99 protein-coding genes, 1 tRNA gene and 1 riboswitch (2 of these 101 cut by a window edge) are annotated in these 115,343 nt (G+C 68.8%); of the genes, 49 read left to right on the top strand and 51 right to left on the bottom strand.

The genetic code is table 11. The features are described 5' to 3' along the window. Together ACNJ7K_RS19785 and ACNJ7K_RS19780 are read right to left on the bottom strand one after the other, a co-directional pair. Window positions 1–1,522 carry the 5' portion of a S9 family peptidase gene (locus ACNJ7K_RS19785; protein ID WP_487042083.1) on the bottom strand. 626 nt of this gene lie to the left of the window's left edge, so the window shows 1,522 of its 2,148 coding nt (coding positions 1–1,522); its start codon is at window positions 1,520–1,522; its stop codon lies off the left edge, out of view. Between the two features lie 6 nt (window positions 1,523–1,528). Next, complete coding sequence (locus ACNJ7K_RS19780) at window positions 1,529–2,416, bottom strand: phosphoribosylaminoimidazolesuccinocarboxamide synthase (protein WP_159416707.1); 888 nt, start codon at window positions 2,414–2,416, stop codon at window positions 1,529–1,531. Window positions 2,417–2,521: 105 nt separating this feature from the next. Here ACNJ7K_RS19780 and ACNJ7K_RS19775 point away from each other — a divergent pair, with 105 nt between their 5' ends. Both ACNJ7K_RS19775 and ACNJ7K_RS19770 read left to right on the top strand, forming a co-directional pair. Further along, the gene (locus tag ACNJ7K_RS19775) at window positions 2,522–3,955 is read left to right on the top strand and encodes an MDR family MFS transporter (RefSeq protein WP_192378629.1); all 1,434 of its coding nucleotides are present in this window, start codon (window positions 2,522–2,524) and stop codon (window positions 3,953–3,955) included. A gap of 74 nt (window positions 3,956–4,029) precedes the next feature. Continuing rightward, window positions 4,030–4,428: a hypothetical protein gene (locus tag ACNJ7K_RS19770; RefSeq protein ID WP_487042082.1), complete on the top strand. Its 399-nt coding sequence runs from the start codon at window positions 4,030–4,032 to the stop codon at window positions 4,426–4,428. 49 nt (window positions 4,429–4,477) lie between these two features. Here the strand turns inward: ACNJ7K_RS19770 and entS are convergent, their stop codons facing one another. From entS to ACNJ7K_RS19745, 5 genes are all read right to left on the bottom strand, one after another. Beyond that, window positions 4,478–5,728 (bottom strand): enterobactin transporter EntS, encoded by a 1,251-nt coding sequence (gene entS, locus ACNJ7K_RS19765; RefSeq protein ID WP_487042081.1) that lies wholly within the window; start codon window positions 5,726–5,728, stop codon window positions 4,478–4,480. 10 nt (window positions 5,729–5,738) lie between these two features. After that, entirely contained in the window at window positions 5,739–5,960 is a 222-nt protein-coding gene (locus ACNJ7K_RS19760; RefSeq protein ID WP_059382429.1) for a phosphopantetheine-binding protein, read from the bottom strand. 40 nt (window positions 5,961–6,000) lie between these two features. Further along, entirely contained in the window at window positions 6,001–15,240 is a 9,240-nt protein-coding gene (locus ACNJ7K_RS19755; protein ID WP_487042080.1) for an amino acid adenylation domain-containing protein, read from the bottom strand. 111 nt (window positions 15,241–15,351) lie between these two features. Beyond that, window positions 15,352–16,380, bottom strand: coding sequence for an ABC transporter substrate-binding protein (locus tag ACNJ7K_RS19750; RefSeq protein ID WP_159416711.1), 1,029 nt, complete (start codon window positions 16,378–16,380; stop codon window positions 15,352–15,354). A 94-nt stretch (window positions 16,381–16,474) separates the two neighbouring features. Further along, window positions 16,475–24,268 carry an amino acid adenylation domain-containing protein gene (locus ACNJ7K_RS19745; protein ID WP_487042079.1) on the bottom strand — a complete coding sequence of 2,598 codons (7,794 nt, stop codon included), beginning with the start codon at window positions 24,266–24,268 and terminating at the stop codon, window positions 16,475–16,477. 178 nt (window positions 24,269–24,446) lie between these two features. Here ACNJ7K_RS19745 and ACNJ7K_RS19740 point away from each other — a divergent pair, with 178 nt between their 5' ends. Genes ACNJ7K_RS19740 through ACNJ7K_RS19730 form a run of 3 tightly spaced genes read left to right on the top strand, consistent with a single transcriptional unit; the run spans window position 24,447 to window position 28,058 of the window. Further along, window positions 24,447–25,589: an isochorismate synthase gene (locus ACNJ7K_RS19740; protein ID WP_230788249.1), complete on the top strand. Its 1,143-nt coding sequence runs from the start codon at window positions 24,447–24,449 to the stop codon at window positions 25,587–25,589. Then, window positions 25,586–26,368, top strand: coding sequence for a 2,3-dihydro-2,3-dihydroxybenzoate dehydrogenase (locus tag ACNJ7K_RS19735; RefSeq protein WP_230788252.1), 783 nt, complete (start codon window positions 25,586–25,588; stop codon window positions 26,366–26,368). Before ACNJ7K_RS19740 ends, ACNJ7K_RS19735 begins: the two co-directional genes overlap by 4 nt. Before the next feature lie 40 nt (window positions 26,369–26,408). Then, window positions 26,409–28,058: a (2,3-dihydroxybenzoyl)adenylate synthase gene (locus tag ACNJ7K_RS19730; protein WP_230788269.1), complete on the top strand. Its 1,650-nt coding sequence runs from the start codon at window positions 26,409–26,411 to the stop codon at window positions 28,056–28,058. Here ACNJ7K_RS19730 and ACNJ7K_RS19725 read toward each other — a convergent pair. Continuing rightward, window positions 28,009–29,907, bottom strand: a complete 1,899-nt coding sequence (locus tag ACNJ7K_RS19725; RefSeq protein WP_230788272.1) for an ABC transporter ATP-binding protein — start codon at window positions 29,905–29,907, stop codon at window positions 28,009–28,011. The two genes, ACNJ7K_RS19730 and ACNJ7K_RS19725, sit on opposite strands and share 50 nt — an antisense overlap. 89 nt (window positions 29,908–29,996) lie before the next feature. On the opposite strand from ACNJ7K_RS19725, the gene ACNJ7K_RS19720 reads away from it, so the two are divergent. After that, window positions 29,997–30,425, top strand: coding sequence for a MarR family winged helix-turn-helix transcriptional regulator (locus ACNJ7K_RS19720; protein WP_230788275.1), 429 nt, complete (start codon window positions 29,997–29,999; stop codon window positions 30,423–30,425). Between the two features lie 96 nt (window positions 30,426–30,521). Next, window positions 30,522–31,241 carry a 2OG-Fe(II) oxygenase gene (locus ACNJ7K_RS19715; protein ID WP_230788277.1) on the top strand — a complete coding sequence of 240 codons (720 nt, stop codon included), beginning with the start codon at window positions 30,522–30,524 and terminating at the stop codon, window positions 31,239–31,241. 36 nt (window positions 31,242–31,277) lie between these two features. Here the strand turns inward: ACNJ7K_RS19715 and ACNJ7K_RS19710 are convergent, their stop codons facing one another. Further along, the gene (locus ACNJ7K_RS19710; RefSeq protein ID WP_230788279.1) at window positions 31,278–32,249 is read right to left on the bottom strand and encodes a phosphotriesterase family protein; all 972 of its coding nucleotides are present in this window, start codon (window positions 32,247–32,249) and stop codon (window positions 31,278–31,280) included. A 43-nt stretch (window positions 32,250–32,292) separates the two neighbouring features. Then, entirely contained in the window at window positions 32,293–33,123 is an 831-nt protein-coding gene (locus ACNJ7K_RS19705) for an SDR family oxidoreductase (RefSeq protein ID WP_159416718.1), read from the bottom strand. Between the two features lie 119 nt (window positions 33,124–33,242). On the opposite strand from ACNJ7K_RS19705, the gene ACNJ7K_RS19700 reads away from it, so the two are divergent. The 3 genes from ACNJ7K_RS19700 to ACNJ7K_RS19690 all read left to right on the top strand — a co-directional run bounded on the left by ACNJ7K_RS19700 (window position 33,243) and on the right by ACNJ7K_RS19690 (window position 35,341). Next, window positions 33,243–33,905 carry an alpha-ketoglutarate-dependent dioxygenase AlkB family protein gene (locus tag ACNJ7K_RS19700; protein WP_487042078.1) on the top strand — a complete coding sequence of 221 codons (663 nt, stop codon included), beginning with the start codon at window positions 33,243–33,245 and terminating at the stop codon, window positions 33,903–33,905. Between the two features lie 148 nt (window positions 33,906–34,053). After that, window positions 34,054–34,803: a cutinase family protein gene (locus ACNJ7K_RS19695; protein ID WP_230788293.1), complete on the top strand. Its 750-nt coding sequence runs from the start codon at window positions 34,054–34,056 to the stop codon at window positions 34,801–34,803. 58 nt (window positions 34,804–34,861) lie between these two features. Next, window positions 34,862–35,341, top strand: a complete 480-nt coding sequence (locus ACNJ7K_RS19690) for a MarR family winged helix-turn-helix transcriptional regulator (RefSeq protein WP_230788296.1) — start codon at window positions 34,862–34,864, stop codon at window positions 35,339–35,341. Between the two features lie 145 nt (window positions 35,342–35,486). On the opposite strand, the gene ACNJ7K_RS19685 is transcribed toward ACNJ7K_RS19690, so the two are convergent. The 7 genes from ACNJ7K_RS19685 to ACNJ7K_RS19655 form a co-directional block, all read right to left on the bottom strand. Next, entirely contained in the window at window positions 35,487–36,305 is an 819-nt protein-coding gene (locus tag ACNJ7K_RS19685) for a family 1 encapsulin nanocompartment shell protein (RefSeq protein ID WP_230788300.1), read from the bottom strand. Further along, window positions 36,302–37,366: a Dyp-type peroxidase gene (locus ACNJ7K_RS19680; protein WP_269072360.1), complete on the bottom strand. Its 1,065-nt coding sequence runs from the start codon at window positions 37,364–37,366 to the stop codon at window positions 36,302–36,304. The genes ACNJ7K_RS19685 and ACNJ7K_RS19680 overlap by 4 nt, the downstream gene beginning before the upstream one ends. A 39-nt stretch (window positions 37,367–37,405) precedes the next feature. Then, window positions 37,406–39,007, bottom strand: coding sequence for an L-lactate permease (locus tag ACNJ7K_RS19675; RefSeq protein ID WP_230788306.1), 1,602 nt, complete (start codon window positions 39,005–39,007; stop codon window positions 37,406–37,408). A 4-nt stretch (window positions 39,008–39,011) separates the two neighbouring features. Continuing rightward, window positions 39,012–39,440: an HIT family protein gene (locus ACNJ7K_RS19670; protein ID WP_159416724.1), complete on the bottom strand. Its 429-nt coding sequence runs from the start codon at window positions 39,438–39,440 to the stop codon at window positions 39,012–39,014. Next, a complete protein-coding gene (locus ACNJ7K_RS19665; protein WP_120281417.1) occupies window positions 39,437–40,039 on the bottom strand; it encodes a TetR/AcrR family transcriptional regulator in 603 nt (200 codons plus the stop codon). Before ACNJ7K_RS19665 ends, ACNJ7K_RS19670 begins: the two co-directional genes overlap by 4 nt. Before the next feature lie 114 nt (window positions 40,040–40,153). Beyond that, the gene (purB, locus tag ACNJ7K_RS19660) at window positions 40,154–41,575 is read right to left on the bottom strand and encodes an adenylosuccinate lyase (RefSeq protein WP_016693981.1); all 1,422 of its coding nucleotides are present in this window, start codon (window positions 41,573–41,575) and stop codon (window positions 40,154–40,156) included. Between the two features lie 44 nt (window positions 41,576–41,619). After that, window positions 41,620–42,234: a TetR/AcrR family transcriptional regulator gene (locus ACNJ7K_RS19655; RefSeq protein WP_006551864.1), complete on the bottom strand. Its 615-nt coding sequence runs from the start codon at window positions 42,232–42,234 to the stop codon at window positions 41,620–41,622. A 145-nt stretch (window positions 42,235–42,379) separates the two neighbouring features. On the opposite strand from ACNJ7K_RS19655, the gene ACNJ7K_RS19650 reads away from it, so the two are divergent. Continuing rightward, a complete protein-coding gene (locus tag ACNJ7K_RS19650) occupies window positions 42,380–44,023 on the top strand; it encodes a GMC oxidoreductase (protein WP_230788309.1) in 1,644 nt (547 codons plus the stop codon). Here the strand turns inward: ACNJ7K_RS19650 and ACNJ7K_RS19645 are convergent, their stop codons facing one another. The 4 genes from ACNJ7K_RS19645 to ACNJ7K_RS19630 form a co-directional block, all read right to left on the bottom strand. Continuing rightward, window positions 44,024–45,199: a pyridoxal phosphate-dependent aminotransferase gene (locus ACNJ7K_RS19645; protein ID WP_230788310.1), complete on the bottom strand. Its 1,176-nt coding sequence runs from the start codon at window positions 45,197–45,199 to the stop codon at window positions 44,024–44,026. It lies immediately after the preceding gene. 31 nt (window positions 45,200–45,230) lie between these two features. Beyond that, complete coding sequence (locus tag ACNJ7K_RS19640; RefSeq protein WP_225623718.1) at window positions 45,231–47,012, bottom strand: CocE/NonD family hydrolase; 1,782 nt, start codon at window positions 47,010–47,012, stop codon at window positions 45,231–45,233. An 84-nt stretch (window positions 47,013–47,096) separates the two neighbouring features. Further along, window positions 47,097–48,350 carry a phosphoribosylamine--glycine ligase gene (gene purD / locus ACNJ7K_RS19635; RefSeq protein ID WP_230788312.1) on the bottom strand — a complete coding sequence of 418 codons (1,254 nt, stop codon included), beginning with the start codon at window positions 48,348–48,350 and terminating at the stop codon, window positions 47,097–47,099. A gap of 10 nt (window positions 48,351–48,360) precedes the next feature. Then, entirely contained in the window at window positions 48,361–49,026 is a 666-nt protein-coding gene (locus ACNJ7K_RS19630) for a nucleoside/nucleotide kinase family protein (protein ID WP_120281410.1), read from the bottom strand. 132 nt (window positions 49,027–49,158) lie between these two features. Here ACNJ7K_RS19630 and ACNJ7K_RS19625 point away from each other — a divergent pair, with 132 nt between their 5' ends. From ACNJ7K_RS19625 to ACNJ7K_RS19610, 4 genes are read left to right on the top strand one after another with little or no spacing between them, the layout of a single operon-like run. After that, window positions 49,159–50,268, top strand: a complete 1,110-nt coding sequence (locus ACNJ7K_RS19625; protein WP_120281409.1) for a serine hydrolase — start codon at window positions 49,159–49,161, stop codon at window positions 50,266–50,268. After that, entirely contained in the window at window positions 50,265–50,765 is a 501-nt protein-coding gene (locus ACNJ7K_RS19620) for an ArsR/SmtB family transcription factor (RefSeq protein WP_225623717.1), read from the top strand. Before ACNJ7K_RS19625 ends, ACNJ7K_RS19620 begins: the two co-directional genes overlap by 4 nt. A gap of 25 nt (window positions 50,766–50,790) precedes the next feature. Next, entirely contained in the window at window positions 50,791–51,216 is a 426-nt protein-coding gene (locus ACNJ7K_RS19615; RefSeq protein ID WP_059382450.1) for an HIT family protein, read from the top strand. A 58-nt stretch (window positions 51,217–51,274) separates the two neighbouring features. Next, entirely contained in the window at window positions 51,275–52,795 is a 1,521-nt protein-coding gene (locus ACNJ7K_RS19610) for an MDR family MFS transporter (RefSeq protein WP_230788314.1), read from the top strand. Between the two features lie 25 nt (window positions 52,796–52,820). Here the strand turns inward: ACNJ7K_RS19610 and ACNJ7K_RS19605 are convergent, their stop codons facing one another. After that, window positions 52,821–53,921 carry an alpha/beta hydrolase gene (locus tag ACNJ7K_RS19605; RefSeq protein WP_230788315.1) on the bottom strand — a complete coding sequence of 367 codons (1,101 nt, stop codon included), beginning with the start codon at window positions 53,919–53,921 and terminating at the stop codon, window positions 52,821–52,823. A gap of 147 nt (window positions 53,922–54,068) precedes the next feature. On the opposite strand from ACNJ7K_RS19605, the gene ACNJ7K_RS19600 reads away from it, so the two are divergent. The 3 genes from ACNJ7K_RS19600 (at window position 54,069) to ACNJ7K_RS19590 (ending at window position 55,621) form a co-directional block, all read left to right on the top strand. Next, window positions 54,069–54,275: a hypothetical protein gene (locus ACNJ7K_RS19600; RefSeq protein WP_159416732.1), complete on the top strand. Its 207-nt coding sequence runs from the start codon at window positions 54,069–54,071 to the stop codon at window positions 54,273–54,275. Window positions 54,276–54,315: 40 nt separating this feature from the next. Then, window positions 54,316–54,381, top strand: a riboswitch (guanidine-III (ykkC-III) riboswitch). Between the two features lie 13 nt (window positions 54,382–54,394). Continuing rightward, window positions 54,395–54,709 carry a DMT family transporter gene (locus ACNJ7K_RS19595; protein ID WP_120281406.1) on the top strand — a complete coding sequence of 105 codons (315 nt, stop codon included), beginning with the start codon at window positions 54,395–54,397 and terminating at the stop codon, window positions 54,707–54,709. An 81-nt stretch (window positions 54,710–54,790) separates the two neighbouring features. Continuing rightward, window positions 54,791–55,621 (top strand): ABC transporter, encoded by an 831-nt coding sequence (locus ACNJ7K_RS19590; RefSeq protein ID WP_159416733.1) that lies wholly within the window; start codon window positions 54,791–54,793, stop codon window positions 55,619–55,621. A gap of 15 nt (window positions 55,622–55,636) precedes the next feature. On the opposite strand, the gene ACNJ7K_RS19585 is transcribed toward ACNJ7K_RS19590, so the two are convergent. Then, window positions 55,637–56,506: a ribokinase gene (locus ACNJ7K_RS19585; RefSeq protein WP_159416734.1), complete on the bottom strand. Its 870-nt coding sequence runs from the start codon at window positions 56,504–56,506 to the stop codon at window positions 55,637–55,639. A gap of 44 nt (window positions 56,507–56,550) precedes the next feature. After that, window positions 56,551–57,162 carry a TetR/AcrR family transcriptional regulator gene (locus ACNJ7K_RS19580; protein ID WP_159416735.1) on the bottom strand — a complete coding sequence of 204 codons (612 nt, stop codon included), beginning with the start codon at window positions 57,160–57,162 and terminating at the stop codon, window positions 56,551–56,553. Window positions 57,163–57,296: 134 nt separating this feature from the next. Between ACNJ7K_RS19580 and ACNJ7K_RS19575 the strand changes: the two genes are divergently transcribed. The 4 genes from ACNJ7K_RS19575 to ACNJ7K_RS19560 all read left to right on the top strand — a co-directional run bounded on the left by ACNJ7K_RS19575 (window position 57,297) and on the right by ACNJ7K_RS19560 (window position 58,916). Further along, complete coding sequence (locus ACNJ7K_RS19575) at window positions 57,297–57,770, top strand: YflT domain-containing protein (RefSeq protein ID WP_159416736.1); 474 nt, start codon at window positions 57,297–57,299, stop codon at window positions 57,768–57,770. Window positions 57,771–57,950: 180 nt separating this feature from the next. Continuing rightward, a complete protein-coding gene (locus ACNJ7K_RS19570) occupies window positions 57,951–58,193 on the top strand; it encodes a hypothetical protein (RefSeq protein ID WP_026061175.1) in 243 nt (80 codons plus the stop codon). A gap of 122 nt (window positions 58,194–58,315) precedes the next feature. Further along, on the top strand, window positions 58,316–58,543 hold the full coding sequence (locus ACNJ7K_RS19565) for a hypothetical protein (protein WP_159416737.1): 228 nt from the start codon (window positions 58,316–58,318) through the stop codon (window positions 58,541–58,543). An 85-nt stretch (window positions 58,544–58,628) separates the two neighbouring features. Then, complete coding sequence (locus ACNJ7K_RS19560) at window positions 58,629–58,916, top strand: hypothetical protein (protein ID WP_159416738.1); 288 nt, start codon at window positions 58,629–58,631, stop codon at window positions 58,914–58,916. Window positions 58,917–58,948: 32 nt separating this feature from the next. Here the strand turns inward: ACNJ7K_RS19560 and ACNJ7K_RS19555 are convergent. Beyond that, a tRNA-Thr gene (locus tag ACNJ7K_RS19555) sits at window positions 58,949–59,023 on the bottom strand. Window positions 59,024–59,168: 145 nt separating this feature from the next. Here ACNJ7K_RS19555 and ACNJ7K_RS19550 point away from each other — a divergent pair. Beyond that, on the top strand, window positions 59,169–60,878 hold the full coding sequence (locus ACNJ7K_RS19550; protein ID WP_159416739.1) for a threonine/serine exporter family protein: 1,710 nt from the start codon (window positions 59,169–59,171) through the stop codon (window positions 60,876–60,878). 9 nt (window positions 60,879–60,887) lie between these two features. Here ACNJ7K_RS19550 and ACNJ7K_RS19545 read toward each other — a convergent pair whose 3' ends face one another. The 3 genes from ACNJ7K_RS19545 to ACNJ7K_RS19535 all read right to left on the bottom strand — a co-directional run bounded on the left by ACNJ7K_RS19545 (window position 60,888) and on the right by ACNJ7K_RS19535 (window position 63,548). Then, a complete protein-coding gene (locus tag ACNJ7K_RS19545) occupies window positions 60,888–61,124 on the bottom strand; it encodes an MbtH family protein (RefSeq protein WP_006551884.1) in 237 nt (78 codons plus the stop codon). Continuing rightward, a complete protein-coding gene (locus ACNJ7K_RS19540) occupies window positions 61,121–62,512 on the bottom strand; it encodes a lysine N(6)-hydroxylase/L-ornithine N(5)-oxygenase family protein (protein ID WP_268655135.1) in 1,392 nt (463 codons plus the stop codon). Before ACNJ7K_RS19540 ends, ACNJ7K_RS19545 begins: the two co-directional genes overlap by 4 nt. Window positions 62,513–62,747: 235 nt before the next feature. After that, window positions 62,748–63,548, bottom strand: coding sequence for an alpha/beta fold hydrolase (locus ACNJ7K_RS19535; RefSeq protein WP_085469374.1), 801 nt, complete (start codon window positions 63,546–63,548; stop codon window positions 62,748–62,750). A 195-nt stretch (window positions 63,549–63,743) separates the two neighbouring features. Between ACNJ7K_RS19535 and ACNJ7K_RS19530 the strand changes: the two genes are divergently transcribed. Both ACNJ7K_RS19530 and ACNJ7K_RS19525 read left to right on the top strand, forming a co-directional pair. Then, a complete protein-coding gene (locus tag ACNJ7K_RS19530; RefSeq protein WP_016692417.1) occupies window positions 63,744–63,953 on the top strand; it encodes a hypothetical protein in 210 nt (69 codons plus the stop codon). An 86-nt stretch (window positions 63,954–64,039) separates the two neighbouring features. Then, a complete protein-coding gene (locus ACNJ7K_RS19525; RefSeq protein ID WP_159416741.1) occupies window positions 64,040–65,551 on the top strand; it encodes an alpha,alpha-trehalose-phosphate synthase (UDP-forming) in 1,512 nt (503 codons plus the stop codon). A 10-nt stretch (window positions 65,552–65,561) separates the two neighbouring features. On the opposite strand, the gene ACNJ7K_RS19520 is transcribed toward ACNJ7K_RS19525, so the two are convergent. From ACNJ7K_RS19520 to ACNJ7K_RS19465, 12 genes are all read right to left on the bottom strand, one after another. Further along, window positions 65,562–66,278: a twin-arginine translocation pathway signal gene (locus tag ACNJ7K_RS19520; RefSeq protein ID WP_174246937.1), complete on the bottom strand. Its 717-nt coding sequence runs from the start codon at window positions 66,276–66,278 to the stop codon at window positions 65,562–65,564. Continuing rightward, complete coding sequence (locus ACNJ7K_RS19515) at window positions 66,275–66,787, bottom strand: hypothetical protein (protein ID WP_120281397.1); 513 nt, start codon at window positions 66,785–66,787, stop codon at window positions 66,275–66,277. Before ACNJ7K_RS19515 ends, ACNJ7K_RS19520 begins: the two co-directional genes overlap by 4 nt. After that, the gene (locus ACNJ7K_RS19510; RefSeq protein WP_120281396.1) at window positions 66,787–68,199 is read right to left on the bottom strand and encodes an MCE family protein; all 1,413 of its coding nucleotides are present in this window, start codon (window positions 68,197–68,199) and stop codon (window positions 66,787–66,789) included. The genes ACNJ7K_RS19515 and ACNJ7K_RS19510 overlap by 1 nt, the downstream gene beginning before the upstream one ends. Next, window positions 68,196–69,413, bottom strand: a complete 1,218-nt coding sequence (locus ACNJ7K_RS19505) for an MCE family protein (RefSeq protein ID WP_006551892.1) — start codon at window positions 69,411–69,413, stop codon at window positions 68,196–68,198. Before ACNJ7K_RS19505 ends, ACNJ7K_RS19510 begins: the two co-directional genes overlap by 4 nt. Next, the gene (locus ACNJ7K_RS19500; RefSeq protein ID WP_120281395.1) at window positions 69,410–70,735 is read right to left on the bottom strand and encodes an MCE family protein; all 1,326 of its coding nucleotides are present in this window, start codon (window positions 70,733–70,735) and stop codon (window positions 69,410–69,412) included. The genes ACNJ7K_RS19505 and ACNJ7K_RS19500 overlap by 4 nt, the downstream gene beginning before the upstream one ends. Then, on the bottom strand, window positions 70,732–71,790 hold the full coding sequence (locus ACNJ7K_RS19495; RefSeq protein WP_192378628.1) for an MCE family protein: 1,059 nt from the start codon (window positions 71,788–71,790) through the stop codon (window positions 70,732–70,734). Before ACNJ7K_RS19495 ends, ACNJ7K_RS19500 begins: the two co-directional genes overlap by 4 nt. After that, complete coding sequence (locus ACNJ7K_RS19490; RefSeq protein ID WP_060654192.1) at window positions 71,787–72,806, bottom strand: MCE family protein; 1,020 nt, start codon at window positions 72,804–72,806, stop codon at window positions 71,787–71,789. The genes ACNJ7K_RS19495 and ACNJ7K_RS19490 overlap by 4 nt, the downstream gene beginning before the upstream one ends. A 2-nt stretch (window positions 72,807–72,808) precedes the next feature. After that, the gene (locus ACNJ7K_RS19485; protein WP_120281393.1) at window positions 72,809–73,987 is read right to left on the bottom strand and encodes an MCE family protein; all 1,179 of its coding nucleotides are present in this window, start codon (window positions 73,985–73,987) and stop codon (window positions 72,809–72,811) included. A gap of 10 nt (window positions 73,988–73,997) precedes the next feature. After that, window positions 73,998–74,846: an MlaE family ABC transporter permease gene (locus tag ACNJ7K_RS19480; RefSeq protein WP_120281392.1), complete on the bottom strand. Its 849-nt coding sequence runs from the start codon at window positions 74,844–74,846 to the stop codon at window positions 73,998–74,000. 16 nt (window positions 74,847–74,862) lie between these two features. Continuing rightward, window positions 74,863–75,627, bottom strand: coding sequence for an MlaE family ABC transporter permease (locus tag ACNJ7K_RS19475; RefSeq protein ID WP_006551898.1), 765 nt, complete (start codon window positions 75,625–75,627; stop codon window positions 74,863–74,865). A 469-nt stretch (window positions 75,628–76,096) separates the two neighbouring features. After that, the gene (locus tag ACNJ7K_RS19470; protein WP_120281391.1) at window positions 76,097–77,023 is read right to left on the bottom strand and encodes a 3-oxoacyl-ACP reductase; all 927 of its coding nucleotides are present in this window, start codon (window positions 77,021–77,023) and stop codon (window positions 76,097–76,099) included. 133 nt (window positions 77,024–77,156) lie between these two features. Then, window positions 77,157–77,342 carry a ferredoxin gene (locus ACNJ7K_RS19465; RefSeq protein WP_016692405.1) on the bottom strand — a complete coding sequence of 62 codons (186 nt, stop codon included), beginning with the start codon at window positions 77,340–77,342 and terminating at the stop codon, window positions 77,157–77,159. A 132-nt stretch (window positions 77,343–77,474) separates the two neighbouring features. On the opposite strand from ACNJ7K_RS19465, the gene ACNJ7K_RS19460 reads away from it, so the two are divergent. The 12 genes from ACNJ7K_RS19460 to ACNJ7K_RS19405 all read left to right on the top strand — a co-directional run bounded on the left by ACNJ7K_RS19460 (window position 77,475) and on the right by ACNJ7K_RS19405 (window position 90,413). Next, complete coding sequence (locus ACNJ7K_RS19460) at window positions 77,475–78,659, top strand: acyl-CoA dehydrogenase family protein (RefSeq protein WP_120281390.1); 1,185 nt, start codon at window positions 77,475–77,477, stop codon at window positions 78,657–78,659. A gap of 15 nt (window positions 78,660–78,674) precedes the next feature. After that, window positions 78,675–79,790 (top strand): acyl-CoA dehydrogenase family protein, encoded by a 1,116-nt coding sequence (locus tag ACNJ7K_RS19455; RefSeq protein WP_120281389.1) that lies wholly within the window; start codon window positions 78,675–78,677, stop codon window positions 79,788–79,790. A 4-nt stretch (window positions 79,791–79,794) separates the two neighbouring features. Then, on the top strand, window positions 79,795–81,429 hold the full coding sequence (locus ACNJ7K_RS19450) for a long-chain-fatty-acid--CoA ligase (protein ID WP_487042077.1): 1,635 nt from the start codon (window positions 79,795–79,797) through the stop codon (window positions 81,427–81,429). A gap of 119 nt (window positions 81,430–81,548) precedes the next feature. Then, window positions 81,549–82,313: an MlaE family ABC transporter permease gene (locus ACNJ7K_RS19445; protein WP_016692401.1), complete on the top strand. Its 765-nt coding sequence runs from the start codon at window positions 81,549–81,551 to the stop codon at window positions 82,311–82,313. 2 nt (window positions 82,314–82,315) lie between these two features. Beyond that, on the top strand, window positions 82,316–83,170 hold the full coding sequence (locus ACNJ7K_RS19440; protein ID WP_404817794.1) for an MlaE family ABC transporter permease: 855 nt from the start codon (window positions 82,316–82,318) through the stop codon (window positions 83,168–83,170). Between the two features lie 5 nt (window positions 83,171–83,175). Next, the gene (locus ACNJ7K_RS19435; RefSeq protein ID WP_225623715.1) at window positions 83,176–84,333 is read left to right on the top strand and encodes an MCE family protein; all 1,158 of its coding nucleotides are present in this window, start codon (window positions 83,176–83,178) and stop codon (window positions 84,331–84,333) included. Next, complete coding sequence (locus ACNJ7K_RS19430; protein WP_159416745.1) at window positions 84,330–85,346, top strand: MCE family protein; 1,017 nt, start codon at window positions 84,330–84,332, stop codon at window positions 85,344–85,346. Before ACNJ7K_RS19435 ends, ACNJ7K_RS19430 begins: the two co-directional genes overlap by 4 nt. After that, the gene (locus ACNJ7K_RS19425) at window positions 85,343–86,362 is read left to right on the top strand and encodes an MCE family protein (protein ID WP_230788339.1); all 1,020 of its coding nucleotides are present in this window, start codon (window positions 85,343–85,345) and stop codon (window positions 86,360–86,362) included. Before ACNJ7K_RS19430 ends, ACNJ7K_RS19425 begins: the two co-directional genes overlap by 4 nt. Then, a complete protein-coding gene (locus tag ACNJ7K_RS19420; protein WP_159416747.1) occupies window positions 86,359–87,576 on the top strand; it encodes an MCE family protein in 1,218 nt (405 codons plus the stop codon). The genes ACNJ7K_RS19425 and ACNJ7K_RS19420 overlap by 4 nt, the downstream gene beginning before the upstream one ends. Next, window positions 87,573–88,667, top strand: coding sequence for an MCE family protein (locus ACNJ7K_RS19415; protein WP_268655131.1), 1,095 nt, complete (start codon window positions 87,573–87,575; stop codon window positions 88,665–88,667). Before ACNJ7K_RS19420 ends, ACNJ7K_RS19415 begins: the two co-directional genes overlap by 4 nt. After that, window positions 88,664–89,875: an MCE family protein gene (locus ACNJ7K_RS19410; RefSeq protein ID WP_159416749.1), complete on the top strand. Its 1,212-nt coding sequence runs from the start codon at window positions 88,664–88,666 to the stop codon at window positions 89,873–89,875. The genes ACNJ7K_RS19415 and ACNJ7K_RS19410 overlap by 4 nt, the downstream gene beginning before the upstream one ends. A 16-nt stretch (window positions 89,876–89,891) precedes the next feature. After that, window positions 89,892–90,413 carry a DUF3253 domain-containing protein gene (locus ACNJ7K_RS19405; protein WP_159416750.1) on the top strand — a complete coding sequence of 174 codons (522 nt, stop codon included), beginning with the start codon at window positions 89,892–89,894 and terminating at the stop codon, window positions 90,411–90,413. A gap of 16 nt (window positions 90,414–90,429) precedes the next feature. Here ACNJ7K_RS19405 and ACNJ7K_RS19400 read toward each other — a convergent pair whose 3' ends face one another. The 8 genes from ACNJ7K_RS19400 to ACNJ7K_RS19365 all read right to left on the bottom strand — a co-directional run bounded on the left by ACNJ7K_RS19400 (window position 90,430) and on the right by ACNJ7K_RS19365 (window position 101,158). Next, the gene (locus tag ACNJ7K_RS19400; RefSeq protein ID WP_059382479.1) at window positions 90,430–91,560 is read right to left on the bottom strand and encodes a nitronate monooxygenase; all 1,131 of its coding nucleotides are present in this window, start codon (window positions 91,558–91,560) and stop codon (window positions 90,430–90,432) included. Window positions 91,561–91,726: 166 nt separating this feature from the next. Continuing rightward, window positions 91,727–92,977, bottom strand: coding sequence for a CaiB/BaiF CoA transferase family protein (locus ACNJ7K_RS19395; RefSeq protein WP_159416751.1), 1,251 nt, complete (start codon window positions 92,975–92,977; stop codon window positions 91,727–91,729). A gap of 19 nt (window positions 92,978–92,996) precedes the next feature. Further along, the gene (locus ACNJ7K_RS19390; RefSeq protein WP_230788359.1) at window positions 92,997–94,472 is read right to left on the bottom strand and encodes an aldehyde dehydrogenase family protein; all 1,476 of its coding nucleotides are present in this window, start codon (window positions 94,470–94,472) and stop codon (window positions 92,997–92,999) included. After that, the gene (gene hmgA, locus ACNJ7K_RS19385; RefSeq protein WP_159416753.1) at window positions 94,472–95,815 is read right to left on the bottom strand and encodes a homogentisate 1,2-dioxygenase; all 1,344 of its coding nucleotides are present in this window, start codon (window positions 95,813–95,815) and stop codon (window positions 94,472–94,474) included. The genes ACNJ7K_RS19390 and hmgA overlap by 1 nt, the downstream gene beginning before the upstream one ends. Next, window positions 95,812–96,864, bottom strand: a complete 1,053-nt coding sequence (locus tag ACNJ7K_RS19380) for a lipocalin-like domain-containing protein (RefSeq protein ID WP_487042076.1) — start codon at window positions 96,862–96,864, stop codon at window positions 95,812–95,814. The genes hmgA and ACNJ7K_RS19380 overlap by 4 nt, the downstream gene beginning before the upstream one ends. Before the next feature lie 48 nt (window positions 96,865–96,912). Next, window positions 96,913–98,190 (bottom strand): oxygenase MpaB family protein, encoded by a 1,278-nt coding sequence (locus ACNJ7K_RS19375; RefSeq protein WP_159416755.1) that lies wholly within the window; start codon window positions 98,188–98,190, stop codon window positions 96,913–96,915. Then, complete coding sequence (locus ACNJ7K_RS19370; protein ID WP_159416756.1) at window positions 98,187–99,362, bottom strand: alpha/beta hydrolase family protein; 1,176 nt, start codon at window positions 99,360–99,362, stop codon at window positions 98,187–98,189. Before ACNJ7K_RS19370 ends, ACNJ7K_RS19375 begins: the two co-directional genes overlap by 4 nt. After that, window positions 99,359–101,158, bottom strand: a complete 1,800-nt coding sequence (locus ACNJ7K_RS19365; RefSeq protein WP_159416757.1) for a multicopper oxidase family protein — start codon at window positions 101,156–101,158, stop codon at window positions 99,359–99,361. Before ACNJ7K_RS19365 ends, ACNJ7K_RS19370 begins: the two co-directional genes overlap by 4 nt. Before the next feature lie 110 nt (window positions 101,159–101,268). Between ACNJ7K_RS19365 and ACNJ7K_RS19360 the strand changes: the two genes are divergently transcribed. Both ACNJ7K_RS19360 and ACNJ7K_RS19355 read left to right on the top strand, forming a co-directional pair. Further along, window positions 101,269–102,090, top strand: coding sequence for an esterase/lipase family protein (locus tag ACNJ7K_RS19360; RefSeq protein WP_225623713.1), 822 nt, complete (start codon window positions 101,269–101,271; stop codon window positions 102,088–102,090). A gap of 38 nt (window positions 102,091–102,128) precedes the next feature. After that, complete coding sequence (locus tag ACNJ7K_RS19355) at window positions 102,129–102,710, top strand: TetR/AcrR family transcriptional regulator (protein WP_225623712.1); 582 nt, start codon at window positions 102,129–102,131, stop codon at window positions 102,708–102,710. A 104-nt stretch (window positions 102,711–102,814) separates the two neighbouring features. On the opposite strand, the gene ACNJ7K_RS19350 is transcribed toward ACNJ7K_RS19355, so the two are convergent. Then, window positions 102,815–103,927 carry an NAD(P)H-dependent flavin oxidoreductase gene (locus ACNJ7K_RS19350; protein WP_159416758.1) on the bottom strand — a complete coding sequence of 371 codons (1,113 nt, stop codon included), beginning with the start codon at window positions 103,925–103,927 and terminating at the stop codon, window positions 102,815–102,817. An 8-nt stretch (window positions 103,928–103,935) separates the two neighbouring features. Further along, window positions 103,936–105,603, bottom strand: a complete 1,668-nt coding sequence (locus ACNJ7K_RS19345; protein WP_159416759.1) for an acyl-CoA synthetase — start codon at window positions 105,601–105,603, stop codon at window positions 103,936–103,938. Window positions 105,604–105,648: 45 nt separating this feature from the next. Here ACNJ7K_RS19345 and ACNJ7K_RS19340 point away from each other — a divergent pair, with 45 nt between their 5' ends. Then, on the top strand, window positions 105,649–106,548 hold the full coding sequence (locus ACNJ7K_RS19340; protein WP_225623711.1) for a crotonase/enoyl-CoA hydratase family protein: 900 nt from the start codon (window positions 105,649–105,651) through the stop codon (window positions 106,546–106,548). Between the two features lie 129 nt (window positions 106,549–106,677). Beyond that, window positions 106,678–108,207 carry an AMP-binding protein gene (locus ACNJ7K_RS19335; RefSeq protein WP_159416761.1) on the top strand — a complete coding sequence of 510 codons (1,530 nt, stop codon included), beginning with the start codon at window positions 106,678–106,680 and terminating at the stop codon, window positions 108,205–108,207. Window positions 108,208–108,304: 97 nt separating this feature from the next. On the opposite strand, the gene ACNJ7K_RS19330 is transcribed toward ACNJ7K_RS19335, so the two are convergent. Continuing rightward, complete coding sequence (locus ACNJ7K_RS19330) at window positions 108,305–109,342, bottom strand: LLM class F420-dependent oxidoreductase (protein WP_159416762.1); 1,038 nt, start codon at window positions 109,340–109,342, stop codon at window positions 108,305–108,307. A 90-nt stretch (window positions 109,343–109,432) separates the two neighbouring features. Here ACNJ7K_RS19330 and ACNJ7K_RS19325 point away from each other — a divergent pair, with 90 nt between their 5' ends. The 8 genes from ACNJ7K_RS19325 to ACNJ7K_RS19290 form a co-directional block, all read left to right on the top strand. Then, on the top strand, window positions 109,433–110,404 hold the full coding sequence (locus ACNJ7K_RS19325; RefSeq protein ID WP_159416763.1) for a Zn-ribbon domain-containing OB-fold protein: 972 nt from the start codon (window positions 109,433–109,435) through the stop codon (window positions 110,402–110,404). Window positions 110,405–110,418: 14 nt separating this feature from the next. Beyond that, window positions 110,419–111,480: a thiolase domain-containing protein gene (locus ACNJ7K_RS19320; RefSeq protein ID WP_060653743.1), complete on the top strand. Its 1,062-nt coding sequence runs from the start codon at window positions 110,419–110,421 to the stop codon at window positions 111,478–111,480. Further along, on the top strand, window positions 111,480–112,655 hold the full coding sequence (locus tag ACNJ7K_RS19315; RefSeq protein ID WP_120281367.1) for a thiolase domain-containing protein: 1,176 nt from the start codon (window positions 111,480–111,482) through the stop codon (window positions 112,653–112,655). The genes ACNJ7K_RS19320 and ACNJ7K_RS19315 overlap by 1 nt, the downstream gene beginning before the upstream one ends. Before the next feature lie 9 nt (window positions 112,656–112,664). Next, a complete protein-coding gene (locus ACNJ7K_RS19310) occupies window positions 112,665–113,546 on the top strand; it encodes a TIGR03619 family F420-dependent LLM class oxidoreductase (protein ID WP_120281366.1) in 882 nt (293 codons plus the stop codon). Continuing rightward, window positions 113,543–113,956: a nuclear transport factor 2 family protein gene (locus ACNJ7K_RS19305; protein ID WP_120281365.1), complete on the top strand. Its 414-nt coding sequence runs from the start codon at window positions 113,543–113,545 to the stop codon at window positions 113,954–113,956. The genes ACNJ7K_RS19310 and ACNJ7K_RS19305 overlap by 4 nt, the downstream gene beginning before the upstream one ends. Before the next feature lie 10 nt (window positions 113,957–113,966). After that, on the top strand, window positions 113,967–114,539 hold the full coding sequence (locus tag ACNJ7K_RS19300; RefSeq protein ID WP_159416764.1) for a nucleotidyltransferase family protein: 573 nt from the start codon (window positions 113,967–113,969) through the stop codon (window positions 114,537–114,539). A gap of 79 nt (window positions 114,540–114,618) precedes the next feature. Then, window positions 114,619–115,221 carry a TetR/AcrR family transcriptional regulator gene (locus ACNJ7K_RS19295; RefSeq protein ID WP_159416765.1) on the top strand — a complete coding sequence of 201 codons (603 nt, stop codon included), beginning with the start codon at window positions 114,619–114,621 and terminating at the stop codon, window positions 115,219–115,221. Then, a protein-coding gene (locus tag ACNJ7K_RS19290) for a YqeB family protein (RefSeq protein ID WP_159416766.1) crosses the window boundary here: on the top strand, window positions 115,218–115,343 show its start. The gene runs 558 nt beyond the window's last position; only the first 126 of its 684 coding nucleotides appear in the window; the start codon lies at window positions 115,218–115,220; its stop codon lies beyond the right edge, outside the window. Before ACNJ7K_RS19295 ends, ACNJ7K_RS19290 begins: the two co-directional genes overlap by 4 nt.

Genomic DNA, 115,343 nt, shown 5'->3' with positions numbered 1-115,343 from the left:
CGACCGCGAAGACCATGCCCCGGTCGAGCAGCGACAGGCGTGCGACGGAGAAGGCCGGGTCGATGCTGGCCTCGTACGAGCCGTAGCCGTACAGCAGCGTGGGGGCGTTGTCGGGGGTGCCCTTGCGCGCGACGATCGACAGCGGGATCTTCGTGCCGTCCTCGGCGGTCGCCCACTCGCGGCGCTGCTCGTAGAGCGTCGGGTCGAACTCGCCGAGCACCGGCTGCGACTTGAGGAGATTCAGCTCACCGGTGCTCACCGTGTAGTCGTAGACCCGGCTCGGCGTGATGAACGACGTGTAGCCCAGACGCAGTGTGGGCTGGGTCCATTCGGGGTTCGCGCCCGGTCCGACGGCGAAGAGTTCCTCGTCGAACTCGAGTTCGGTGAGCGTGCCGTAGCCCTCGTCGGTCAACGGCCACACCGCGAGTCGGGTGAGGGCCTCGCGGCGGTAGCCGAGCACGAGGTGTCCCTCGAACGCGTCGACGTCCTCGAGGCGCACGTCGTGGCGGTGCTCGATCAGGGTGCGCAGCGCGGACGGGTCGTCGACGGGAGCCTCGGCGAGAACGAAGTTCTCGGCCTTCTCCCCCGTCTCGGGGTCGACGTCGTTGTGCAGGATCAGGAAGCGGTCCTCACCGGCGATCACGGCGTGCTCGGCACCGTACTCGACACCTTCGCGGCGCGGCAGGATCACGCGGAATTCGCCTGTAGGGTTCTCGGATTCGAGCACCCACCCCTCGGTGGTGATCTTCGAGCCGACCCAGATCATGAGGTACTTCTCGCTGCGGGTCGAACCGATCGACACCCAGTACCGCTCGTCGGGTTCGTGGAAGACCTTCACGTCCTCGTCGACGGAGGTGCCGAGCTTGTGCCGCCAGACGGTGTCGGGCCGCCACGACTCGTCGACCGTCTGGTAGAAGACGTGGCTGTGGTCGAGCGCCCACGTCGCTCCCGGTGCGGTGCCGGGGATCTCGTCCGCCCGCATCTCACCGGTGGTGAGGTCCTTGATGCGCAGGGTGTAGCGCTCGTCGCCCACGACGTCGGTCGAGTACGCGAGCAGCGTGCCGTCGTGGCTGATCGAGAACGCCCCGAGCGAGAAGAACTCGTGCCCTTCGGCCTCGACGTTGCCGTCGAGGAGCACCTGTTCGCCGGGGAGTTCGACGCCCGGCGTGACGTTGGGCGGTGTCCAGTCGTCGGCGTCGGCGATCGGACACCGGCACTGGATCGCGTACTGCTTGCCCTCGACGGTGCGGGCGTAGTACCACCAGTCGCCCATCCGGGTGGGGACCGACATGTCGGTCTCCTGGGTGCGCGACCTGATCTCCTCGAAGATCGCCTCACGCAGCGGAGCGAGATGCTCCGTCTGCGCCTCGGTGTACGAGTTCTCCGCTTCCAGGTACGCGACGACCTCGGGGTCGTTCTTGTCGCGCAGCCATTCGTAGTCGTCGACGAAGGTGTGCCCGTGGTGGGTGCGCTCGAACGGCACCTTCTTCGCGACCGGCGGAGTGATCTTCGAGGAGGTCATATGCGGTCAGCCGATCCAATCGTCGAAGGACATTCCCGAAATACGTTCGTACGCCTCGATGTAGCGGGCACGCGTCTTGTCGACGACGTGCTGCGGCAGCGGCGGGGGCGGGGTGTCGGAGGCGCGGTCCCAGCCCGATTCGGGTCCGGTGAGCCAGTTCCGGACGATCTGCTTGTCGAAGCTGGGCTGCACCTTGCCCTCCTCGTACTCGTTCGCGTCCCAGTAGCGGGACGAATCCGGAGTGAGGACCTCGTCGGCGAGCACCAGATTGCCGGCCTTGTCGAGACCGAACTCGAACTTGGTGTCGGCGAGCAGGATGCCGCGTTCGGAGGCGTACATCGCGGCGCGGTCGTAGATGTCGAGCGTGTCCTGGCGCAGTTTCATCGCCAGGTCGAGCCCGACCTTCTCGACGACGTCGTCGAACGAGATGTTCTCGTCGTGGTCGCCGAGCGCGGCCTTGCTGGCCGGGGTGAAGATCGGCTCGGGCAGCCTGCTGGCCTCGACGAGGCCCTCGGGCAGGGCGACACCGCAGACGGAGCCCGTGGCCTGGTAGTCGAGCAGGCCGGAGCCGGTGAGGAAGCCGCGGGCGACGCACTCGACGGGCACCATCTCGAGGCGCTTGACCACGAGTGCGCGGCCGAGGACTTCCTCGGGGATACGCTCGTCGTCGGGTTCTCCCGCGAGATGGTTGTTGGTGGCGTCGAGCAGCTTGAAGAAGAACACGCTCATCGCAGTGAGGACCCGTCCCTTGTCGGGGATCGGGGTCTCGAGCACGTGATCGTAGGCCGAGATCCGGTCACTGGCGACGAGGAGCAGGTGCTCGTCGTCGATCACGTACAGATCACGCACCTTGCCGCCGGCGAGGTGTTGGTAGGACTCGAGTGAAGGACGCACGCTGACACCCTAGTGCTCATCGAGTGGGCGTACCGCAACCCGTGGCGGATATCCCACTCGGTCACAGCACGACGGAGCAGCGACGCGAGCGAGAACAGGAGTGGCATGGCCGCATCGTCGCGGGTGGACGTCGGGTTCAGGTCCGAGCGGGGCCCGATCCTCATCGCTCTGATGCTCGCCACCGCCCTCGTGGCGCTCGAGAGCACGATCCTGGCCACCGCGGTCCCGACGATCGTCGCCGACCTGGGTGGCTTCACGCAGTTCCCGTGGTTGTTCTCCGCCTACCTGCTCACGCAGGCGGTGCTCGTCCCGGTCTACGGCAAGCTCTCCGACGTCTTCGGCCGCACTCCGCTGCTGTTGTTCGGGATCGGGGTGTTCGCGGCGGGCTCGGTGCTGTGCGCGCTGGCGTGGAGCATGCCGGCGCTGATCGCGTTCCGTGCAGTGCAGGGACTCGGCGCCGGTGCGGTGCTGCCGATGGCGCAGACGATCGCCGGGGACATCTACACGGTCGCCGAGCGAGCCAAGGCGCAGGGTTATCTGGCCAGCGTGTGGGGCATGTCGGCGGTGGTCGGCCCGGCCGTGGGAGGCATCTTCGCCGACTTCCTGTCGTGGCGGTGGATCTTCTGGGTCAACCTGCCGTTGTGCGCCCTCGCGGCGTGGGTGCTCGTCCGAAACTTCCGCGAGGAGAAACCGGCCGGACCACGACCGCGGGTGGACTGGGCCGGCGCGGCGACCCTCGCGGCGGGCGCCGCCCTGTTGATCCTCGGCCTGCTCGAGGGTGGCCAGTCGTGGGCGTGGACGTCGGCGGCGAGCATCGGCATCTTCGGCGCGGGCGCGACGCTGATCGCGGTGTTCGTGTGGATCGAGTCCCGCGCGGCCGAGCCGATCCTGCCCATCCGCCTGTTCACCCGGCGGGTGCTCGTCACCACCAGCGCGGTGTCGTGCCTGGTGGGTGCGGTCGTGCTGGGGCTGACCTCGTACGTTCCGTCGTTCGTGCAGGGCGCGCTGGGGACCTCGGCGCTCGTCGCGGGTTTCACGCTGGCGACGATGACGATCGGCTGGCCGATCGCCGCGGCGCAGTCGGGCCGGTTCTACCTGCGGATCGGTTTCCGCAACACCGGCCTGGTGGGTGCGGTGCCGCTGCTCTGCGGCGCGGCACTGCTGACGCAGGTCGGGAAGGATTCGGCTCCCTGGCAGGTCGCGGTCTGCTGCGTGCTCGTCGGTCTCGGGATGGGGTTGATCGCCAGCCCGTCGCTGATCGCTGCGCAGTCGAGCGTCGAGTGGTCCGAGCGGGGTGTCGTCACGGGGGCGAACGCCTTCGCCCGCGCGATCGGCAGCGCGGTCGGAGTGGCGGTGTTCGGTGCGCTCGCCAACGCGGCCCTCGGTGGTGCAGTGGCGGACGAGACCACCACGGGGGCTCCCGACGCGGCGCAGTTGGCCGCGTCCGTGGCGCCGGTGTTCGTCGCCGTTCTGGTCTGCGCCGTCCTGCTGGTGTCGTGCGTGTGCCTGATCCCGAACCGTCCGGTGGCGACCGGGTAGGCGACACGCCGCGTGCCTATACCGTTACCTACGCGCTGTTTCGTATTCGCTCGAGATCGGGCACCATCTCTGCGGTGAGAACGACAAGCGGCGGCAAGGGCACCATCGACGACGTGACGTACTTCCCCGTCGGGGCTGCGGAGCATGCTCTGCAGCGACTGGCACACGCCACGGCGATGCAGGACACGACGGATTACGAGTCGCTGCGCTCTGCCATGGATGCGGAGTACTTCTGGCGCGGTGTCGCCGAGACCTTCCGGATCGCCGACGAGGCGTTCCGGATCGTGTCGTCCGCGACCCGCGACCGGCAGGACATCTCCGCGCACGTCATGGCACGCGCTGCCGACTGGGTGGGCACCATCGAGCTCGCCACCGAGGGATCCCGGTTGTACGGCGCGCTCGTCGCCTACACCCAGGGCGTCAGCGAAGGGTATTCGGCCGTGGAGGCGTGGGCGCGCGACGGACGGGCATGACACGAAGGTGGGGCCGGGTTCACCCGGCCCCACCTCGTCGACCCGCAGGTCAGCCCACAGATTCGAGGTCGCCCGCGTCCTCGAACCGCCGCAGCGTCGGGGTCGCGACGAACATGATCGCGATGATCACCACACCGGCCACGCCGTAGACGGTCAGGGCCATCGAGATCGGCACCAGCGAGGCCACGACGCCCGCCGCAACCGCACCGACGGAGGCACCGGCCGTCACCTGCGCACCCCACACGGCCGCGATCCGTCCGCGGTACTCGTCGGAGGTGTTGCGCTGGACGGTCGCGTACCGCACGACGTCCGCGAGCGAGTCGCCGAAACCGTGCGCGGCGAGGCCGAGCAGCACGACAGCGAGGACACCGGTCGCGCCGGCGCCTACCAGACCCGCGGCGGAGACCGCCATGAGCAAGTAGACCACCAGCCCGTAGCGTCGGATCGAGCCGGTCCAGCCGCTGGTCAGCGAGCCGACCACCGCACCGACGGCGGGCGCGGTGTAGAGCAGGCCCACCACCGACGGTCCGACGCCGAGCACCTCGTCGGCGAACTCCGGGATGAGCACGGCCCAGCCGGACAGCAGCATCGCCAGGAATCCGACGATCAGCACCTGCCCCACCACGCGGTTGTGCGCTGCGTACCGGAAGCCCGACACCACCGATTTCAACGGTGATTCCTCCGCGACGTGTGTCGGAGGCAGCGACGGCAGGCGAGTGATGCAGAAGGTGGTGATCGCCGTGGTGAACGCCGCGAGCGCGTAGGCCACGCCCACACCACCGCCGGCGATGACGACACCACCGAGCGCCGGGCCGATCATGGAGCCCAGATCGGCGGTCAGCGCCATCAGTGCACCGGCCGCGGCGAGTTTGTCGCGCGGGATCAAGCTCGGGGTGACGGCCATCAGTGCGGTCGACGAGATCCCGCCCGCAATGCCGTCGACGACGGCGAGCACGTAGATCGCCCACAACTGCGGTTCGGGCAGGAACGCGTTGATCGCCAGCAGCGCGAAGGCGACGCCCGCGGTGCCGCGCGCGAGGGCGATGACGTTCCGCCGGTCGTACCGGTCGGCGAGCACCCCACCCGCGAAGGTGGCCCCGAAGGTGGTCACACCGATCACCGCGGAGACCGCGGCGACCTGCGCCGTCGAGCCGGTGAGCTGATACACCTGCACGGGCACGGCCACGATGAGGAAACCGAGACCGAACAGCGACACGACGCGTGCGGTGAACAGGTACCGGAACTCGCGGCTGGTCCGCAGCGGGTCGAGGTCGATGAAGAGCTTCTCGAAGACGGCCACGATCACCCGCTCATCCGCGGGTGAGCAGCGCGATCCACTGCTCGAGGTCGGGGGCCGAGGCGAGGTCCACGAAGTCGACCTCGACGCCGGCGCTGCGCCACTGTTCCACGAGGGCCATCAGCCGGACGGAGTCGAGTCCCTGGTCGACGAGGCTCGCCGAGGGGTCGAGTTCGTCGACGTCGATGTCCAGGATCCGGGCGGTGTCGGCAAGGACGGTAGTGCGATCGAGCATGGTGTTCTCCTTCTTTCGATGTGTGCAGGCGCGCTGTGCCCTAGTAAGCGGTGCCGGTGAGTTCTCTCGCGACGACGACCTGCACCGTGTCCTGCCAGATCCGCGCGATCTCGGCGAGCGTGTCCGCGTCGACCACGTCCGCTGCGGCGGCGAACTCGCATTCCAGAACCGCGCCGTCCGGGGTGTCCTCGGTGATCGCGTCCACCTGCAGGACGTGGTCGAGCGGCATGTCCGGATCCACCGAACCGCCGATCGCAGCCGCACCCGGTGCACCCGACCACGGGCTGCCGGACGCCTCGCCGAGCGTGAGCCGGCCGAGGTAGTTGAAGACGACGGCCGGCGGCACGTACCGGGCGAAGCGGTCGCCGAAGTCCGGGTTCAGTCGACGCAGCAGGCCGAAACCGATGCCGTTGTCGGGCCGTTCCCGCGACGCGCGGGCCACCGCGCGCAGCGCCGCGCCCGCGGCATCGGTGTCCCGGGACGCGGACGCCACATCGACCTCCGACAGGTCCACCGTCACCGGGTACATCGACGTGAACCAGCCGACCGTGCGCGAGAGGTCGGCACCGGGGACCACCTGCTCCTCCCGACCGTGTCCCTCGAGGTCGATGCGGACCTGGTCGCCGCCCCGGACCGACGCCACCGCGACGGCGAGGGCCGAGAGCAGGATGTCGTCGACCACGTCCGCGGCCAGGACCCGCTCGGTGACGTCGACGGACAGGTGCACGCGGGTCGACCGGGTCGAGAGGACGGTGTCGCGTGCCGGATCGAGCGGGCGCGAACCGAGCATCGGTTCATCGGCTTCGACGGCGCGCTGCCAGGTCGACCACGACGCGGTGATCCGCTCCGAGCGCGCGGCCTTCGCGAGTTCGTCCGCCCACACCCGGAAGGGTGTGCCGCTCGACGCCAGGGTCACCGTCTCCCCACGCTCGGCCTGTTCGACGGCGTCGGCGAGGTCGGGGACGAGGATCCGCCACGACACGCCGTCCACCACGAGGTGGTTCACGACGATCAGGACGCGTCCGGCCTGCTGCGACCCGAAGTCGAACCACACGACCTGCACCATGACACCGTTCCCGGGATCGAGTGCGGCGTACGCGTTCTCACGTTCCTCGTCGAACAGCTCGCCCCACTCCCGGCCGGTCGCGGCGACGCGGCGCACGGAGCCGGTGAGGTCGGGGACGGTCTCGGGGACCATCCACGACGGCCGGCCTTCGTCGTCGACACGGAAGGTCGAGCGCAGCATCGGGTGGGCGGCCACGAGTGCCTCGACCGCGGTCCGCAGGGTGTCGAGCGTGAGCCCGACCGGCGCGACGAGCAGTCTCGCCTGCGAGAACCGGGACAGGCCGGTCCACTGTTCGAGGGTGTCCCACACGATCGGCGTGACGGTCACCTCGCCGGTCGCGTCGCCGACGGCTGCCGGACGGGTCTGTCCGCCGCCACTGTCGATCGCGGCCGCGAGTGCCTCGACGGTGCGCAGTTCGATCACCTGACGGGTGGTGATCCACAGTCCTGCCGCCCGGACCTTCGACACGAGCTGGATCGAGACGATCGAGTCGCCACCGAGGGAGAAGAAGTCGTCGTCGATCCCCACCCGTTCGAGTCCGAGCACGTCCGCGACGAGTCCCGCCAGGACCCGCTCGGTGTCGGTGCGCGGTGCACGCGCGCCGACCAGCGACGAGAAGTCCGGCTCGGGCAACGCCTTCCGGTCGACCTTGCCGTTGGCGGTGACGGGGAAGGTGTCGAGCACGAGCACCACGGCGGGCACCATGTAGTCGGGCAGGCGCTCGGCGACGGCGGCACGGACGACCGCCGGATCGACGTCACCGTCCGGGGTCACGTAGCCGACCAGACGCGTCACTCCCCGACTGTCGGTGTGCGCGTTCACGACCGCGTCCCGCACCCCGCGCACCGCGGTCAGCGCGGCCTCCACCTCGCCGAGTTCGACCCGGAAGCCGCGGATCTTGACCTGGTCGTCGCCGCGGCCGAGGAATTCGAGCACGGGTCGGCCGTCGGCCCCGCGCACCCTCCGGACGAGGTCGCCGGTGCGGTACATGCGGGTGCCGTCGTCGGCGAAGGGATTCGGCAGGAACCGGACCGTCGTGAGGTCGGGCCGTCCGAGATATCCGCGGGCGACGCCGGCACCGGAGACGTACAGTTCGCCGACCACACCCATCGGCACGGGCCGGAGCATCGCGTCGAGGATGTAGGCACCGGCGCCGTGCACGGCTCGGCCGAGGCAGGGTGTATCGGCGTCGATGACCGACCCGATGAGCGAGTCCACGGTGCATTCGGTGGGTCCGTAGAGGTTGAAGGCACGCCCGTCCGTCAACTCCCGCAGTCGTTGCCACGACGCCGGATTGACGGCCTCGCCGCCGAATCCGACGGAGGCGGGGCGGTGTCCGCTCTCGTACAGTCCCGCCGCGAGCATGCGGTCGAGGAAGGACGGGGTGACCTCGAGGAAGTCGAGTTCGTGCTCGAGCGTGTACGCGACCATCCGTTCGGGATCACGCATGGTGTCCTCGTCGAAGACGTGCACGGTGTGCCCGTCGAGCAGCCACAGGGTGGGCTGCCACGACGCGTCGAAGCCGAACGACCATGCGTGCCCGACGCCGACGGAGTCGCGTCCGGTCGCCGTGACGGTCGGGACGTAGAGATCGGCGCGGTGACTCTCGAACAGGTTGAGCAGGTTCGCGTGCGTGACCGCAACCCCCTTCGGCAGTCCCGTCGAACCGGAGGTGTAGATGACGTACACACCGTTGTGGGGGTGCAGCGCAGCGCGCCGGTCGGCGTCCGTCATCGGGGCGCAGGAGAATCCGTCGAGTTGCCGTTGCAGGTCGGGGTCGTCGAGCACCACGATCCTCGTGTCACCCGCGGCGGGTGCGATGCCGTCGAGAACCGCGGCGACCGTGACGATCACCTGCGGACGCGAATCGGACACGATGTGCGCCAGTCGATCCTGCGGATAGGACGGATCCATCGGCACATAGACGCCCCCTGCCGAGATCGCCGCTGCGATCGCGACGACCATGTGCTCGGACCGCGGCAGCGCGAGTCCCACGACCGTCTCCGGTCCGATCCCGGCGTCGACGAGGAGCCGGGCGAGTCGCGCGGATCGGCGTCCCAGTTCCGCGAACGACAGCGTCGTGCCGCCGGCGACCACCGCCGGTGCCTCCGGGGTGCGCGCGATCTGCTGTGCGAGGAGGTCGGCGACGGTCGCCGCTCCGCTCGACGGTGCCGCGGGGGTCGCCGACCACTCGCTACGCAGACCGGCCCGCTCGTCGGCCGTGAGCACGTCGAGTTGCGCCACGGTCCCGGGGTTCTCGGCGACGAGCTGGTCGAGGATGCGCACGAGCCGCTCCCCCAGCGCGGTGGCGTCGGCGTCGGTGAAGAGATCGGTCCGGTACTCGAGGCCGAGGTGCAGTTCGCCCTCCAGCCCGGCGACCAGCACCAATGGGAAGTTCGTGGCGTCCGAGCCCCCGACCGAGCCGACCCGCACGCCGCCGTCCCGCTGTGCCGCGTCGAGGGCGTCGCGGTCGACGGGATAGTTCTCGAAGACGAGGAGGGTGTCGAACAGTTCGCCGATGCCGACGGCACGTTGGATATCGGCGAGACCCACGTACTGGTGGTCCATCACGCGGTTCTGGGCGCCGTGCGTGCGCGCGACGAGATCGGTGATCGACTCCCCTGCCTGCGCGCGGACGCGCACCGGGACGGTGTTGATGAACAGGCCGATCATCGATTCCACGCCCGGCACGTCGGGGACGCGCCCGGAGACGATCGCGCCGAAGACGACGTCGCTTCTGCCGGTGAGCGATCCGACGAGAAGCCCCCAGGCGGTCTGGACGAGTCCGTTGACCGTGACGCCCTGTGCGCGGCTCGCCTCGACGAGTCGCCGCGACAACCCCTCGGGCACGGCGACCGTCAGTTCGGCGGGGAACTCCGGGCGCAGCGCCGTACCGGACGGTGCGACGAGGGTGGGTTCGTCCACGCCGTCGAGGAGTTCACGCCACACTTCGACACCGGCCGCGACGTCCTGTTCGCCGAGCCAGTCGAGGTAGTCGGAGAACGGCGCAACCGGCGCGAGTCCGGCGGCGGAACCCCCGGCGGCGTAGATCTGCAGGAGTTCCTGCACGAGCAACGGCGTGGACCAGCCGTCGGAGACGAGGTGGTGCATCGTGAACAGCAGTCGCGCCCGAGACGGCCCCGCGACCACCAGCGTGAAGCGCACCAGGGGTGCGGCCGCGAGATCGAATCTGCGGGTGCGGTCGGCGGCGAGCAGTTCCGCGACCCGTGCGTCGAGCACGTCCGGCTCGACGGTCCCGAGATCGACGACCTCCCAGTGCGGTTCGGCGGTGCGACGAACGACACCGATCGGTTCTCCGGACGCACCGAGTCGATATCCGGTGCGGAGCACGGCGTGCCGGCCGACGAGTGCACGCACCGAGCGCTGCATCGTATCGGCGTCGACGCGGCCGTCGAGGGCGAGCTCGGTCTGCATCGTGTAGACGTCGACACCTTCGGCGACACTGCCCGATCCGGACGGCTCGTCCAGTCCGGCCAGGAAGTACATGCCGCGCTGCAGGGGTGTCAGCGGCACGACGTCCTCGATGCCGTCCAGGTTCTCAGCGTGCAGGGCGAGCACCTCGTCGACGGACAATCCGGACGCCGTGAGCATCGACGGCACGGGAGCTCCCACGACGCCGCCGGTGACCGTGTCGGCGAGAAGGTGCAGCGCCGCGAGCCAGCGCTGTCCGATCCGACGGGCGCGGTCGGTGTCGAGCGCACCGGTGGCGTAGGTGAACACCGCCGACAGCGCGGGCCCGTCCGGGCCGTCCTCCGTGATCGCATTGACGTCGAGGACGTGGTCGAGGGGCATGGCCGGATCGACGGAACCGCCGAGCGCGGCAACCTCGGGTGCGGCCGACCATGCAGAGTCGGCGGTGTCGCCGAGGGTCATCCGGCCGAGGTAGTTGAACATCACCTCCGGAGCGCGGTAGCCGGCGAAGCGGTCGCGGTCGTCGCCGAGGAAACGCAGGATACCGAAGGCGATTCCGTTGTCGGGAATGCGCTTCAGCGATTCGGACGCGTGGGCGACGGCCCGGAGCGGATCACCGCCGTCGAGCGCGCGGCCTCCGCCGAGTTCGACGGTCACGGGGTACAGGGAGGTGAACCATCCGACGGTGCGCGACAGGTCGGCGCCGGGCACGATCTGTTCCTCGCGGCCATGACCCTCGAGATGCACTCGCAGGGCGGATCCGCCACAGACGTCGGTGACGGCGAGGGCGAGGGCTGCGAGCAGCACATCGCCGGTGCCGATACCGAGGGCGGACGGCACGGTGGTGAGGATGCGTTCGGTGAGGTCGACCGGCACGTCGATCTCCACGGACGCCGAGGTCGACACGATGTCGCGCTGCGGGTCCAGGGCGCGGCTTCCCACCGCGGGCGCACCCTCGGCGGCGAGGGCGGATTCCCAGATCGGCCACGATCCGGTGATCCGCTCGGACGAAGCCGCTTCGACGAGCGATTCCGTCCACTCCCGGAAGGACGTCCCCGTGTCCTCCGGCGCGGGCGTCTCCCCGCGGGTGGCCGCGGAGACGGCACCGGCGAGGTCGGGCACCAGGATCCGCCACGACACGCCGTCGACGACGAGGTGGTGCGCGACGACGACGATCCGCCCGGCCAGCTGCGGTCCCGGGTCGAGGAAGACCACGCGGAGCATGACCCCGGCCTCGGGGTCGAGTGCGTCGACGGCCTCCGACGACGCTTCGGCGATGAGGTCGTTCCACGAGACCTGTTCCGTCGTCGAGAGGTCGACTCGCCGGACGAGCGTCGCGACCTCCGGGATGTCGTCGGGCACGATCCACGACGGTCCGGAGTCGCCGACGGTGAACCGCGAGCGCAGCATGGGGTGGGCCGCGAGCAGCGCCCGCACGCCCGTGACGAGATCCGCCTCCCGCAGACCGACGGGGGCGACGAGCGTCCGGGACTGGGTGAATCGGCGCAGCGAGTCGAACGATCCGGACGCGAGGGATTCGTGCACGATCGGCGTGACGGGCACCGGGCCGGTCGCCGCCGTCCGGGCTCGCCGGGGTTCCTCGGCGGGTGCCTCGCACGCTGCGGCGAGTGCGGCGGCGGTGCGCAGTTCGAAGACCTGACGGGCCGTCACGCGCAGCCCGGCCGAGCGCAGACGCGACACCAGCTGGATGGAGACGATCGAATCGCCGCCGAGGGTGAAGAAATCGTCGTGGACCCCGACACGGTCGAGGCCGAGGACGTCGGCGATGGTGGCGCACAACGTCCGCTCGGTCTCCGTGCGCGGCTCGCCCGCACCCGCCAGGGACGAGAAGTCCGGCTCGGGCAACGCCTTCCGGTCGACCTTGCCGTTGGCCGTGAGCGGAAGGCCGGGAAGAGCGATGAGCACGGCGGGCACCATGTAGTCCGGCAGCCGGTCGGCGAGCGCGGTCCGCACCGCGGCGGTGTCGGGTCCGTCACCGACGATGTACCCGACGAGCCGCGTGGTCCCCCGGTCGTCGGTGTGCGCGACCACCACGGCGTTCCGCACGGCCGGATGCGCGGTGAGCGCGGTCTCGATCTCGCCGGGTTCCACGCGGAATCCTCGGATCTTGACCTGGTCGTCGTCGCGGCCGACGTATTCGAGTGCGCCGTCGTGCGTCCAGCGCACGACGTCGCCGGTGCGGTACATGCGGGTACCCGCCGGCCCGTGGGGGTCGGCGACGAACCGCGCCGCGGTCAGGTCGTGACGGCCGAGATAGCCACGGGTGACACCGTTTCCGGAGACATACAGTTCACCGGCCACTCCGATGGGCACGGGACGCAGCCAGTGATCCAGGACCCGCACGCTCGTCCCGGGGGTGGGACCACCGATCGTCACGGTGTCCCCGGTGATGCGCGCGGAGGTCGCGTCGACGGTGCATTCGGTGGGTCCGTAGCAGTTCGTCGCCACCACGTCGCTCGCGGCGAGTCGCTGCCACAGCGCGGTGCTCACGGCTTCGCCGCCCACGGTGACGGTCGCGGGAACGTGTCCACCGGGTTCGAGGAGCCCGGCGTCGAGGAGGCGGTTCATGAGCACGGGCACGGTGTCGACGTAGTCGATGCCGTGGGTGCGCACGTAGCCGACGATGTGGTCGACGTCGGCGCGGTACTCGTCGGGAAGCACGTGCAGCACATGGCCTTCGAAGAGCCAGGTGAGCGCGGCGACGGCCGAGTCGAAGGCGAACGGGTAGGTCAGCAGGACGTGCCACTGCCCGTCGCGCGGCGCACGACCGGCGGCCTGCATGGGCCCGGCGGCCTGTGCGGCGTGCAGGTCGGCGAGATTGGCGTGCGTGACGGCCACACCCTTCGGCAGACCCGTGGAACCGGAGGTGTAGACGACGTAGGCCAGATGATCCGGGCGGAGCGGAGCGCGCCGGTCCGCGTCCACGAGCGGAGCGGACGACAGCGCCGACAGTGCGGACTCGACGTCCGGGTCGTCGAGGACCAGCACGTCGACCCCCTCGAGCACATCGTCGAGGCCGGCGCGCACGGCTTCGGTGGTGATCACCAGACGCGGTGCGGCGTCGGTGATCATGTGCTTCAGCCGGTCGGCGGGATAGGACGGGTCGAGGGGCAGGTAGGCGCCTCCGGCGGTGAGGACGGCGACGATCGCGTCGACCATGGCGCCGGTCCGGGGAAGCGCGAGACCGACCCGGTCGTCGGGTCGCACGCCGCGATCGACGAGTAGCCTCGCCAGTCGCGCCGAGGCCGCACCGAGCTCACCGAACGACGACTGCTGTTCACCGCACACCACTGCGGGGCGGTCGGTGCCGGTGGTGAACCGGTACGCGAGCAGGTCGGCGACGGTGCCACTCGACGGTGCCGCGGGTGCGGTGGACCAGGTGCCCAGTACGCGTTCCCGTTCCGCGGACGGCAGGACGTCGAGGTCGGCGACAGGCGCATCGGGCCGGGCACACAGGGCCTCGAGTACCGCGACGAGGCGGTCACCCAGGGCGGCGGCCTCGTCCGCGTCGATCAGCGACGGACGGTGGTCGATCTTGACGACGAGCCGGTCGGACATGCCGGCCGTGAGGACCAGCGGATAGTTGGTGGCGTCGCGTCCGTCGACACCGGTGATCGTCACTCCCCCGGCGCGCTGCGCTCGCTCGAGGGCGTCGCGGTCGACGGGATAGCTCTCGAATACGGTGAGGGTGTCGAACAGTTCGCCGATCCCGACGGCGCGCTGCACCTCGGACAGACCCAGATACTGGTGGTCGACGGTGCGCGACTGTTCGAGCTGCACGCGTCGCAGCAGCTCGGCGACGGTCGCGGCGGGATCGAGCCGCACCCGCACCGGGACGGTGTTGATGAACAGGCCGACCATCGATTCCACGCCGACGAGTTCCGGCGGGCGACCGGAGACCGTCGCGCCGAAGACGATGTCGTCGCGGCCGAGCAGACCGGACAGGAGCATCGCCCACGCGGTCTGCAACACCGTGTTGAGGGTGACCCCGCTCGCGCGGGTGAGCTCCGCGAGCTGTGCTCCGAGTCCATCGGGAACCGGTACCTCGAGTTCGGCGCAGCGTTCCGACGAACGGGTCGCACCCGGCGGCGCCACGAGCGACGGCTCGGTCATACCGTCGAGCGCCTCGCGCCACAGCGACCGGGCGGCCTCGTGGTCCTGGCGCCCGAGCCACGCGAGGTAGTCACGGTAGGGGCGCACGGACGGCAGACCCGACGCCGATCCGCCGGCGGCGTAGATCTCGAGCAGCTCGCGCACCAGGATCGGGGACGACCAGCCGTCGACGACGATGTGGTGGGCGGTGAGCAGCAGGCGCACCTCGTCGGCGCCGAACCGCACGAAGGTCCAGCGCACGAGAGGCGGCTGCGTGAGGTCGAACCATCGGTGCAGGTCGTCCTCGACGATCCTCGCGAGCCGCTGTCCCGCCTCGCCGCGCTCGAGATCGGACAGATCCTCGCTGCGCCAGAGATTCTCCACTCCCGACACGACGAGACCCGCCGTACGGCCGTCCTTACGGGGACGGAAGCACGTGCGCAGCGCCGGATGACGGTCGAGCAGCGCCTGGGCGGAGGCCGCCATCCGGTCCTCGTCGACCGCGCCCGAGAGCCGCACCACCGATTGCACCGTGTAGGCGTCGGGGTCGGTCGCACCCGTGTCGTCGGATGTCGAGCCGGTCGGCGCCGCAACGGTGCTCAGGTAGAGCAGGCCCTGCTGCAGCGGCGAGAGCGGGACGATGTCTTCGAGCGCAGTGGAACGGGTCATCTGTCGCTTTCGGTATAGACGGTCATTTCGGGCACGGACGCCGAACGGCCCCCGCGTCGGGGACGTCGGGGGCCGTTCGGTCGGTGGTGCGGGGCGGGCCCGCAGCAGCGACTACTCCTGGCTCTGGTTGGCCGGAAGCTTCTCCAGCTCGGCATCGATGGAATCGAGTGCCAGCAGTGCAGTTTCGTAGGTCGCCGCACTGGAGTGCTTGACGGCGACGAGGTTGCCGGCCTTCACGGCGGGCAGATCCTGCCACAGCGGGGAGGCGAACAGTTCCTCCAGCTCGGGCGGCAGCGAACCGTCGGCCTCGACACCGTAGACGATCACCTCGGCCTCGCCGAGGTTCTCGGGCAACTGCTCGACCGACAGGTACTCGGCGTGGACGTCCGCAGGATCGGTCGGCTCCCCGTAGAAGTCGAAGCCGAGATCGTCGAACAGGTTGGTGGTGTACGACGAGGCGTACTCGCGGGAGAACTCACCGGGCTCGGTGCCACAGACACCGCAGACGCCCGCGAACTTCAGGCCCCCGAGCGAGTCGGCGTACTTGTCGGCGATCTCGGCGGCGCGAGCCTCGTACTCGTCCTTGAATTCCCCGTAGGAGTCGCTGACGTTCGCGGCATCGGCGTACTGTTCGCCGAGTTCGCGCCACTCACCCGGAACCGTGAGGCCGACGAAGACCACCGGGGCAAGCGACTCGAGCTTGGCCACGTCGACCTGCTCCTGCACGCGGGCCGGGACGCCCATGATGATGAGATCGGGATCGGCGGCAGTGACGGCCTCGTAGTTGAGTTCCGAGACGGCCCCGTCGGGAGCGACCTTCGGCAGCGCCTCGTAGGCGGCCAGGGTCTCCTCGTCCATGTTGTCGAGCTCGCGGCTCCACTCGCACACGGCGGCGAGGTTCGCGCCGGCCTGGATGAGGGGGAGGGTCGCGTACCCGCAGGACACGATCCGCTGCGGGTCGGCCGGGATCTCGATGCTGCCGTTCTGGGCTTCGAAGGTGCGCGTCGCGGAGGCGTTGCCGCTCTCCGCGCTACTGCCACTGTCGCCGTCGCTCGAACATCCCACAAGTCCGACGGCCAGCAGAGCTGCCGCGCCGAGCGCCGCGGCGCCCCGCGCGCGCTTGCGTTCCAGAACGCGCATCGTTGTTCTCCCAGATTCTCCCGCCGGGGCGCGTTGCCCCGGTCACGATTGGTTAGGCTAACCGAAAGAGACCGCCCCGCCAAGCGCTCCGCCCTCAGCCGAATTCGAGCGCGAAATCGTCGATCTCCGACTGGTCGAGGTCGTCGAGCGTGAGGTCGGACGGTGTGAACCCGCCCGCATCCTCGTCCGACGCGTGCCCGGCGAGCGCACGCAGCGCCGCGATCCACTCGTCGGCCAACGCCGACACCGTCTCCGCAGGAACGAGATCGGGGCTGTACCCGAACATTCCGCGCAGCACCGGATCGGCTCCGGAATCGTCGGTGAGCACACCGATCTCGACGGCGTGTGCCACGGGCATGTCCGCTTCGGTGGCACCGCCGAGCGCCGAACTCTCCGGGGCACCGGCCCATGCCTGCCCCTCGGTCTCACCCAGCGTGAACCGGCCGAGGTAGTTGAATCCGATGTCCACGGCACCGACGCTCGCGAGTTCCGGGGCACCCACCGGGTCGAGATGTCGCAACATCCCGAATCCGATTCCGCTGTCCGGGATCTCCCGCAATTGCTCCTTCACGCGTTTCAGCGCGTCGCCCGCGCTCGCGCCCCCGGCGTACGCGTCGGCGACGTCGAGTCCTCCGACGTCGAGGCGCACCGGATAGAGCGTGGTGAACCATCCCACCGTGCGCGAGAGATCCGCCCCCGGAACGGCCTGTTCCTCACGGCCGTGTCCTTCGAAGTCGACCGCGACGGCCCCGGCGCCGCAGACCCGCGCGGACGCCAACGCCAATGCCGTGAGCAGCACGTCCTCGACGCCGGCGTGGAACCTCTCCGGAACGGTGGTGAGCAGCGCGTCGGTGAGATCGGACGGAACCTCGACCTGCACCTTCGCGGTTTCTGCCATGGTGTGTCGCACGGGATCCGGATCACCGGACGCCAGACGCACGCGTCCCGCCGGGGCGAGGATCCGCCGCCACAACGACAGTTCGGATCTGCGCGCCGGCACCCCGTCGAGCAGTCCCCGCGCCCAGCGGCGCAGCGACGTACCCGCGCGCACCGGAGCGACACCGTCGACCGCACCGGCGAGATCGGGCACCAGGATGCGCCACGACACACCGTCGACGACGAGGTGGTGCACCGCGACGAACACCCGCCCCGGTGCGTCGGGACCGGCGTCGAAGAAGATCACGCGCACGAGCGCGCCGGCGGCGGGATCGAGTTCGGCGTAGGCGGTCCCGGTCGCGGCGACGATCATCTCCTGCAGGTCGGTCGAGTTCGAGATATCCACGCGGGTCACGACATCCCCGGCATCGACGGAACCGACCGGGCGGACGTCGAACGTGCGTGCCTGCGGATCGAAGACGGCCCGCAGGGCGTCGTGCGTGTCGAGCAGGGCCTGGACGCCGTCGGTCAGCCGCTCGAGCGTCAGTCCTGCGGGCGCGAGGAGCAGCCGCGACTGCGCGTAGCGGGCGTACGGTCCACCGCGGTCGAGCATGTCGTGGACGATCGGGGTTGCCGGGACCTCCCCGAGTGCCGCCTCCACGTCGACCGTCCCGGGTCCGTCCTCGATCTCTGCGACGCGGGCGAGTCCCGCCGGACTGCGGTGTTCGAAGACGTGTCGTGCAGTGAACCGGATCCCGGTGGCGCGCGCCGCGGACACCAACTGGATGGAGACGATCGAATCGCCACCGAGAGCGAAGAAGTCGTCGTCGGGGCCCACGGCGTCGAGTCCGAGCACACCCGCCGTCAGCTCGCACAGGCGCTGTTCGAGTTCGTCCGCCGGCAGGCGACTCTCGGTGACCGGGGTGAAGACCGGCTCGGGAAGTGCTCTGCGGTCGATCTTTCCGTTGCGGGTGACCGGCAGTTCGTCGAGCACGACCGTGACGGCGGGAACCATGTGGTCGGGCAGCCGGTCGGCGACGTACATCCGGAGGGTGTCGGGGTCCGCCGTTCCGGCCGCATAGGCGACGAGCCGTTTGCGGCCCGGTTCGTCCTCGCGGACCACGACCGCCACGGCACTCACCGCGGGATGGCCGCCGAGCACGGTCTCGATCTCGCCGAGTTCGATGCGGAAGCCGCGGATCTTCACCTGGTCGTCGGTCCGGCCGAGGTAGTCGAGCACCGGGCCGTCGGTCCGGGAGACCCTCCAGCGCACCAGATCGCCGGTGCGGTACAGACGCTCGCCGTCGGCGCCGAAGGGGTCGGCCACGAACCGTCCCGCGGTCTGCGCGCTCCGGCCGAGATAACCGCGAGTGACGTGCGGACCACCGACATACAGTTCACCGGGCACGCCCGGGGGCACCTGCCGCAGGTACGCGTCGAGGACGTACACCCGGCCGCCGTGGATCGGGGTTCCGATGTTCGGGATGCTTCCCGGGGTGAGTACGACGCCGGTCGCGTCGACGGTGCATTCCGTCGGACCGTACATGTTGCTCACACGCACATCGGTTTCCGCGGCGAACTGCGTCCACAGGTCACCGGGTACCGCTTCGCCGCCGAGCACCATCGACTCGGGACGATGCGGTGCGGCGGGGTCGAGGAGTCCCTCGGCGAGCAGTCGACCGGCGAGCACCGGACCGCAGTCGAGCGCGTCGATGCGGTGTTCCCGGACGTACCGGACGATGCCCTCGGCATCGGCCATGAGGTCCTCGGCGAGCACGTGCACGGTGTGGCCGCCCAGCATCGCGAGGAGAGGCTCGACGGACGAGTCGAACGCGAAGGTGTAGCTCAGCAGCACGGTGCGGCGGCGCGTCGCGGGATCGCCGACGGTACGGGTGCGCACCGTCTCCCACAGGTTCACGACACCGCGGTGCGGCACCACCACGCCCTTCGGGGTGCCGGTGGATCCGGAGGTGTAGACGAGATAGGCGGTGGTGTCCGGATGCACGACCGGCAGGTGCACGTCCGGGCGGTGATCGGTGATCGATCCGACCGCGTCGGCATCGAGTACGACACCCACACCGGCGTCGCGGAGCATGTACTCGTTCCGCTCCACCGGCTGTTCCTGGTCGAGCACCAGATACGCCGCTCCCGACTTCCACACGCCGAGGATCGCCGCGACCAGCACGGATTCCCGCGGAAGACTCAGTCCCACGATGTCTTCGGGACCGATCCCGTCGGCGACGAGGTGACGGGCGATCCGGTCGGACCAGGCGTCGAGGTCGCGGAAGGTCAGGTGGCTCGACGGCGTGACCAGCGCGGTCTCGTCGCCGTAGCGCTCCACGGTGCGGGCGAACAGCTCGGGCAGGCTGCGGGTCGCCGAGCAGTCGGCGCTGCCACGGTGCGGGCCGGACGGATCCGGCAGCGGGGTGGCATCGCCGGCACGCAGCACCTCACGCTCGGAGCCGGTGAGCAGGTCGAGCTGCGAGAGCCTCGCGTCCGGATCGGCGCACACCGCGGCGAACGCCCGCTCGACCCGGGCGGCGAAGGCCTCGGCGGACGACTCGTCGAACAGGTCGCGGGCGTACTCGACGCGCACGCACAGACCGCCGTCGGATTCCTCGATGACGTCGAAGGTGAGGTCGAACATCGCGGTGTCGTTCGCGACGAACGAGGGTGTGGGCTTCAGGTCGTCGAATCCCGTGATGGCGGGCGGGCTCTGATACTGCACCATCACCTGGAACAGGGGGTGCCGGGCCGCGCTGCGCTCGGGGTTGAGGGTCTCCACGACGCGGTCGAACGGGACGTCCTGGTGCGAGTACGCCGCGACGTCGGCGTCCTTGATCCGGGCGAGCAGCTCCCGCACGGTGGGGTCGCCCGAGAGGTCGGTGCGCAGCACCACCATGTTGACGAAGAAGCCGACGAGGTCGTCGAGTTCGGGTGCGGGCCGTCCCGCGGTGGGCGATCCGAGCGGGATGTCCTCGCCCGCGCCGCTGTGCGACAGTGCGACCGCGACCGCCGCGTGCACCATCATGAACATCGTGGTGCCGGTCGTGCGCGCGGCCTCCCGGATCGTCGCCGCACGGTCGGCCGGAATCCGGTGCTCGACACCGCCACCTGAATAGGAGGCCACGGCCGGGCGTGGACGGTCGACGGGGAGATCGAGTTCGGCCGGGAGACCGTCGAGTTCCTCACGCCAGAATGCGAGTTGCCGTGCAGCGAGCGAGTTCTCCTCGTCCTGGTCGCCGAGGAGGGCGCGTTGCCAGATCGCGTAGTCGGCGTACTGCACGGGTAGCGGTGCCGGCTCGTGGAAGTCGCCGCGCACGTGCGCGGAGTAGAAGTTGCCGAGATCGCGCAGCAGCAGCGGCGTGGAGAGTTCGTCGCTCGCGATGTGGTGGGCGAGCACGAGCATCACGTGCTCGTCGGGCGCGATCGTGAACAACCGGATCCGCAGCGGGATCTCGCGTTCGAGATCGAACGCGTGCCGGGCCTCGGAATGCAGGCGGCCGGTGAGCGCGTCGCGGTCGACGGACTCGACCGCGAAGGGAACTCCGATCTCGGCAACCTCTTCTGCTCCGCGCACGTGCTGCATCCCCACGCCGTCGCGTTCGACGAGGACGGTGCGCAGGCTCTCGTGGCGAGCGAGTACGTCGGAGACCGCGTGCCGCAGGGCATCCGGGTCGACGGGTCCGTGCAGGTCCACCGTGATGGGGACGTTGTAGGTCGGGCTGGGTCCTTCCAAGCGGTACATGAACCACAAGCGCTGCTGCGCATAGGACAGTGGTGCGAGGGACGGGTTCGCTGGATCGATCGCACCGCGGGGAGCGAGCGCCGGCCGGGCAGGAGCGGTGGTCGCTCGATCTCCGCAGTGCGCGGCGAGCGCGACGACCTGCGGATGGTCGAAGACCGTCCGGATCGGCAGCTCCACACCGAGCTCGTCACGGATGCGGGCGAGCAGCTTCGCGGCGCTGAGCGAGTGCCCGCCGAGGGCGAAGAAGTCGTCGTCGGCGCCCACCGTGTCGAGGCCCAGGATGTCGGCGTAGATGCGGCACAGCGCCCGTTCGGTCTCGGTCTCCGCGACGCGGGACGAGACCATCGACGAGAAGTCCGGTTCGGGCAGCGCCTTGCGGTCGAGCTTGCCGTTGGAGGTCAACGGCATCTCGTCGAGAACGACGAGCGCCGCGGGAACCATGTACCCGGGCAGGAACTCGGCGACGAGACGGCGGGCCTCGACCGGTTCGGGCACGTCCTGTCCGACGAGATAACCGACGAGCTGCGCGGTTCCGGAGGGATCGGTGCGCACCACGGTCGCGGCGCGGGAGACGCCGGGGATGCGCAGCAGAGCGGTGTCGACCTCACCGAGCTCGATACGGAATCCTCGGACCTTGACCTGGTTGTCGACCCGGCCGCGGTAGACGAGGCGGCCGTCCTCGGTCCACTGCACGAGATCGCCGGTGCGGTACAGGCGGGCGTACGGACCGGAGGCGTCCGCCGAGTACGGATTCGCGACGAACCTCGTGGCGGTGAGGGCGGGTGCGTCGAGATATCCCCGGACCACGCCCGGTCCGGCCACGTACAGCTCGCCCTCGGTTCCGGCCGGCACGGGGGCGAGTCCCGCGTCGAGGACGTGGACGCGCAGGTTCGCGACGGGGCGGCCGACGACCGGTGTCTCGGCGTCGGCGACCTCCGCGACGAGGACGTCGACGCTGCACTCGGTGGGGCCGTAGAAGTTGAAGGCCGCACCCCGGCGTTCGCGCAGGCGGCTCCACAACCGCTCGGAGACGGCGTCGCCGCCGAAACCGAGGGTGGGCACGGTGCCGTCGGGGAACAGGCCGTCGTCGACGAACTGCTCGAGCTGGCTCGGTGAGAACTCGACGAAATCCCATCCCTCGTCGAGGGCGCGGCGTGCGAGTGCCGCCGGGTCGCGCTGGGTCGCCTCGTCGACGATGTCGACGGTGTGCCCGGCGAGCATCCACAGCAGCGGCTGCCACGACGCGTCGAACGCGAGCGACCAGGCCAGTCCGAGGCGGACGGATTCGCGGCCGGCCTCGCGGGCGGCGCGGGTGAACACCTGGGCGCGGTGGCTGTGGAACAGGTTGACCAGCCCGCGGTGGGGTACGACGACGCCCTTCGGTCTGCCGGTGGAGCCGGACGTGTGGATCACGTAGGCGATCGAGTCGGGTGTCAGCGGACCGCGTTCCGCGTCGTCGAGCGGAGCATCGGACACGGTGTCGAGGTCGAGATCCTCGAGCACGACACGCTGCGGCGCCCCCGTCACCTCGGCGACCCGGCCGTCGGTCGTGCGGGTGGTGAGGACGCAGACGGGGTCGGTGGAGCCGAGGATGTGGGCGAGGCGTTCGAGGGGCTGGTCGACGTCGAGCGGGACGTAGGCGGCGCCGGTCTCGAGGACGGCGTGGATGGCGATCAGCGCGTCGACGGTGCGGGGCAGCGCGAGCGCGACCCGCGCGTGCGGCCGGTCGAGATCGAAGCTCGAGGCGAGGTGGCGGGCCAGGCGGTGCACCCGGGCGCCGAACTGTGCGTAGGTGAGCGTCACATGGGTGTCCGCCGCGGCCGGTGCGTCGGGGGCCGCCTCGATCCTCTCTCGCAGCAGGTCGACGAGGGTCAGGTCGGGGTCGAACGGGATGTCCGGGCTGTGGCTCCAGTCGTCGAGGATCGTCCGTCGCTCGTCGGCGGTCAGGACGGACACCTGCGCGAGCGGGGTGTGCAGACCCCGCTCTGCCACCGAGCCGAACAGCATCTCCAGTCGCTCGGTGTGGATCGTCAGATCCGCCTCGCTGTAGACGTCGGCGTCGACGTCGACGAACACCTCGAGTCCGGCACTGCCGTCGAGCGGCCGCACGGTGACCATGAAGTCCTGCAGGGGTCCTCGGGCCACCGAGTGCACGGCCGCACGCATGTCGCCGAACCGGAGCGAGTCGCCGAACGGCTTGACGTTGACCGACGGGCCGATGACGCCGCGGGATCCGGTGGGTAGTCGCAGGTCGCGCTGGATGTCCTCGGTGCGGTAACGATAGTGGCTGCGGCACAGCGCCACTCCGTCGCGAACCTGAGCTACGAGATCGACGAGCGTGGCCGAGGCGGTCGGATTCAGGCGCAGCGGAACGACATTGACCGCGGTGATCGGCACCCGCAGTGCGGCGCTGCCGAGCCGGTTCATGACGGGGAAACCGAGTGTGAGGTCCTCGCGGCCGGTCGCTCCGCGCAGGTAGGCGGCGACGAGCGCGGTGACCGCGTCGCCCCAGCTCGCGCCGACCTCCTTGCCGAGGGCCACCAGCCCGCGTTGCCGGTCGGCGTCGAGGGTGAAGCGTGCACCACGGGAGCGTCGTGCGATGCCACCCGGTCCGGGCCGGAGAGCGACCGCTTCGTCCACGCCGTCGAGGTACGCGCTCCAGAAGTCACGGTCGGCGTCGAAGTCGGCCGAGTCGCGATAGTCCGATTCCTCCCGTATCACCGATTCGACCGGATCGAACCGTGCGGCAGCAACTTCCGCACCGGCGACCGCGGCGGTGTAACGCTCGGCGATGCGCCGGTTGAACAGCGAGAACCCGAAGGCGTCGAGGACGATGTGGTGAGCACGCAAGTAGAGCAGGACGTGATCGTCGGCGAGTCGCAGGACCGCGGCCCGGACGCACGGATCCACCGACAGGTCGACGGGCCGTTCGAGGTCGCGCACCATCCACTCGTGGGCCGCCTGCCAGGGGTCCGACGCGAGGGTGAGGTCGACGGTGGGGGCGAGATCGAGCGTGCGCGCACCGGGAATCTGAACGACCGTACCGTCGGCGAGAGTCTCGAATCCCGCGACCAGCACCTCGGCCTCGGATGCCGCTGCGGAAACCGCAGTGACCAGCGCTTCCTCGTCGACCGCGCCTCGCAGTTCGATACATTCCGAGGTGTTGAACAGCGGGTTGTCGGGGTTCAGTTGCTGGGCGAACCATACGCCCGACTGTGCGCGCGACAGAGCGAGCCGTGAGGCGTCCGGGCCGGCAAGGGGCACTGGAGATCCTCTTTCCTTCGATCGAAACGATTGGCTGGGAACGGAATCCGCTGATGTGCGCGCTGCGGCGCCGGAGGGCACAGTACCAAAGGTTAGGCTTACCGTATATCTTGCTCAGTGATCGTGTGTCCTGTGGCGCGGTCCTGCCAGCAGACCTCCTCAACCGGAAGGTACGAGAATGCAAGTGCCGGTCCTCGGCGCAACCGCTACCGACCGGGCCGAGCGGCCCGTCGCGCACCCGTTCGTCCTGTCCCGGCCGCACGGCACGGTGGTCGCCGAAGGTGTGAACGAACACTTCGACCGCGCGTCCGCCGCCGCCGACGCCCTGCGCACCGGACAGGTCGCCGCACTCGTCGGAGCACTGCCCTTCGCACCCGACGGACCGGCCGCACTGACCGCTCCGAACACACTCCATCACTCCCCCGCGCACTACGACGCACCGGCCGTCGACCTGCCCCCGATCACGATCACGGGCGCACTGCCGTCGGAAGGCGAACACATCGATCGGGTCGAGACCGTACTGCGCCTGCTCCGCTCGGACGACAGCGACCTGCTCAAGGTGGTCCTGGCCCGGGCGCTCGCCCTGCGCGCCGACCGGCCCGTCACCCCGCACGACCTCCTCGTCGCCCTCACGCGAAACGATCCGCTGCACAACGGCTTCCTCGTCGACCTCACGGCCGCCGGTGGCGCGTGGACGGGACGTCACCTGGTGGGGTCGAGCCCGGAGGTGCTCGTGCGCCGTCGTGGTGATCGGGTCACCGCCCACCCCCTCGCCGGATCCGCACCGCGTCACCGCGATCCCGAGATCGATCGGGCGACGGCCGCCAGGCTCGCCGGCTCCGCGAAGAATCTCGCCGAGCACGCGCACGTGATCGATGCGATCCGCACCGCGCTCGAACCGTTGTGCGTCGACCTCGACATCCCCGAGCAGCCGACCGTGACGAGCACGCGCCAGCTGTGGCATCTCGGCACTCCCATCGAGGGCCGCCTGCGCGATCCGGGTGTCACGGCCCTCGATCTCGCACTCGCAGTGCACCCCACTCCCGCGATCTGCGGCACGCCGACCGCCGCCGCCCGCGATCTGATCCTCGCCACCGAGGGTGACCGGGGCTTCTACGCCGGTGCCCTCGGATGGTGCGACGCCGCGGGTGACGGCGAATGGATGGTCACCATCCGCTGTGCCGTCCTCGACGCCGACGGTGTCGGGCTCACGGCCTACGCCGGGGGCGGTATCGTCGCCGACTCCGACCCCGCCGACGAACTGGCCGAGACCACCGTCAAGTTCGGCACCGTCCTCGATGCACTGGGAGTACTCCGATGACCGAGACCGCACCATCCCCCGTCACGCTCGTCGTCGGGGCGGCGCAGGGTATCGGCCGCGCGACCGCCGAGGTCCTGGCGCGTGCCGGTCACCGTCTCGTGCTCGCCGACCGCAACGCCGAAGGACTGCGCAAGACCGCGGCGCTGCTCGGCGGTTCCGTCCCCACCTACCCCGTCGACATCCGCGACCACGACGCCGTCGCCTACATCGTCGGGAGCATCGAATCCGAGCACGGACCGATCGAGCATCTCGCGCACGTCGCCGGTGTCTTCACCACGGGCTCGGTGCTCGACTCCGATCCCGAGGACTGGCAGCACATGTACGACGTCAACGTCACCGGCCTGCTGTCGGTCCTGCGGTCGGTCGGACGGGCCATGCGGGAGCGGCGGTCGGGTTCGATCGTCGTCGTCGGATCGAACTCCGCGGGCGTGCCGCGCATGGGCATGGGCGCCTACGGATCGTCCAAGGCCGCGTCCACGATGATCGTGCGGATCCTCGGACTCGAACTGGCGCAGTACGGGATCCGCGCCAACATCGTCGCGCCGGGCTCCACCGACACCGCCATGCAACGCTCGCTGTGGGAGGACCCGAACGACGACGCCGGCTCCCGCAGCGCCATCGAGGGTGATCTCTCGCAGTTCAAGGTCGGCATCCCCCTCGGCCGCATCGCCGAGCCCGCCGACATCGCCGAGGCCATCGAGTTCCTGCTGTCCGACCGTGCTCGTCACATCACCATGCAGGCGCTCTACATCGACGGCGGCGCCACCCTCCGCGCCTGACCGACCCGACATCGATCCGCATCCCGAAAGGAACCGCTCCGTGACAACCGGTTTCGAGCGCACGCCGCTCGCCGACACCGCCCGCTACCCCGAGGAGTTCGCCGAGCGGTATCGCGCAGCCGGTTACTGGACGAACGAGACCTTCGGCGAGTTCCTCCCGGCCCGCGCTGCCCGGTTCGCCGATCGCACCGCCGTCGTCGGACACGACGCGACGGGCACCTGGCGGCGCATCACCTACCGCGAACTCGACGATGCCTCGGCCCGCATCGCCGCCGGTCTCGCCGACCTCGGGGTCCGGAAGGGCGACCGTGTCGTCCTGCAGTTGCCGAACATCGTCGAGTACACCGAAGTGCTCTTCGCGGTCTTCCGCCTCGGCGCGCTCCCCGTCTTCTCCCTCCCCGCGCACCGCGCGTCGGAGATCGGCTACTTCTGCCGGTTCAGCGACGCCGCAGCGTACGTGATCGCCGACGAACACGGCGGGTTCGACTACCGCGCGCTCGCCCGGCAGGTCACCTCGGAGATGGAGAATCCGCCGACGGTCGTGGTCGCCGGTGAGGCCGAGGAATTCACTGCGCTCGGCTCGTTGCGCGACCGCGAACCCGCGCCGATCACGGAGAACGACGCCGAAAGCGTTGCCTTCCTGCAGCTGTCGGGCGGCACGACCGGAACGTCGAAGCTCATCCCCCGCACCCACGCCGACTACCTGTACTCCGTGCGCGAGTCCGCGGTGATCTGCGGGGTGGACGAGAACACCCGCATGCTGGTCGCGCTGCCGGCGGCGCACAACTTCCCGATGAGCTCGCCGGGCATCCTCGGTGTGCTGCACGCCGGCGGCACCGTCGTCCTCGCTCCGGATCCGAGCCCCGACACCGCGTTCGCCCTCATCGAGAGCGAGGGCGTGACGATGGCGTCGCTCGTCCCGCCCCTCGCGCAGGCGTGGCTGTCGGCGCGGGCCCGCACCGAACGCGACCTGTCGTCGCTCGAAGTACTGCAGGTCGGCGGTGCGAAGTTCCCGGCCGAGGCCGCCAAACGCGTTCGCCCCGAACTCGGCTGCACGCTGCAGCAGGTCTTCGGTATGGCGGAGGGTCTCGTCAACTACACCCGGCTCGACGACGACGAGGACACCATCGTCACCACCCAGGGCCGACCGATCAGTCCCGACGACGAGATCCGTGTCGTCGACGACGCGGGCGAGCCCGTCGCCGTGGGCACCACCGGTCACCTGCTCACCCGCGGCCCGTACACCATCCGGGGCTACTACAACGCGCCGGAACACAATTCGACGGCGTTCACACCGGACGGCTTCTACCGCACCGGCGACATCGTCCGGCTCACCGAGCACGGCTACATCGTCGTCGAGGGACGTGCGAAGGACCAGATCAACCGCGGTGGCGAGAAGATCGCGGCCGAGGAGGTCGAGAACCATCTGATCGCGCACCCGGCCGTGCTCGACGCGGCGGTGGTGTCGATGCCCGACAAGTATCTCGGCGAACGCACCTGCGCCTTCGTCGTCACCGAGGGTGAAGCGCCGAAAACCCTCGCGCTCAAGACGTTCCTGAGGGAGCGAGGGCTGGCCGAGTACAAGATCCCCGACAAGGTGCGGTTCGTCGACGCCTTCCCGGTCACGGGAGTGGGCAAGATCAGCCGGAACGAACTGCGGCGCGCTCTCGCGGCCACTCTGAAGGACTGATCTCGCTCCGCGACGACGGGATGGCCTCGCCTCGCTCGGCACGAGCGGCGAGGGTTGCGTAGCGGCCACCGCGGGCGACGAGGTCGTCGTGCGTTCCGCGTTCGACGATACGGCCCCGATCGAGGACCACGATCTCGTCGGCGTTCCGCACGGTCGAGAGCCGGTGCGCGATGGTGATGGTCGTGCGTCCGCTGCGCGCGGCGTCGAGGGCCTGCTGCACGGCGTGCTCGGTGTCGTTGTCGAGGGCGCTGGTCGCCTCGTCGAGCACGAGGACACGCGGGTCGCGCAGGAGCGTGCGTGCGATCGCCAGTCGCTGTTTCTCGCCACCCGAGAAGCGGTGTCCGCGGGCACCGACGACGGTGTCGTAGCCGTCCGGCAGCGAGACGATCAGGTCGTGGATGTGCGCGGCGCGGGCCGCGGCCTCGATCTCGTCGTCGGTCGCGTCCGGCTTCGCGTAGCGCAGGTTCTCCCGGACGGTCGCGTGGAGGAGGTAGGTCTCCTGCGAGACCACGCCGACCAGTCCGGCGAGATCGGCGAGCCGCATGTCGCGCAGGTCGACGCCGTCGATGCTCACGCGTCCCTCGACCGGGTCGTACAGTCGTGCGACGAGCGAGCCGAGCGTGGTCTTGCCCGAGCCGGTCTCGCCGACGAGCGCGACCTGCGCTCCTGCCGGGACGTCGAGGTCGATCCCGTCGAGCGCGTTGCGGTGCGCTCCTTCGTAGCGGAAGCTCACGTTCTCGAACCGCACCCGGCCGGCGACGGTCGCCGGGTCGACGGGCACCGGATCGCGCGGGTCGTCGATGTCGACGGGAAGGTCGAGGTATTCGAAGATGCGGCTGAACAGGGCCAGCGAACTGGTGACGGAGACACCGACGTCGAGCAGGCTCATCAGCGGCCGGAACAGCGCGCCCTGCAGGCCCGTGAAGGCCACCAGGGTGCCGATCGTCATGCCGCCCGAGGTGGCCGGCAGACCGGCGACGAGATAGAGGACCGCGGGGATCGCCGCGAAGACGATGTTCATCGTGGCCATGCGCCAGCGGCCGGACAACTGCGCGTGCACCTCGAGATCGGCGAGTTCCTCCGACGTGCGGGCGAACTTGTCGGACAGTGCCGGGCCGGTGCCCAGCGTCTTGACGAGCAGCACACCGCTGACCGACAGTCCTTCGTCGATCTGCGACTGCATGTCGGCGAGGCGCCGCTGCTGACGGGCGGTGACGGCGCGGCGCATGAGTGCGACCCGGCGTGTGAGCCAGATGGCCGGCGGGAGCACGATCAGGGAGAGCAGGGCCAGTCGCCAGCTGAGGACCGCCATGGCGATCGCCGTGCCGACGACGGTGGTGACGTTGGACGCCAGCGAGGTCGCGGTGTTGGTGACCACGGACTGCATACCGCCGATGTCGTTGGTCAGCCGCGACTGGATCTCACCGCCGCGGGTGCGGGTGAAGAAGTTCAGCGACTGTCGCTGCAGGTGGGAGAAGACCCGGGTACGCAGACCGTGCATGACGTTCTGGCCGACGGTCGTGGAGATCCAGGTCTGGACGACGGACAGGAGCGAGCTCGCGACGGTGACGGCCAGCATGCCGCCGACCGCCCACAGCAACAGGCTCACGTTCTGGTGCGGGATGGCGTCGTCGATGACGGCGCGGACGAGGAAGGGGGTCGCGAGGGAGACCACCGACGAGGCGATGATGAGCGCGACGACGAGGGTGATCTTCCACCGGTGGGGCGCGAAGAGGGCGCCGATACGGCGCAGGCTCACCGGGGCCTCGCGGAGCTGTTCGAGATCCTTCTTGTCGATCCTGCCGCGGCTGCCCGGCTTGCCGCCGAGGCCGGGTGGGGGCTGCATCATGTGCGCCACCTCGATTCGTGGTTCGTGTTCCGTACTTATTGAGGTTGCCTCATTGAGTGGCAACCGTCAAGTGAGGTAACGTGACCACTATGTCGGATTCACCCGTCGCACTGCGCGATCTCCTCCTCTCCACCACGCGTACGCTGCGCCGACGCTGGCACGACCTCCTCCAGCCGTGGGGATTGTCACCCCACGAGTACCGGGCACTCGACGTCATCGGACGCGCCGACGACCCCATCCGCCTCGGCGTCGTGGCCAAGGAACTGCGCATCGTTCCCCGCTCGGCCACCGAGGTCGTCGACCGCCTCCAGTCGCGGGGCCTCACCGAGCGGCTCCCCGATCCCGCCGACCGGCGCGCGGTCTGCGTGCAACTGACGGACGAGGGCCGCAGGATCCGGGCCGAGCTGGCCTCGGCCCGCGATGCCGACGCCGTCGAGATGTTCGACCGACTCGACACCGACGAACGCGCACGACTGTCCGATCTGCTGCACAAACTCGTCGACGACCGGCCGCGCTGATCCGTTCCGGTTCCGGGTACTCACATTCCCGACGGCGGCGACGTCTTCCCTACGAGGGCCTGTGCCCATGTTGCCCGCCCGATCGAGGAGAGCCCTGTGAAGACCATCGACAGCCTGCAGTCGCGCGTCGACGCACTGAACCTGCCCGAGTCGACGAGCGAGCTCGACGAGCACGGCTGCGCCCTCACCGGGCCGCTGCTGAGCGCCGACGAATGCGCCGAGCTCGCGGCCCTGTGGGACGACGACGCCCGCTTCCGCACCACGGTCGACATGAGCCGCTACCGGTACGGACACGGCACCTACAAGTACTTCGGCTCACCCGTCCCCGACGCCGTCGCACACCTGCGCTCGGCGTTGTACCGGCAGCTGCTCGCCGTCGCGCGCTCGTGGGCCGAACGCCTCGGCGATCCGGCACCCTGGCCCGACGACTTCGACGACTGGCTCGACATGTGCCACGCGGCCGGCCAGACCGACCCCACCCCACTGATGCTGCGCTACACCACCGGCGACTGGAACGCCCTGCACCGCGACCTCTACGGCGACCTCGTGTTCCCACTGCAGGTCGTGATCGGGCTCGACCGGGTGGGCATCGACTACACCGGCGGCGAGTTCCTGCTGGTCGAACAACGACCCCGCGCGCAGTCGCGAGGCACCGTCACCGTGCTCGAGCAAGGCCACGCCCTGATCTTCACCACCCGCGACCGACCGATCCGCTCGGCGCGTGGATGGTCACGGGCGCCGGTCCGGCACGGCGTGAGCACCGTCCGTTCGGGCCTGCGTCGCACCCTCGGCCTGGTGCTGCACGATGCCGCCTGAGTGTCCCGGGCGCTGCCCGACGCGGCCTGCGTCGTTTCAGCGTTCGAAGATCCGCCGCGGATTGTCCACGAGCATCGTGGTGATCTGCTCGTCGGTCACGCCCCGTTCGCGCAGGGCCGGCAGTACCTCGTCGCTGATGTGGTTGTAGTTCCAGTTGGGCACGGCGGCCTGCTTCACGTCGTGCGGGAACCAGTCGATGAAGCACGACGCATCGTGCGAGAGCACCATGCGCTCGGTGTAACCGGCCTCCACGAGCGCGACCACCGTGTCGACGCGCTGCTCGAACGGCAACAGCAGGTCGAGGCCGAAGCGGTCCATCCCGAGAATCGAACCGGCGTCGGCGATGCGACACAGGTAGTCCAGATCGGTCGAATCACCACTGTGCCCGATCACCACCTTGGTGAGGTCGGCACCTTCCTCCGCGAGCACGCGTTGCGCCACCTCCCCCGACCCGGTATGCGGGTTGGTGTGCACCGTGATCGGCACGCCGGTCTCGACGTGCGCCTGCCCTACCGCTCGCATCACGCGCTCGACCCCCGACGTGAGTCCCGGAAGCTCGATGGCGCACTTGAGCATTCCGGCACGCACCCCCGTGCCGGCGATGCCCTCGCGGATGTCCTTCACGAACAGTTCGGTGAGCGGCTCCGGTCCGTCCACCAGAAGCCCCGGTCCGACGTTGTGGAACTGGAACGGCAGGTCGTTGTAGGTGTACAGACCGGTCGCGACGACGATGGAGATGTCCACCCGTTCGGCGACGCGCTGGATGCGCGGGATGTACCGGCCGAGACCGACCACCGTGGGATCGACGATCGTGTCGATGCCGCGCTCCGACAACGCGCTCAACTTCGCGACCGCGTCGTCGACGCGTTCGTCCTCGTCCCACGGGCTCGGGTAGTCGGGAAAGTTGGTGCGGATCTCCTCGCCGAGTACGAAGACGTGCTCGTGCATGAGGACTCTGCCCAGACGACCCGTGTCGAGAGGGCCGCGAACGGTGTCGACGGATGTCATGACCGGTGACGTTAGGACACCACCGGCGGCAGGGGCACCGATTTCACGAATCGGTGGGAGTCGACTCCTCGAGGGCCTGACGATAGCGACGCATGCCGCGCAACCACCGGTCGTAGTCGGCGCCCTTGTTCCGGTACATCTCGAGGACCTCCGGGTGCGGAAGGATCAGGAAATGCTCCTCCTCCATCGCGGCGAACACCGTCTCCGCGACGTCCGCGGGTTCGAGCACCGCACCGGCGGTCGTGACGGCCCGGGTGGCGAGTTCACCGAGCGCGTGCCCGGATGCGTCCCCCGAGTACAGCAGAGGTGTGTTGACGCCCATCGGGCACAGGCAGCTCACCCTCACACCTTTGTCGCCGTAGGTCACCGACAGCCACTCGGCGAAACCGACGGCCGCGTGCTTGGTGACCGAGTAGGTGGCCGAGCCGATCTGTGTGAGCAGGCCGGCCGCCGACGCCGTGCTGACGAAATAGCCCTCGCCGCGTTCGACCCATCGGGGTACCAGCAGTCGCGCCGCACGGATGTGTGCGCGCAGGTTGACGTCGAAGGACTGTTCCCAGACCGAGTCCTCGATCTCCAGTCCGGGCACACCGGTGACACCCGCATTGGCGAAGTACAGGTCCACGGGACCGAACTCCGCTTCGGCGCGCTCGACGAGCCCGCGGATGTGTTCGTCGTCGGAGACGTCCGCCGCCACCGCGACGGCGCTGCCCGGGGTCTTCTCCCGGAGCGCCGTGACGACGCGCTGCGCCGCGTGTTCGTCGAGGTCGGCGACCACCACTCGTGCACCTCGCTCGACGAGGCCGGCAGCGATGGCGCCGCCGATTCCGCCGCCCCCGCCGGTCACGACGGCCACTCTGCCTTCGACCTTCATCGCTGATACCTCCCCGTCGAATCGCAGTGCCGTCCCGTGCGGCACAGTTGGTACGGAACCTGTCTACACGTATCACCGGCTGTAGGTACCGCCCACACGCACGGAGGTCGAGCACCCGGATGGACGAATTGTTCTCCGTCTCCCGTCCGCGACGCGAGATCGCGCCGGGCGCCGTGCACGTGCCCGACTGGCTCGGCCCGGACGAACAGCGCGAGCTCGTCGAGCTGTGTCGTGAATGGGCGCGCCCACCGGCGCCGATGCGGCACACCCTGCTGCCGGGTGGCGGACGGATGTCGGTGAGCACGGTGTGCCTCGGATGGCACTGGTCGCCGTACCGCTACACCCGCACCGCGATCGACGTCGACGAGGCTCCCGTTCCACCGCTACCCGACCAGCTCGTCGAACTCGGGCGACGTGCCGTCGCCGATGCCTACGACGATCCGGGGGTCGGGAACGAGTACGAGCCCGACACCGCCCTGATCAACTTCTACGACCGCGACGCGCGGATGGGCATGCACCAGGACAAGGACGAGCGGGTGAGCGCGCCGATCGTGTCGCTCAGCCTCGGGGACGCCTGCCTGTTCCGGTTCGGCAACACCGAGTCGCGCGGCCGGCCCTACACCGACGTGCGTCTCGAATCCGGCGACCTGTTCGTCTTCGGTGGGCCGTCGCGATTCGCGTATCACGGGGTGCCGGTCGTGTATCCGGACACCGGCAGCGCCCGCTGCGGACTCACCGCGGGGCGCCTCAACATCACCCTGCGGAGCACCGGACTCTCCTGACCGATCGCCCTCGAAATTCCGAACGTTCGGTCTGTGACTTTGTAACCAACTACACTCGAAGTAGCGGTTCTCCGACGAGAAATACGTCAAATCGGACGATATTCTCGTGCGGTAGTCATCGGTGTCGGGATCGATCACAGGAGACTGCATGTCCGACTTCGCTTGCCGTCGTGCCCTGGCGATCATCGCAGGACTCGCCCTCGGCCTGACCGGACCCGTCGCCGCCGCTGCCACTACCGGCACCGCGTCCACCGCCGGCGCGGAGACCTTCCGCCCGTGCCCGGAGCGGTTCGTCATCGCGGTCGACGGAACCCGCAACCTCGACACCCCGGATTCGATCGATCCCGACTCGCCCCTCGCGAAGATCTCGGCGCGATACGCGGCGCCCGGCACGGTGGTCGAGCACATCCGCTATCCCGCCGTCGTGGTTCCGGTGCCCGAGTCCGGGTCGAGCGAGGGGTCGGGGCGTCTCGCCTACGACGAGTCCAAGAGGATCGGGCATCAGCGCCTGCGCGAGACGGTCACCGTCCGGCACGGCTCGTGCCCCGACAGCGAGCTCGTCGTCCTCGGTTACTCGCAGGGCGCGTCGATCGCCGGCGACGTCCTCGCCGAGATCGCGGCCGACGGTTCGGTGCCGCCGGAGCGGATCAGCGGTGTGCTGTACTCCGACCCGCGCGACACCCGGGGAGTCGAAACGCTCTTCCCGGGCGAGGTCGTCCCGGGCATCACGCTCGGCGGTGGTCGCGACGACTTCGGCACGATCGCCGTCGAACGGATCTGCATCGAGGGCGACGCGGTCTGCGACGGCGTGACGCCGGAGGAGAGCGAAGGGTGGTTGCGCGAGAACGTCACCGGCTACCTGAGGCTGCACACGACCTATCCCGACTACGACCCGTGAGGATCGTCGCACCAGGGAGAGCCCGGGCCGGGGCATACCGGTTCGGTATCGTCGGTTCATGAGCGTCGAGTCCCCGGCCACCCACCTCCCCGCTTCCGGCGATGATCCTCTCGCGCTGGAGCGGCAGGTGTGTTTCGCGCTCGCCGTGGCGAACCGCGCCGTGCTCGCGGTCTATCGACCGATCCTCGACAGGCTGGGCCTGACCCACCCGCAGTACCTGGTGATGCTCGCCCTGTGGGAACGCTCGCCGCTGACGAGCAAGGAGGTGGGGCAGTTGCTCCAGCTCGACTCCCCCACCCTGTCTCCGCTGCTCAAGCGACTCGAAGCGCTGGGCCTGATCACCCGAGCACGCAGCGCGGCCGACGAACGGCAACTCGTCCTCGAACTCACCGACGCCGGACGGGCGCTGCGTGCCGAGGCCGAGTCGGTGCCGGGACAGGTCGTCGATGCCCTCGATGTCGGGCTCGACGAACTCCAGGACCTGCACGCCGCGCTCGTCCGCGTCAACGCGGCGGCGTTGAAGGCCGGAGCACTCTGACAGATCGGTAGCTGCCGCAACCCCGACGGCGGCGGAAGGCCACCCAGCACAGCAGGACGATCGTGGGGAAACCCGCGCCGGCGCCGTCGTGATCCGGCCGGACGGTGATCCGGGGCGCCGCACACGCGGACGCCCCGGGACCGGCTCAGCGCGGGAGTTCGAGCGTCGTCGGCACCAGCGGAACCGAGGCCTCGCCGGTGTAGACGAGGAAGGTGAACGACTCCTGGAAGTACAGGTTCACCGTCTCGGCGTCGTGCGAGAGGTAGCCGATCGACAGATCCTGACCGACCTGCAGGTCGTAGTCGCCACCGCGCGTGGTCAGCACGAACGCGCCGTCGATCGCCGGGGCCCAGATGAGATCACCGTCGATGAGGCGGCGCAGCTGTTCGCGGATCGGATAACCGTGGTCGGACGTCTCGCTGACCTTGGTGTACTCGTCGGCGCCGAGCAGGATCGAGTACGGGCCACCCACACCCGCCAGTCGCAGCTGCGACAACGCCTGGCTGATGATCTCCGGGAAGTCGCGAGGATCCTCGGGCAGCTGCAGGGACGGGTTCGACGACGACGCCCGGATGCCCTCGATACCCGCGGCCGCGTAGCCCTCGAAGATCGCGCGGTCCTCGGCGAAGGCGATCTGGCGGGCCGCTTCCTTGACGGCATCGAGGTCGATGTCGCGGGAACCGCGCTCGACGCTGTCGATCTCCTCGCGCGACAGGGTGAACGGCACCCGCAGTTCGACGACCGGCGCGACGCGGTGCTGGCGTGCCCGCACCCCGGCGGCCGGGGGCTCGATCTCACGGGTGCGGCCGAGACCCACCGCCGCGAAGTCGGTGCCGTGCGGTCCGGAGAAGTCGACCACGGTGCGCCCCGCGACGTGTCGCTTGAAGGTGCGCGCGGCCTCCTCCTCGATCTCGGTCCATGCTGCCTCGGAAATCGGGGCGAGGTCGCGATACAGATTGTTCACAGGGTCGAACTCCTTCGCAGAGCGCCAATTCCGAGTGATCCGTCGGCCGGCCGGCCGGCGGTCGAGGCACTCGAATCTTCATGGGAGGGAATTTCCGCCGGTGACGGCGGAAGATCTTCGAGGAACTCCAGCGAGGGGCAGAAGAACAGCGAGCCCGTCACCGCGGTGGAGAAGTCCAGGATGCGGTCGGTGTTGCCGGGCGGGCTGCCCAGGAACATGTTGCGCAGCATCTGCTCGGTCACCTCCGGAGTGGCCGAGTAACCGATGAAGTAGGTGCCGAACTCGTCGGCGCCGAAGCTGCCGAACGGCATGTTCGCGCGCACGATCTGCTGCTCGACCCCGTTCTCGTCGACGATCACGTTCAGCGCGACGTGCGAATTCGCGGGTTTGGTCTCGTCGTCGAGCTCGATGTCGTCGAGCTTGGTCCGGCCGATCGCCCGCTCCTGCTCCTCGACGGTCAACGAGTTCCACGACGCGAGGTCGTGCAGGTACTTCTGGACGACGACGTAGCTACCGCCGGCGAAGTCCGGATCCTCGTCGGAGACCAGGGCTGCCTCGACGGCCTCGTCGTCCTCGGGGTTCTCCGTGCCGTCGACGAAGCCGAGCAGGTCGCGGCGTTCGAAATAACGGAAGCCGTGGGTCTCGTCGACGACCCGCGCCGCTCCGCGCAGCCGGTCGTTGATCTTCGCGGCGAGTTCGAAGCACAGGTCCATCGTCGACGCGCGGAGGTGGAACAGCAGGTCGCCGGGGGTCGAGGGTGCCTGGTGCCGACCCCCGTCGAGCGGGACGAACGGATGCAGTCCGGCGGGCCGGGGGCCGTCGAACAGCCGCTCCCACATGTCCGAGCCGATACCGGTGACGACCGACAGGCCGCCCTCCGGGATGCGGAAACCGACCGAGCGGCGCAGGCCCGAGAGATCCTCGAGCAGATCCCGCACGGTGTCCTCTGCGCCCTCGTCGACGGTGACGACGAGGAAGATCGCCGCTTCGGTGAGCGGGGTCAGTATCGGTTGTGCACGAACCACTCGGACAACGCTAGTGCACCCCGGCGAAACAGGCATTCACGGCACGCCGACGTTCGTCACTGCACAACTGCAGCGTCAAGGCACCATCCAGCCCAGTACGGAGGTGGACTGCAGCCACACGAGGACGGCGAGCACCGCGAGTCCGGCGATGCTCAGCGGCCAGATCCGGCGCATGAGCAGTCCGTCCTTGCCGGACAGTCCCTTCACCGACGACACCAGCGCCAGGTTCTGCAGTGCGATCGGGGTGCCGGTGGTGCCGCCGGCCATGTTCCCGGCGACCAGCACGGTCGGGTCGAGTCCCGACTGCTGGGCCGCAGCGACCTGCAGGCTGCCGAACATCGCGTTGGAGGCGGTGTTCGAACCGGTGACCACGACGCCGAGCCAGCCGAGCACCGGCGACAACAGCGCGAACGCCACGCCCGCACCGGCGAGGAAGCCGCCGATCGTGGCGGTCTGCCCGGACAGGTTCATCACGTACGCGAGCGCGAGGACCGCCGTCACCGTCGCGAACGACCATCGCAACTGCACGACCGCCGCGACGAAGCACCGCACCGCGTCGGCCACCGCGACCTTCAGCACCGGTATCGACAGCAGCGCGGCGACGAAGACGAGGCTGCCCGGAGCGGTGAGCAGATCGATGGTGAAGGTCTCCGCGGTGGGAACGTCCCCGTCGGCCGTGGTCACGTCCACACCCGGCCAGGGGAACGACAGGCTCGCGTTCGACAGCAGCGACGCCACCGGACCGAACCGGCTGACGAGGAAGACGACGACGATCAGCGCGTAGGGGGCGAACGCCTCGACGACGCGTCGACGCGAGTCGTGGATCCGGTCGGCCGCGGCCCGGCGAGCCTCCCGATGCGTGGGGTGCACCTTCACCGCGACCAGCAGCACGAGCAGACCGGCCACGGCGCCGGCGATGTTGCTCAGCCCCACGGTGAGGTAGCTCGCGCACACGAACTGGGCGGCGCCGAAGGCGAGTCCGACGACGAGTGCGACCGGCCACGTCTCGCGGACACCGCGCCACCCGCCGACCACCGCGACCAGCACGAGCGGGACGAACACCGCGAGCAGGCAGACCTGACGCGCGACGACCGGTCCGATCTCGTCGATCGGGATCTCCGACACGCGCGACATCGTCAGGATCGGTGTGCCCATGACGCCGAGCGGGGTGACGACCGAGTTGGCGAGCAGCGACGCCGCAGCAGCACGCACCGGCGGCAGACCGGCACCGATGAGCACGACGGTTGCGACGACGATGGGGGTGCCGAAACCGGCGACCGCCTCGAGCAGCGCGCCGAACAGGAAGGCGATGACGATGGTCAGGATCCGCGGATCCGGGGATATTCGGCCGAAGGCGCGGGTGAGGACGTCGAAGTGCCCGGATTCGACGGTGAGCCGGTACACCCAGACGGCGTTGACCACCGTCCACATGATCGGGAAGAGACCGAAGACCGCACCTTCGACACCGGCGCTGAGCGCAGAGCCGACCGGCATGCCGTAGACGGCGGTGCCCACGATCAGGGCCACGACCACCGCGATTCCCGCGGCCGAATGCGACCGCAGCCGGAAGACGGCGAGCAGGACGAGCATGGTCAGCAGCGGGAGTACCGCCACCAGTGCGGACCACGCGAGCGACCCGCCGACCGGCGCGATCGGCTGAACGTATGCACCTGTCACTGCATCACGACCGGTGTGTCTCCACGGCGGTGCGGATGGTGGCGGCCGTGCCGTCGAGCACGGTCCGGTTCGGTGTCCGCCAGTCGGCGCGGATCCCGAAGCCGTCCCCGGCCCTGCGCGGAACGAGGTGCAGATGGACGTGGAAGACCTCCTGGCCGGCGGCCACGCCGTCGGCGAGGAACAAGTTCACGCCTTCGATCGGGAGGTCGGACGCGCGCATCGCCGTGGCGATCCGTTGCCCCGCCGCGAACACCTTCGCTCCGTCGTCGGGATCGAGTTGTGCCAGTCCGGAGGCGTGCCGCTTCGGGATCACGAGCAGGTGACCCGGGGTGAACGGGCGGATGTCCATGAATGCGAGCACGTCGGGTTCGTCGAGTACGACGCTGGCCGGCGACTGCCCGGCCACGATGGCGCAGAAGATGCAGTCCGTCACCGTGGCGTGGACTCCTCCGCACGTGCGGGTCCGCGCGCGGTTTCGAGCAGGCGCAGCAATTCGCCCTGCACCGCGGGACGGTCGCGCACCGGATCGTCGCTGTGCGCGAGGCACAGCATCGCTTCCTCGACGGCCGCGACGAGCAGATGCGCGAGCACCGACGTCCGCGTGCGCGATGCCTCGTAGGTGTCGGGATCGAGGGTGACGAGCATGCGCTCGATGGCCTTCAGCGAGGAGTGCCGGTGGGTCTCGCGGACCTCGGCCCAACCGAGGACCGCGGGGGCTTCGATGAGCAGCAGCCGGCGGGTCGCGGGATCGTAGACGGCGTCGAGCGAGGCGAGCACGGCCTGGGTGAAGCCCTCCCAGGGGTCCTCGACCGGTTCGGCCGGGACCAGGGAGCTCTCCGCTTCCTTCTGGATGCGTTCGATGACGCCGCGGAACAGATCGCGCTTGTCGGCGAAGTGGTGGTAGAGCGCACCGCGCGTCACCCCCGCGACCGAGACGATCTCCTCCGTGGCCGCCGCCGCGTATCCGTCGCGCAGGAACACCTCGCGCGCCGCATCGAGCAGCGCGGTGCGTGTTCGCGCTGCGTCACGCACCCGACCCGTATTTCCCGGTTTCACCGACACTTCGTTCTCCCCTGCTGATACCGCCACCCCCATCGGACACTCCCCCCGGCAGTCGGTTCCCGTGATTCCTGTCGAATCGGCTTCCTACAGAATCGGCGCCGGCGTGTACTTCGCTGCTTCCGGATACTGCGTTACGAGGTCCTGCACCGCCGCGACGACCGCTTCGACCTGCGCGACCGCTGCTCCGGCGAAGACCTCCCGGTCGGCCAGTGCCGCGTCGAGCGCGGCGCGGTCGAGCGGAAGTCGGTCGTCGGCGGCGAGACGGTCGAGCAGATCGGGTTCGCGGCCCTCCTCGCGCATCGCGAGTGCGACGGAGACCGCGTGCTCCTTGATGACCTCGTGTGCGGTCTCGCGACCCACCCCGGCCCGGACCGCGGCCATGAGGACCTTGGTCGTCGCGAGGAACGGCAGGTACCGCACGAGTTCCTTCTCGATCACCGCCGGGTAGGCACCGAACTCGGCGAGGACCGTCAGGAAGGTCTCCATCTGGCCGTCGATCGCGAAGAAGGCGTCGGGCAGGGCCACACGCCGGACGACCGAGCAGAAGACGTCGCCCTCGTTCCACTGCGCGCCGGCGAGTTCGGCGGCCATCGACGCGTACCCGCGCAGGACGACCTGCAGGCCGTCGACGCGCTCGCACGAGCGGGTGTTCATCTTGTGCGGCATGGCGGACGACCCCACCTGGCCGGGCTGGAAGCCCTCGGTGACGAGTTCGTGGCCGGCCATGAGCCGGATGGTGTGGGCGAACGACGCGGGGCCGGCGCCGACCTGCACGAGCGCGGAGAGCACGTCGTGGTCGAGCGAACGCGGGTAGACCTGGCCGACGCTGGTGAAGACGTTCGCGAAGCCGAGATGCTGCGCGACCTTCTGCTCGAGCTGCGCGAGCTTGGCGGAATCACCGCCGAGCAGGTCGAGCATGTCCTGTGCGGTGCCCATGGGGCCCTTGATCCCGCGCAGGGGGTAGCGGGCGATCAGTTCCCGGACGCGCTGCAGCGCGATGAGCAGCTCGTCGGCGGCCGACGCGAAACGCTTGCCGAGGGTGGTGGCCTGCGCCGCGACGTTGTGCGAGCGACCGGCCATGACGAGCGAGGCGTACTCGGTGGCGCGCTCGGCGAGGCGCGCGGCCACGGCGACACCGTGGGAGTGGACGTGCTCGAGCGACCGCAGGATCTGCAGCTGCTCGACGTTCTCGGTGAGGTCGCGGCTGGTCATGCCCTTGTGGACGTGCTCGTGACCGGCGAGGGCGTTGAACTCCTCGATGCGGGCCTTGACGTCGTGACGGGTGACGCGTTCGCGCTGCGCGATGGACTCGAGGTCGACCTGCTCGACCACGCGTTCGTAGTCGGCGATCGCCTCGGCGGGAACGTCGATCCCGAGTTCGGCCTGCGCCCGCAGCACCGCGAGCCACAGCTGCCGCTCGAGCACGATCTTGTACTCGGGCGACCACAGGTCCCGGAGTTCGGGGCTGGCGTAGCGGGTGGCGAGGACGTTGGGGATGTGGCTCACACAAGTGAGTTTACGGTCCGGGTCTGCTCCCACATTCCCCGACCTCAATCCTCGACCGGGGGCGCGACGGTCTCGACGACGTCGAGCAGGATGCCGCGCGCGAGCGAGCGCGGGTCGGGATCGAGCTCGCCCAGTCCGCCGAGGACCGCGCCGTCCACGACCGCCACGAGCCGGCGCACCTCGCGGGGTCGCACCGATCGGCAGCAGCGTTCGAGCAGGTCGGTGAGCAGATGGTCGATCTGTTCACGCATGCGGACCTGCACGTCGCGCAGTTCCGGATAGCGGGCCGTGGCGACGCACCGCTCGTACCGGGAGATCAGGCGTTCGCGGTCGATGCCGCCGTCGCAGTCCCGCGGTCCGATGAGCAGTTCGACGATGAGATCGGCCGTGCCCTCGAGGCTGCGCGGGAGCGGCTCGATGTCGCGGACGCGCTCGCGCATCGCGTCGAGTTCCCGCTCGCTGTTGTAGTCGACCGCGCATGCGACGAGGTCGTCGAGCGATTCGAAGTAGTAGGTGGTCGACGCGAGCGGCAGGCCCGCGCGGGTGGCGACGGCCCGGTGCCGGACGGCGTCGATCCCCCCTTCGAGGATGAGGTCGGCCGCTGCCTCGACCAGCGCCTGACGGCGCCGTTCGCCCTTCGGGGTCGCAGCAATCGACACCTTCTCATGGTGACAGTCCCGAGCGTCTCACCAGGGGAAAACGGAATTGGAGACCAACCGGTACCATTGCGCCCGCCCGCGCGTGTCGAGTCCTCGGCGGGCGCCGCCCCGCGAGTAGGTCATCGAACGATCGGAGCCGTACCGGATGAGACGTCGACGCTTTCTGCAGGCATCGCTTCTCGGGACCGCCCTGGCGGGTGCCGGCGCCGCGGCCCCGGGCCTGTCCGGTCTCGGCCTCCCGCGTGCGGATGCGCTGCCCGTCGGGGTCGACGAGTACCGCCGTCTCGTGCCCGAACTGTTCGTTCCGCCGCCCGCCCCGCCGGCGCATTCCGAGGTCGTCGTGGTGGGCTCCGGTTTCGGTGCGAGCGTCGCCGCGCTGCGCCTGGCCGAGGCCGGCAACCGGGTCACGATGCTCGAGCGCGGCATGCGCTGGCCCCGCGACCCGCACCGCGAGATCTTCACGACCGACCTGCTCGCCGATGGTCGCGGCTACCACCACCGCACCCATTTCACCGGGCCGACGGGCATCCCGGTGGTGTGCGACGACTTCGCCGGCGTCCTCGACGTGGTCGACTACCCGAACATATCGGTGTGGCGCGGCGCCGCGGTGGGCGGCGGATCGATCGTGTTCACCGGGGTGATGATCGCTCCCGAACGGCACTTCTTCGAGCACGTCTTCGGCGGACGTCTGTCCTACGACGAGATGACGTCCACCTGGTACCCGAAGGTGCGCTCGATGCTGCGCCTCGACCCGATGCCCGACGACATCTACAACGCCGCCGAGTTCACGCATTCGCGGCGGTGGGACGACGACGCGCGCGCCGCCGGTTACAGCCCGCACCGCATCGACGGCATCTGGGACTGGGACGTCGTGCGCGCCGAACTCGCCGGCTCGGTCCGCCGGTCGGCCGTCGCGGGCGAGAGCAATCTCGGCAACTCGAACGGCGCGAAGTTCGATCTCACGCAGAACTACATCCCGGCGGCCGAGGCCACCGGGCGCACCCTGGTGTGCCACGGTCACCGGGTGCTTGCGATCGGTCAGGACGGCGACGGCCGCTACCGGCTCGACGTGCAGGCCGTCGACCCGACGGGGGCGGTGCTGCGCACCACCACGATCACGTGCGACCGCCTCGTCCTCGGCGCCGGATCGATCGGCACCACCGAACTGCTCGTCAAGGCCCGGCACACCGGTTCGCTGCCGAACCTCGACGAGCGTGTCGGCCGGGGCTGGGGCACCAACGGCGACGCGGTGCTCGTCCGCTCGTTCGCGCTCACCGAAGGTTTCGGCGGCGACCAGGGCGCGCCGTCGGCGTCGCGGATCGTCGACGAGTCCGGTCTGCCGCTGAGCCTCGAGAACTGGTTCGTCGCGGGCACCGCGAAGGACGTCGGGATGCTCGCCTCCCTCGGCATGACCCTCGACCCCACCCGCGCCGACTTCGCGTACGACCCGGGTGCCGATCGGGCGGTTGTGAACTGGCCGGCCGGTGGCGAACGCGAGAGCGTCGACGCCCTGCGGGCCGTGCACAACGCGATGGCACAGGCCGGTGGCACGATCCCGGGCGCATCGCCGATGGCCGAGGACGTCAACGCGACCTTCACTGCGCATCCGCTCGGCGGTGCGGTGCTCGGCGAGGCGACCGACGATTACGGCCGCGTGCACGGCCATCCCGGTCTCTACGTCGTCGACGGCGCGCTGATCCCGGGCAGCACCGGCACCGCCAACCCGTCGCTGACCATCGCGGCGCTGGCCGAACGGAACATCGCGCGGATCATCGCCGACGGGCGGTGATCACGAGACGGGCAGCCATCCCGCCAGCCGGTCGAGCGCCGCGGTGATGTCGGCGGTCGATCCCGCGAACGACAGTCGCACGGTGCCGTCGCCGCGCACGGTGTCGAAGTCGACGCCCGGTGCGAGCGCGAGACCGGTGTCGTGCAGCAGCCGGGCGCACCACGCTGTCGAGTTCTCCCCGTCGAGAAGATGCCCGATATCGGCGTACACGTAGAACGCTCCGTCGGCCGGTGCGAGTTTCGTGATGCCGAGGTCCGGCAGTCCTTCGAGCAGCAGTTCCCGGTTCACGGCGTAGCGGGAGACGTGCCCGTCGAGTTCGGTGCGGGCCTCGGTGCCGAACGCCTCGATCGCCGCGAACTGGGAGATCGACGGCGGGCACACCGTCATGTTCGACGCGAGTCGCTGCAGGGCCGGCCGCATCCTCTCGGGGGCGAGCATCCAGCCGAGCCGCCAGCCGGTCATCGAGAAGTACTTCGACACCGAGCCGATCACTACGGATTCGCGGGAGGTCGCCCAGGCCGTGGAGGTCGCGGGTGAGCCGGGCGTATCGAATTCGATGCCGTGATAGATCTCGTCGGAGACGAGCAGGCTGCCGTGCTCGTCGCACCAGCGTGCGAGCGCCGCGAGTTCGGACGGTTCGATCATCGTGCCGGTCGGGTTGGCGGGGCTGGCGACGACGATTCCCGCGGGCGGAGCGTCGAGTTCCTCGAGCATCGCGACGGTGGGCTGGTAGCGGGTCTGTGGGCCGCAGTCGAGTTCGACGACGCGACAGCCGAGCGCGGCGAGGGTGTTGCGGTAGGCCGGGTAGCCCGGGCGGGCGACGACCACGGTGTCGCCGACGTCGAAGGCCGCGAGGAACACCAGGGTGAAGGCGCCGGACGAGCCGGTGGTGACGACGACGTCGTCCGCGTCGACGTCGATGCCGTACTTGTGGCGGTGGTACGCCGCGATCTCCTCGCGTAGCGGCAGGATGCCGAAGGTCTCCGTGTAACCCAGCAGTTCGGCGTCGATCGCGAGGTTGGCGGCGCGGAGCACGGGAGCGGGTGCGGGGGTCGACGGTTGTCCGGCGGCGAGACTCAGGACGTCGCCGTGGGAGCGCTGCCGCTCGGCGGCCGCCTTCCACACATCCATGACATGGAACGTCTCGATACCGGAGCGTTGGGATTCGGGGCGCACGTCGACGACGGTAGTACGCCCGCGTCGTTCGTCAGAGCCGGACGCGCTGAAGTCGGGTGAGGGCGCCCCACGCGATCGGATAGTCCTGACGATCGACGACCTTCACGGGCGCGACCTCCGCGTCGGTGGCCGCCTCGTCGGCTTCCGGCTCCGGCTGCGGCACGATGGGCAACAGCAGATGGGAGTCGAACTGTCCGCCGGCGTGCACGATGTGGAAGCCCTTGTTGATGGTGCGGTCGTGCCCGACGCGCGGGTTCTCGTCGAGGTCGTGGCCGGCGATGACGAGCACGAGGCTCGATCCGGCCTCGAAGAAGGTGCTGTGCGGCATGATCTCGATGTCGACCGGCACGATCTGCTCGGGCAGCAACGGCCAGTACTTCGTCCGGTCGTGGACGGGCCGGTAGGCGGTGGAGGCCTCCGGGTCCAGCGCCCGCCGCGAGACCCGCATCCATCCGTGGGCGACGAATCCCTTCTCGTAGCCGCCGTGGCCTTCGAACCACACGTCGCGGCCGTGCTCGTCGCGCTTGGCCAGCCCGACGAACAGGTCCATGTCGTTGGCGTCCTTCGCCTGCACCCACAGACGTAGCGCCGCGTGGCCGGTGATCTCGGTGTCCTCGTCGAAGGTGTGGGTGAAGACGAGTTCGTCGCCCGCGACGGGGAAGGTGCGGCGGAACTGGCGGCTCTCGCACGGGGTGGTGCTCAGGTCGGCGTTCGCGTGGTCGAGGTGGAGTGCGACGTAACGGGTGTCGGGGACCGGCCACTCGGACTCGAGGCGTTCGGAATAGGTCCGCAGGTCGTGGCGGGTCTCGAGGCGGATGCGCGGGGTGTCCTCGAAGCCGTTGTCCTCCTCCTTGAGGAAGCGGTCGAAGAATCGTCGCTGGTAGTCGAGGGCCTCGTTGCCGTAGAAGGTCTGCCACATCTTCCGGCCGTGGGTGTAGAGCCACTTGTGCTCCGACCCGATGCGGCGGTAGCCCTCGACCGAACCGCGGGCCCGCGGACCCTGATCGGACCACGAGACCCCGACCAGGGCGGGCACGGTGATGTCCTCGAGCCGGGGCGGCGGAGCGACGTGGCGGAAGAAGTCGGGGAACCGGCGCAGCAGCCACGGGGTGAACCGCCGGAGAGAGGCGGCACCGCAGCGGGCCCCCGTGTTCATCGCGCTGTACCAGAACGCGCTGTAACGGGTCTCGGGGATGCCGCCCTGGGTAAGGATGTCGCGGCAGGGATCGCTCACCCCCTCCCAGGGCGCGATGGCCGCGAGACCGGGCGGATCGAGCGCGGCGGTGTACCACTGCAGCGTGGCGAGATAGTCGGCACCGGCGAGGCCGACCCGGCCGTTGCTCCACTCCTGATCGCCGGCCCATTCCACGACGGAGGCGCAGTCGAGCGCGGCCCGGCCGAGCAGCAGTCGGGGACGTCCGCCGCTGGCGTGGTAACCGCGCATGTCCGCGACGACGAGGACGTAACCGCGAGGAACCCAGTAGGCGGGGTCGGGCGCTTCGAAGGAGGTGCAGTCGCTGATCTCGAGATCGCCGACGTGGTTGCCGGATTCGGCGAGTTCGTCGAAGTCGACGGGATAACGGTCGACACCGGCGTCCTTGCCGTAGGGGGTGACGGTGACCAGCACGGGGCAGCGCTCCTGCGCACCGGAGCCGGCAGGGCGGTAGACGTCGGCTCTCAGTACGGTGCCGTCGCCCGTCCGGATGGGCACGTCGCGCTCGACGAGGACGTCGTCCGGCAACCCGTGGACGACGACGTGGTGGTGCCGTAGCGGTGTCGGGTCCAGCGTCGGCGTTCGTCTTCGAGAAACCATGCAGTCACCCCTGGCGGCATCAAAGATGCACCGAGTGTGCAACATACACCCGGTAGGTGCAAGGTGAAGGACGAGGGTGAGACGCTAGACCGAGATCCGGCCCTCGACGGCCGCCAGACCGATGTCGCGGCGGAAGTGACCGCCCGGCAGCTTCACATCGGTGAGCCGATCATAGGCAGCCTCGCGCGCGGATGCGAGATCGGCACCCACACCGATCACGTTGAGCACGCGTCCACCTGCGGAGACCAGCGCGCCGTCCTCGCGGCGCCTGGTGCCGGCGTGCAGCACCGTGTCGCCCTCGGCGCCGGTGATCACGTCGCCGGTGCGCGGAGTGGACGGGTAGTACTCGGCGGCGAGCACCACTGTCACCGCGGCGCCGTCCTTCCAGCGCAGCGGCGGGAGCTCGGCGAGCGTACCGGTGGCGACCGCGTTCAGGGCCTCGCCCAGCGGGGACTCGAGCAGGGCGAGCACGGCCTGGGTCTCCGGGTCGCCGAAACGGCAGTTGAACTCGACCACGGCCGGGCCCCCGGCACCCATCGCCAGACCCGCGTAGAGCAGTCCGGAGAAACCGCATCCGCGGCGCACCATCTCGGCCGCGACGGGCTCGACGACCTCGGAGACGATCCGCTCGACGCTGCCCTCGGGCAGCCACGGCAGCGGAGTGTAGGCGCCCATGCCGCCGGTGTTGGGGCCGGTGTCGCCCTCGCCGACGCGCTTGTGGTCCTGCGCCGGGAGCAGCGGCACGACCGTCTCGCCGTCGACGAGGCAGAACAGCGAGACCTCGGGGCCGTCGAGGAAGGACTCCAGCAGGACGGGGTGCCCGTTCTCGAGGATCTCGGCGGCGTGGTCGCGGGCGGCGGCGCGCTCGGTGGTGACGACGACGCCCTTACCGGCAGCGAGACCGTCGTCCTTGACCACCCAGGTCGGTCCGAACCGGTCGAGCGCTTCGTCGAGGGTCGCGGGAGTGTCGACGACCTCGCTGTGGGCGGTGCGCACACCGGCGGCGGCCATGACGTCCTTCGCGAATGCCTTCGATCCCTCGATGCGTGCGGCAGCGGCCGACGGCCCGAAGCAGGGGATACCCGCGGCGCGGACGGCGTCGGCGACACCGAGGACGAGCGGAACCTCGGGTCCGATGACGACGAGGTCGGCCTTCTGCTCGGTGGCGAGGGCGACGACGCTGTCGGCGGAAGCCGCGTCGACGGGGAACAGCTCGGCGACGTTCGCGATACCGGGGTTGCCCGGCGCGGCCAGCACGGCGGTCACGCCGGGGTCGCGGGACAGGGCGAGAGCAAGAGCATGTTCACGGGCACCGGAGCCGATAACGAGTACGCGCACGCAGGACAGACTACGGGACCGGTCTCCACACGAGATCGGCGCGGGAGCGCGTGCGCTGGACGGCTTCCGCATTGGGCAGATCGACGGTCCGCACCCATTCGCGTGCTCCGTCGTCGTCCCGTCCGTGGTGGCGGTGCCGGCGCACGAGACGTCGGGTGAGCGTGCGGCGGGGTGCGTCGATGTAGATGACGAGGTCGAGCAGTGGGCGGATGTGTTCCCATCCTCCGGTCTCGAACATCAGGTAGTTGCCCTCGGTGACGATCACCCGCGCGTCGGCCGGCACGGCGTGCACCGCCGCGATCGGTTCGTCGAGCGGCCGGGAGAAATCCGGGGCGTAGATCGTTTCGCCGCGGCACTGCCGCACCCGGCTCAGCATGTCGCGGAAGCCGGCGACGTCGAAGGTGTCGGGCGCTCCCTTCCGGTCCCGCGCGCCGAAGGTGTCGAGTTGCCGGTTGGACAGGTGGTAGCCGTCCATCGGCACCTGCCCGGTGGAGACCCCCGCGCACCGGAGGGCGTAGACGAGCAGCGCCGCGGCGCGACTCTTCCCGGCGCCCGGCGGCCCGCACAGACCGACCACCGTGCGCCGATCCGCAGGGAGTCCCACAAGGACGTGTGTGACGAGTTCGTCCACGAGCACGCGCAGCGGCGCTTCCCGCGCACTCCCGTCACCTCCCATGAGCCCGACGATACGACCGCCCGCGACCGTCGGAGTCGCGGTGAGCTCTCGACACGCCCACCCGACCGGTCTATCGTTATTTCGTAAGTTCGAAATTACGAACTAACAACCTCGACACGGACGGATATCGCCATGCCGAACAGGATCGGAACCACCCTCGCCGCGACGAGCGTCGTGATCGCGCTCGCCGGATGCGGACAGACCGGACCGTCGGAACCCGACGTCGCCGCACCTTCCGGCGCCGGGACCTCCGCACCGACCGGTGAATGCGCGCCCACCCCCGCCGCCGACGTGACCACCGCCGAAGGCTGGATCGGCTACCTCGCCGAGAACTTCGACACGGTCGCCATCGCGGTCGACGACGGCAACGGCGGGACCTTCGAACAACGACCCGACGAACGGCAACCGCTCGCGTCGGCCGTGAAGGTCGTGCATCTCGCCGCCTACGCCCGCGCCGTCGCAGCCGGTGAACTCTCCCCCGACGAGCGCGTACCGCTCGCCGACTGGGAACGCTGGCATCTCCCCGACACCGACGGCGGCGCACACCCCCGGGCTCTCGAACGGCTCGGTGTGAACGACCCGGAGGACACCGTCACCCTCGACGAGATGGTGTCGGCGATGATCCAGGAGAGCGACAACGCGGTCCCCGACTACCTGCGCGACCGGCTCGGCGACGACGCCCTGCGCGAGGCCGCCGCCCAGGGCGGCTGGGACGACTTCACACCGCCGACGATGCTCGGCAACACGCTCGCGCTGCTCGACCCGACGCTCGACGACTCGTCGGCGGTCTGGGACGCCGCGCGCCGCTACGCCTCCGACCCCGCCTACCGCGTCGAAGCGGTGCAGCGCCCCTTGCCGGAGGATCTGTTCGCCCGGGTCGACCGCGTCCAGCGCTTCGACAACACCGGCTCGGCCGCCGAACTCAGCGCCCTGCATCGCGCGATCGCCGACGGTTCGTTCGGTGCCGGCAGCGACCTCGCGCGCACCCACCTCGAATGGCAACCGTCCACGGTTCCGGGATTCGAGGGAGTCGGATTCAAGGGCGGCAGCCTGCCCGGCATCCTCACCGACGCGGTCACCTTCCGCCGCGACGACGGCACGATCGCGACCACGGTGATGCTCGCGTCCGGCATGTCGGACAGTGACTATGCGGGAGCCCTCGAATCGTTCGCCCACCAGGAGATGCTCGCCGCGGCAGCGAACGATCCCGATTTTCTCGAGCGGATACGCTGCGCGATGTGAGCGACGGCGACGTGAACGACGAGTACGAGGCCCGTCTCGCGGATCTCGAACGCCGTGTGCGGATCCTCGAGGGCGACGCGACCCGCCCGGGCACCGGGGACGGTCCCGCGGCGGACGTGGCGGCGGGCACCGGGTCCGTGACCTACGGGGGCGCGGTCTCCCTGCACGGGAACGTCCGCTGGAACATCGAGTACGACGCGGGCGCATCCCTCGCACTCGATCCCGTTCCCGTCGCCGCCGTCCTCGACGCCCTGGGCAACCCGGCGCGACTGGCGATCGTGCGGACCCTGCTGCGCGGTCCCGCCACCGCCACCGAACTGCAGGAGGCCACCGACCTCACGTCGACCGGTCGGCTCTACCACCATCTCCGTGCCCTGTCGGCTGCGCGCGTGGTCGAACAGGAGAGCCGCAACCGCTACCGGATCGCGCCGGAGAAGGTCGTGCCGCTGTTGGTCCTCACCGTCGCGGCGGCCGATGTCGGGGAACAGCTCCGGTGAACACGGTGTCCCTTATCCTCCCGGTATGACTTCCGTGTTCAGCAAGATCATCGCCGGTGAACTGCCGGGCCGTTTCGTCTGGCAGGACGACGACGTCGTCTCGTTCCTGACCATCAACCCCTTCACCGAGGGGCACGTGCTGGTCGTGCCGCGGCAGGAGGTCGACCACTGGCAGAGCGTGGACGACGACCTGTGGGCGAAGGTGAACGACGTCGCCCGCATCCTCGGCCGCGCCGTCACTGCCGCCTTCGACGCCCCGCGCGCCGGCCTGATGATCGCCGGCCTGGAGGTCCCCCACCTGCACCTGCACGTCTTCCCGGCCTACTCCCTCGGCGACTTCGATTTCGCGACGGCCGAGAAGGATCCCTCCCCCGAATCGCTCGACCGCGCGCAGCAGAAGATCAAGGACGCGCTGCGCGAGCAGGGTCACGGCGAGCACGTCCCGGACTGATCTCCGGCGGGCGGGATATCGGCGGAACAATTCCGACCGGTATCCCGTTGAGTTCCTCGTGTCTTCTACTCCACCGAGTTCCCCAGCTACTCCACCGAGTTCCCCAGCCCCGGCGGGTACGACCGAGCCGCAGGCCGCTGCCGCACCGCGCGCCGGTCTGCTGATCGCCGTTCTCGTCGGGGCCGCATTCGTCGTCATCCTCAACGAGACGATCATGAGCGTCGCGCTGCCGAAGCTGATGGTCGAGTTCGACGTCGGCGCAGCCACCGCCCAATGGCTCACCACGGCGTTCATGCTGACCATGGCCGTCGTCATCCCGATCACGGGTTACCTGCTCACCCGGCTGTCGCTGCGCACGGTCTTCGCGATCGCGATGGGCAGCTTCCTGCTCGGCACCCTGATCGCCGCGAGCGCACCGATCTTCTCGGTCCTCGTGCTGGGTCGTGTCGTCCAGGCCGTGGGCACCGCGGTGATGTTGCCGTTGCTGTTCACGACGGTGCTCAACCTGGTTCCCGCCGATCGTCGCGGACGCACGATGGGCGTGATCTCGATCGTCATCGCGGTCGCGCCCGCGGTCGGCCCGACCATCGGTGGCGTCGTGCTCGACCAGCTGAGCTGGCGGTGGATGTTCTGGCTGGTGCTGCCGATCGCCGTCGTCGCGACGGCACTCGGCCTGAGCTGGATCCGCAACGTCACCGAACCGGTCGCGGTTCCGCTCGACGCGCCGTCGGTGGTGTTGTCGGCCCTCGGGTTCAGCGGTCTCGTCTTCGGCCTGAGCAGTCTCGGTGAGGCCGCCGAGGGCGATCCGCTCATGCCGCCGTGGCTGCCGCTGGTCGTCGGCATCGCGTCGCTGACGGCCTTCGTCCTGCGTCAGATCCGCCTCGGCGACAGCGCTCTGCTGGACATGCGCGCGTTCCGCACCCCGGCGTTCTCGCTCGCGGTCGCACTCGTGTCCGTGAGCATGATGTCGCTGTTCGGCACCCTCATCCTGCTGCCGATCTACCTGCAGAGCGTGCTGGGTCAGTCGACGCTGACCACCGGCCTGATGCTGCTGCCCGGTGGTCTGGTCATGGGTCTGCTCGGCTACATCGTCGGACGCCTGTTCGACCGGTTCGGTCCGCGGCCGCTCGTCGCACCGGGCGCGATCATCGCCTGCGTCGCGATGTGGGGCATGACGACCTTCGATGCCACCACCACGATCGGCACGGTCATCGCGTGGCACGTGCTGCTCAACATCGGGCTCGCGTTGATGTTCTCGCCGCTGCTGACCTCGGCGCTCGGAGCACTGCCGCGGCGGCTGTACTCCCACGGCAGTGCCATCGTCAGCACGATGCAGCAGGTCGCCGGCGCTGCTGGTACGGCGTTGTTCATCACGGTGCTGACCCGCACGAGCGTCGCGGGCGCCGAGAGCGCGGGCGATCCCGCCGCTGCGCTCGCGGACGGTGTCCACGGCGCTTTCACGTGGGGCGCGGTGATCGCGGTGATCGCGGTCGTCGGCTCGCTGTTCGTCCGACGGGCCCCTGAGCCCGAGGCGGATGCGGTGGAGGTGTCGGTCCCCGAGACCGCCGGAACGCATTAGCCGGCAGTACACACCGGCCCGGCAATCACGCGCCGGTCGTCACGACTTCCTGTTCGACGGGAAGCGTGGCGGCCGGCGCGTCGCTGTCCGCACACGGTTCGCGGAGGAAGTCGTCCAGTTCGGCCCACGAGGTATCGCGCGCGGCGCTGCCGGTGAGCATGCCGAGGTGCGTTCCCGGGACGCGGACGAAGCGCACCTGCGTGCCGACGAGCAGCCTCGTGACGGGCTCGACCGCCGGGACAGGGGCGAGCACGTCGTCCTCGCCGCCGAACGCGAGCACCGGCACCGTGACGTCGGCGAGGTCGACGACCCGGTCGCCGAGGTGCAGACGTCCGGTGGCGAGTTCGTTGTCGATGGTCACGCTCGTCGCGAGCTGGTGGAACACGCGTCCCGCGTAGCCGTGGATCTCGTCCTGGAACCGGTCGACGCGTTCCATCCGCGCGAGCGTCTCCGCGTCGGCGAGGTGCGTCGCAACGAACCACGGACGCTGGATCTCGCGTTCGATCGCGGTGAGACGGTAGGCCGTGCGGACGATGGGTGCGGGTACGCCACCGAAGACGGCGTCGAGCAGGCCGAGTGCGGGCTCGGCGACGAACCGGCCGACGAGCCGGGGCAGCGCCATCAGCGGGATCGCGGAATAGTCGAGTGGACTGCCGAATGCCGTCAGCGACCGCATCGGCAGGTCGGGATGCGCCGCGGCGGTGAGCATCGCCAGCGTGCCGCCGATGCTCCACGCTACGACGTCCACCTCGCGGTTCCCGCACAGTTCGGACGTGCGGGCGATCGCTTCGGGGATGACGTCGTCGATCCAGAACTCGAGGCCGAGGTCGCGGTCGTCGGAGGTCATCTCGCCGTATTCGACGAGGAAGACGCTGCGGCCGAGCTCGAGCAGGTGCTCGACGAGACTGCGGCCGGGCATCAGGTCGAAGCAGGTGGGCGACGCGGCGAGCGGGGTCACGAGCAGCACCGGCGGACCGGCGTTCTCCGGGCCGAAGCGACGCAGCGTCCGGTGGCGACCGTCCCCGACGACCACCGAGGGAGTGCGATGGGGCGGCGCGATTCCGTCGGCGACGAACAAAGACCACGCGTTCCGCGCGGCCTTCCCGACCACGTCCGTGATCCCCATGTGTGACTCCTCCCCGAGTCGGCATACCTGCTTGTTGCGCGTGCTCACGATAGTCGTGGGACGTCGGGGCCCGCGCACCGGACGAACCGGACGGCACGACGACCCGCCTCGGAGAACCTGTCCGACGGCAGTGCTATCAAGTGGTGCATGACGTGCTCACAGTGCAACCACGATCTCGACCACTGCCACGGCACCCTCGTGATCCACGCCGATACTCGGGTCGACTGCACCGAACCCGACTGCGTCGACTTCGAGATCGTGCGGCACACCCTCGTTCTCGACTGCACCGAACTGCACGGCGGATGCTCGTGCACGGTGATTGCGCAGGAATCACAGCTGCTGCGCGTGTCCTGAGCAATTTGCCAATACTCGCCCGGGATTCCTAACCTCGACAGAGGTGGCCGCCGGTCGGCCTCCCGGACGAGCGCACCGTACCCGGCCAGCGACAAGACGGTGCAGGAGCGTTGTACGTCATGGCCTGGATCGTTCTCGTCCTCTCCGGTGTGCTCGAAGCCGTGTGGGCCACGGCCCTCGGCAGATCTGCCGGTTTCAGCCGGCTCACCCCGACACTGGTGTTCGTCGTCGCTCTCGTCCTGAGCATGGCCGGGCTCGCGTATGCCCTGCGCACCCTACCGGTCGGGACGTCCTACGCGATCTGGGTGGGTATCGGCGCCGCTCTCACGGTCGGATATGCGATGGTCACCGGCACCGAGGCCGCCTCGCTGCTGAAGCTCGCACTGATCGCGGGCATCGTGCTGTGCGTCGTCGGCCTCAAACTCGTGCACTGACCTTCTCGGACACCGACCTTCTCGGACACCGACCTTCTCGGACACCGACGTTCTGGAGCACTGACCGTTACAGTCGGTTCCATGAACCTCGGGTCCGTACTCGTGATGCCGGTGCGTGTGGGTCTGACCGCCGCCGAGGCCGCCCTGAGCGTCGCCGAGACGGTCGTCGGCACAGTGCGGGTCGCGGTGTCGCCCACCACCTACTCCGCACTCGGCGCGGTCGGCCTGCCCGACACCCGCAGTTCGGTGGGTCTGCTGCAGCAGATCTCGAAGCTCACGTCGGAGGACCGCGGACTCGGTCACGCGCTGCGTCCCGGTGGTCCCCTCGACCGGTTGCTCGCGCCGGGTGGTCCCGTGGATCGGCTCACCGAGCCGGGTGGCCTGCTCGATCGGTTGCTCGAACCGGGCGGACCCGTCGACCGGCTCACCGCACCGGGTGGTCCCCTCGACCGGATCCTCGCCGACGACGGTGCCCTCGACCGCCTCGTGTCGGAAGGGGGTCTGCTCGATCGCCTCACCGCGCACGACGGCCCGCTCGAGCGGCTGCTCGCCCAGGACGGGGCGGTGGAGCGGCTCACCGCACCGGGCGGCATCGTCGACGTGGCGATCCGGCCCGGCGGGGTCGTCGAGCGGGCTCTCGCCCAGGGCGGCGTCCTCGACGTCCTGCTCTCCGAACAGGGCGCCCTCGAACGACTGCTCGCCGAGGGCGGTCCGCTCGATCAGATCGTCTCGCTCTCGGAGACACTCGCGCATCTCACGCCCGGCATCTCGCAGATGAACGCGAGCATCGACATGCTGCAGGAAACGGTCGAGCTGCTGCGCGGGGCCGTCGGTCCGCTCGGCGACCTCGCCGGCCGCCTTCCCGGGCGTTGGCTGCGCAGCGGCAAGGGCGAACTGCTTCCGCCGCCCTGACGCGGTTCCGCCGTTTCAGCGATCGGAGCGACGGGATGCGACCAGTCGGGCAGCGTCGGCCGAGGCCCGGCGCGCTGCCGCGAACAGATCATCCCCCGTGCCGAGCAACGCGGCGAGCGTGCCGGCGAAATGATCGCCGGCCCCCGTCGTGTCGACGACGTCGACCTGCGGGACCCGCAGATGTTCGATCGCGTCCTCGGTTCCGACCACGACGTCCTCCCCACCCCGGGTGATCACCACGGTGTGCACCTGTTCGAGCAGGCGGGTCACGATCTCGTCGAAGGGGGTCCCTGCGGGAAGACCCGCGTAGTGCAGGGCTTCCTGCTCGTTGAGCACGAGCGGATCGGCACCGGCGAGGACGTGTTCGTCCAGGTCGATCACCGGGCTCGGGTTGAGCACGAACCGGCGGTCGTGATCGCGCGCCCACTGGGCGGCGGCCCAGGTCACCGCGGGGAGCAGTTCGAGTTGGGTGAGCACCACCGCGGGATCGAGGGCATCGAGTGCGGTGGTCACGTCCTCGGCCTTCAGCAGCGAATTGGCCTCGGGAACGACGACGATCCGGTTCTGCCCGTCGTCGGAGACGATGATGACGGCCCGACCGGTCGGCCCCGGTGTGGTGCGCAGATGGGAGGTGTCGACCCCGGCCCTCTGTTGCACGCCGCGCAGCACGTCGGCGGCATGATCGCTGCCCACCGCGCCGACGATGGCGGTGGGAGCCAGCCGGGCAGCACCGATGGCCTGGTTCGCGCCCTTGCCTCCCGGATAGGTGCGCAGATGCCGGCCGAGTACCGTCTCGCCCTCTTCGGGAGCACGTGCCACGACGACCGTCAGGTCGAGGTTCAGCGATCCCACGACCGCCACCACGCATCGACTCGACTCGGTCACGGGTCGAGCCTACGACCGATCGACCCGCGGGTGCGGACCTACGATCACTGTCCCTTCGTGTCCGGTTCCAGTTCGGGGCAGACGATGTGGACCACCTCATCAGCCCAGGACTCCCCCACCTCGCCGTGACGCAGATAGGCGCCGAGATACGCGCCGACGAGCATCGAGACGGCGGTGTCGACGTCGATGTCCTTGCGGACCGCGCCGGACTCGATGGCGGTGCGGAGCACGTCGGCGACGACCTCGCTCCGGGCATTGATGATCTCGCGGATCGGCTCGGTGAACTCGGGTTCCTGGTCGGTGAGCAGTGCGCCGACACTGCCCATGCCCACCTCGTTCGACAGTCCGCGACGGATCAGCTCGAGGGTCCACTTGACGCGGTCGTAGACGCACAACCCGTCTGGAACGCACGGTGAGGCGACCTGCGAGTGCAATGCCGCGTCGAGGATCTCCTCGCGGTTCGCGTAGCGCCGGTAGATCGTCGTCTTCGCGACGCCCGACAGCGCCGCGACCGCCTCGACGGTGACGCGGTTGGGTCCGTGAAGGCGCAGGATCTCGAGCGCGGCCTTCACGATGCGTGCGTCGGTCCCGGCACGCTCCTTGACGGGGCGCCGCGACGTCAGGGCCACGGACTCCGTCTCGACCTCGCCCACCATGTCTACATCCTCCTCGCGCGGGCATACACCCGCAGGATTCCCGAGTCTCCCCGAAAAGGCGACCCCGAATCAAACACTACGAAACGATACGCTACGATGAGCGTATCGTTCCAATCGTCGACGAAGGGGAACGCATGACAGATATCTACACACCGACACCCGGGCACTACACCGACTCCGAAACCGTCCTCGAGAGCTATCGCACCTACGACGCCGTCGAGCGGGCCATCGACCACCTGTCCGACGAAGGCTTTCCCGTCGAATACCTGCGGGTCGTGGGCCAGGGAGTCACCACCGTCGAACACATCGAAGGCCGCATGACCAACGGCAAGGCCGCCCTTCGCGGCGCCGCCGCAGGCGTCTGGACGGGCTTGCTCTTCGGTCTGCTCCTGGCACTGCTCCTGCCCGCCACCGGCATGGCCACCGTGATCCTCGCCGCTGTCGTCTTCGGCGCGGTATGGGGCGGATCACTCGGCTTCTTCACCCACTGGAGCACCGGGGGACGCCGCGACTTCGTCTCGAGAAAGAGCATCGAGGCCTCGCGCTACGACCTCATGGTCGATTCCGAGTTCGTCGATCAGGCGCGCGAGAAGCTCGCACTGCGCTGACCGACCATTGTTTCTCCGATTCGAGAACCTCTTCGCCCACGCCGCAAGGCGTGGGCGAAGTCGTTTCCACAGGAAAGAACAACGCAAAAGGGATGTTTCGCCCGAATCTCCACATTCGTCCGATGCGGATAATCCGTGTTTGCCCGGTCATTTCTTTCCACTGATGGCATGATTCGAGTTATGGCCGGATCGTCGAATACTCCCCCGAAGCCTGCTGTGGGCTCGAAGGTCGTCGTACGCGCGGGTGTCGCGGGCGACAAGGCCTGTCCCGGCACGATCGTCGAAGACTTCGGTCCTGCACAGGAAGCCGTGGGCGACAAGCTGGGTCGCGACTGGGCGCCCGTGCGCCGCTGGGCTGTGGCACTCGACGACGGACGGCTGATATTCGTCGATATGGACGCATTCGAATCCTCGAAGTCCTGATATCCGATCCAATTCGTCACTTCCGTATTCACACGCCCCTGCAGTGACATGTGAGGGGTGAAATGCCGGGTGAACTGCACCGGATCCGTTAACGCTCGGTGTGCCCGAACCGTTCTCCGGATATGACATGGATCGGTTGGCCGCTGCTCGGATGGTTCACGGCATCCTCGGTGGTCGCCCTCGTATTCGGCCGCGTCGCCGCGGCCCGCGACCTTCACGAGGCGCCGCGCACGATCGCGCCGGTGATCGACCTGTCCGACCGCCGAGCACTCCGCCTCGGTGAACACCACCGGCCGGAGCAGGACGGCAACGGCCCGGCAACCCTCCCGGAGCCCTATCTTCCGATGTAAGTTGTCCTTCTCGCCTTCGACGGGACAGGGATCCGGTCCGGGCGAACACCCGCCCGTGCATGTGTGCCTCCCGGATCGAGGGACGATGACCGCAGACCGCCTCACCCCGGTCCCGCCCCGCAACGGCGCCGGGAACACGGCACTGATCTCGGGGATCGTCGCGCTCGTCTTCGCCTTCGTACCCGTCATCGGCGACTTCGTCGCGATCCCGGCAGGTCTGGTCGCAGTGGTGTGCGGATGGATCGGTCTCGAACGGGTCGACAAGGGTACGGCGACGCACCGTCGCGAAGCTCTGATCGGTGCCTGTCTGGGCGCTGCGGCACTGTTCGCCGTATTCGTGGTCTTCGCAGCGGTTCACAGCAGCACCGGATGAAACAGGCCCGCGCGGTACGCGACGGGCCCTACTGGAGCCCCCTGTCAGGATTGAACTGACGACCGCTCGCTTACAAGGCGAGTGCTCTACCACTGAGCTAAGGAGGCACAGAACTCGACGGTCGCGGACGACGCGTGAGCGACGCCATCATATAGCGCGTCACACTCCCGGCGCGCACCCACCCGCCTTCGTTACGGTGGATTGCATGCCCACCCTCCCCGTTTCCCCCAGCCGTACCGGAGGCCGCGGACGGTGAGCCGCTTCGACGACTTCCTCGATCGGGTTCTCGGTACCCGCCGCGCGACCATCGACGCGGTCACCGAGGCGCCCGCGCCACTGCAGCCGATCGATCTGACCGACGATGCAGTGGTCGCCGAGGCGCTCGACGTCGCCGTGCGTGTCGGCGAGGTTCTGCTCGCCTCGGGCACCGGCGCGATCGACACCGCCGAACAGGTGCGGTTCGTCGCCGCCACCTACGGTCTGGCGCAGTGCGACGTCGACGTCACCTACAACTCGATCGTGCTGTCCGCCTATCGCGGACCGACCATGCCGCCGTCGAGCACGATGCGGGTGGTGCACTACCGCTCGATGGACTTCACGCGACTCGCGGCCGTCGACCGTCTGACCCGCCGCATCCGCCGCGACGCGATCTCCCCGGCGCAGGCGCACGAAGAACTGCTCGCCATCACCACCAAGGCGCATCCGTACAACCGCTGGGTGGCGACGATCGCGTGGTCGGCAATGGCGGCCTCGATCTCCGTGCTCCTCGGCGGCGACGCGCTGGTCGCCCTCGTCGCCTTCGGTTCGACGTTCGTGATCGACCGCGTCAACCGCAAACTGAACGCGGCCGGGTTGCCGTTCTTCTTCCAGCATCTGGTGGGCGGCATCGTCGCGACGGCCCCGGCGATCACGCTGTACGGGATACGGGAGACGATCGGGATCGAAGTGTCACCGGGACTGATCATCGCGGCCGGCGTGACGGTGCTGCTGTCCGGTCTGTCGCTCGTGGGTTCGGTGCAGGACGCCATCACCGGTGCCCCCATCACGGCGTCGGCGCGTTTCTTCGAAGTGCTGATGATGACGGGCGGCATCATCGCGGGCGTCGCAACGACCCTGCGGGTCGCGTCGGTGTTCGGCGCCGAACTCCCTCTCATCAGTTACGAGGCACTCCCCGACCTCACACAGCTGCCGACGAAGATCCTCGCCGGTGCCGCAGCGGCGTTGTTCTACGCCCTCGCCTGCTACGCCGAACGTCGCGCTCTCACGGTCGCCGCGCTCGCCGGCGCCACCGGCAGCCTCGGCTACCAGCTCGCGCTCGGGCTGTCGCTCGGCCCGATCATCTCGTCGGCGCTGGCCGCGACCGTCATCGGTTTCGCCGGTGGTCTGATGGCCCGCCGCGCGCTCACACCACCGCTGGTCGTCGCGGTCGCCGGCATCACGCCGCTGCTACCCGGTCTCGCCCTCTATCGCGGCCTGTACGCGATGCTCCGCAATCAGATGGCCACCGGCATGACGGCGCTGTTCTCGGCGTTCGGTATCGGGTGCGCGCTCGCCGCGGGTGTCACGCTCGGGGAATGGCTCGCCCGCCGCACCCGCAACCCGCGCGGTGTCCTCCGCGTCGGTGCGCTGCGTCGCCCGCAGCTGCGGCGTATCCCCCGGATCCGGCTCGACAAGAACCGCCCGGTGTGGCGTCCGGCGCCCGGCCCCGCCACGGGTCCCATCCCGGTGGGATCGCTGCACACCGGCCCGATACCCACAGCTCCCGGGACGGGCCCCCTCGCGACGGGACCGATCGCGACCGGCCCGATACCCACGGGCCCGATCGCGTCGGGTCCGCTGGCCACGGGCCCGATCCCCGTCGCTTCGCACGGGTCGTCGTCGGGCCGGGAGGCAGGATCGTCCGTACAGACGACGAGAGCCACGCTGCGCTTTCGGCGCGGGCGTGACTCTCGGCGGATCTGACGGAAGCGTTCAGCTGCCCTGGCGGGCCTTCTCGTCGGCTTCCATTGCGTCGCGAAGGCTCTTCGGACGCATATCGGTCCAATTCTGCTCGACGTACTCGACGCAAGCGGCGCGCGACTCTTCGCCGAATACCACCCGCCACCCCTGCGGAACCTCGGCGAAGGTCGGCCACAGCGAGTACTGCTCCTCATCATTGATGAGGACGTAGAAGCGGCCGTCTTCGTCGTCAAATGGATTCGTGCTCATCTCGCCTCACTTGTTGCGTAGGTGTGATGGTCCGATATCCTACCAAGCTCGTCGATTCCTCCCCCGGCTCCGGGCAGACGGAGCTCGCGGCGTTCGACGATCGAGGTCAGGATCTCACCCGCGCGGATCGCTGCGTTGGACAGCAACGACGCGGTCAGACCGTGTGTCTTCTCGGTTCCGCCCTGCAGGTAGACGTCGGCCGTGACGTTCTCGGGCAGCGGCAGACGGTAGTCGCGGGCGACGGACAGAACGGGTGTCTCGGGCGCGAGATCCCCCAGCAGCGGCGTGAGAGGCGTGGGCTCGAAGCCGGTCGCGAGGACCACGGCATCGCACTCGAGGGTCTCGGTGTCGCCTTCGAGATTGTCGCGGATCTCGACGGTGACTCCCGCGTCGATCTCGATCGCCGACACGACCTCCGAGGCACGACGCATGAACAGGCGGCGACGACCGCTCACCCGTTCGCGGTATTCGGTCGCGTAGAGCGCCTCGATGAGTTCGGGCGAGACGACCGAGTAGTTGGTGCTGCGGTGCAGGGCGAGCAGACGCTCACGCTCGGACAGCGGGGCCGCGTGCAGCTCGTCGACGACCTGCGGGTCGAAGATGCGGTTCGCGTACGGGCTGTCGTCGGCGGGGCTGTACCCGAAGCGGTTGAAGACGTTGTGGACCTCGGCCTGCGGGTAGTGCGTGTGGAGGTACTGCACGACCTCGGCAGCGCTCTGCCCCGCACCGACCACCACGAAGCGCTGGTGCTGCGGCTCCGGCATGTCCTCGATGTGGAAGAGGAAGTGGTGGTTGTGGAAGCAGCGGGCGGACTCGGTCGCCCACTTCGGGAGCCGGGCACGCAGTCCGACTCCGACCACGACGCTGTGCGCGTACACGACGGCGCCGTCGGCGGTCCGCACGGCGAACAGGTCGGCAACCCCGTTGTGGTTGCGGACGGTCTCGACCGAGACGACCTCGGTTCCGTAGCGGACGTCGGCATCGACGCGCGTGGCCGCCCACTGCAGGTAGTCCTGGAACTCGTGACGTGTGGGGAAGAACGTCTGGTGGTTGACGAAGTCCACGAGACGGCCACGGTCGTGCAGGTAGGAGAAGAAACTGTACGAGCTCGTGGGGTTACGGAAGGTGACCAGATCCTTGGGGAACGCGATCTGCATCGTGGCGCCCTCGAGCAGCATGCCCGGGTGCCAGGCGAAGGCCGACTGGCGTTCGAAGAAACGTGCCCGGATCGCCGAGGAGGGATTGTCGGTGTTGTGCTCCTCGACGGCGATCGCGAGCGCCAGGTTCGAGGGGCCGAAACCGATACCGACGAGGTCGAAGACGTCTCCTTGCGAGTTGCCCTCCGACCTCCCCGCGTCATCGGCGACAAGGCTGGAACGGTCGGTCATCACTCAACTTCCGTACTAGGGGGGCCGGAGGGGCCCATGATCGGTTCGTACGAGACTCGAAGGTAGCTCAGGCTAACCTTTGTTCGGTGAGCGTACCAGTGCCCGACGGTCCGCGGGACGTCCCGATCTCCCGGATCACAGGGGACCTTCGTCGCATGTCGACGACGACGGGCGCGGTGGTTCGTCGCCGATCCCACCGCGCCCGCCTGCCGATTTCCCTTGTGAAGGGATTCCTCTAAGAAGCCAGGAAGTCCACCAGGATCTTGTTGACCGCCTCGGGCCGCTCGAGATAGCCGTAGTGCCCGGCGTCCGGGATCTCCTCGTAGCGCGCACCCGGAATGGCGTCCGCCACCTCGCGCGACAGATAGGCCGGGATCATCCGGTCGTCGGCGAATCCGACGGCCAGGCACGGCACGGTGATGCCGCGGTAGGCCGCGCGCCGATCGAACTCCCGGTCCATGCCGAGCTGCGCGCGCACCCCTGCCGACACCTTTCCTCCGCTGAACTCGAAGACATCCAGCCAGTCGCGGGCGGTGTGCTCGTCGGCCAGCGAGGCCGGCGACAGATTCATCACGGCCGTGACGGCGGCCTGGTACTTCGGCGGCAGTTCGACGCCGCTGTCGTAGAGCTGCCGCTCGCCCTCGGTGAGCGTCAGCTGGAACTGGTCCATGCGGGCGTGGCCGGCCAGGAAGACGGCCTTGCGGACGAGTTCGGGACGGGCGAGCGCCAGCTCCTGCGCGACACGCGCCCCCATCGACGTACCGATCACGTAGGCGGGGCCGCCGAGCAGTTCGATCAGACCGGCGGTGTCCTTCACCAGGTCGTCGATGGTCATGCCGCCGAGGCTCTCGCCCGACGGTGCGATGCCGCGGTTGTCGAAGGTGGCGACCCGGTAGCCGGCCTTGACGAGCGCGGGCACCTGGTGCAGATCCCACACGCGCCCCGGACTACCCGTTCCCATGATGAGGACGACGAGATCGCCCGTTCCCTTGACCTGGTAGTTCAGCGGGATGCCGTTCACGGTGGCAATGGGCATGAATACCTTCCTCGACGAGAGCGCGGTTGTGCGCCGCGGGTCGGCGCCGTGACGTCGTGCGCCGGAAACACACACCGTGTACCTACAGCACGACCGTCCTACGGTACCGCGACGTAGACGTGCAGGACCGTGCCAGGACCGCCCTCGGAAGGCGGGTGGCGGTGAGCTGTCCGATTCTCCTAGAGTCGAAGGACGATGCGTGCTCGCACAGAGCAGCGACCCCGGGAGGACATCATGGCCGCGGATCCGACCACCGCGAACGACATCGCCGACGAGGATCTCGAACCCGTCGCCGACGAAACCGCACGGCAGGCGCAGCGAGTCGTCGCCGCCTACGCAGAGAATGCGGACGAGTGCCGCATGCTGCTGTCGATGCTCGGCATCGGTCCCAGCGACAAGCACTGACGAGCACGACACCCACCCCGGTGCCGGTGGCGGCACCCACCCCTGCCGGGCCGGCGACGGCACCGGCCCCGAAAGAGGACCACAACGTGACAGCAGGCGAAGCGAACGCAGCGGGGAACCACGACTCGCACGCCGGGTCGGACTTCGTGGTCGTCGCCAATCGCCTGCCGGTCGACCTCGAACGGCTTCCCGACGGCACCACCCGCTGGAAGCGCAGTCCGGGCGGACTCGTCACCGCGCTCGAGCCGATCCTGCGTTCGAACAACGGCGCGTGGGTCGGCTGGGCCGGCGTGGCCGACGCCGAGTCCGGTGTCATCGTCGAGGACGGGCTGACCCTGCACTCGGTGCGGTTGAGCACCGAGGACATCGCCGAATACTACGAGGGGTTCTCCAACGCCACGCTGTGGCCGCTCTACCACGACGTGATCGTGCGCCCGGAGTACCGGCGCGAATGGTGGAACTCCTACGTCGAGATCAACCGCCGCTTCGCCGAGGAGACCGCGAAGGCCGCCGCGGAGGGCGCGACCGTCTGGATCCAGGACTACCAGCTGCAGCTGGTGCCGAAGATGCTGCGGATGCTCCGTCCCGATCTGACGATCGGCTTCTTCCTGCACATCCCGTTCCCGCCCATCGAGCTGTTCATGCAACTGCCGTGGCGCACCGAGATCGTCGAGGGTCTGCTCGGCGCCGATCTCATCGGTTTCCACCTTCCCGGTGGTGCCCAGAACTTCCTGTATCTCGCCCGACGTCTGGCAGGTGCCCAGACCTCACGCGGCAACATCGGGATCCGGTCGAAGCTCGGCGTGGTCCAGGTCGGCTTCCGCTCGGTGCGCGTCGGCGCTTTCCCCATCTCCATCGAATCGGGCCGGCTCGACCAGCAGTCGCGGAGCAAGGCCATCCGCGATCGCGCCAAGGCGTTGCGCAAGGAACTCGGCAACCCGAAGAAGATCCTGCTCGGCGTCGACCGCCTCGACTACACCAAGGGCATCGACGTGCGGCTCGAGGCGGTGCACGAACTTCTCGCCGAGGGTCGCATGGACCCGAAGGACACCGTGATGGTGCAGCTCGCGACCCCGAGCCGGGAGCGCGTCGATTCCTACGTCCACATGCGCGGCGAGATCGAGCGGACGGTCAGCCGCATCAACGGCGAGTACGCCGAGGTGGGGCGTCCGGTGGTGCACTACATCCACCGCCCGGTCCCCCGCGACGAGCTCATCGCGTTCTTCGTCGCGGCCGACGTCATGCTGGTGACCCCCTTGCGCGACGGCATGAACCTCGTCGCCAAGGAGTACATCGCGTGCCGCAGCGATCTCGGCGGCGCGTTGGTGCTCAGCGAGTTCACCGGTGCCGCAGCCGAACTGCGGCAGTCGTTCCAGTGCAACCCGCACGACCTCGAGGACGTCAAGGACAAGATCCAGGCCGCGATCGAGGTGCCGCGCGAGGACGGCCGCAAGAGGATGCGTGCGCTGCGCCGTCAGGTGCTCACGCACGACGTGGATCGCTGGGCCCGTTCGTTCCTCGACACCCTCGCCAACACCGGCGCCGCCGGGCGCGCGCTGATCGCGCCGGGTGAGGACGGCGAACCCGACCCCACCTGACGGCTCTCTCCTAGATCGGGGTCAACCGGCCGACGAGCCAACGCCCGTCCTGCTTTTCGAGTTCGACACGCACCCGGCTGCCGCTGCTCACCGCTTCGGGGTTCTCCGAACTCGTCGTGATCTGGTTGAGGAACAGCAGGGTCACGGCGCTGTCGGCGTCGGCGGAGACCACCGACGACGCCTGCACGCTCACCTGCACGCTGATCGCCTTCTCCTTGGCGCCCGGCGCGATGATGTTCTTCATCAGATTCGTGTACTCGTCGCGGAAGTCGCCGGTGAGACCCTCTGCGGCGGCGTCGGTCTGCGCGTCCACCTGATCGTGGGTGTAGGCGAGCATCGCGACCGCCTGTTCCTCCGCAGCGACCCGCGCCTCCGTCCGTGCCGTCTCGGCGGCGGACTGCTGGGCGGTGCCGTAGGCGAGCCATCCCACCAGGACCGCGAAAACCAGTGCCACGACCGACAATCCGATCGCGATGTGCGGCAGGTACGATGCCTTTGTCGCCTCCGCGTCGGAGGGGTCCGCTGGTGAAGCCTCGACGGCGGTGGATCCGCCCGTCTCCTCGGTCTCGCCGGACACGGCGTCGTCGGACACCTTGCCGGACACGGCGTCGTCGGACACCTTGCCCGACACGGCTTCGTCGGACACCTTGCCGGACACGGCTTCGTCGGACACAGTGTCATCGGTCGTCTTGTCGAGCGTCACGCGATCGTCCTTCTCGTCGGTCACGGCACGAACTCCACCTTCGACGCCAACAATCTGCCGTTCTCGTCGCAGATCGTCACCCGCAGTCGGAAGTCGCGTGCTTCGGGTTCGGTCTGGTCGGCGTTGCTCACCATCGCGCGGGAGGCAACGAGCGACGACGCGCACGTGCCGTCCTCGTTCTGAATCCCCGCTTCGAGGACCTCACCGGTGGTGTCGACACCCGCCTGTTGCACGACCTCCACGAAAGGTCCTTCGCGGCCCTCGAACTCGGCCTTGAAATCACCCGTCGCGCCGTCGAGCAGACGGGCGACGTCGGCGTCGGCGGTGTCGGCGTTGATGGTGGTCAGGTTGAGCACCGTCTGCCGTGCGGCCTGCAGGTACGCCTCCCGCCGCTCGTCGCGTTCGTTCGCGGACTGCCGGTCGACGATGAGCCAGGCCCCGACCGCCACGAGCGCGATCACCAGCACGGACGCGATGATCGCGACCGGCTTGGCCCATCTCGGCGTCGTCTTCTTGTCGATCTCGTCTGCCATCAGCCCTGCTGCGCCTTCATGTAACTCTCCAAGCTCCGATCTCCACCGAGATCGGCGTGCGTGTACACGGTGCCGTCGGGACCAATGTACGTCCCGGTCTGCGGATCGATCCGTCGCGCCGCGACCCCCGCGGGAGCCGTGTCGTCTCCCCCGCCGTAGGAGGCGGGCGTGGGTGCGACGTTCTCCGAGGCCACCGGCGTGGGCGGCCCGGTCCACGGATTGTCCGAGTAGGTGGGGCTGTACCCGGTGCGGCACGTGTCGGGCGTCGGTGCGCGACGGCCCGGGTACTCCATGCACGGCAGGTTCCGGGCACCGCGGATCGCGTTCGGATAGTCCTGCGGCAGTTGGCAGAAGACGTCGCCCGGGGTGTCGACCATGGACGTGTCGGCCGGGCTGCGCCACTGTTCCGGCGGCACGAAACCGGCCAGACACGGCGGCGGATCGTGCAACTGCAGGTGGAAGTCCACCACGGCACCGTCCTCGGGCGGGCCGTCGCCGGCCGCGGTGATCAGGGCCGTCGTCATCGGCGGGTACAGCACCAGGATCTGCTCGATGCCGGCGTTGTAGATGACGCCCACCTCGCCGACGCTCACCAGATTCGCGAGCAGCAGCGGCAGCGTCGGTTTCAGGTCCTGCAGTAGCGATTCGGCTTCGGCGGCAGCGCCCGGTCCGATGTCGAGCAGGGCCCGCAGGTCGGGGTCGCTCTCGCGCAGACGATCGGTGAACGTCACCATGTCGCGTGTCCACGACCGGATGGCGTCGCTCGTGACCACCTGCGTGTCGAGCAGCGGACCGATCTGGTCGATCAACTGCCGTGTCTCGGCACTGTTCGCCGAGGCCTCCTGCACGAACAGGCGCGTCGAGTCGATCAGTTCCTGCAGTTCGGGTCCGGAACCGTTGAAGGCGTCGAACGCCTCGTCGACCACGGTCTGCAGTCGCGTGTCGCCGATCGAGGCGAGCAGCACGTCGGCCTGGTCGAGCAGGGCACCGACCTCCTGCGGCACCGTCGTGCGGTCGATCGGGATCACGTCGCCGTCGGCCAGGCGTTCGCCGCCCGAACCGTCGGCGCGGGGCACGAGATCGACGTACTGCTCACCGACCGCCGAGACGCTGCGCACGGCCGCGTCGACGTCGGCGGGGATCTTCGCGTCGCTGTCGATGGACAACGTCGCCTCGACGCCCGTCGGCGACAACGAGACGCTCCGGACGGTGCCGACGGTGTTGCCGCGGTAGGTGACGTTCGAATGCGGGTACAGGCCACCGGTCGACTGGAGTTCGACGACCACCTCGTACCGCCCGACCCCGAACAGAGCGGGCAGCCGCACGTACATCAGCGACATCACGACGAGTCCGACGACCGTGAGGATCGCGAAGATCGTGAGCTGGATGCGGACGAACCGCGTGAGCATCATGGCGCGGGCACCCCCAGGGGCAGGCCGGGAATGGTGATCTCACCGATGCCGGGGATCGTCAGTTTTCCTTCGGGACCGGGCGGTGGCGGCGGTGGCGGCTCGAGCGGCGCACGGAACGGATCGGTCGCCTGCGCAGCGAGTCCCGCGTCGCGGCCGAGGATCCCTTCCGGACCCGCGAGGCGTCCCGCGAGTGGCGTCCCGGACAGGAAGTTCAGGTCGAGGCGTTCGAGACTGAGGTCGATCGTCATCGCGAGGTTCGCGTAGTCGCCGCGGATGATGTTGTTGATGCCCGCCTGCGGGAAGGGATAGGTGAGCAGCACACCGAGCACCTCGGTGAGGGCACTGCCCGAATCGGCCAGGGCCTTCAATGTCGGCGCGAGCCCTTCGAGATTCGCCTTCAGGTCGTCGTTCGAGGTCTCCACGACCCGGCTCGCCACGGTGCTCATCTCGCCGAGCGAACTCATCGCGGCCGTGAGGTTCGAGCGCTGATCGGCCAGCACCTCGAGCGCGGGCGGCAGTTCCTCGAGAGCCCGGACGAGGGTCGCGTTCTGGTCGTCGACGGTCGCGGCCAGGCGGTCCATGCCCTCCAGCGCGGCGATGATGTCGCCGCGCTGCGTGTCGAGGGTCGACACCAGTTCGTCCAGGCGCGGGAGCAGGTTCCGGATCGAGTCCTCCCGGCCGACGAGTGCCGCGTTCAGCTCGGTGGTGATGTCGTTGATCTGCGCGAGCCCACCACCGTTGAGCACCACCGAGAGCGACGAGAGCGTCTGTTCGGTGGTCGGATACGCACCGGCGCGTTCGAGCGGGATGACGTCGCCGTCCTCGAGCCGGCCCTGCGGGGGTTCGCCGACGGGTGGGATCAGTTCGAGGTGCTGCGATCCGAGCAGACTCGTCTGCCCGATCCGGGCGAGCGAGTTGGCCGGAACGATCACGCCTTCGTCGAGCGAGACCGTCACGAGCGCGTGCCAGCCGTCGAGTTCGATCCCCGAGATCGACCCCACGGTGACGTCGTCGACCCGCACGGGCGAGTTCTGGGTCAGGGTCGTCACGTTGGGCATCTCGATCTGCACCCGGTAGGCGCCCTCCCCGCGGCCGGCGGTGCCGGGCATGGGAATCGAGTTGAGCCCGCCCCACTCGCACGCGGTGAGCGTCGTGCCCACCGCGACGGCAGTGACCGCGACGCCCAGGCGGCGGAACATCGATCGGCCGGTCATCGTCCTCCTCCCGGCTGCAGCAGGGAACCGAGATCCTGCGGGACCTGCAGCGACGGCAGGCCGCCGAGGATCCCGTCGAGCGGCGACGCCGCTTCCGACAGCGACGGTCCGGGTGCGGTGCCGCGTCCTTCCGACGCCCCTTCGAGCCAGGGTTCGGTGTAGACGATGTCGCCGTCGAAGGCCTGCACACCGGCGAGCGGATTGACCAGCAGCGGAAGGTAGTTGGCGTTGATGGACGACAGCACCGGTCCGAGCTGCTGGCGGCACAGTTCCTCGCTGCGTTCGGAGGTCGCGTTGGCGGCGGCCGCGACCGACCCGCACATCCACTCGACGGGGTTGGCGAGGTTGTTGATCGCGAGTGCGCCCGTGAGCGAACCCTGCGCCGGTTTGTAGATGTTGTAGAAGTTCGCGAGGGAGGTCGGGCCCGAGTGCAGCACCCGCTCGATCTCGGGTCGCTTGCGGGCGAGCACCTCGGTCGCGTCGGCGAGTCGCTGCACCGATTCGGTGAGACCGGCCCGGTTGTCCTGCACGAACCGCTGCACGTCGCCGACGGCGATGTTCAACTCGGACAACGAGACCCCGAGCTGGTCGGAGCTCTGCGCGAGCACGTCGGAGACCGACGCGAGACGACCGCCGAACTGGACGATCTGCTCGTTGCTCGACGAGAGGACCGACACGAAGGTCTGCAGGTTGCGGATCGTCGAGAACAGGTCGGTGCGTCCCTCGGAGAGCGTGCGCATCGTGTCCGACAACTCGCGCAGGGCCCCACGCACGGTCTGCCCGTTGCCCTCGAGATTCTCGGCTGCGGTGTCGATGAACCGGCCGAGGGATCCTTGCGGGTCGAGTTCCTCGGGGCCGAGCGCTTCGGACAGCCGCATCAGTTCGGTCTTGATCTGGTCCCATTCGACCGGAGAGGCCGTGCGCTGCATCGGGATCGTCGCGCCGTCCTCGATCGTCGGACCACCCGAGTAGACCGGGGTGAGCTGGACGAAGCGTGCCGAGACGAGGCTCTGTGCGATGACGACGGCGTTCGCCTCGGACGGGATCTCGACGCCGCTGTCGACCTGCATCGTCACCCGCACGAGGTCGTCGCGGGGTTCGATGTCGCTGATGCGTCCCACCGACACCCCGAGCACCCGCACGTCGTCGCCCTCGTACAGGCCGCTGGTGGAAGCGAATTCGGCGTGGATGGTGCGCTTGCCGAGGTCCGGGAGGACGAACACGGCGAGGGCGCCGAGCACGAGCACGACGACGGCACCGATGATCGCCGCCATCAGCCAGGCCGGGCGCCGCCGGGTCGTTGCGACGGTATCGGTACTCATTCGCCGTCCCTCTTGATCGTCGGGGGTTCGTCCGGGATCACGTCCTGCAGATCCTCGGGGAGGAGATCGGGCGCGACCTGGCTGTCCACCACGGCCTTCCACCACGGTGCCGGCAGGATGTTGGACACGTAGGCGTTGAAGAACGGTCCGCTGGCGACGGATTCGCCGAGCGCGCCGATGTACGGGCCCAGACCGTCGAGTGCGCCGGCGATGTTCTCCTTGTTCGCCTGCAGGTTGGCCGTCACGAGGTTGAGCTTCTCGAGCGTCGGCGCCATCTGCGCCTGGTTGTCCTGCACGAGGCCGGTGAGCTGACGTGAGACGGACGAGATGTTCGCGATCAGTTCGGTGATGGCGTCGCGGCGCAGACTCAGTTCGCCGAACAGTGCATTCGCGTCGACGATGAGCGCGTTGACCTGGTCGCTGCGCTCGGCGAGGATGCTCGTCACCCCCTCGGCGCGTTCGAGCAGCTGGTCGAGCGATTCGTCGCGGGCGTTGATCGACTGCGACAGGCGGGTCATGCCCTCCAGGGCGCCCTGGATCTCGGGCGGGGTGTTCTCGAGCGACTGCGACAACGCGTCGAGCGACTCGTTGATCCGGTCGGTGTCGAGTTCGGAGACCGACGTCGTGAGGTCGCCGAGAGCGTCGGTCAACGAGTACGGCGAGTTGGTGCGTTCGAGCGCGATCACCGAACCCGGGCGCATCACGCCCTCGCCACCGGGGCGCAACGCCAAGGACTTCCGGCCGAGGACGGTGTTGGTCTTGATGTCGGCACCGGTGGTGTCGCCGAGCCCGATGCCGTCGCGGATGCGGAAGGTGACCAGCACGGCCTGATCGTCGAGCCGCACGTCGGTGACGTCGCCGACGTTCACGCCCGCGAGCATGACGTCGTCGCCGGGGACGAGGCCACCGGCGTCCTGGAAACGGGCGGAGTAGCTCAGGCCACCGGAGAGGAAGTGCAGCTGGTCGTACTGCAGACCGGCGAGCACGATCGCGGCGGACACGGCCAGGCCGACGATGCCCGTCCGGATGTAGTTGGGGTCACGAGGTGCACTCATTCGACCTTCGCACACCTTCCCGTGTCGTGGTTCGCCGTGGTGTACCGGATGGTGGTGCCGTCCGGTCCGGAGAACTTGAAAGTGTTGGCACAGAGGAAGAATTGGAAGAAGTTTCCGTATGCACCCACGCGGATGAGTTTCTTGTAATCGGAGGGCAGACGTTCGAGCGTGCGGTTGATGTCGTCCTTGCCGAGATCGAGCTGGGTCATGGTGCGGTTCGTCTCGGCGATGACCGTCTGCAGGTCGGGCCGGTTGTTCTGCAACAGTGCGGCGAGATCCGCGGTGCCGGAGGCGATCTGCGGGATCGACGCGCCGATGGGATCACGATCCGCGGACAGCCCGCCCACCAGGGTGTGCAGCTGTTCGATCGTGTTCTCGAACTCGCGGTCGTGATCGTCGATCGTGCCGAGGACGGCGTTGAGGTTGTCGATGACGTCGCCGATCAGCTGGTCGCGGTCGGCGAGGGAGTTGGTGAACGAGTTGGTGTTCCCCAGCAGCGACACGAGCGTGTCGCCCTGCCCCTGGAAGACCTGCAACAGCGCTCCGGAGAGGTCGTTGACCTGCTGCGCGTCGAGGCCCTGCAGCAGCGGCTTGAATCCGCCGAGGAGCAGGTCGAGGTCGAGGGCCGGTTCGGTCTGTTCGATCGGGATGCTGCCACCGGCGGGCAGGACGTCGACGCTGCCGGCACCTTCGAGCAGTTCGAGATACCGGTCGCCGACGAGGTTCTCGTACCGCACGGTGGCGCGGGTGCCGGTGAACAGCGTGTGTTTCGCGTCCACATCGAACTCGATCTCGGCGGTGTTGTCGCGGCCGATGTCGACCTTCTTCACCGAGCCGACCTGCACCCCCGCGATGCGGACCTTGTCGCCGGCACCGAGACCGGAGACATCGGTGAAGGTGGCCCGGTAGTTCTCGGTGCCGGTGAACCGCGCTTGACTGAACACGACGGCCAGCCCGGCGAAGATCAACGCCATCGTGACGGCGAAGATCAGGAACTTGACGGTGGTCGCTCTCATGGTCACCGCCCGCCCGCGAGATGGTCGCCGAACAGGTACTGGAAGATCGTCGGGTAGCGGATCCAGGCCTCCGTTGCGGGCTTGTACGGTGTTTCGCCGGTGTTCGACACGACGAACGGCGCGTGACCGTCGCGGCGCGGGTCGAAGTTCGGCAGGCCCCAGCAGTTCGGTCCGCCGGTCGCGCCGACCACGGGCAGATCCTGGGCGTCGTTGTACGGCGTGGCACCGCCCATGAAGCTCGTGCTCAGGGTCAGGGCCGCGTACTCGCCGGTGCCGGCCATCGGTTCGAACGCCACCCGGGCGTCGTTGAGACCGACGATGAAGCAGGTCAGTTCGGGCGAGTACTCACCGAGCAGGCCGGTGGTGTGGCTCAGGCTGTCGAGTGCGGTGGTCAACTGTGCTTCGTTCTCCCCCAGGACGTCCCGTCCGGTGTTCGCGAGACCGGTGAGGTTCATCAGCAGCAGGTCGAGTTGCTGTTGTTCGTCGACGACGGTGTTGCCGACGTCGGTGGCGTTGCCGATCGTGGTCATGAGGTCGGGGGCCGTGTCGGCGTAGACGTCGGTGACCTGCGCGGCCGAGACGAGGTCGGCCTGCAGTTGCGGCAGCGACGGATTCATCTCGGCGAGATACGCATCGGCCTCGGCCAGGGCGGCACCGAGAGCGTTGCCGCGTCCGTTGAGCGCTTCCGACAGCGCGCCGAGGGTGGCGTTGAGCTTCTCGGGCTGGATCTGCGCGAGCACGTCGGACAGGTGCTCGAAGACCGTGTTGAACTCGACGGTGACGTTGTCGGCCGCGATCACGGCGCCTTCCTGCATCGGCACCGAGGACGGATCGTCGGGGACGACGATGTCGACGAACTTGGCACCGAAGACGGTGGTGGATTCGATCGCCACCCGCGCGTTCGAGGGGATGAGCTGCATCTGCCCGGGCTGCATGTCCAGATGCAGGACCGCACCGGCCGGTGTGTGCTCGATCGACGCCACGCGCCCCACCTCGACGCCGCGCATCTTCACCTTGGCGTCGGGCTCCATCACCAGACCCGACCGGGGTGAGGTGACGGTGAGCGGGACCGTCGAGGTGAACCCACCGGCGAACATCGTCAATGCCACCGCGACGATCGCGGCGAGGCCGCCCACGAGACCGAAGGCGGCGAGCTTCTTCTTCCACGAAGGAGTGTCCATGTCGCGCGCCCTATCCCGACAGGTTGAAGTTGCCGGTCGCGCCGTAGACGGCGAGCGAGATGAGCAGGGTGACGGTGACGACCGCGACGAGCGAGGCCCGCACCGCGTTGCCGACCGCGACACCCACACCGACGGGGCCGCCACCTGCGTTGAAGCCGTAGTAGGTGTGGATGAGCATCACGGCGATCGCCATCACGATGGCCTGGACGAACGACCACAGGATGTCGGTGGGTATCAGGAAGGTCGTGAAGTAGTGGTCGTACACGCCGGCCGACTGACCGTAGAGCACCACCGTCGCGAAACGGCTCGCGACGAACGAGGCGATCACGGCGAGCGAGTACAGCGGGACGATCGCGATCATCCCTGCGAGCACGCGCGTGGACACCAGATACGGGATGGACGGGATCGCCATGGTCTCGAGCGCGTCGATCTCCTCGGAGACACGCATGGCTCCGAGCTGGGCGGTGGAGCCGGCGCCGATGGTGGCCGCCAGCCCGATACCGGCGATCGTCGGGGCCGCGATACGCACATTGATGAAGGCCGCGAAGAACCCGGTGAGCGCTTCGACGCCGATGTTGCCGAGGGAGCTGAAGCCCTGCACGGCGATGATGCCGCCGGTGAAGAGCGTCAGGAAGCCGACGATCACGACGGTGCCGCCGATGACGGCGAGTGCACCGGTGCCCATGCTGATCTCGGCGACCAGACGCACCGTCTCCTTGGGATAGTGCATCAGCGCCCGGGGGACCGTCGCGAGGGCGCGCCCGAAGAACAGCGCCTGCTCCCCCACCCGGTCCACCGTGGACGACGCACGTGTCACGCGCCGAACCGCACGGGGGAAGCGCCAGGACATCACTGCCATGTAATCTCCGCTCCCCTCATCCCGCGGTCAGCTTGATGCCGACGGCCGTGACGAGGAGGTTGACCACGAACAGCGCCATGAACGCGAACACGACCGTCTGGTTGACGGCGTCGCCGACACTCTTCGCTCCACCTTTGACATTGAGACCGAGATAGGACGCGACCAGTCCCGCGATCATGCCGAACAGCCCCGCCTTGACCTGGGAGATCATCAGTTCTCCGAAGCCGGTGAGCAGGGTGATGCCGTTGATGAACGCGCCGGGGTTGACGTCCTGGAGGAAGACCGAGAAGGCGAACCCGCCGAGGATGCCGATCGTGCACACGAGACCGTTGAGCAGCAGCGCGACGACGGTGGACGCGAGCACCCGGGGCACGACGAGACGCTGGATCGGATCGATGCCGAGCACACGCATCGCGTCGATCTCCTCGCGGATGGTGCGCGCCGCGAGATCGGCGCAGATCGCGGTGGCGCCGGCACCGGCGACGATGAGCACCGTGACCATGGGACCCACCTGCGTCACCGCGCCGAGGGCCGCGCCCGCTCCGCTGAGGTCGGCGGCGCCGATCTCCCGGAGCAGGATGTTGAGGGTGAAGCTCACCAGAACCGTGAACGGCACCGCGACGAGCACGGTGGGCACGAGCGAAACGCGTGCGACGAACCAGGCCTGGTCGATGAACTCGCGCCGTTGGAAGGGGCGACGGAAGGCCGCCCGGGCGGTCTCGCCGGTCATGGCGAACAGTCCGCCGACGGCCCGTAAGGGAACCTCGAGGAGGTCTACCATCGTGTGCCCCCTTCGATCCTCACGTCGTCGGCGCGCGGCCGATCGATGGCGTGTGCTGTGACCCGGGTCATAGTAACTAGAACGTGTTCACCTGTCAAAGATCCGTCGAGGGGCATCTCGATCCATTTCCGTCCGAACGGACACACGGGCGTCGACCGACGCGCATCGACACGCTCATAAGTGGTTTTACGCTGGGGTTTCCGTGAGATTTTCGACGCCGGGCCCGAGCTCGATCGCCTCGGCGCGAGAGGCCGTCACGGCCGATCGGGTCGTCGCAGCGGAAGAAAAAACTAGAACACGTACCAGGCGAAAATCCGGGACCCGGCGAGAGCCGGAGGAACGGCCCGAGTGGGCGTGACGCTACCGGAATCCCCGGTGTCCGTCACCCGTAGTTGCAGGATCCCGGCCCCAGGACGAAGACACGGCATCCCCTGCTGTCCCCGAACGGGAACAGCAGGGGTGGCCGGAACTACAGATCGAGAGCCGTCGAGGCCGAGAACGTCCGGCCCGGATCACGATCGGCGAAGTAACCGCCGAGCTCGTCGGCGAGCGCTGCGGGGGTCCACTGCCCGTCGGCGTCGAAACGCTGCTCGACGACCGGCGCGGCCATCAGGGCCACCATGGGTCCGTAGACGATGAAGACCTGCCCGTTGACGCGATCGGCGGCCGGGGAGGCGAGATAGGCGACCAGATTCGCCACATGGTCGGGCGAGAGCGGATCGATACCGTCGTCCGGTGCGTCGCCGAAGACCGCCTCGGTCATCGACGTGCGCGCGCGGGGGCAGATCACGTTCGCCCGGACCCCGTACCGCTCGAGACCTCGGGCGGCCGAAAGGGTGAGTGCGGTGATGCCGGCCTTGGCGGCGCCGTAGTTGGGCTGCCCGGGCGGCCCGAGCAGACCGGCCTCCGAGGACGTGTTGACCAGCCGCCCGTAGACCGGGCCGCCCTCCTGCTTCGACCTGTCGCGCCAGTAGGCCGCCGCATTGCGGGAGAGCAGGAAGTGACCGCGCAGGTGCACGGCGACCACCGAATCCCATTCGTCGTCGGACATGTTGGGCAGCATCCGATCCCGCGTGATGCCCGCATTGTTGACGACGATGTCGAGACCACCGAACTTGCCCTGCGCCGCGGCGAGCATCGCATCGGCCGTCTCACGCTCGGCGACGCTGCCGGGCACGAACTCCGCTGCGGCACCGAGATCGCGGATCCGCGCGAGAGTGTCCTCCACCGCGTCGTTCTCCACGAGATCGTTGACCACCACCGATGCTCCGGCCCGCGCGAGCGCGAGCGCCTCGGCACGTCCGAGACCCGCTCCGGCTCCCGTGACGACGGCGACCCGCCCTTCGAGAGACACCCGATCGTCGTTCCCCACGCCACCGTTGGCGTCCGCACTCATCCACGTACTCCTCGAGATTCGGGCCGATTGCCGGCCGCACGCCGGTACTCTCCCCACCAGGACCCGGGGGCACCGAAAATGTAGAACTTGTTATTTTTCCTGGCAAGGGTCGGTGCCGGTCACCGTCCGACGCTCACGCCTCGGCGAGGGCCGCACGCGGGCACTGGGCGACGGCCTCGCGGACGGCGTCCTCACTACCCTCGGGTACGGGATGCGTGACGATCAGCTCGTCGTCGTCGTTGAGATCGAAGACGTCGGGCGCCAGCCCGACACACACGCCGTTCGCTTCACAGCGGTCGAAGTCGACCTTGACATCCATTCCGGGACCTCGCTTCACATTCGCGCCGACCGATCGGGTCCAGACTAGAACGCGTTCCAATTCTGTGCAATGATTCGCGATGATCCCACAGAGACGATTCGCGGGGACACGCAGCGACGAAACGGAGCGTTCGTGGACATCTCCTACACCCCCGGGCAACAAGCCCTCCGCGAGGAATTGCGGGCCTATTTCGCACAGATCATGACACCCGAGCGCCGCGAGGCGCTCGCGGCCACGACCGGGGAGTACGGCTCCGGCAACGTGTACCGCGAGGTCGTGCAGCAGATGGGCAAGGACGGTTGGCTCACGCTCGGGTGGCCTGAGGAGTACGGCGGTCAGAACCGTTCCGCGATGGACCAATTGATCTTCACCGACGAGGCGGCCATCGCCGGCGCGCCCGTCCCGTTCCTCACCATCGATTCGGTCGCGCCGACGATCATGCACTACGGCACGGACGAGCAGAAGGAGTTCTTCCTCCCCCGCATCTCCGCGGGAGAACTGCACTTCTCGATCGGCTATTCCGAACCCGGCGCCGGCACCGACCTCGCCTCCCTGCGCACCACCGCGGTGCGCGACGGCGACGAGTGGGTCATCAACGGGCAGAAGATGTGGACGAGCCTGATCGCCTACGCCGACTACGTCTGGCTCGCCGCGCGCACCAACCCGGATGTCAAGAAGCACAAGGGGATCAGCGTCTTCATCGTGCCGACCGACACTCCCGGCTTCTCGTACACCCCTGTGCACACCATGGCCGGCCCCGACACGAGCGCCACCTATTACCAGGACGTGCGCGTCCCGGCGTCCGCGCTCGTCGGCGAGGTCGACGGCGGCTGGGCGCTCATCACCAACCAGCTCAACCACGAGCGGGTCGCGCTCACCTCCGCCGGCCCCGTGCGCACCGCGCTGACCGAGGTCCGGCGCTGGGCGCAGGAGACGCATCTGCCCGACGGGCAGCGGGTGATCGACCAGGAATGGGTGCAGATCAACCTGGCACGCGTCCATGCCAAGGCCGAATACCTGCAGCTGATGAACTGGGACATCGCCTCGAGCGCCGGCACGACCCCGCTCGGCCCGGAGGCCGCCTCGGCCAACAAGGTGTTCGGAACCGAATTCGCGACCGAGGCCTACCGGTTGCTCATGGAGGTCCTCGGCCCCGCTGCGACGGTACGGCAGAGCTCGGCCGGCGCGTTGCTCCGCGGCCGGATCGAACGCATGCACCGCAGCTCCCTCATCCTCACCTTCGGGGGCGGCACCAACGAGGTACAGCGCGACATCATCGCGATGACCGCTCTCGGCCAGCCGCCCGCCAAGCGTTAGAAAAGGACGCGCACCGTGGACTTCACCCTTACCGAGGCCCAGCAGGATCTCGCAGAACTGACCCGCAGCATCGTCGCGGACATCGTCACCAACGAACACCTGCGCACACTCGACGCCTCCGAGGACCGCATCGACCGCACCCTGTGGGACACGCTCGCATCGTCGGGCGTGCTCGGCGCCGCTCTTCCCGAGTCGCTGGGCGGAGACGGGTACGGCCCACTCGAGCAGGCGAGCATCCTGCGCGAACTCGGCCGCGGCGTCGCCGCCGTCCCCTACATCGGCTCGATCGCCGCGTGCGCGTCGGCGATCGCGGAGTTCGGCACCGCCGAGCAGCAGGCCGAGTGGGGGCGTCCCGCGGCGACCGGTGAGCAGATCCTCTCCGCAGCCCTTGCCGAGGAACTGAATCCCGATCCCACGACCCCGGCGACCCGGGCGCAGGCCACGGGCGACGGGCACGTGCTCGACGGCGTGAAGATCGTCGTCGACGCGGCGCCGGTCGCCGACGGTTTCCTCGTCCCGGCCACCGTAAGCGACTCGGTGGCGGTCTTCCTCGTGCGACCCGACGATCCGGGTGTCTCGATCACCCGGCAGCAGACCACCGACTTCGACAGTCGCGGCATCGTCACCCTCGAGCAGGTCCCGCTCCCGGCCGACCGTGTTCTCGGCACCGACGGCGTCGCCGTGGCGACGTGGTTGCGCGACCGCAGCCTGCTCGGCTCCGCCGCCTACCAGTGCGGCGTCCTCGAACAGGCCCTCGAGCTCACCGCGCAGTACGCGCGCGAACGCGTCCAGTTCGATCGCCCGATCGGTAGTTTCCAGGCCGTCTCCCAGCGACTCGCCGACGCCTACATCGACGTCAAGGCGGTGCGACTGACGTTGTGGCAGGCCGCCTTCCGGATGGCCTCGGGTGAGCGTCACGACGACGCCCTGCGCACCGCGGCCTTCTGGGCGGCCGATGCGGGACACCGTGTCGCGCACACGACCGTGCACGTGCACGGCGGTGTCGGGCTCGACGAGGACCATCCGGTGCACCGCTACTTCCTCGCGGCCAAGCACCACGAGTTCCTGCTCGGCTCCGCCACCGACCAGTTGCGCGCGCTCGGACACGAACTCGCCGACGTCCCGGCCTGATCGCATGACCGCTCTCACCGTCACCGAACTGCTCGAACGACTCGCCGACGTCGACGATCGAGGCCTGCGTTTCGAGGAGACCGAACTGTCGTGGCGCGAACACGTCGCGCAGTCCCGGCGACGCGCCGCACTGTTACGCGACCTGCTCGACGGCCCGGCGCCGAAGCACATCGGGATCCTCATGGACAACGTCCCGGAGTTCTCGTTGCTGCTGGGCGCCGCGGCCTTCTCCGGTTCGGTGGTGGTGGGCCTGAACACGACCCGGCGCGGTGCGGCGCTCGCCCGCGACATCGCGCTCGCCGATTGCCGGGTCGTGTTCACCGAGGCCGCACATGCGTCCCTGCTCGACGGTGTGGATCTCGGCGACGTGCGGGTGATCGACGTCGACTCGCCCGAGTGGACGTCGATGCTCGCCCCGTTCGCCGACACGGTCGGGGAGACTGCCTCGCCCTCCCCCGACGACCTGTTCATGCTGATCTTCACGTCGGGCACGAGCGGCGACCCGAAGGCCGTGCGGTGCACGCACCGCAAGTTCACCGATCCCGCGACGATGCTCGCCACGCGGTTCGGTCTCGGCCCCGACGACACCGTGTACGTGTCGATGCCCCTGTTCCATTCCAACGCGATGATCGCCGGCTGGGCGATCGGGCTCGCGGCGCGCGGCAGCATCGCTCTGCGTCGACGGTTCTCGGCGTCGGGTTTCCTTCCCGACGTCCGCCGCTACGGGGTGACCTTCGCGAACTACGTCGGCAAGCCGCTGTCGTATGTCGTGGCGACTCCCGAGCAGCCCGACGACCACGACAACCCGCTGCGCATCGTGTACGGCAACGAGGCGTCGGCCGCCGACGTCGCCGAGTTCACGCGGCGCTTCGGCGCACGGGTGGTCGACGGATTCGGCTCGACCGAGGGCGGCATCGCGATCGCGTCGGCACCCGACGCCCCGGCCGGCGCCCTCGGCCGGCTTCCCGAGGGCATCGAGATCCTCGATCCCGAGACGGGGCGACGCTGCCCTCCGGCGGTGTTCGACGCGAACGGCAGGATCACCAACGCCGACGCCGCGACGGGCGAGCTCGTCAACGTGCGCGGTGCCGGTCTGTTCGACGGCTACTACAACAACCCCGAGGCCGACGCCGAACGCCTCCGCGACGGGCGCTATCACAGCGGCGACCTCGCCTACCGGGACGCGAACGGCTTCGTCTACTTCGCCGGACGCAGCTCGGGCTGGCTCCGGGTGGACGGGGAGAATCTCGGTGCGGCACCCATCGAGCGCATCCTGATGCGGTACGAGGGTTTCGCTCAGGTTGCGGTGTACGGGGTGCCCGACCGCAACGTCGGCGACCGGGTGATGGCCGCGGTGATCCCTGCGGCGGGCTCCGACTTCGATCCGGTCGCGTTCGCGCGTTTCCTCGATGCGCAGACCGATCTCGGCCCCAAGCAGATGCCCGGTCTGATCCGTGTCTGCAGCGAGTTCCCCCGTACCGCGACCTTCAAGGTCCTGACCCGTTCCCTGGCCGCCGAACGCTGGTCCTGTAGCGATCCGGTGTGGCTTCGGGAACGTGGCGATTCCGAATTCCGGCTGTTGTCAGACGAACTGGTGCACCTTCTCGAACCCGCCTCCGTCGGCACTTCTGCGCGATAGCGTCGTCCCGAGACCCGGGATCGCTCCCTTGCCGCTCTACATACCCTGGGGTATGTTCGGCGCACCCGAGAGGTCGGGACGCGGTTTCGTCGATGCGACCGTGGAAGAAGCGAGGATTCATGGGATCGGTGCCACGCGCGACCGCACACGCACTGGGCGGTTTCTATGCGCTGTCCCTCGACGCGTTCACCGCCCTGTTCCGCTCCCGCTTCCAATGGCGCGAATTCCTCACCCAGTTCTGGTTCATCGCCCGGGTGTCGCTCGTGCCCACGATCCTGATGTCCGTCCCGTTCACCGTCCTCGTCGTGTTCACGCTCAATTCGCTGCTGCTCGAGATCGGTGCCGGCGACCTGAGCGGAGCGGGTGCCGGGCTCGGCGCCATCACGCAGATCGGCCCGCTCGTGACGGTGCTGGTGGTCGCCGGGGCCGGCGCCACCGCGATCGCCGCCGACCTCGGCTCCCGCACCATCCGCGACGAGATCGCCGCGCTCGAGGTGCTCGGCATCGACCCCGCCGCCCGGCTCGTGTTGCCGCGCGCACTGGCGTCGACCGCCGTCGCGGTCACGCTCAACGGGGCGGTGTGCGCGATCGGTCTGATCGGCGGGTTCTTCTTCTCGGTGACACTCCAGAACGTCGATCCCGGCGCCTACGCCGCGGGGGTCACGCTGCTCGTCGGTCCCGGTGAGCTGCTGCTCTCGGAGATCAAGGCGGCGGTCTTCGGTCTGCTCGCCGGTCTGATCGCGTGCCATCGCGGGCTCTCGGTCAGCGGCGGCCCGAAGAGCGTCGGCGAGGCCGTCAACGAGACGGTGGTCTTCGCGTTCGTCGCGTTGTTCCTTGCCAACATGCTGCTCACCTCGATCGGTATCGCGGTGATGGGGCGATGAGTATCACGGGGGCGGCCACCGGTCGGACTGCGCAGGTGGTGCGCCGCCTCGGCCACGGGATCTCACGCAGCATCGACATCCTGGGACGCCAGGTCGTCTTCCTCGTCGGCGCGTTGTTCTCGACGGTGCGGGCGGCCCGGCACTATCCGCGCGAGACCCTGCGTGTGGTCTCGGAGATCGGCCTCGGCACCGGCGTGCTCGCGATGGTGGGCGGCAGCGTCGCCATCATGGGTTTCCTCACCCTGTTCGCCGGCGCGACCGTCGCCGTGCAGGGTTTCACCTCACTCGGCAACATCGGTGTCGAAGCGCTCACCGGCTTCCTGTCCGCCTACGTCAACGTCCGGGTCGTCGCACCTGTGACGGCCGGTGTCGGTCTCGCCGCGACCATCGGTGCCGGGACCACCGCTCAACTCGGCGCGATGCGGATCAGCGAGGAGATCGACGCGCTCGAGGTCATGGCCATCAAGTCGGTGCCGTATCTCGTCGGCACACGCATCCTGGCGGGCCTGATCGCCGTCGTGCCCCTGTACTCGCTGTCGGTGCTGGCGTCGTTCCTGTCGAGCCGCATCGCGACCGTCGTGGTGCTCGGCCAGTCGCCCGGCGTCTACGACCACTATTTCGCGACCTTCCTGCGCCCGACCGACGTGCTGTGGTCGTTCGGGCAGGCGATCACCATGGCCGTGGTCGTCATGACCGTGCACAGCTACTACGGCTACACCGCCTCGGGCGGACCATCCGGCGTCGGTGTCGCGACGGGTCGCGCGGTGCGGATGTCGCTCATTGCGGTGGTGACGGTGACCCTGCTGATCTCCCTGGTCCTCTACGGCAGCAGCCGCCAGCTGCATCTGGCGGGGTGAGGAGCGTGCCCACCTGGTTGCCGAAGGTCGCTGCGACGTGCTTCGTCGTCGTCTCCGCGCTCGTTCTCGTGTTCGTCTACCACGGCTTCCGCGGCTCGTTCACGCCCGGCGTGAAGGTGACCGTCGAGAGCGGCCGCTCCGGTCTGATGCTCGAGGACGGCGCCATGGTCAAGGCGCACGGGGTGCACGTCGGCAGCGTCACGGCGGTGCAGCAGACGCCGTCCGGCGCGGTGATCGAACTGCGCCTGGATCCGGACGCCGCCGCCCGGCTGCCCGCCGACCCCGGCGCCGACATCCGCGCGACGACGGTCTTCGGCGCCAAGTACGTCACCCTCACCGACCCACCGTCGCCCGGCCCGGTCGGACTGGCCGAGGGCACGGTGCTGCGCGCATCGAGCGTGACCGTGGAGACGAACACCGTCTTCGAATCGTTGTCCGACGTCCTGCACGCGGTCGATCCGGCGAAGCTGAACCGCACGCTCGGTGCGCTGTCGTCGGCGTTGCGCGGACAGGGCGAGTCGCTCGGCCGCGCGCTCGTCGACACCGACGCCGTCCTCACCCGGATCGAACCGCGCACCGAGACACTGCGACGCGATCTCGCCGCCGCCGAGGCGACCGCCGACATCTACGCCGGAGCCACCGACGGGATCGTGGCGTCGTTCGACAATCTCGCCGTCACCGGCACGACCCTCGTCGACCGCGCCGACGACCTCGACCGCGTCCTGCTCGCCGCGATCGGCATGGGTGACGCCGGTCGCCGTGTGGTCGAGCCGAACAGCGAGCAGATCGTCGACGTGCTCGATCTCCTGCGCCCCACGGCTTCTCTCCTCGAGGAGTACTCGCCGGTCCTCCCCTGCTTCCTGCAGGGCGCCGACCGTGCCCGGCAGCTCGCCGAACCGGCCTCGGGTGGCAACGGCTCGTCGATGATGCTGAAGTCGACCTTCCTGCTCGGCACCGACCCGTACGAATATCCGCGCAATCTTCCGGTCGTCGAGGCCACCGGCGGGCCACGCTGCGGTCCCCTGCCCATCGTGACGGTCGACGAGACCCCCGCCCCGTACGTCGTAGCGAACACCGGCGCCAATCCGTTCGAGGCCGGCAACACCTCACCGGTCTTCGTCCCCGACTCGCTGTTCGAACTGCTCACCGGAGGCGCCGGATGACACGCACCGCGATCGCCGCGGGCATCTACGCCCTCGTCATGGTTCTGATCCTGGCCGGACTGTTCGTCGTCTTCGGCCAGGTCCGGTTCGGTGAACACACGCGCTACCACGCGCTCTTCGACGACGTCTCCGGTCTCGAGGAGGGCCAGTTCGTCCGCGTCTCCGGGGTCGAGGTCGGCAGGGTCACCGCCGTGGAGTTCGCCGAGAACAACCGCATCGACGTGGCCTTCGAGGTCGACTCGTCGTACACCCCGACCCGCGCGAGCATCGCCACCGTGCGTTATCTCAACCTCGTCGGCGACCGGTACCTCGAATTGTCCGACGGTGCCGGCGATCCCACACCCATGGCGGCCGACGAGACGATCGGCACCGACCGGACCCGGCCGGCACTCGATCTGGACGTGCTCATCGGCAGCTTCACACCGTTGTTCCGCGCGCTCGAACCCGAACAGGTCAACCGGTTGTCGGCCGATCTCATCACCGTGCTGCAGGGCCAGGGCGGCACCGTCGAATCCGTCCTCGCCCAAGCGGCTTCGCTCACCTCGCACATCGCCGACCGCGACGTCCTCGTCGGGCAGGTGATCACGAACCTCGACTCGGTCCTCGCGAATCTCGCCGCGCACCGCGACACCTTCGACACCGCACTGGTGCGCGCCCACGAGGTGGCCGCGCGACTCGCACAGGACGCCACGCTGGTCGGCGACGCCGTCACCCACATCGATGCGATCGGCGGGTCGCTCACCGATCTGCTCGCGCAGTCCCGCACCTCACTCGCCGGCACGATCCGCGAAACAGGCAACGTCGCCGCGCAGGTCGACTCGCGCAGCGACACCGTCGAACAACTGACGACCGAACTGCCCGACGCCTACAAGGCCCTCACGCGACTCGGCGCCTACGGCGGATTCTTCAACTACTACCTGTGCGGCATGCTCATCGAGATCAACGACCTGTCCGGCAACAAGGTCACCTCACCGCTGTTCGGGCAGACGACGGGCAGGTGCGCTCCGGCATGACCCAGTTCCGCGAGATGAATCCCGTGCGTGTCGGCGTCGTCGGCACGATCGTGCTCGTCGTGCTCGTGCTCGGCGCCCTGAACATCCGCTCCCTGCCGTTCCTCGACGGCGGCACGACCTACCGGGCGAGATTCGTCGACGCCGGTGGCCTGAACACCGGCGACACCGTGCAGGTCGCGGGCAAGGACGCCGGGCGGGTGACCGACATCGACATCGACCACGACGCCGTGGCCGTCACGTTCACCGTCGACCGGGCGGTCGTCCTCGGAACCGACACCACCGTCGAGATCGCCACCGCCACCGCGCTCGGGGCACGCAACCTGCGCGTGCGCCCCGCCGGTCCGGGACGACTCGAGGACGGCGCCACCATCGACCTCGACCGCACCGTCGCGCCCTACCAGTTGACCGACGCCCTCGGCGATCTCACCGATACCGCCGCTGCGATCGACACCGAGCAACTGCGCGAGTCGATGGAAGTACTGTCCGACACCCTGCGCGAGACGCCCGACGACGTCGGCGCGGCGCTCGACGGTGTGCGGCGACTGTCCGAGACCGTCGCGTCGCGGGACGAATCCCTGCGGGCGCTCCTCGCGCACGCCGAACAGGTCACCGCGGTCCTCGCCGAGCGCAGCGACGCGATCGACGCGCTGATCGTCGACGCCGACCGCATCCTCGGCGAACTGCACCGCCGCCGAGCCGCTCTCGACACCCTGTTCGCGAACGTCGATGCGTTGTCGGTCCAGATCTCGAATCTCGTCGCCGACAACGAGGCCCAGCTCGAACCCACCCTGGGCAAGCTGAACGCCGTCCTCGGGATCCTCGAACGCAACCGCGACAACATCGCCCTGGCCATCGAGCGGCTGGGCCCGTACGCGACCGAACTCGGCGAGGCCGTCGCGTCCGGTCCGTTCTTCAACTCGTACATCCAGAACCTGTTGCCCATGCAGATCATCGAGCCGGCCCTGACCGCCGCGCTCGAGAAGGCCGGCATCACGCCGCCGGGAGGTACACCGTGACGCGACTGCGTCCCCTGATCTCGTGGGGTGTCCCGATCCTGCTTCTCGCCGTCGTCGCGGTGGTGTCGTTCACCGTCGCGCCGTGGCGGTCGGCCGACGAATACGCGGCCGAATTCACCTCGAGCCGTGGCCTGTACGTGGGTGACGACGTGCGCATCATGGGGGTCGAGGTCGGGCGTGTGACGAAGATCGAACCGCGCGGCGATCGCGTCCTCGTGCGCTTCGACATCGACTCCGAGCGCCGCATCCCCGCCGACGCACAGGCCGCGATCGTCGCCCCCACTCTGGTTTCCGCCCGCTTCGTCCAGCTCACCCCACCGCACACGGGAGGACCGGAACTGCCGGTGGGAGCAACGATTCCCGTCGAACGCACCGCGGTCCCGGTCGAATGGGACGAGATCACCGAACAACTGACGCGACTGACGACCGAACTGGGGCCCGACGACACCGACCCGCAGGGGGCACTCGGTGAGGTCCTCGACGTTGCGGCCGCCAACGCCGAGGGACACGGCCCCGCCCTGCGCGACAGCCTGCAGCAGCTCGCAACGGCGATGCGCACGATCTCCGACGGCCGGCACGACCTGTTCGGCACCCTCGGCAACCTGCAGGTCTTCGTCGAGGCGCTGTCGATGAGCGGCGACCAGATCGTCTCCTTCCACGACCGGCTCGCGTCCGTCACCGAGATCCTCGACGCGAACCGCGACGACATGGGCGCCGCACTGGCGGGACTCGATGCCGTCCTCGTCGACGTCGAGCGGTTCGTCCGCGACAACCGCGAACGCGTCGACACGACCGTCGATCGCACGGCCGCACTGACCGAGACCCTGGCGGCGCAGCGCGACGGGATCGCGCAGGTACTGCACGTCGCACCGACGGCGTTGTCGAACCTGCAGGGCATCTATCAGCCCGCGCACAACACGGTGGTCTCGGCGTTGTCGCTGACCAACTTCGCCAATCCTGCCCAGTTCGTCTGCTCTGCGCTCGCCGCGGCCGAGCAGGTCGACGCGCACACCGCGTCGGAGTTGTGCGTGCAGTATCTCGGCCCGATCCTGCCGCTGCTCGCGATGGACTACCCACCCGTGCGCCTCAACCCGACGCGCGGCGTGGGGGCATTGCCCGACCAGCTCGTCTACACCGAGCCCGAGTTGATGCCGGCGCCCGGTGCGCCGTCGCCGGCCTCACTGGCCGATCTGCTCTCCCCGGGGGCGCCGTGAGAACACGAGTCCTGCGCGCGGTCGGTGTCCTCGCCTGCCTGGCCCTGACCGCCGGGTGCGAGTGGCGCGGCCTGAACAGCCTGCCCCTTCCCGGCACGCACGGTCGCGGCGACGACGCGTTCGCCGTGACCATCGAGATGCCCGACGTCACGACCCTCGAACGCAATTCACGGGTCCGCGTCGGCGACGTCACCGTCGGGCGGGTCGCCGACCTGCGGCTCGGCGACGGACATGCGCTCGTGACGGTGATGGTCGACGGCAGCACGGTGCTTCCGGAGAACACGGTCGCGAAGATCGGGCAGACGAGCCTGCTCGGGTCCGCCCACGTCGAACTCTCTCCCCCGCTCGCCGAACCCGCCCGTGGCCGGCTCGGGGACGGCGACGTCATCCCCCTCGAGCGGGCGGGTGCGTTCCCCACCACCGAGCAGACCCTGTCGTCGCTGTCGCTGGTGCTCAGCGGCGGTGGCCTCGCCCAAGCCCAGGAGATCACCCGCGAACTCAACCGGGCGATGGACGGACGGCAGGAGTCGGTGCGGGCCCTGCTCACCCGCCTCGACGCGGTGCTCGCCGGGCTGGACGGCCAGAAGGAGCAGATCGTGAGCGCGATGGAATCGCTCGACGCACTCGCCGTCGAGGTCGCCGAGCACAACACCGAGATCGCGGCGGCGACGGACGATCTCGCGCCCGCCATGGAGGTGTTGTCCACCCAGCGCGACGACCTGACCCGCGCCGCCGATGCGCTCGGGCAGTTCGGGCGCGTCGCGAACGAGGTCGTCGAGGCGAGCGGCGACGACGTCGTCGCGAACCTGCGTGATCTCGAACCGGTGCTGGCCTCGCTCGCGTCGGCGGGCGACTCGCTCACCGAGTCGCTGCGCTACCTGCTGACCTTCCCGTTCCCCATCGACACCTACCGCAACGCGGTGCGCGGCGACTACGCGAACGGCACGGTCATCCTCGACCTCACCCTGCCGACCCTCGAGAACGCACTGCTGCTCGGCACGCCCTTCGAGAACGCACTCACCGGCGGCGGGCGACCCGTGCCGGATCTGGTGTCGCTGCTCGTCCCGCCAGTGTCGGAGCCGACCCGATGAGCCCGGCTGCGGTGCTGCGCCGCAAACTGGCGGTGTTCTTCTCGGTCGGGATCGCGGCGGTGCTGATCGTCGCGCTGTTCATCGTCGAGGTGCCCGCCCTGTTCGGGGTGGGACGCTACGAGGTGCGTCTCGACCTCGCCGACGCCGGGGGTCTGTATCCCTCGGCGAACGTCACCTACCGCGGCATCGAGATCGGCCGGGTGACGTCACTGACCATGACCACGAGCGGCGCCGAGGCGGTTCTCTCGCTCGACTCGGATGTTCCGGTGCCGGCCGATTCGGCGGCGCAGATCCGCAGCATGTCGGCGATCGGCGAGCAGTACGTCGAGTTCCTGCCCGACGGCGAGGACGGCCCGTATCTGACCGCGGGGTCGATCGTTCCCCGCGATCGCATCTCCGTGCCCGAACCGATCGGCGGTGCGCTCGACCAGCTCGACGCCACGCTGCAGTCCGTGGGACCCGACCGCCTCGCCCTGCTGCTCGACGAGACCCACACGGCGGTGGCCGATTCCGGCGACGCCCTGCGGATCCTCGTCGAGGCCGGCGCGGCGGTGAGCGCCGAGGCCGCTGCGAGCGCGGACAGCACCGCGGCACTGATCGATCAGGTCGGTCCGTTGCTCGACACGCAGGTCGCGTCGTCGGATGCGATCGCCCGATGGGCGTCCTCCCTGGCGGGCACCACCGCACAGTTGCGCGACTCCGACAGCGACGTGCGCACCCTCCTCGGCGTGACGGCCCCTGCCGCCGCGCAGGTGCAGGCGCTGTTCGAGGAGGCCGAACCGACCCTCCCCCTGCTGCTCGCCAATCTGGTCACCGTCGAGCAGGTCGCCGCGGTGTACCGGCCGTCGCTCGAACAGATGCTGGTGCTGTTCCCGTCGATCATGGCGTCGACCCAGTCGGCGGGTCTGCCCAATGTCGACAACCCCTCGCAGAACACCTACTTCACCGCGACCTTCAACGACCCGCCGCCGTGCATCACCGGCTTCCTGCCGCCGGAACAGCGGCGCTCACCCACCGAGTTCGACGTGCCCGACACCCCGCCCGATCTGTACTGCAAGCTGCCGGCGGACTCCCCCATCGCGGTGCGCGGGGCACGGAACATGCCGTGCATCGAGTACCCGGGGCGCCGTGCCCCCACGGTACAGTTGTGCCGCGACGGTGGTTATTCGGCGACGAGCCTGGAAGGGCTTCTGTCGCCGCCGAACTGAGCGACGGGCGGGGCCGATGGACACCGACGGGTCATCCGGCGAGACCGAGCGCACGCCCGACGGCAGATATGTGGTGGTCAAGGGGCGACGTTGGCGTGCCACCGATCCCGCGATTCCCGAACCTCTGCGGAAACAGCTGGTGGCGGAGCTGATGCGGGCCCGCCGTCTCGTGAAGAGCGAGGGAGACGCCGCGCGGCATCGTGTCCAGGACGCCAAGGTCGCACTCGGCGAACGCGGACATCCGTGGTGGGAGCCGCGCGACGACGACGCGGCCCGCGAGCGACTCGCGGCCACGATCTGCGCGCTGCTCCGGGAACGGAATCCGTCCACCATCTGCCCCAGTGACGCCGCGCGGGTCGCCGGCGGAGGGGCGTGGCGCGACCTGATGGACATCGCCCGCTCGGTAGCCGCCGAACTCGAACGCAGCGAGCACGTGGTGATCACGCAGAAGGGCGAGCCGGTGGACGTGGAGACGGCTCGAGGTCCGATCCGGATCGCACCCGGACCGAACCTCGAGCACCCTCGTCCCTCCCCGTGAGACGAATCCGAGCGGATCAGACGCTCGCGGCCTCGTTCAGCTTCTCCAGCGTGCCGGTCGCCTCGAGGTACTCCTGCACCCAGCGTTCGATGACGGTGGAGGTCTTGTCGACCTTCGTGAACTGCCCGACGACCTGACCGACCGGGTTGAACGCGACGTCGACGGACTCGTCGGGGTACTTGTGGGTGGCGGCGACGGCCATGCCGGACACCATGTACTGCAACGGCATTCCGAGGGGCTTCGGGTTGCCCTCCTGCTCCCACGCCTCGGTCCAGTCGTTGCGGAGCATGCGGCAGGGCTTACCGGTGAACGAGCGGCTGCGGACGGTGTCGCGGCTGCTCGCCTTGATGTAGGCCTCCTGCTGCACCGGAGTGTTCTCGGCCTCCTCGACCATGAGCCACTGCGAACCGGTCCACGCGCCCTGGGCGCCGAGCGCGAGTGCCGCAGCGATCTGCTGGCCGCTGCCGATACCGCCGGCGGCCAGCACCGGGACCGGTGCGACCTCCTTGACGACCTGCGGCCACAGCACGATCGAGCCGACCTCACCGCAGTGCCCACCACCTTCGCCGCCCTGGGCGATGATGATGTCGACACCGGCGTCGGCGTGCTTGCGGGCCTGTTTCGGCGAACCGCACAGCGCCGCGACCTTGCGACCGGCCTTGTGGATGTGCTCGATCATGTCGGCCGGCGGGGTGCCGAGCGCGTTGGCGATGAGCGTGACCTTCGGATGCTGCAGTGCCACCTCCACCTGCGGGGTCGCGGTGGCCTCGGTCCAACCGAGAAGCTGCAACGCGTTATCGTCGCCTTCGGGCAGCGGGACGCCGTGGTCGGTGAGGATCTTACGGCCGAATTCGAGGGTCTCCTGCGGCACCATCGACTGCAGCATCTTCGTGAGTTCCTCGGCGGAGAGGTTCGCGTCCATACCTTCGTACTTGTTGGGGATGACGATGTCGACACCGTACGGGCGGTCGCCGATGTGCTCGTCGATCCAGTTCAGCTCGATTTCGAGCTCTTCCGGCGTGAACCCGACGGCGCCGAGGACGCCGAAGCCGCCGGCCTTGGCGACGGCGACGACAACGTCGCGGCAGTGGGTGAATGCGAAGATCGGGAACTCGATGCCGAGTTCGTCGCAGATGGGCGTGTGCATTCGGCACTCCTCGAGAGAAACGTAGAAGACTGTAACGTGTTCTACCTTAGTGCGAGATGGCCCTGTGCGGAAGGCACGCAACAACGGATGAAGGCTCGCAACATCGGCAGTGACTGCCGATGTTGCGAGCCTTCACCTCGCGTTGCGTACCTCGGATGATGCCGTGCTAGATGATTCCCCGCTCGCGGAGTTCCTTCTGCTCGATGTCGCTCAGTCCGAGGATCTCGCCGTAGACCGCCGCATTGTCGTATCCCGCGACGGGCGGGCCGGCGCGACGCACCGAACCCGGCGTCCCGGTGAGCGTCGGCACCACACCCGGGCCGAGTACGTCTGCGCCGGTGCGCTCGTCGTGATGCGGGACGATCATGTCCCGTGCCTGGAACTGCGGATCGGCGACGACCTCCGCGACCGTGTTCACCGGCCCGGACACCACACCCGACGACGACAGATGCGCCAGCAGGTCGTCGAGCGTCCACGTCGCCGCCCACTCACCGATGAGGGCGTCGAGCTCGTCCTGGTTCACGCCACGCGCGAGATGGTCGGCGAAGCGCGGGTCGTCGGCGAGCTCGAGGCGCTCCATCGCCGCGCACAGGCGACGGAAGACCGTGTCCTGGTTGGCGGCGATGACGATCCACATGTCGTCGGACGTCCGGTACAGGTTCGACGGGGCAATGCCCTCGAGGCGGGTACCGGAGGGGCCGCGGACGACCCCTGCGACGTCGTAGTCGGGGATCACCGATTCCTGGATCGCGAGGCACGCCTCGGTGAGCGCCACGTCGACGACCTGCCCGCGTCCGGTCCGTTCGCGGCCGAGCAACGCGGCGAGGATGCCCTGCACGGCGAACATCCCGGCGAGGGAGTCGCCGAGGGACAGCGCGAGTCGCGGGGGTGCCTGGCCGGGATATCCGTTGAGGTGCCGCAACCCGCTCTCCGCCTCGGCCACCGACGCGTAACCGGCCTGCCCGGCCTTGGGGCCGGTCTGCCCGTAACCGGAGACGCGGGCCAACACGATGCCCGGATTGATCTCGGAGAGCACGTCGTAGCCGAGCCCCCACTTCTCGAGCGTGCCGGGACGGAAGTTCTCGACCACCACGTCGGACTCGGCGACGAGACGCCGGAACAGTTCCTGCCCGTCGGGCGCCCGAAGATCGAGGGTGACGCAACGCTTGTTGCGCGCGTGCACCGTCCAGAAGTAGCGATGCCCGTCCCGCTCACCCTGTCCCCAGGTGCGGAGCGGGTCGGGACGCTTCGGATCCTCGATCTTGATGACGTCGGCACCCATGTCGCCGAGCAGACGTCCTGCATACGGACCGGCGATCAGGGTTCCCAGTTCGAGCACCCTGATGCCCGCCAGCGCTCCCGCTGCCTGCGACTCGCCTTGTGTCGACTCGCCTTGTGTCGACTCGACTTGTGTCACTGCCTCTTCCGTCCTCTGGTCAGTAACCGAGGTGAACCGTCTTCTCCTCGGTGAACGCTTCGAGCCCGCTGCGGCCCAGTTCACGCCCGATGCCGCTCGCGTCACGTCCACCCCAGGGTAGTGCCGGATCGGGGACACCCCAGCCGTTGACCCACACCGTGCCCACACGCAACTGCGGGATCACGCTGTGCACGGTCGACAGGTTCTGGCTGAAGACGAACGCGTTGAGACCGTACTTCGTGGCGTTCGCCAGCTGCACGGCCTCCTCGGTGGTCTTGAAGGTGATGACCGTGGCGACGGGGCCGAAGATCTCCTCGCGGGCGATGGTGAGGTCGTTGGTGCCGCGGAAGACGGTCGGCTCCACGAAGAAACCGCGCTCCCCCACCCGCGACCCGCCGGTCAGCAGTTGAGCGCCTTCGTTCTTGCCCTTCTCGATGTAGCCGAGGATGCGGTCGAGCTGCTTGCGGTTGACGATGGTGCCCTGCGTCGTCGACGCGTCGAAGGGATCACCGATCACCGCTCCGCGGGCGAACTCGACGAGTCCCTCGACGACCTGATCGGCGATCGACTCGTGCACGATCACGCGCGTGCCGGCGGCACACACCTGACCCTGGTGGTAGAAGTTGCCCATCGCGATCCACGGCAGCGACGCCTCGAGGTCGGCGTCGGGGAAGATCAGCTGCGGCGCCTTGCCGCCGAGTTCGAGGGTCACCTTCCGGAACTTCTCGCCGGCGAGCGAGGTGATGGTCTTCCCGACGGCCGGGCTGCCGGTGAAGGTGATCTTGTCGATGCCCTCGTGGGCGGCCAGCGCAGCACCGGCTTCGGGACCGAGACCGGGCACGACGTTGAACGCGCCGTCCGGTACTCCGGCCTCGGCGAGCAGGTCGGCGAGCTTCAGGGTCGACAGCGAAGCGTCCTCGGCGGGCTTGACGACCACCGAGCATCCGGCGGCCAGGGCCGGGGCGATCTTCCAGGCCGCGACGACCGTCGGGTTGTTCCACGGAGTGATCGCACCGACCACACCGAGGGGCTGGCGCAGGGTGAATCCGAAGCGGTGCTGCGGACCCACATCGGGCAGGATCATCGCCTCACCGGCGATCTTGTCGGCCCAGCCTGCGTAGTGCCGGAACGACGCCGCGGCGGCGGGGATGTCCCCGGCGACGGTGTCGGCGTAGAGCTTGCCCATCTCCGCGGTCTCGAGCGCCGACAGTTCGGGGGCGTGCTGCTCGATGAGGTCGGCGGCGCGGGAGAGGATCCGGCCGCGTTCGGCACCGGCCATCCGCGACCAGACACCGGATTCGAAGGTGTCGCGCGCGGCGAGGACGGCCGCGTCGATGTCGGCGGCCCCACCCGCCGCGACCTCGGCGACGGCCTCTTCCGTCGCCGGGTTGATCGACGAGAAGTGGGCACCCGAACGGGCGGGCACGGCCCGGCCGCCGATCCGCAGCTGCGGGTCGGGTACGACGACGGGTGCGGGGGTGGACAGTTCGGTCATCACGACTCCTGGGGAGAAGGTGGGGTGAAGCGTCGGGTGAGGCCGGACCACGAGGAGTCGTAGTTCGGCTGGCGATGCGCTGCGCGATGGGCCGCGTCGGTGACGGAGAGGGCGAGTCTCGTCTCGAACATGAACGACAGGGTGTTCACGAGCTTGACCGGCTTCAGTTCGGCCGACGTCGCGAGATCGAAGGTCTCGACGTCGGGTCCGTGAGCGCCCCACTGGTTGTGGAGCGACGCGCCGCCCGGGACGAATCCTTCCGCCTTCGAGTCGTGCTGTCCACGAACGAGTCCCATGAACTCGGTCATGACGTTGCGGTGGAAGTGCGGCGGCCGGAAGGTGTGCTCCCCGACCACCCAGCGGTCGGGGAAGACACAGAAGTCGACATTGGCCTGCCCCGGAATCGGGGTGGGCGAGGTGAGCACGGTGAAGATCGACGGATCGGGATGGTCCCAGCCGGCCGTGGTCATCGCGTTGAAGCGGCCCAGATCGTACTTGTAGGCACCGTGCGTGCCGTGCCAGGCGACGACGTCGAGGGGCGAGTGGTCGAGTTCGGTGGCCCACAGGTGCCCACCGAACTTCTGCACGAGTTGCACCGTGCCCGAACGGTCCTCGTACCAGGCCGTCGGGTACAGGAAGTCGCGGGCGTGGGCGAGACCGTTCGCGCCGATGGGGCCGAGTTCCGGCAGGGCCAGGGCGGCCCCGTAGTTCTCGAGCAGGTAACCGGTCGCCTTCTCACTCACCAGATCCACGCGGAACCGCAGACCTCGTCCGATCACCGCGATCTCACCGGGTTCGACGAGCAGCCGTCCCAGTTCGGTGCACAGCAGCAGCGCGCCGTCCTGCGGGACGAACAGCAGTTCTCCGTCGGCGTCGACGAAGTAACGGTCGGTCATCGACTGCGACGCCGCGTACAGATGGACGGCGACGCCGGTGCGGGCGCGGACGTCCCCGTTGACTGCGTAGGTCGTCACGCCGTCGAGGAAGTCCGTGCCCGGTGCCGGTTCCGGCTGCGGATCCCATCGCAACCGGTTCGGGGTGAGCACTCCCCCGGCGTCGGGTGCCGACACCCAGCCGGCGTCGTCGATCCGCTCGAAGGGACCGTGCGCGGCGGACGGCATGATCCGGTACGTCCATGTGCGGCGGTTGATCTCGCGGGGCTCGGTGAACGCGGTGGCCGAGTGTTGTTCGGCGTAGAGCCCGTACGCGACCCGCTGGGGCGAATTCTGTCCCCACGGAAGCACACCCGGAACGGCCTCGCTGTGGTGCTCGTTGCCGAAGCCGTGCAGATACTCGATGCCCGCGAAGCCGGGCTCCACACCGACGTCCGCGCGCTCGCTCATGTCAACGCGACCATCTCGTGCAGCGTCGAACCCGAACGCTCGTGATCGGTTCCGTCGACGGTCACCGTCATCGTGAAATCCGACCGGAAGCGGAAGTAACCGGGATGACCGACGAGCCGGTTGACGAGAGGCTTGAGCAACCTGCTCGACGCGAGTGGAACGTCCTCGAGCAGGTTGTGGGCGTGCACGATCTCGCGGACGGTGAACTTGACGTCGAGCGAGCCCGGGATGCGGAGGCGGATCCACGCCGGGTAGGTGCGGTCGGCGACCGCGTTGTGCACGATCGGCCCCTCCGTCAGTTCCACCTCGCCGTTGCTGAGGACCACCTCGCGCCCCTGCGCGACCATCACCGGCTGCGACCAGTGCGATCCGTACTTCTTCTGGGTGTGCACCATGGCGTAGACGAGGGTGAAGTCCTCGGTGTACAGCCGGCCCCAGTACCACTTGTCGATGAGGCGCTTCATGTCGCCGACGCCCCAGTTGTGGTCGTGGTAGCCGCGACCGGTGACCTCGGTGGACTTCCCGTCCACCGTCACCGTCCCCGCGACTCGCGCTCGCGGCGCGCCGACGACCCACGCAAAGAATTCGCGTTCGTTGTAGCTGGTCCGGCCGCGACCGGGCATCCACGGCGGGACCTCCGCGGTGAAGGTCAGGTCGAAGGCGAGGTCGCCTTCGGACACCGACACGCGGTAGACGGGCAGCCCGTCCTCCTCGCCGATCAGCTTCGCGAAGCTCTCACCGACGCGCACGTCGCACCGTTCGGTGGACACCGAGAGGTCGGCGTCGGTGTACGACCGGCTCGCTTCGCGTCGCTTGCCGTCCGCGCTGTAGACGTGGATCTCCACACCGGGCTTGCGGTGCACCAGTTCCCGGGTCTGGATCATCGCCACGACGATCCGTCCGTCGTCGAGATGGGCGTCGAAGTACCAGTGTTCGAAGGCGTGCTTGTCGGTGGACGGGTGGGCACCGTTGTCGGCGGCCTCCACGGCGGTGATCTCACCGTCGCGGCGTCCGGGGCCGTTCCATGCTTCGACGATGTGTAGGGTCATCGAGTTCTCTCCGTACGAGGTCTAGTGGGGCGGGACTGTCCGGGCCGATCAGCGACGGAGTGCTCCGCTGGCGTCGAATTGTGCTTCGCGCCCTTCCATCTGGGCGCGGTACCAGTTCTCGCGATGGGCGCACATGATCTTCTCGTGCACGCCGGCCGCGCCGGGGACGAACCGCCGGGTGAGTTCCATCGCGGTGATGAGCGGGAAGCGGACGATCGGGATGATCATCCAGGGAAGCACTTTCGGCATCGAGTACTTGCGTCGGGTGCCCGGCCCCATGAACATCGCCGAGTACACCGAGTTGATGCGGAAGTTGTAGTGCTCCCGCAGTCTCTTCAGGCCGCGGTGCCCGTCGCGCGGGGCGAACGCCTGCGGGTAGGACTCGATGAGTTCCTTGCCGTGCTCACCCGAGTCGTACGAGCGGGAGATCACGGTGCTCATGAGCGCGCGGATGCTGTCGGCGATGGTCTCGGGGTACCACTGCATACGCACCCCGAGCAGGTAGCCCATGTACTTCTGGAAGTGGATGAGCGCGCGGATCTCTCGCGGGGTGGTGTGGTAGCCGAGGGTCCACAGGGCCAGACCCGGGGTGAGGCTGCCGGCGATGAGGGTGAGCAGCATGTAGGTCTGGCTGATCGGCAGTCCCCACTTGGCGATGTCCCATTCGGGGTGTTTCGCGACGCGTGAGCGCACGGACACGTGCATCACGCGGACCTTCAGCGCGGTGGCCCGCCCTTTCGAACCCGGGGCGAGCAGCGCGCCGGGTTCGGATACGTCGATCCAGAACCGGCAGGTCTCGAGGAAACGTCGCAGAGCGTTGTCGCCGGCATAACCTCCGGCGAGCGACAGCGGTGTCGCGACGGCTGCCTCGGTGTAGATCTCGAGGGTCTCGGCGCCCGCGAAGCTGAACAGCATCGTGCCCCAGCGACGCCAGATCGCGGCACCCTGCTCGACGAGTTCGGGCTGCACCCAGTCGGGCACGGTCTCGAACTCCTCGAACAGGGCCTTCATCGCGTCGGGCACGTCGTCGAGCGAGTCGATGCCGTCGACGAGTGCCTTGTCGAGCATCTCGCGGGTCTTCTTCGGCCCGAGTTCACCGTGGTAGACCTCGTCGACGAAGCGCTCCGCCGTGGGATCGCCGCTGAACAGGTCGTTGCACAGGGCCCGGGCCTGTTCGTCGGTGGGCAGGAAGTCGAAGCCGGTGAGCCGTCGGACGAGGTTGCGGGTGCGCTTCACCCCGGGCTTCTCCAGCGCCTGCCAGTAGGGGAAGGCGCTCGGGCATCGGTCCTGTGCGGTGCGTCCGGGACCGGCGAGTGTTCGGGTCATGCCGATACCTCCTCGAGTACCGTTCGGCGGATCCACTCGACCAGTCGTCCGACGACGTCGGAGAGACCGTCCGGTTGATCCACGAGATAGTGGTTGAGGTTCCGCATCTCGATCAGTTCGTTGTGGGTGCCCGCCAGCGCGTCGTACATCAGCCGGGAATCCTCGGCGAAGGCCGCCTGGTCTCCGAGCAGGCTCATCACCATCGTCGGGGTGGTGACGTTGCGGAGGTCGGTGAGTGCGTCGGCGTGGGTGTGGTCGACGCTCCACGTGCTGAGCCAGCTGCGCACCGTGACGAAGCGGGCCAGTCCACCGGCGGCGGTGTTGGCCGCCTTCGGATCTCCGTACATGGAGCCGAGTGCGCGGTCGCTCGGGTCGAGGCTCAGGTCGACGAAGCGCGGATCCGCGACGGTGCGGTGCACGACGAAGCCGCGATCGGAGGCGCCGGTGCGTTCGAGGTCGGCGAGTTGCTCGAGCGCCCACGCGTCGATGCGGCGCATGCGGGCGAGCTGCGCGTCGCGGTACCTCTGCACCCATTCGGAATCGAGTGGTGCCGTGCGCCCGGGGGCGTAGAGGTCGAGATCGGGATCGGTGGCGTAGGGGTCGGATTCGTCGGTGACCGCGCCGTCGATCCAGTGCCGGAGAACGCGTGCTCGGCCGGGGTGCGCGCCGACGAGCATCAGGGCGTCGGCCGGTCGCAGGTTCGCCTCGGCGAACGGTGCCGGGTCGCCCGCGGGTGTGGTCGTCACGGTCGAGTTCTGCGCCTGCGACTGGTAGAACGACGCGAGCGACCCGCCGCCGCTGAACCCGAGGAGTACGACCTTCTCGAAGCCGAGTTCGTCGGTCATCCACCGCACTCCGGTGCCGAGGTCGAAGGCGGCCCGCTCCATGATGAGTGCCGGTTCGTTGGACGAGTAGCGGGTGTTGAGTCCCATTGCGGGGACGCCTGCTTCGGCGAAGGCGCGGAGCAGGAAGTGGCTCAGGAAGTTCGAGGCCGGGTGGCACATGACCACACCGACGTCCTTCGAGTACCCGGGTTGCGCGACGAGGTTGCCGTGCAGCGTCGGGTAGTGGCGGCTGAGCCCGGAGTGCATCTCGACGCGACCGTCGTTCGCCGGTTCGTACGGGATGCGCTGGAAGTGGTCTCGGGTCGTGGTGGAACTGGTGGAAGTCATGTCACCGTCCGGTATTTGAGCATCATGTCGTGGTCTTCGTGGTCGAGGATGTGGCAGTGCCACACATATCCCTGCAGGTCGCCGCCGGCAGTGTCGCCGTGGTCGGCGTGGTCACCGTGTTTGCCGTGGCCGGCGCGGTGCGGATCGAAGGTGTGCACCGCGCGCGAGAACGTCGCGTCGGGGTCGAAGCCGAGTTCGTCGGCGGTCGGGAAGTACGCGATGATGCGGGTCACCGAGTTCGGATCGCAGACGACCGTGTCCTTGTAGCCGGTCTCCCACGGCTCCGGTCCCCGCATCGGTTCGACGACGTACGGGTCGGGATCGGGCGTCCACTTGAGCCCGATGGGCGGTTGCGGCTGCCGCGCACACATCGCGAGGGTGTTGATCGCCTGCCGTCCCAGAACGCGGAAGTGCACCAGATGCAGGTGGATCGGGTGCGGGTCGGGCGTCGCGTTGACGATGTTCCACTGCTCGACGGTGCCCTGACGCGGCATCTCGATGTCGGTGCTGTGGTACATCAGGTTGTTCAGCGACATGATCGACGGCGGGATCCGCACCTCCGAGGGCTGGCTCAGCGATACGTTCCGTACGTTCTGCGGCACCGGGATCGGCCCGACCGCGGGTGGAAGACCGGGGCCGCCGCGCAGGCGGTCCGGGACCGGACCGGTGAACCCGCGGCCGGATTCGGCTCGGAAGCGCATGAACAGCGGCATGAGCACGGCACCGATCTGCGCGGCCTGCGGTGCGGCGGGTTCGGAGTTGCGCAATTCGACGGTGGCGTCCGCGTCGAGCTGCGCGAAGTCGACGAGCAGGTCCACGCGTTCGCCGGGCGACAGTCGCACGCGGGTCGTGGGAACCGGCGCATCGAGCAGGCCACCTTCCATGCCGATCACCCAGAACGGCATGCCGTTGGAGAAGTGCAGGTCCCAGATGCTGAACGACGCCGCGTTGAGCAGCCGGACCCGGTAGAGCCCGCGCGCGACCCGGGCCTCGGGCCAGATCCTGCCGTTGACGACGCCGACGTCGCCGACGGCGCCGCCCTCCCAGCGACCCTGCGGGACGATCGGGGTGGAACGGATGCTTTGCGAACCGTCGCCGTTGACGATCTTCTCCTGCAGCACCAGATCGAGTTCGAACTCGCCGGTGGGCAGGCCCAGCGGGTTGCCGGGCAGTCCGGTGTCGTAGTCGTCGCGGAGCAGGTACATGCCGGCCAGTCCCGCGTAGGCGTTCAGGCGGGTGACGGCCATGGCGTGGTCGTGGTACCACAGCGTCGTCGCGTCCTGACGGTTCGGGAAGCGGTACGTGAATCCCTGTCCGGGCCGGGAGATCTGCTCGGGGTTGCCGTCAAATTCCGGAGGCGTGACCCCACCGTGCAGGTGCATCGAGGTGGGGACGTCGGTGCGGTCGCGTTCGCTCAGACCGTGCAGCGAGGTGTCGAAGTCGACGGCGAAGGGATGCGCGTCGATGCGGTTGCGGTACTCGATCGACGTCTCCTGCCCGCGGTGCGCCACGAGAGTCGGTCCGCCGTAGGTGTTGTCGCCGTAGGCGAGAGCGGGACCGGGCGGAAGGTCGCGGTGGAAGCTGTGCATCGTGCTGACGGCGTCGATCCGGTAGGACGACGAGTCCAGACGCGGCAGGACGGGCAGGCCGTCGACGAAGGGTTCGAGTCGTGGGGAGTGGAACAACAGGGGGCGGGAGATGTCCGGCCCGTCCGCGAACGCTCGGCCACCGAGAAGCACCGCACCGGTTCCTGCGGCGAGCCCGGCGAGAAGGGTTCTACGGGTGAGTCTCTGCATGACGCGGCTTTCTGTGTTCCGGATCGGGAGTCGATGCGGACAGTCATCGTGACCGCCGCCACAGTACCATACGGTATGGTTTGGTCAATAGTGCGCACAGAGGAGTGCAGATGACTCGATCCCCCTGCTCGGCGATGGTTTCGGCGGTCGCTGTTCTCACCCTCGCCGCGGTGGCTCCGGCGCCCGCAGCGGCCGATCCGAGCCCTGCGCCGTGCTCCGGCGCAGACGCTGCTGTGGCACTCGTCCACGACCTCGCGAGCACTCCGGACGTGTGGTCCGATCTGCGCGCCGACCTCACCGGAGCCGGTTTCTGCACCGTCCCCGTCACCTGGGGCCAACCGGCGGGCACCGATGTCCCGATCCCCCTCGCCGGCCTGCGGAGCGTCGACGCGGGCGCACGCGACCTGGCCGACGCCCTGGACGAGCTGTGCGGGCAGCGATCGCAGTGCACGGTCGACGTCGTGGCGCACGGCGCCGGTTCCCTCGTCACCCAGCGATACCTGCAGGATCACGGCAACGATCGGGTCCGATCGCTGACCACACTCGGCCCGATGTGGCACGGCACGGAGATCGCCGGACTGGCCGCCGCCGAGCAGACCAGCCGCGATCTCGGCACCTACGACGCGGTCCTCGCCCTCGAGAAGCCGCTCGTCGACCCCCTGTGTGCCGGATGCCGCGAGATCATCGCCGGATCGGATCTCCTACGCGACCTGCACTCACGCGGCGTGCCCACGGCCGGGATCGACTACACCGACATCGTCTCCCGCTGCGACGGACTCGTCGTCCCACCCGAGAACGGAGCGCTGCCCACCTCGACCGTGGTCACGCTTCCCGGGCCGGATTCGTCACCATGCGTTCACCATTGGGAACTCCCCCGCGACGGCTCGGCACGCGACGCCGTCCTCACGGCACTGCCCGGTTCGGGCATGTAGTCTCGATTTCGGACCCGATCGAGACGAGGTGACCATCCGTGGCAGAGCAACCGGCGAGGAGTGGTCGCCGGTCGGGCAGACGACCACGGCTGTCCCTCGACGACTGGACCGAGGCGGGTCTGCGCCTGCTCGTCTCCGAAGGACGCAGCGCCGTGAAGATCTCGCGACTGTGCGACGAACTCGGAGTCACCAAAGGTAGCTTCTACTGGCACTTCTCCGACATCGACGACCTGATGAAGGCCATCGCCACCCGCTACACCTCGCAGGACAACGACGCCGCGCGCGGCCTGACGAGCCTCGAAGAACTGCCCGTCGACGAACGGCTCGCCCACATGGGTGCGATGCTCGTCGACGAACGCGCCTGGGAGGCCGAGGTCGCGGTGCGCGAGTGGGCGCGCAGCGATCCGCAGGTCGCCGAATCGGTCCGTGCACTCGACCAGCGCATCATGGCCGTCGTCCGAAACTGTTTCCTCGAACTGGGTTTCGGCGAGGAAGAAGCGGAGCTGCGCGCCGGCACCCTCGTCTACGCGGGGATCGGCTTCCTGTACGGCCGCGACAGCCTGCCCTCCCCCACGGCCACGCAGATCCAGGAGCTGTTGAAGATCCTGGTCCGCCGCTGATCCCTCTCGGTCCTGGCCCTTCTCCGGCGCCGCTCTCGAACGGACGATGCCCGGGGTGGATCACTCCGCCCCGGGCACCTGCCACCCCACCACTGTGGTCCTGTCTAGCGCGCCTCGTTCAGCCGCTCGACCGCCTCGTCGTAGCCCCGGACGAGTTCGGCCATGATCTCCGCGACGGGACGGATCTCGTTCATCCGCCCCACCACCTGCCCGACCGGCATCGCGACGGCCTCGGGGTCGTCGGCCGCCGACATGCGCTGGTGCGCCTCGCTCACGAGTATGTTCTGCAACGGCATCGGCAGCGGTTCGGGCGCATCGGGTTTCGACCACGCCTCCGTCCACTTGGTCTTGAGCAGACGCGCGGGCTTGCCCGAGTAGATCCGCGACCGCACGGTGTCGGACGAGCTCGCTCCGAGCAACGCGCGCTGGATCGACGACGGGCCGTGCGCGGCCGCCCCGAGCTTGTACTCCGAGGTGGTGAGCCAGTACGAACCCATCCACACACCGGACGCACCGAGGGCCAGCGCCGCCGCGACCTGCCGTCCCGATCCCACGCCGCCGGCGGCGAGCACTGCCGCGGAATCACCGAGTGCATCGACGATTTCGGGCCACAGCACCATCGACGCGATCTCACCGGTGTGCCCGCCCGCCTCGTAACCCTGCGCGATCACGATGTCGACACCGTTCTCGACGTGCCGCTTCGCGTGCTCGACCGCGCCCGCGAGTGCCGCGACCGGCACTCCCTTCTCGTGCGCGAGGTCGATGACGTCCTTCGGCGGCGACCCCAGGGCGTTGGCGATCAGAGCGGGCCGGTGCGCGAGGGCGACGTCGACGTGCGAACGCGCGACCGAATGCAGCCAGCCCAGAACACCGCTCGCCTCGCCGACGTCGTCGGACAGCGGCGGCACACCGAGTTCGTCGAGCGTGCGGTTGACGAAGGCACGGTGCTCGGCGGGGATCAGTTTGTCGAGGTCCACCGCGGTGCCCTCGGTGGGCACCTTGGCGGGCATCACGATGTCGACGCCGTACGGCTTGCCGTCGGTGTTCTCGTCCATCCAGGTCAGAACGGCGTCGAGTTCCTCCGGGTCGTTGAACCGCACGCACCCGAGGACACCGAGTCCGCCTGTGCGGCTGATCGCCGCCGCGACGTGTTCGGAGGGCGTGAATCCGAAGATCGGATACTCGATACCGAACTTCTTGCTGAGGCCGGTCTGCATGTGTCCTTCTATCCCGTCGCCGCGGCGCCGTTGCCGTCGCCGTTGTTGTAGACCTCGTCGGCCGGACGCAGTCCGGTCTGGTCCTTGGCCCACCGGTAGTCGGGCTTACCCGCCGGCGACCGCTTGATCTCGTCGACGAACCACACCGCGCGCGGCACCTTGTACCCTGCGATCCTCGACCGTGCCGTCGACATGAGTTCGTCGAGCGTCGTCTGCTCGCCCTCGCGCAGGGCGACGACGGCGGAGACCCGCTCGCCGAAGCGCTCGTCCGGCACACCGACCACCAGGGCGTCGAAGACCGCCGGGTGCTGCTTGAGTGCGCCCTCGACCTCCTCGGGGTAGACCTTCTCGCCGCCGCTGTTGATCGAGACCGAACCGCGGCCGAGCATCGTGACGGTGCCGTCGGCCTCGACGCGTGCGTAGTCGCCGGGGATCGAGTAGCGGATCCCGTTGTACTCGCGGAAGGTCGCCTTGGTCTTGGCCTCGTCCTTGTAGTAGCCGAGCGGGATGTTGCCGGTGCGCGCGACCATGCCGACCTTGCCGGAACCCGGTTCGATCGGGTTGCCGTCGTCGTCGAGGACGGTGGTCGACTCGTCGATCTTCACCGTGGGGCCGCCACCGAGGGTCTTGCCCTTCTCGGCGATACCGATGCCGCCGAAGCCGGTCTCGGACGAACCGATGGAGTCGGTGATGACCTTGCCGGGCAGCAGGTCGAGGAAACGATCCTTGATGGACGGGGAGAACAGAGCGGCGCTCGACGCCATGGCGAACAGCGTCGAGAGGTCGTAGGGCTGACCGGTCTTCGGGTTGCCCTCCTCGAGTGCGTCGAGCATGGGGCGAGCCATCGCGTCGCCGGTGATGAAGATGACGTTGACCTTGTGGTCGTCGATGATGCGCCACACCTCGTGGCCCGAGAACTCGGGGTGCATGATGACCTTGCCGCCGCTGAACAGCGACTGGAACAGCGCCCACTGGGCGCCACCGTGGATCATCGGCGGGATGGGATAGCGCACGAGACCGGGATTCTCGGCGCCCTCCTTCGCCAGCTGCCATTCGTCCTTGACCCACTCGCCGGTCATGAAGTTGATGCCGCCACCGAGGACGCGCCAGACATCTTCGTGACGCCACATCACGCCCTTGGGGTGGCCGGTGGTGCCGCCGGTGTAGAGGATGTAGATGTCGTCGGCGCTGCGGTCTTCGAAGTCGCGTTCCGGCGAGCTCTGCGCCAGTGCCGCTTCGTATTCGATGCCGCCGTAGGCCGAGAAGTCGACGTCGGTGCCGTCCTCGACCACCACGACGGTCTTCACCAGCGGTGTGCTCGGGAGGACGTTCGCCACCTTGTCGGAGTACCGGCGCTCGTGGATGAGGGCCACCATGTCGGAGTTGTCGAAGATGTACTGCAACTCGTTCTCGACATAGCGGTAGTTGACGTTGATCATGATGGCGCGGATCTTGAAGACCGCGATCATCGCCTCTACGGCCTCGATGGTGTTCCGGGAGTAGATGCCGACCTTGTCGCCCGGCTCCACTCCTTGTTCGCGCAGGTAATGAGCAAGTCGGTTGGCTCGTTCCTCCAGCTGTGCGTAGGTGACCTCACGTCCGTCCGAGGCCAGCGCGACGCGCTCGGGAACGAGGTCGATTGCGTGTTCGACGAGGTCTGCGATGTTTAGGGCCACGCTGACAAAAGTAGAACGTGTTACCGTTTCTGACAAGACCCGAATATGATCCAGTTCACAACACCGCGAGGAGTCCTGCCAGTGTCCGCTACCGAAGCCCCCGGCGCAGCCGATTCGGACATCTCGTCCCGCGAACCGCACTGCCTCGTCGAGCAACGCGGCCACGTCCTGATCGTCACGCTCAATCGCCCCGAAGCACGAAATGCGCTGTCCGGCGAGATGATGGCGATCATGAACGAGGCGTGGGACCGCGTCGACAACGATCCCGAGATCCGCGTCGCGATCCTCACCGGCGCCGGTGGCGCGTTCTGCGCGGGTGCAGATCTCAAGGCCATGAATGCAGCGCCTCCCGGAGACAAGTTCGAGCAGGGCGAACGGAGCGACGGGAATGGCAACGGCGGTGGGTGGGACCTCAGCCGGCTTCCCGCACTGCTGAAGGGCCGCCGTCTGACGAAGCCGCTGATCGCGGCCGTCGAGGGCGCCGCCATCGCCGGTGGCACCGAGATCCTGCAGGGCACCGACATCCGTGTCGCCGGCGAGAGCGCGAAATTCGGCGTCTCCGAGGCGAAGTGGGGACTGTTCCCGCTCGGCGGATCCGCCGTGCGCCTCGTCCGTCAGATCCCGTACACGATCGCCGCCGACATCCTGCTCACCGGCCGCCACATCAAGGCCGCCGAGGCCAAGGAGATCGGGCTCATCGGTCACGTCGTCCCCGACGGCACCGCACTCGACAAGGCCCTCGAGATCGCCGAGACGATCGCGAACAACGGCCCGGTTGCCGTGCAGGCCATCCTCCGGACCATCCGCGACTCGGAAGGTCTGCACGAGGAGGAGGCGTTCCGGATCGACGCCGAGCTCGGCGCAGCCGTCTTCAAGAGCGCCGACGCCAAGGAGGGCCCACGGGCGTTTGCCGAGAAGCGCGCCCCGAAGTTCACCGGCTCCTGACCTGCGGCGTCGCTGACCGCGCTCCCACCGGTGAGAGCGCGGTCACAGCCATGCCCTCGGCCCTGCTACATTGCCCGCTGTGACCCACAACACAGAGTCACAGCGTTCGTCGAGGTAATGAGGAGCCCCATGTATCCAGGAGTCCACGCCCGAACCGCCCCGGACAAGCTCGCCGTCGTCCTGGCCGACAGCGGCCGGAGCCTGACCTACCGCGAACTCGACGACCGGTCGGCGGCGCTCGCCCGCGTGCTGCACGATTCCGGGCTCCGCCCCGGCGACGTCGTCGCCCTCCTCACGGAGAATCAGCCGGAGGCCTTCGAGGTGTTCTGGGCCGCAATGCGGTCCGGCTTGTACATCACGGCGGTCAACAGCCATCTCACCGCCGGCGAGGTGGCATACATCGTCGAGGACAGCGGCGCCAAGGCCCTGATCGTGTCGGCCACACTGGGCGATCTCTCCGAGCAGGTCGGCGAGAAGGTCACGATCGGTTCCGCGCGACTCGCGTTCGGCGGCGCCGTGCGCGGTTTCGAGTCGTACGAGGACGCCCTCGCCGCGGCCGGTCCACGGCTCGAGGAGGAGCCGTGCGGTGCCATCATGCTGTACTCGTCCGGAACCACGGGCTTCCCCAAGGGAATTCAGCCGGATCTCCCGGAACGTCGCGTCGACGAACCCGGTGAGCCGCTGGTGACGGTGGCGCAGTTCCTCTTCGGCCTCACCGACTCCGACGTCTACTACTCCCCCGCCCCGATCTATCACGCAGCACCGCTGCGCTGGGGTGGGGCGATCCACGCGCTCGGTGGCACGGTGGTCCTCGCCGACAAGTTCGACGCCGAGACCGCGCTCCGGCACATCGAGGAGCACAAGATCACCGCGGGGCAGATGGTGCCGACGATGTTCGTGCGCATGCTCAAGCTCGACGACGAGATCCGCGCCCGCCACGACCTGTCGAGTCTGCGCGTGCTCGTCCACGCCGCCGCGCCGTGCCCGCCGGAGGTCAAGCGGGCGATGATCGACTGGCTCGGACCGGTGATCTACGAGTACTACAGCTCCACCGAGGCCAACGGGATCACGTTCATCAACAGTCAGGAATGGCTCGAACACCCGGGTTCGGTCGGTAAGAGTGTGCTCGGGCCCGCGCACATCTGCGACGAGGCAGGGCGCGAACTTCCGGCCGGCGAGGTGGGGACGATCTATCTCGAGTACGAGAAGGTTCCGTTCTCGTACCACAACGATCCCGAGAAGACCGCGGCGTCGCAACATCCCGAGCACCCCACCTGGACCACGGTCGGCGACCTCGGTTATCTCGACGAGGACGGTTACCTGTATCTGACCGACCGCAAGTCGTTCACGATCATCTCCGGCGGGGTGAACATCTATCCGCAGGAGATCGAGAACGTCCTCGCCCTGCATCCGGCCGTCGAGGACGTCGCCGTGATCGGCGTGCCGCATCCGGAGATGGGCGAGGAGGTCAAGGCCGTCGTGCAGGTGTCGTCCGGTGCCACCGCATCACCCGATCTCGCCGACGAGCTCATCGCGTACGTCCGCGAGCGGGTCGCCCACTTCAAGGTGCCGCGGTCGGTGGACTTCGTCGACGAACTGCCCCGTACCCCCACGGGCAAGCTGGTGAAGGGCAAGCTGAAGGCGGCCTACGCTTCCTGATGCCCGCACGCGGCGGGTGGAAACCGTCCTCACGGAACGGTTTCCGCCCGCTGCCGTGTGTCCAGCGCAGCACCACGGTTCAGCGCAAGATCACGGTCTAGCGCAGCACCACGTCGGCGATCGTGCGGACCTGGTCGACGTCGCGGCAACCGACCAGCAGCATCGTCACGCCGGCCTCCTCCCACCGCTTCACGCCCTCGCGTACCTCGTCGGCGTTACCGACGATCATCGTCTCGGTGATCATCTCGTCCGGGATCGCGGCGGCCGCCTCGTCCTTGCGACCGGCACGGAACAGCGCGGTCACCTCCTCGACCACGACGTCGTACCCCATCCGCCGGTAGACCTGCGCGTGGAAGTTCAACTCCGGTGCGCCCATTCCCCCGACGTACAGCGCCGTCACCGGTTTCATCGCCGCGATGGTCGCCGCGCGGTCGTCGGTGACGACCACCTGGCAGGTCGCGGCGATCTCGAAGTCCTCGCGGGTGCGCCGGGCACCCGGCCGGGCGAACCCTTCGTCGAGCCACTCGTCGTACATCGACGCCAGCCGCGGGGTGTAGTAGATCGCGAGCCAGCCGTCGGCGATCTCGGCGGTGAGTGCGACGTTCTTCGGGCCTTCGGCGCCGATCCAGATCGGGATGTCCGACCGCAACGGATGCGTGATGGGCTTGAGCGGTTTGCCGAGCCCGGTGGAGCCGGCGCCCGCATAGGGCAGCGGGAAGTGCGGTCCGTCGCTGGTCACCGGCTCTTCGCGCGCGAGCACCTTGCGGATCACGTCGACGTACTCGCGGGTGCGCGCGAGCGGCTTCGCGAACGGCTGCCCGTACCACCCCTCCACCACCTGCGGCCCCGAGACGCCGAGGCCGAGGATGTGCCGGCCACCCGAGAGGTGATCGAGCGTGAGCGCGTGCATCGCGCAACTCGTCGGTGTGCGCGCGGAGATCTGCACGACGGACGTGCCGAGTCGCACCCGTTCGGTGGACGAACCCCACCAGGCGAGCGGAGTGAACGCGTCGGATCCCCACGATTCAGCGGCGAAGACGGCGTCGAATCCTTCGGCCTCGGCCGCAGCAACGAGTTCCGGTGCGTTCGGGGGCGGCTGGGCACCCCAGTAACCGAGTTGCAGTCCCAGTTTCATTGGACGCCTTTCCTGTCGGACGAATCGCGGCGAGGTGCAGTTCGCGCGCCGCTCTTGCCAGCAACACTAGAACCTGTTCTACTCGAAATTGTGAGCCTGGGAAAGAGCGCGGTTGCCGAGCCACCGCTGAGCGCACCGCTGAATCTGAAGTTCGACTACACACGATCCACCGGGCCGACCGTCGGAGCCTTCGTCACCGGACTGCGCGACGGCCGCATTCTCGGCGCGCGCGGATCCGACGGACGGGTCCTCGTCCCGCCCCCCGAATTCGACGCGGTCACCCATGAACCGCTCACCGAGTTCGTCGAGGTCGGGCAGACCGGCACCGTGGTGAGCTGGACGTGGAACGCCGAGCCGTTGCCCGGACAGCCGTTCGACCGGCCGTTCGCGTGGGCGCTGATCCGTCTCGACGGAGCCGACACGACGCTGCTGCACGCCGTCGACGTCGCGTCCCCGGACGAGATCGGGACGGGTCTGCGTGTGCGCGTGCGCTGGGCGGCCGAGCGCACGGGCGTGATCCACGACATCGAGGCCTTCGAACCCGGCGAGTCGACCCTCACCGTGGAAGCGGCCGACGGTGAACCGGTCACCATGATCACCACTCCCGTCGACCTGCACTACCGCCATTCGGCCTCCCCCGAGGAGTCCTGGTACCTGCGCGGGCTCGCGGAGGGGAAGATCATCGGCGGTCGCACCGGCCCCGGCGGGAAGGTCTACGTGCCGCCGCGCGGCGCGAGCCCGACCGACGGCGTGCCCACCAAGGAACCGGTGGAGGTCTCCGACAAGGGCATCGTCACCACCTTCTGCATCGTCAACGTCCCGTTCATGGGCCAGCAGATCAAGCCGCCCTACGTCGCCGCCTACGTGCTGCTCGACGGCGCCGACATCCCGTTCCTGCACCTGATCCTCGAGTGCGACGCCTCCGAGGTGCGGATGGGCATGCGCGTCGAGGCCAAGTGGCGTCCGCGCGAGGAGTGGGACCACACGCTGCGCAACATCGAGTACTTCCGGCCCACCGGTGAACCCGACGCCGACTACGACACCTTCAAACACCACCTCTAGGAGCAGCGGACACCATGACAGACATTGCAGTCGTCGGCTTCGCGCATGCTCCGCACGTGCGCGAGACGTTCGGCACCACCAACGGCGTCGAGATGCTCGTCCCGTGCTTCCAGGAGCTGTACGACAAGCTCGGCATCACCAAGTCCGACATCGGATTCTGGTGCTCGGGTTCCTCCGATTACCTTGCCGGACGCGCGTTCTCGTTCATCTCGGCGATCGACGCGATCGGTGCGGTCCCGCCCATCAACGAGTCGCATGTCGAGATGGACGCGGCCTGGGCGCTCTACGAGGCGTGGGTCAAGCTCATCACCGGTGAGGTCGACACCGCCCTCGTCTACGGCTTCGGCAAGTCCTCGGCCGGCACCCTGCGGCGCACCCTCTCCCTGCAGCTCGATCCGTACCTCGTGGCACCGCTCGGCGTCGACTCCGTCTCACTCGCCGGCCTGCAGGCCCGCATGGGTCTCGACTCCGGCAAGTGGACCGACCGCGAGATGGCCGAGGTCGCGGTGCGCAGCCGCGCGGCCGCGAAGAACAACCCGAAGGCCCAGCTCTCGGGTGATCTCGACATCGAGGACCTGCTCTCGCAGCCGTACATCGCCGATCCGCTGCGCAAGCACGACTGCGCTCCGGTCACCGACGGTGCCGCCGCGATCGTCCTCGCGAGCGGCGACCGGGCCCGCGAGCTGTGCGAGAACCCCGCGTGGATCACCGGGATCGAACATCGCACCGACTCACCGAACTTCGGCTCGCTCGACCTCACGGTGTCGGCCTCCGCACGGGCTGCCGCGCAGGCGGTCACCGGTGGCGACACCGCCTTCGACGTCGCCGAACTGCACGCGCCGTTCACGCATCAGGAGCTCATCCTCCGCGAGGCGATCGGCTTGGACGATTCGACGACGATCAACCCGTCCGGCGGACCGCTGACGGGCAACCCGATGTTCTCCGGCGGTCTCGAGCGCATCGGTTACGCAGCGCAGGCGATCATGGACGGCACGGCCGGACGTGCACTCGCGCATGCGACGAGCGGTGCTGTGCTGCAACAGAATCTGGTAGCCGTTCTGGAGGGACGCAACTGATGGCGAAGCAACCCGCAGCTGTCCTCGGAACCGGGCAGACCCACTACGTCGCCAAGCGGCACGACGTGTCGATGTCCGGCCTCGTCCGCGAGGCGATCGACCGAGCCATGGCAGACGCCCAGGTGGGCTGGGACGACATCGACGCCGTCGTGATCGGCAAGGCCCCCGACCTGTTCGAGGGCGTCATGATGCCCGAACTGTCGATGGTCGACGCCATCGGCGCCACGGGCAAGCCGATGCTGCGCGTGCACACCGCCGGGTCCGTCGGGGGCTCGACGGCGAACGTCGCGGCAAGCCTCGTACAGGCCGGTGTGCACCGCCGGGTGCTCGCGGTGGCCTGGGAGAAGCAGTCCGAGTCGAACGCGATGTGGGCGCTGTCCACACCGGTCCCGTTCACCATGCCGGTCGGTGCCGGTGCGGGCGGCTACTTCGCGCCGCACGTCCGTTCGTACATCCGCCGGTCCGGCGCGCCCGAGCACATCGGAGCGATGGTCGCGGTCAAGGACCGTCTCAACGGCGCCAAGAATCCGTACGCCCATCTGAAGCAGCCCGAGATCACCCTGGAGAAGGTGCAGGCCTCGCAGATGCTGTGGGACCCGATCCGGTACGACGAGACGTGCCCGTCGTCCGACGGTGCGTGCGCAGTCGTGCTCGGCGACGAGGACACCGCGAAGGCCGCCGAGCAGTCGGGCCGCAAGGTGGCCTGGATCCACGCCACCGCGATGCGCACCGAACCGACCACCTATGCCGGTCGCGACCAGGTCAATCCGGAGGCCGGCCGGGTCGCCGCCGCGGCGCTGTGGAAGCAGGCCGGTATCACCGATCCGCTCACCGAGATCGACTGCGCCGAGATCTACGTGCCGTTCTCGTGGTTCGAGCCGATGTGGCTCGAGAATCTCGGCTTCACCCCCGAGGGTTCGGGCTGGAAGCTCACCGAGGCCGGCGAGACGGCCATCGGCGGCCAGTTGCCGATCAACATGTCCGGCGGCGTGCTCTGCTCCAACCCGATCGGTGCGTCGGGCATGATCCGCTTCGCCGAGGCCGCGATCCAGGTGATGGGCAAGGCGGGAGACCACCAGGTGGACGGTGCCCGCAAGGCGCTCGGCCACGCCTACGGTGGTGGCTCGCAGTACTTCTCGATGTGGGTCGTGGGCTCCGACCGGCCCACGAACTAGGAGGCGGGCATGGTCTCGTTCACCGTCGGGGTCGCGATGACCCCGCTCGACCAGCTCACCGGCATCGCGCAGACCGCCGAGGAGTGCGGATACACGTCGATCGCCCTGCCCGACTCCCTGTTCTACATGGAGAAGCAGACGGTCGACTATCCGTACACCCCCGACGGTTCGCGGATGTGGACACCCGACACCCCGTGGGTCGATCCGCTCATCGCCGCGGCGTCCATGGCGGCCGCCACGTCGACGATCCGGTTCTACACGCAGGTGCTCAAACTCGGCTCGCGCAATCCGGTGTTGCTGGCCCGGCAGGTCGGTTCGGTCGCCAATCTCACCGGCAACCGGTTCGGTCTCGGTGTCGGGATCGGATGGGCGCCGGAGGAATTCGAGTGGTGCGGCGTCCCGTACGCCAAGCGCGGCAAGCGCGTGGACGAGATGATCGACGTGCTGAAGCTGATCCTCGGCGGTGGCATGGTCGAGCACCACGGCGAGTTCTACGATTTCGACCGGCTCCAGATGAGCCCCGCCCCCACCGAGCCGGTGCCGTTCTACGTCGGTGGGCACACCGATGTGGCGCTGCGGCGCGCGGCCCGGGTCGGGGATGGTTGGACGTCGGCGATGATCAAGTACGACGATCTCGTCGAGGTCATCACGCGCCTGCGCGAGTTGCGTGCCGAGTACGGCCGCAGCGACGAGCCGTTCGAGATCCAGGCCGTGTGCGTCGACAGGTTCGGCAGCTCCGGTTATGCCGAACTCGCCGACGCCGGGGTCACCGACATCATCGTGGTGCCGTGGATCTTCGACGGGCACGGATTCGACTCGCCGCTCGAGGCGAAGCAGGAATCGCTGCGGAAGTTCGCCGACAAGTACATCCACGGAAAGGACGCGGCATGAGCGAGGAACATCCGGCGCGCGTGGCGGCCCGGGCGTCGCAGACGGCGGCGAGCGGGAAATGCAAGGACGAGTGGCTCGCGCTGTTCGCCGAGGATGCGTGCGTCGAAGATCCCGTCGGCCCGTCCGGTTTCGACCCCGAGGGCAAGGGACACCACGGCCACGAGGCGATCGCGAAGTTCTACGACATGACCATCGCGAACACCGACAAGCTCGAGTTCCTCGTCGACGACGTGCTGGTATGCGGCAGCGAGTGCGTCAACATCGGCACGATCCGCACCACGATGGCGGGCAATCTCATCGACGCGGAGGGCGTGTTCGTCTACCGGGTCGACGACGACGGGAAGATCGTGTCGCTGCGTGCGTTCTGGGAAGTGGATCGCGCGATGAAGACTGTGCGACCGGTCTCGTAGCATCGGCGGTATGCCGACCGCCGGAATCGTTCTCGCAGCAGGGGACGGCTCGCGGATGGGTGGACGCGCGAAGGCGTTGCTCCCCCACCGTGGCCGTCCCCTGCTGCATACCGTCGTCGATGCGCTGCTCGGCGGTGGTTGCGACGAGGTCGTGGTGGTGGTCGGTGCGTTCGGCGACGAGGTGGCCGCAGCCTGCCCGGCCGGCGTCACCGCAGTGCACAATCCCGACTGGCCCGACGGCATGTCGACCTCCCTGCGCCGTGGGGTCGACGCTGCGCGCACCCACGACCGGGTCGCGCTCACCGTCGTCGACTTTCCCGGCATCACGGCCGATCTGGTGCGTCACGTCCTGGCAGAGCACCGGCCGGGCACGGTCACGCTCCCCGTCTTCGAGGATCGTCCCGGTCACCCGGTGGTGTTCGACCACGCCGACGCGCTGACTGCGGCCGACGAGGCCACCGGCGACGAAGGTGCGCGGTCGTTCCTCGCCCGCAACCGGGATCGGGTACGCCGGGTGGACTGCAGCGACCTCGCCGAGGCCGGCGACGTGGATACGCCCGAGGATCTTCGGCGCCTGCGCTGAGGCCGCCTCGCGACACCGAGCCCGCTCGGCTTTGGCCAATTAATTGACTGACGAGTTGATCAATTAATACATTGGAGTCATGGCACGCACCGTCGACCCAGAACTCCGAGCCCGCCGCCGCACCGCGATCATCGACTCCGCCGCCACCCTGTTCGCCGAGCGCGGCTTCGACGCCACCCCGGTGACGGCGATCGCCGAGGCGGCAGGTGTCAGTTCCGGCACGGTCTTCCACTACTTCGGCGACAAGCGCGGAGTGTTCCGCGCGATCTTCGAGCAGGGCCTACCCGAGACCCGGGCCCTCGTGGAGCGTCATCGCGACGCCGACGATCCCCTGGAGGCCCTCCTCGACATGGTCGCCGAACTCGTCGGGCAGGCCACGGATCCTGCAGCCGGAGGACTCGTGGTCGAGGTGATCCGCCAGGTCGGCCACGACCCCGTCCTCGCCGAGATCCTCGACGAGGACGACGGCATCGTGATCGAGGGGCTCACCCACCTCCTGCGCAGAGCGGGCGACCGGATCGACCCGTCGCTCGATCCGGTGGCCGCCGCGACCTGGATCAGCGCGATCAAGGATTCGGCGTTCCTGTACGCGGACAATCCCGCGGCCGTCGATCCGGTCGGGACGATCCGGACGATCGTGCAGCGCTATCTCACCGGACACTCGAAAGGACCACGATCATGAGGATGCACGACGATGCCACTCGCGTAACCGTCTCCCCCGTCGTTCCGGGGGCGCTGGGGATCCTGTGCGCTCTCGCCGGTCTCGGACTCGGCTTCGTCGCGCCGGCCGTGTCGACGTGGGCG

The sequence above is a fragment of the Rhodococcus shunpengi genome (genome assembly GCF_048381395.1).
In the GTDB taxonomy this organism is placed as follows: domain Bacteria; phylum Actinomycetota; class Actinomycetes; order Mycobacteriales; family Mycobacteriaceae; genus Rhodococcus.
The sequence above is the reverse complement of the archived record's forward strand: the minus strand, read 5'-3'. Positions and strand labels throughout refer to the sequence as shown.

Coding starts and splice junctions, on each gene's coding strand:
- ACNJ7K_RS19690 (WP_230788296.1), top strand. CDS start 34,862: ATGAGCGTCGAGTCCCCGGCCACCCACCTCCCCGCTTCCGGCGATGAT.
- ACNJ7K_RS19500 (WP_120281395.1), bottom strand. CDS start 70,735: ATGAGTACCGATACCGTCGCAACGACCCGGCGGCGCCCGGCCTGGCTG.
- ACNJ7K_RS19375 (WP_159416755.1), bottom strand. CDS start 98,190: ATGACCCGAACACTCGCCGGTCCCGGACGCACCGCACAGGACCGATGC.
- ACNJ7K_RS19580 (WP_159416735.1), bottom strand. CDS start 57,162: ATGGTGGGCGAGGTCGAGACGGAGTCCGTGGCCCTGACGTCGCGGCGC.
- ACNJ7K_RS19775 (WP_192378629.1), top strand. CDS start 2,522: ATGGCCGCATCGTCGCGGGTGGACGTCGGGTTCAGGTCCGAGCGGGGC.
- ACNJ7K_RS19495 (WP_192378628.1), bottom strand. CDS start 71,790: ATGAGTGCACCTCGTGACCCCAACTACATCCGGACGGGCATCGTCGGC.
- ACNJ7K_RS19535 (WP_085469374.1), bottom strand. CDS start 63,548: ATGCCCATTGCCACCGTGAACGGCATCCCGCTGAACTACCAGGTCAAG.
- ACNJ7K_RS19560 (WP_159416738.1), top strand. CDS start 58,629: ATGACCGCAGACCGCCTCACCCCGGTCCCGCCCCGCAACGGCGCCGGG.
- ACNJ7K_RS19755 (WP_487042080.1), bottom strand. CDS start 15,240: ATGACCCGTTCCACTGCGCTCGAAGACATCGTCCCGCTCTCGCCGCTG.
- ACNJ7K_RS19510 (WP_120281396.1), bottom strand. CDS start 68,199: ATGATGCTCACGCGGTTCGTCCGCATCCAGCTCACGATCTTCGCGATC.
- ACNJ7K_RS19740 (WP_230788249.1), top strand. CDS start 24,447: ATGCAAGTGCCGGTCCTCGGCGCAACCGCTACCGACCGGGCCGAGCGG.
- ACNJ7K_RS19310 (WP_120281366.1), top strand. CDS start 112,665: ATGGTCTCGTTCACCGTCGGGGTCGCGATGACCCCGCTCGACCAGCTC.
- ACNJ7K_RS19575 (WP_159416736.1), top strand. CDS start 57,297: ATGACAGATATCTACACACCGACACCCGGGCACTACACCGACTCCGAA.
- ACNJ7K_RS19590 (WP_159416733.1), top strand. CDS start 54,791: ATGAACCTCGGGTCCGTACTCGTGATGCCGGTGCGTGTGGGTCTGACC.
- ACNJ7K_RS19615 (WP_059382450.1), top strand. CDS start 50,791: ATGACTTCCGTGTTCAGCAAGATCATCGCCGGTGAACTGCCGGGCCGT.
- ACNJ7K_RS19480 (WP_120281392.1), bottom strand. CDS start 74,846: ATGGCAGTGATGTCCTGGCGCTTCCCCCGTGCGGTTCGGCGCGTGACA.
- ACNJ7K_RS19430 (WP_159416745.1), top strand. CDS start 84,330: ATGACACGCACCGCGATCGCCGCGGGCATCTACGCCCTCGTCATGGTT.
- ACNJ7K_RS19530 (WP_016692417.1), top strand. CDS start 63,744: ATGCGTGCTCGCACAGAGCAGCGACCCCGGGAGGACATCATGGCCGCG.
- ACNJ7K_RS19450 (WP_487042077.1), top strand. CDS start 79,795: ATGACCGCTCTCACCGTCACCGAACTGCTCGAACGACTCGCCGACGTC.
- ACNJ7K_RS19750 (WP_159416711.1), bottom strand. CDS start 16,380: ATGCGCGTTCTGGAACGCAAGCGCGCGCGGGGCGCCGCGGCGCTCGGC.
- hmgA (WP_159416753.1), bottom strand. CDS start 95,815: ATGAGCGAGCGCGCGGACGTCGGTGTGGAGCCCGGCTTCGCGGGCATC.
- ACNJ7K_RS19505 (WP_006551892.1), bottom strand. CDS start 69,413: ATGACCGGCCGATCGATGTTCCGCCGCCTGGGCGTCGCGGTCACTGCC.
- ACNJ7K_RS19545 (WP_006551884.1), bottom strand. CDS start 61,124: ATGAGCACGAATCCATTTGACGACGAAGACGGCCGCTTCTACGTCCTC.
- ACNJ7K_RS19465 (WP_016692405.1), bottom strand. CDS start 77,342: ATGGATGTCAAGGTCGACTTCGACCGCTGTGAAGCGAACGGCGTGTGT.
- ACNJ7K_RS19630 (WP_120281410.1), bottom strand. CDS start 49,026: ATGGGAGGTGACGGGAGTGCGCGGGAAGCGCCGCTGCGCGTGCTCGTG.
- ACNJ7K_RS19720 (WP_230788275.1), top strand. CDS start 29,997: ATGTCGGATTCACCCGTCGCACTGCGCGATCTCCTCCTCTCCACCACG.
- ACNJ7K_RS19350 (WP_159416758.1), bottom strand. CDS start 103,927: ATGCAGACCGGCCTCAGCAAGAAGTTCGGTATCGAGTATCCGATCTTC.
- ACNJ7K_RS19340 (WP_225623711.1), top strand. CDS start 105,649: ATGATCCAGTTCACAACACCGCGAGGAGTCCTGCCAGTGTCCGCTACC.
- ACNJ7K_RS19540 (WP_268655135.1), bottom strand. CDS start 62,512: ATGACCGACCGTTCCAGCCTTGTCGCCGATGACGCGGGGAGGTCGGAG.
- ACNJ7K_RS19695 (WP_230788293.1), top strand. CDS start 34,054: ATGTCCGACTTCGCTTGCCGTCGTGCCCTGGCGATCATCGCAGGACTC.
- ACNJ7K_RS19760 (WP_059382429.1), bottom strand. CDS start 5,960: ATGCTCGATCGCACTACCGTCCTTGCCGACACCGCCCGGATCCTGGAC.
- ACNJ7K_RS19380 (WP_487042076.1), bottom strand. CDS start 96,864: ATGACCCTACACATCGTCGAAGCATGGAACGGCCCCGGACGCCGCGAC.
- ACNJ7K_RS19405 (WP_159416750.1), top strand. CDS start 89,892: ATGGACACCGACGGGTCATCCGGCGAGACCGAGCGCACGCCCGACGGC.
- ACNJ7K_RS19515 (WP_120281397.1), bottom strand. CDS start 66,787: ATGGCAGACGAGATCGACAAGAAGACGACGCCGAGATGGGCCAAGCCG.
- ACNJ7K_RS19360 (WP_225623713.1), top strand. CDS start 101,269: ATGACTCGATCCCCCTGCTCGGCGATGGTTTCGGCGGTCGCTGTTCTC.
- ACNJ7K_RS19710 (WP_230788279.1), bottom strand. CDS start 32,249: ATGACATCCGTCGACACCGTTCGCGGCCCTCTCGACACGGGTCGTCTG.
- ACNJ7K_RS19410 (WP_159416749.1), top strand. CDS start 88,664: ATGAGCCCGGCTGCGGTGCTGCGCCGCAAACTGGCGGTGTTCTTCTCG.
- ACNJ7K_RS19605 (WP_230788315.1), bottom strand. CDS start 53,921: ATGGGGATCACGGACGTGGTCGGGAAGGCCGCGCGGAACGCGTGGTCT.
- ACNJ7K_RS19735 (WP_230788252.1), top strand. CDS start 25,586: ATGACCGAGACCGCACCATCCCCCGTCACGCTCGTCGTCGGGGCGGCG.
- ACNJ7K_RS19485 (WP_120281393.1), bottom strand. CDS start 73,987: ATGGACACTCCTTCGTGGAAGAAGAAGCTCGCCGCCTTCGGTCTCGTG.
- ACNJ7K_RS19370 (WP_159416756.1), bottom strand. CDS start 99,362: ATGACTTCCACCAGTTCCACCACGACCCGAGACCACTTCCAGCGCATC.
- ACNJ7K_RS19650 (WP_230788309.1), top strand. CDS start 42,380: ATGAGACGTCGACGCTTTCTGCAGGCATCGCTTCTCGGGACCGCCCTG.
- ACNJ7K_RS19595 (WP_120281406.1), top strand. CDS start 54,395: ATGGCCTGGATCGTTCTCGTCCTCTCCGGTGTGCTCGAAGCCGTGTGG.
- ACNJ7K_RS19475 (WP_006551898.1), bottom strand. CDS start 75,627: ATGGTAGACCTCCTCGAGGTTCCCTTACGGGCCGTCGGCGGACTGTTC.
- ACNJ7K_RS19445 (WP_016692401.1), top strand. CDS start 81,549: ATGGGATCGGTGCCACGCGCGACCGCACACGCACTGGGCGGTTTCTAT.
- ACNJ7K_RS19320 (WP_060653743.1), top strand. CDS start 110,419: ATGACAGACATTGCAGTCGTCGGCTTCGCGCATGCTCCGCACGTGCGC.
- ACNJ7K_RS19330 (WP_159416762.1), bottom strand. CDS start 109,342: ATGAAACTGGGACTGCAACTCGGTTACTGGGGTGCCCAGCCGCCCCCG.
- ACNJ7K_RS19640 (WP_225623718.1), bottom strand. CDS start 47,012: ATGGTTTCTCGAAGACGAACGCCGACGCTGGACCCGACACCGCTACGG.
- ACNJ7K_RS19570 (WP_026061175.1), top strand. CDS start 57,951: ATGGCCGGATCGTCGAATACTCCCCCGAAGCCTGCTGTGGGCTCGAAG.
- ACNJ7K_RS19390 (WP_230788359.1), bottom strand. CDS start 94,472: ATGACCGAACTGTCCACCCCCGCACCCGTCGTCGTACCCGACCCGCAG.
- ACNJ7K_RS19315 (WP_120281367.1), top strand. CDS start 111,480: ATGGCGAAGCAACCCGCAGCTGTCCTCGGAACCGGGCAGACCCACTAC.
- ACNJ7K_RS19705 (WP_159416718.1), bottom strand. CDS start 33,123: ATGAAGGTCGAAGGCAGAGTGGCCGTCGTGACCGGCGGGGGCGGCGGA.
- ACNJ7K_RS19565 (WP_159416737.1), top strand. CDS start 58,316: ATGACATGGATCGGTTGGCCGCTGCTCGGATGGTTCACGGCATCCTCG.
- ACNJ7K_RS19725 (WP_230788272.1), bottom strand. CDS start 29,907: ATGATGCAGCCCCCACCCGGCCTCGGCGGCAAGCCGGGCAGCCGCGGC.
- ACNJ7K_RS19400 (WP_059382479.1), bottom strand. CDS start 91,560: ATGCACACGCCCATCTGCGACGAACTCGGCATCGAGTTCCCGATCTTC.
- ACNJ7K_RS19600 (WP_159416732.1), top strand. CDS start 54,069: ATGACGTGCTCACAGTGCAACCACGATCTCGACCACTGCCACGGCACC.
- ACNJ7K_RS19305 (WP_120281365.1), top strand. CDS start 113,543: ATGAGCGAGGAACATCCGGCGCGCGTGGCGGCCCGGGCGTCGCAGACG.
- ACNJ7K_RS19365 (WP_159416757.1), bottom strand. CDS start 101,158: ATGCAGAGACTCACCCGTAGAACCCTTCTCGCCGGGCTCGCCGCAGGA.
- ACNJ7K_RS19295 (WP_159416765.1), top strand. CDS start 114,619: ATGGCACGCACCGTCGACCCAGAACTCCGAGCCCGCCGCCGCACCGCG.
- ACNJ7K_RS19680 (WP_269072360.1), bottom strand. CDS start 37,366: ATGCCTGTTTCGCCGGGGTGCACTAGCGTTGTCCGAGTGGTTCGTGCA.
- ACNJ7K_RS19490 (WP_060654192.1), bottom strand. CDS start 72,806: ATGAGAGCGACCACCGTCAAGTTCCTGATCTTCGCCGTCACGATGGCG.
- ACNJ7K_RS19425 (WP_230788339.1), top strand. CDS start 85,343: ATGACCCAGTTCCGCGAGATGAATCCCGTGCGTGTCGGCGTCGTCGGC.
- ACNJ7K_RS19625 (WP_120281409.1), top strand. CDS start 49,159: ATGCCGAACAGGATCGGAACCACCCTCGCCGCGACGAGCGTCGTGATC.
- ACNJ7K_RS19470 (WP_120281391.1), bottom strand. CDS start 77,023: ATGAGTGCGGACGCCAACGGTGGCGTGGGGAACGACGATCGGGTGTCT.
- ACNJ7K_RS19300 (WP_159416764.1), top strand. CDS start 113,967: ATGCCGACCGCCGGAATCGTTCTCGCAGCAGGGGACGGCTCGCGGATG.
- ACNJ7K_RS19700 (WP_487042078.1), top strand. CDS start 33,243: ATGGACGAATTGTTCTCCGTCTCCCGTCCGCGACGCGAGATCGCGCCG.
- ACNJ7K_RS19335 (WP_159416761.1), top strand. CDS start 106,678: ATGTATCCAGGAGTCCACGCCCGAACCGCCCCGGACAAGCTCGCCGTC.